The following is a 115,343-nucleotide window of genomic DNA, read 5'->3' on the forward strand; positions in this document are numbered from 1 at the left end:
AAGGCAGACCTGAAATGGCGGGATGTACTGACTCACCAGGCCCGTCTGAAGGCCTGGATTCCTTTCTGGCGTGACGCTAAAAACCCGAATGGTACCTGGAAAAAGAACACTTTCACGACCCAGAAGTCGGAGGATTTCCCGATTGAGGTAGTTCAGGACAGCCTGTACCTGCACAAAGACTACCCCCAGAAAATATTCAAGGCTATCCGCGACTCACCTCTGAATCCGGAGCCCGGCTATGTGTACAGCGACTTTTCATTCTACCTCTATCCGCAGATCGTCGAGAACCAGACCGGAATGGAGATGGAAGAGTACCTTAAAAAGAACTACTACAGCAAGCTAGGGGCCAGTACGCTTACGTACAATCCGCTCCGCTACTATGATATTAACCGCATAGTACCCACCGAGCGCGATACGTTTTTCCGGCAGACGGTCATTCGCGGCAAAGTACACGACGAAGGTGCCGTGATGCTGGCCGGATTCAGCGGCCACGCGGGACTCTTTGGCAATGCCAATGACCTGATGAAAGTAACGCAGATGTACCTGCAGAAAGGAAGCTACGGCGGCCAGCAGTTGCTCAGCCCCGATGTACTGACCGAATTTACGAGGTACCAGTACCCTGAAACAGGAAGCCGCCGCGGTATTGGTTTTGATAAGCCTACCTTCAAGTACACCGGCAATGCGCCTAAGTACGCCCACCCCATGAGCTACGGCCATACCGGCTTTACGGGTATTATGGTATGGATGGACCCAGCCATAAACCTCAACTACGTGTTCCTGTCGAACCGGGTGTACCCCACGCGTGACAACAACAAGATCTCGCAGCTCAACATCCGTACCGCCATCATGGACGCCGTATATGAGCAGCTCTATAAGAAGTAACTGTAATCATCCTCATACGAAGTAGAAAAAGCCGCAGGAGCGGCTTTTTCTACTTCAGACCCTTGTATCGCATGAAATCCGTTTGCTTCTCCCCCGTACGCTTTTTACTTCTTTGGATAGTACTTTCTCTCTCCTGTACCAGGCCAGTTGGCTCCCAAAGCAGCAGCTCCCGCGAAGGACTGACCGGGGTAACCTTGCGTAAGGAGATCAGCCAGTACGGTATCACCTGGACTTTTGACCAACCCGCCAAAACCGGCCAGTTTATCACCGGTGACTGGTGGGTAGTAGGTCCGGTACGTATCGTTAAGATCACCCCTGAACCGGGACCAGCCCGCGTAGATAACTCCGCTATTAAGATCAACCACTGGAACGACACCAGCCTCAAAAAGGATACCTTCATGCGCAACGGCTCCATGATCGTACTGAAGGCTGGCTACACCCAGGGCTACGACTCCCGCAGTGGTTCGTTCAGCCCGAAGGACGTGATCAACCTCCCTCTGGACCTCTCCCCCAACCGGTCACTCATCTCCTCCATCAGCAATACGTCGCTCTCCGTTGATCATTTCAGCAAAGATCTGATGTGGGACAATGAAAAGCAGTGTCAGGTAGTGATGAAGGCGGCGGCGGTACTTACCTGCCTGCCCGCGGAACCTCCGGCCGATGCCTTCAGACCACCCTACGCCGGTACTGATAAGCCTCTATTTAGAACCAAAGATATCCGATGGGACCTGCTGCCCCGGCTCCAGCCTGCTGGCGAAGTACCTTCGTGGGAGGCTTTTGAGCGGTACTTCCAGCGCCCCTGGATCGACCACATCCTGAGCTGGTCGCAGCAGGAGCTGGTTCCCAACGAAAACCAGCCCAACTATGGTCGTGAGTACGCCCGCCTCGTGTCCATAGCCAGCCTGATGGTGATGCTGGACGTTCCAAAGGAACGGAAGGAAAAGCTAACCATAGAGCTGATTCAGCGTGGTATCGACCTGTACGGATTGGCGATGGTAGGTGGCTACTGGAACGAAGGCGGCGGGCACTCGAGTGGCCGCAAATGGCCGATTCTGTTCGCGAGTATTATGCTGGACAACCCTACCCTGGCGCAACTGCCCGAAACGGCCCTTTTTCACGAAGACACGCAGACGTACTACGGGAAGGGATGGTTTGGACAAACGGCACTGTGGCAAATGATCACCCACCACGGCAGGCGAGACCCGTACGAGGAGAAGCACCCGGACCAGTGGGAGAAGTGGGACAAAACATCAGAGAGCTACCGTACCTGCTGCAATGCCTCCGCCTGGACCGGTACCGCTCTGGCCGCCCGCTACCTGAAGGCCATCCGGCTATGGAACCACGACGCGCACTTTGACTACATCGAGCGGTGGATGCGGGAGGATGACCCCTACGCGAGTGCGCGTGGCAACTACCCGCGCCCCAAAGCCGAAACTACTACTTACGATCCTTTCGTAACGGCCATGTGGCGCGCGCACCGCTCGCAGGCACCCGGGCAGGAGGGAGCGGGTAATCCCCGAAAGTTTGTATGGCAGGGAAATAAAGGCGTGTGGGTGAGCAATCCGAAGTAGATTGAAAAATAGCAATACAACAAAAAGGCGGAGATGGGTCTCCGCCTTTTTGTTTGAATATACTTAATCTGGTTATGCTTTATTGGTCAGCTGAGCCGCCGCCGCTTCATCCACCATCCATATCACTTCTCCTTCCTGGGGTTGGATGAGTTGGGAGGGGTACTGCTCCGGATTCCGTTCGCCTTCCAGTACCTCGTACAGAGCCTTGGCCTTGTTGCTGCCAAACGTCATGAAGCAGATCATACGGGCCTGATTGATGAGCGGGGCCGTGAGGGTAACGCGGTGCATCGACTGCGGCTCCAGATAGTAGGCCTGCACCCAGCGCGAGGGCTCGTGCAGTACCTCCGTACCGGGGAACAGCGAAGCCATGTGCCCGTCATCCCCCATTCCCAGTAGGATCAGGTCAAACTGCGGGGCTTCCTGGCCGAAGTGCTTCTGCAGTAGCTGCTCGTATTGATCGGCAAATGCCTCCGGCTCGGTCTCTTCTGCCCACATGGGGTAGATCTGCTCCTGGGGGACAGGTACCTTGTTTAGGAATGTTTCCTGAGCCATTTTGGCGTTGCTGCGTTCATCCGTTAGGGGTACCCAGCGCTCATCGCCCCAGAATATGTAGGTCTTTTGCCAAGGTACCTGTTCCAGGTAGGGCGACTCCGCCAGCATGTTGTACAGCTGCACCGGCGACGACCCACCCGTCAGGGCTACGGTAAAGCGTCCGTTCTGCAGTACCGCCTTCTCGGCGGCCTGTACAAATAGCAGAGCAGCCGCCTGGCTGAGCTGATCTTTATTTTCAAATATCTGTAACATAGTTTTCAGTTAATGGGATAAGGAAACTGTCCAGGTGTGGCCGTCGCGGGCGATGAGAGCCTCGGCGTTTTCGGGTCCCCACATGCCGGCGGCGTAGTTCGGGAATTCCAGCGACTGCCGCGACTCCCAGGTTTCCAGGATAGGCGTGATCACCTCCCAGGCCACCTCCACCTGATCCGAACGCATAAACAGCGTTGCATCGCCCTGCATGGCATCCAGCAGGAGGGTTTCGTACGCCTCCGGCGACTGCGATTGAGCAGTCCCCCCGTTGCCGTTAAAGTCAAACACCATTTCGGCGGGCGTCAGTGCCATCTGCAGACCAGTCTTCTTCGCCATAAAGCGCAGGCGGATATCCATCTGCGGCTGTATGTTGATGATCAGTCGGTTAGGCAGGATATTCTCAGACATGGCCGTCGGGAACGTCAGGTGCGGCACCGGACGGAATTGAATGGTAATGGAAGAACTCTTCTCCTGCATACGCTTGCCGGTACGGAGGTAGAAGGGTACTCCCTGCCAGCGCCAGTTGTCCAGGTAGAACTTCACGGCCGCGTAGGTCTCGGTCTGGGACTTGGGATCTACTCCCTGCTCCTGCCGGTAACCAGGTACCTGCTTGCCTTTCAGCCAACCTGGCCCGTACTGGCCGCGCACGGCATACTTGCCTACATCTTCTCGTGATAGTCGCCGGATGGCCTCCAGCACGTCTACCTTCCGGTTGCGTATCTCCTCGGCCTCGAACGTCACTGGCGGCTCCATCGCCACCATACATAGCAGCTGCAGGAGGTGATTCTGGATCATATCGCGCAGGGCGCCTGAGCCTTCGTAGTAGCCACCCCGATCCTCCACGCCTACCTCCTCGGCCACCGTGATCTGCACGTACTCGATGTAGTTACGGTTCCATAGGGGTTCGAAGAGAGCATTGGCAAAGCGGAACGCCAGTATGTTCTGTACAGTCTCTTTACCCAGATAGTGGTCGATCCGGTAGATCTGTGACTCCTGGAAAGTACGGGTCAGCAGTTGGTTCAGCTGCCGGGCCGACCCCAGGTCATGCCCGAAGGGCTTCTCCACCACGATCCGGTCACGATCTACGTCACTGGCTATACCTACCTGAGCCAGATTGACCGTAATGGGTTCGATAAAGTTAGGCGCTACCGACAGGTAGAACAACCGGTTGGCCCGTGTTCCCCACTCTTCTTCCAGCGCATGGATCTTATCCGCCAGCTGCTGGTAGGAGGCCGGATCGTTGATGTTGGACTGCAGGTAATAGATCGAGCTGCGAAACTTCTCCCAGGAGGCGTCAGTAGGCTTACCGCTGCGTGAGAATTCATTAAGCCCTTCCCGCAGGTGTTGCTGGTACTTGGCATCATCCGTCGCCGTCCGGCCCAGGCCTATTACGGCAAAGTGCTCGGGCATCCACCCGTCCAGGAACAGATTGTAAAAAGCCGGAACCAGTTTCCGCTTGGTCAGGTCGCCGGTCCCACCGAATATGACCGCTATGGTAGGAGCCGCTTTATTTGTCGAATACATAGAATATCAATAGATAAAAAGGAGAGAAAGTCAGCTCCCACGGGGTGGGAGCGGCTTCACACGTATAGTTTTTATTACCACTCCGTATGGAATATACCTTCCTTGTCTACCCGTTCGTAGGTGTGCGCGCCGAAGTAGTCGCGCTGCGCCTGAATCAGGTTGGTAGGGAGTGTCTCGGTACGATAGGCGTCGAAGTACGCCAGCGACGACATAAAGGCCGGCATGGCAATACCTTTATCAATGGATAGCTTCAGGATGGCCCGCATATCCAGCTGACGATCCAGCAGGTCACCGCCTACCTTGGGGTCCAGCAGCAGGTTGGGCAACTCAGGGTTCTGCTCATAGGCCGCCCGGATATCGTTCAGACATACCGCCCGGATGATACAGCCCCCGCGCCAGATCTTGGCTACCTCATTCAGGCGCAGCCCGTAGTTGTAGGTAGCAGAGGCCACAGTTAGCTGAGCCAGTCCCTGCGCGTAGGTGGAGATCATGGCAAAGTAGAAGGCATTACGCATCTGATCTACCAGTGCCTTACGATCTCCGTCAAACGCTACCTCAAGGGCCGTATTGGGGAGTAGCTTAGAGGCCTCTACGCGCTCTTCCTTGTACTTGGATATATCGCGCATGAGCACGGCCGTATCAATGGTAGGTACCGGTACCTGCAGGTCCATGGCGTTTTGTGACGTCCACTTGCCGGTGCCTTTGGAGCGGGCCCGGTCAGAGATCACACTCACCAGTCGTTGACCAGTCTCATCGTCTACTTTCTTGAGGATTTCAGCGGTAATTTCGATCAGGAACGATTGCAACTCCGACTGATTCCACTGCTCGAATACCGCCTGCAGTTCGTCATCACTGAGCCCTACGCCGCGTCGGAGCAGGTCGTATGCTTCGGCGATGAGCTGCATGATACCGTACTCGATCCCGTTGTGTACCATCTTGACGTAGTTACCCGCCGAGCCACTTCCCAAGTATGCCACGCAGGGCTCGCCATCTACCTTGGCGGCAATGGCCTCAAAGACCGGACGCAGCCGTTCGTAGGCTTCGCGGTTTCCGCCGGGCATCATACTCGGACCGAAACGGGCTCCTTTTTCACCTCCTGATACACCCATCCCAAAGAAATGGATGCCTTTTTCTTCCAGACCTATTACCCGGCGCTCGGTATCGGGGAAGTACGAGTTACCACCATCTATCACGATATCGCCCGGCTCCAGCAGGGGCAGCAGGCTGGCGATCACGGCATCTACCGGGTTACCGGCGGGTACCAGCATCATGATAGCGCGGGGTTTTCGGATCGACTGCACAAACTCTTCAATGGAAGTCGTGCCACGGGCCGGTTTTCCTTCTCCGGCCTCGGCCTGTACGGCCGCCGCCTTGAGAGGGTCCAGATCCAGACCAATTACCGAAAAATCATGATCAGCAATGTTGAGCATCAGGTTTCTGCCCATTACCCCAAGACCGACCATTCCGAACTCGTACTGTAAATTGTTCATAGTTAGAGGTTATAGAAGATGTATTACCTTTTTAGTTAAATTGAATTAGACAACTTGGTTTGTCTGTTGATGCCCACCTGGTACTAATTCAGTAGGTGCGTTACGTGTATTTTGCGCGACTAAACTACTGCTTGTTCAGTCTTTTTCTATCAATCTATCTGTATTAAGATTATCCTACCAATAAACTACGTCTACACCCTTAACACAACCTGCTGTTAACCAATGACTTATCACACCATGCCTTTACACAAATCTGCGTATTAGTTTTTGTAAAATCAGGAACGCTTAGTACATAATAAGGCAATGGCCTGCGAAGCCATTGCCTTATTTTTATAAAGATTTGCACTACCAGTAAAAGTCAGTACCAATGCATATTCCAGAGTTCTGCTAGCAGCAGTACACAATTAGGCGTCGGGTGTATCTTCCCTGTTTAGCTACTCTGGTTCGTACTTATTCAGAGGCTACCATTGTCGGCTCTACTTTACTTGCGGCTTTGGCTTTGTAAGGCCTGATGACCCGGCCTATCCAGATCCCGATCAGGACGCCCGGCAGTACCCAAAGTACCCAGGTAAAGCTGCCGATACTAAAATTGACTACGATGAAGGCCGTAACCGTAGCCGCGAAGGAGCCGCCCATGCGGGATCCATGCGTCACCAGCCAGTGCAGTTTGTCTTTGGGAGCTACAAAAAAGCGGCGGATGTCGACGATAGCGTTCAGCAGACAGAACCCTCCGAAGGTAAGAGGTACCGTACCCCACGCACCACGGGTGATGAACCAGTCAATGCTGAATACCATCAGCCCTATCCCGAACACGACACCCGTGCCGCTGATGAGCCAGTCGATCCACCGGGGCTTTTGCTTCAGGTAGAGCTTCTTGAGGTACAGGGCCCGGTACCCCGAGCAGGCCAGGTAGTAGCTGAAGAAACCTACCATCAGCAGGAACGGATTATCCTTAACCAGCGAAATGGCCGTCGAAGTAATGAATACGCCCGTCATACCGGCGAAGAACAGCTTGCCGGTCAGTCGGTGCCGCTTGCCTCCTTTGCGGTTGAGCATGGACAGAAAGCCGGTGATCAAAGCCAGGAAGCCCGATATAATGTGGACGATCAGTAGAGTCATGGTAGTTACGAAAGTAGCCATAGCGGTACAGGTTTGCTGCGTGATTTTCTCTGCAACAAAAGTGCGATGGACCCACTGCCCTTTGCAAATCAGAGGGACAGACTGCAGGACTTAGGGACGAATGGGGGCCAAAAAGGCTGATTTGCAAGCCGTAGGGCTAGTTGGCAACCCTCTTTTGCTGCTGCAGCTGAGAAGTAAGCTGCTCATGCAGCGACCTGGAAACGGGTATTACCTCCTCAGCATCCTGCAGATGCAGCTTCAGTCCCTGCGCATTTCCGGTTACGTGCCGCACTTTGGTAAGGTTGACCAGGTACGCCCGGTGGCATCTGAAAAACTGCGGGAACCCGCTCAGGGCCTGCTCGGCTTTCTTGAGAGTACTTCTTAGAAAGCGCGAGGTCAGCTTTCCATTTTCTACGTAGTAGACCTGTACGTAGTTATCAGCCGATGTGATATACCGGATGCTATCGAGGGGTACCTCAAGTACTTCGTTTTGGTAGTCGCCTATCAGCGTTATCACCTTTGATGCCGGCTCCGCTTCCTCCTGCTTCTCCCCCAACTCCTGCTCCATCTTCCCGGCAGCAGCCTGGTTTTTGGAAAGCAGAATCACGTACTTCAGCAGTACTACAATGATAACCGGAAATATACCAATAGCCAGGGTATAGCCCAGAAAGTCAATGGCCGTCAGGAGAGAGATAGGATCGCCGTACAACCCATGCGTAATAAGCAGATTAACAAAACTGATAGCAACGATCTGCCACAGCATCATCAACAGCTCTTTGCCTACGGTCCAGTGCTTTTCGGCAAACCATGATGGCAGTATAGACGGGAGAAGAAGCGAGTTAAGAGCCGCAGTCACGAAAGTACCTAGTCCGTACAGCGCCGCATGCAGGGGGAAATAGGGAGTAGCTACCCGGTTAAGCTCGAAGGGCCTTAATAGCAGAATAATAAAGAACACGATACATCCGGAAATCAACGGAAATCGTAAACTGTTTACCGAAGGTTTATAAGCGGGAAAGGGTTGTGCCAGTATCATGTCAGCTTCTCTACGACATAGCTAAGGTACTAAACTCCGTACTTACTATTGTAATTAGCTTACCCATTCCATGAGGGTAAGCCACAGTAACCAATTATTATTTTTCTTCTTGTACACCTGCAATGTTCCCGTCCCACACCTCATGACACAGCCTAAGTTAAAGTAGTCATAGTAGAAGATACAGACACTATCATTTCTTATGAAAATGGGTTTTGAGAAACGATGTAGCCTTCTGGTTGAACTGGACTGTGTTTCTTGCCCGGAAAGAGAATCCTTAACTACAAGAGTACCCTTTTCTAAAAGATTTTCATTCCAGCGAATGGTTGTAAGCTTAGCGACTTCGCTGTTGACAAATGCTTTTTCTTTACTGGTTAAGACCAACACGCTATCAGCTTCATAAAGGTGTCTTTCCAGAGACCGTAATGTATCAGGTTGTAGGGCTTCATGTATCATCATAACATGATGATCATACAGCCTGTCCGTATACAAAGATGACTTAAAGAAGTACCTTATAAACTCTTTCTCTTTGAGGCTTTGACCATAGGAGACCATGGCGGCAAAGAAACTGAACAGTACTACCAGTATATATCTCATGTTCTTGAATATTAACCTATAAATAAAACTAGCGGAGGTACAGCGAGGGCCAGACTACTGTTATTTAGGCTGTTGTTCCCAGAGGCTTCTTTATTAATACTACTAATTATACGATATAATCCTGCTGGTTTCAGTATAGCTCATCAGGATACCGTAGCCGCCCGTGACGTTGGAGTAGCGGTTTTGTGGCTCCTGGAATACCCGCTCCACATCTCCGAAATCAGTACCCGTCGTATAGTAGCGGTAGTAGCTCTCGCTCACCTGGCGCAGCCGAAGGCGAAACTGATCTACCGGTACCTGCTTGAGAGTAGCCGAATTATACCCCTGATTGGGTACTAGTAGCCGCTGGGTAATGGTTCTGTTGCCCAGGCAGTGTCCTTCGTACAGGTACTGGTCTTCGCTTCGCATAAACTCACAAGGCACCGAACTGCCCATGGGCCGGTTGAGGTTTTCGGGCGACACCCAGACGGCTTGTCCACCCGAAACTCCTTCAACCTTTAGTTCGTAGTACTGCTCTCCCGAAAGAACATTCTCAATTTCCGCAGTAAGTATCCGTTGGTTTTCATTCTCCGAAGCTACCAGTCCAGCCCCTGTGAAAGTGGGAGCCGCTTCAATGAGTACCGGCTCTGTACTGAGTAGGGGGAGTGCATCCAGACTGGCTGTAATACGGTAGCTCTTCCCTATCCGTGGCCGGTACTCTTTCTTCGATTGGTAGGTCTGAGTACCTGCGTAGGCAAGAGTGTCTACTACCATTTCATTCTCCCACAGGACAACCACCGCCTCCCTAACTTCCACAAAGCGATGCTCGCCTACCGGCGGCACGCTCTGCCCTATTCTTACACTGACTACTTCGGAAGGTGTCAGTACGCCGAACAAGACCAGCTTATCCCCCTCGTAGGGTATATCCAAACTGATTTCTTTGGTACACCCTCCCATCAGCATGAGGCAGAGGCTAGCCAGAAAACAAGTCGTTAGCCGCAACGATACTCTTAGTACTTCCATGACAAGCTGACAAAAGGTAAAAACCGAATGGGTGAAATCTGTAGAACCCGGTTATTTATACCCACTATGGGCTGTGGTACCCTTGGATCTCCTGAATGTGGTTCCTGGATTAAACCTTGAGTATAGGTAAGAATAAAAGGGTTCTTTTGGGCATAGAGGTTGATCACCCCCAGCGTCACGGTCTTTTCCCGGGCCCGGCGCGTGGGGTGGGCTAAGCGGTAGCTAACATCCAGCCGGTGGAAAGCAGGCATGCGGGCATTGTTGCGGTCCCCGATAACTTCGTTGGGAACACTATTTGGATATTCCAGATTGGGAATTACGGCCGCAGGCATGGTAATAGGCTGCCCCGAATGGTACTGCCAGGAGGCCGAAAAACCTCCTCCCCTGGTAGCTTCGTGGTTGACCACCAGGTTGATGTAGTGCCGACGGTCGTAGGGGCCGGGATACCAGTTGCCCCGGTTGATGGACTCAAACCGCCTCCGGTTCCAGCTCAGGGTATAGCCCAGCCAGCCGCTCCACTTGCCCGCCCGACGGTGCGCAAAGAGCTCATAGCCATACACTTCGCCAATGCCGTTTCGGGTCACGACCCGCTCCCAGTTCCCATCCGTTACGTTCATCAGCGACTGTCCCGTCTGGTAGTCGATCAGGTTGTGCAGGCGCTTGTAGTACCCTTCTACGGTCAGTTCCAGGTTCAGGGCCGAGATATCTTTGGTCACACCTCCGCTCCACTGGTGGGCGTTCTGCGGAGGTAGCGTAGCCGTCGAAGGCACCCATACATCATTCACGGCTCCGGCCAGGCCGTTGCTAGTCAGCAGATGCGTAAACTGGTTCATCCGGGTGTAGCCCAGCTTGAAGGCGTAGTCCTCCGGCAGGATCAGCAAAAGGCTGGCGCGGGGTTCGAGAAAGGTATAGGTAGCGCGGGCGGGGAAAAAGGTCGCCCAGCGAGCACCTGCGTTTACTTTCAGCCACGAGCGGGGCCGTACCTCGGCTTCCAGATACAGCGCCGTTTCGGGTGTCAGGGGTGTACCTGTTACAGGAGTGCCTGCCACAGGCGTTTCCTGCGCCAGGTAGTTGGTTTTGATACGGGCGGTGCGGTACAGGTGTCCGATGGCTTCCACGCCGGTCCTGACGGTCAGCCCGGGCGAAGCGTAGTACTCCCAGCGGGTCCGCAGGCTCCAGTCCTGCAGGCCTGAGTTATTGCGGTAGTAGGTACTCGGTTGGCGGCCTCCTTCGGCGTAGGAGTCGAAGGAGACCTGGTAGTGGTAACGGGTATAGGTAAGCGAACTGGTGCTGAACCACTTTGCTCCCAGCGCTTTTTTGTACAGGAGTGTGGAAGTAGTATTGCCCCAGTCTAACCCCAGGCGGCTGCGCTGGCTGACGGCCGACGCCTTTTCTTGCGAGTTCCAGAAGTCGTAGCCATTGTAGATGCTCCACGAGAGCTGCCCGCCGTTGCGGAAGCGGTGGTTGATCTTGCCGTTCAGGTCGTAGAACCAGTAGTTGGAGTAGTTCCGCAGACTGCCCCACTTGTAGGCCGCGTACACGGGCAGCAGGATCAGACTCAGGTACGAACTGCGCGCCGCCACCATGAAGGAAGTGCGGCTAGGCTGCTCGGAATCGGTATTTTTCCGGGAGAGCGGTCCCTCCCACAGGAACTGCGAACCGATGAGCCCCACGCTGAGCTGGCTCTGGCGCTCCCGGTAGTTGCCTTCGCGCATGGTCAGGTCAATGACGGAGGAGAGTCTGCCGCCGTAGCGGGCCGGAAAGCCCCCTTTATAGACATCTACTTTCTGTAAGGCATCGGGATGGAACAGTGAAACAAAGCCAAACAGGTGCGATACGTTGTACACTACCGCGTCATCGAGCAGGATCAGGTTCTGGTCGGGAGTACCCCCGCGTACGGTCACCCCGGCGGTACCTTCGACGGTGGAGCTGATGCCGGGTGTGAGAGCAATGGCTTTGAGTACATCGGCCTCACCCAGTAAGGTAGGTACCACTTTGAGCTGCTGAATGGGCAGGCTCACCAGTCCCAGCTCCCGTTCGGCCAGCGGTATCTGCCCCCGTACAGCCACCTCCTTGAGTTCTTTGGCTACCTGCGCCAGCCGGACTACCACAGAGGTATCCCTTGCCGATGTAATTCGTAAAGTATCGGTAGCATAGCCCAGATAGGAGCAGATAATGGTAGCAGGTACCCTAGGCACCTGAATACTAAAGAAGCCGGAGCGGTTGGTCACAACTCCGGCCTTCTGTCCCGGATTATAGACAACGGCTCCGGCTATGGCTTCTTCGGTAGCCGCATCAAGTACATAACCGCTTATTGTCTTTTGGGCATAGCCGGGGAAGGCCAGCAAGAACAGGAACAAAAGAGAGGCATTCTTCACAGGGAGTAGGGTGTGTAAGGTGGTGGATGCAGGGCAAGTGTAGTACTCGGTGGTCGCAAACTAATACATTCTCCTGATCAGGCCTCCCTGAAAGCACTCCCATTTACTCAACGGCCCGAATCAGATTGATACTCTAACCTCTTAGGCCTTTACTTCAGATACAGCGAAAGCCCCAGTCTAAATGTAGTAGCCGCATTTTTTCGGCTGTCAAAATCCCCTCTCAGAAAGTAACGGTAGTTAACATCCGCCTCCAGAGCTACTTTGGGAGCCACAAAGTAAGCTACCCCTGCCCCCACGGAAGCATTCCATTTTTCATCACCTCTAAACCGGGTAGGCTGCCCGGTAATAACATCCGAACCCTGTGCTCTGTGCCAGGCATAGCCAGCCAGTACATTGACGTAGGGGCGTACTTTCCAGTCACCAATGTAGAAGCGGGCCAGCGCGTTGGCACCGGTAGCCGTAGACGAGCTGATAAGATGGGTGTCAAAAGTTCGGCGGGTATAGTCTACCGACAGTTGTCCGCCCAGGGCTACGTTGCGGCTTACGAAGTAGGCTACGTGGGGCGTGAACAGGATGTTAGTATTTTGTGTCTGCTGTACTCGTCGGCTAGCACCATTACCGGCGACACCCACCAGCCAGGTACCTTGTTCGGTTTGGGCCAGGGCAGAGAAGGAGAGCAGGGACAGCAGTCCCAGGAAATAGAGTGGATTTTTCATGGTAAAGTGAGTGAACGGTTATTGAGTGGACAGTAAATTCTACTGCAAAGACAACGAAGAAAAGGGTAACCTACACCATCCCCGTTTCTTAATAAATCTTAATTTTATTCAACGGTCACCTCAAGTAACCGTTGAACACCACTCTAATAACCTATTCAGCCACTTTCACCTACACTATCCCCGCTCCACCCAGTACTTCCAGTTCCTGCCCTCTTTTATGCTATCCGCTTACTCTTTCGATTCTTTCTTTCAATAGCTTTTTATAAGTAAGCTGCTGTTCAATAGGTAAAAAGCTTCCATCAATCATGTCAGTGAATGCATCTATCTTTTGCACTAATCTTCTGTAAACACGCTCGGTAGATTTAGCAGAAATTCCCAGATTAAGTGCCAGCTTATCAAAGTCAACGCGGGTAAGCCGGTTCTTCTTACCATTGATCGTCAAAGCACATTCTTCTTTGTCTTCCGGTAAAGCCAGTTTAGTTGAAAGTAGGTCGTAGGCCGGTGATAAAGCTATATCACCACCTTCGGGTCGGATAAGGGTAAAGTTCTTCAGGTGCATATCCGCATTGCCCGTCACAAAACAGAATAAAGTAGTCTCGAATAAGGTTAAAGCCTCCAAACCTTTGTTGGTAGCATACGTACGAACAGTTCTGCCTACTTTTTCCATGGACCCTCTGTATTTATGTTCAGTCAGCGTTTCAGTCAACTGGCACAAATCTTCCATATGTATCCTTTTGCTTCCGCTGCGATCAAAGCGCTTTGTTAGGTAAGCCAACTCTCCCGATTTGAGTCGGATCAAGGTATGCTCCGCCGTTTTGATTCCGAATTCCGCAGCCATTTTCATCGTTACATCTTCATTCTCCGGTAACGCTTCGAATTGCTCTGTCGGCGGTTTTAGAATAAAGTCTCCCCATAGCCCAACCAGCGTCAAGCGGCTACTTTGCGCATCTAACCTTTCCAGGTTAAGTGACAACTTAGGTTGTACGCCCGTAACAGCAGTACTCTTCAGTACCAGCTCACGAGCCATGTTCTGAAGCTCCTCCCATTTGATTGCCAAAACAGGGGGTATGGGTGTACCAAAGAACTTCTTACTACACGCAACATGAAAATCCTGTTCATGATCGCTGAGTGGCTGGTGGCAGTAGAGGCAGCGTAGACTCATAACTCAGGCATTTCGGCTTTTCTTATACTTACTGCCCCCAGACAGTCCTGACATACTGTAAGTAGCAGTCCCATTCGGTCGCGGGGGTTCAGCTTCCAGTTTTGTACGGCAATATTCAGCAACCAACCTTCAGGAATGAGTCCATCAAAAAAAGGAAAGAGGGTCTTGCTTTGGTAGGGCTCCATACGTAGCGGTAGAGTCAGACTCACAGGCGGATTGTTACTTGTCAAATAGAGTTCATCGTACTTAAATGTATATCCATCCTCATCCTCTGTCAGGAGTCCTGCCAATACCTCCTGGTAGTATACCTCGCCAGCTCTATTCATAGCGTTCCTCCTTTCGGACAGGTCCTACCTCACAGCCAAATAGATCTAATACCTGATTTACCTTGTCGAGCCGCAGTGTTGTTTTTCCCTGTTCCAGCTCTCGTACAAAACGGAGGCCTACCCCCGATTTCTCAGCCAGGTCAACCTGCGTAAGTCGCAGGGTTTTCCGTTTATGTTTTACAAATTGAGCAAGTAAGCTTGTCATACTTTATACCCGTTCGGTATCATTTATTATATCAAGAGCTATATTATACCCTATAAGGTATAAATATAGAAAATATCGGATAAGTATAACCGAAAGGGTATAAAAATATTAGCTCGCTATGCCCGCGCCACCCAGTACTTCCAGTTCCTGGCCTTTCTCGGGCATTCCATCCAGTATGGGCATGGCCCGTCCGATCAGCTCCCGTACGCCTTCCACTTTGAGCGAGTTGTCGTGGTCTTCTTTGGTGTCCCATACTTCCGTGACCCATACCGCATCGGCATCCTGCGGATCGCGGCTGACGATGTACAGGTGGCAACCTTTGGCCGTCGATACTAGGTTAGCAGCTTCCAGTAAAATAGAAGCCAGATTATCGCCTTTACCGGCAAATGCCTTTAATTTTCCGTGGAGACCGTACTTGTTGTTATTCATGAGTGCATTGGGTTGTTAGTTAGACACAGGTACTTTTACGACCCTTCGGTCGGTTTTGAAAGATACCAAAAAAGGCGGAAGTCACGAAAGTACCCCGCCTCTCCCCTTACACTACCGCGTAGAATTGGCTGTATACCTCCAGGATGGCGCTTTTCCAGTCCGCCACCGTTTCGGGGGTAGCGCGGTCAGCTTTACCAAAGAAGAAATGCTTCTTCACTTCTAATCCACAGTAAGTATAAATGCCCCGGTCCGAGGTCAATGAAAGGGCTTTATCCATGCCGACTGCGGCATACTCCTGATTGGACTTCCCGTGGGTATTGATGATAACAGCAGACTTTCCGGTCAGCAGCCCCTTCTGTACGCCCTGATCGTATCGGTAGGCAAAGCCGTAGCTCATCACCCGGTCAATGTAGCCCTTCATAATGGCAGGCATGCCGGTCCACCAGATGGGGTAGATAAATGTAAGTGTATCGGCCCACCGGATATAGTCCTGCTCCTGTCTGATTGTATCCTCCACGGCTCCCTGCATCTGCCCGAGTACGTCCTGCATGGATAGTACCGGATCAAAGCCCAGTTGGTATAGGTCGCGTACCTGTACTTCGTGGTCCTCCTGCCGCAGGGCCAGTACGAGCTGCTGCTTAAAGTAGCTGTTCAGACTCTGCTCGTTGGGGTGTGCATAAATGATAAGATGTTTCATAGCTTTTGCTTTATGTTTGATGACAGAGCAAAAGTAGCGGCCCCTAACCGGGCAAAATTGTAAGAAAACGAAACGGGGCTAGTCAGGTCGGGCTATGCAGATATCCTGCTGAAAGCGCAGAAAGTGCGTGGGAGACAGCCCCAGGTAATGCCTGAAGTCGTGGATAAGCTGGCTCTGGTCGTAGTAGCCTCCCTGACTCACTATATCCTGCCAGTCCACCTTTTCAGTTCCGGCTACCTTCGCTTCCAGTAGCTCCACCACTCTCAGAAAACGCTGGTACCGGTTTATCTCCTTGGCACTGTATCCCAGGTACTTTTTATGTTTGAGTTGAATGGTGCGTTCGTGCTGGTCAGTCTGCTGGGCTACCACTCTAATGGGATTCAACCTACTATCCGACGAGAACTCCGCCAGGGACGCCAGTGTCTGGTCACGGTACTTTAGATAGGGTCGGCAAAAATCCAGCAAGTACCCGACACGACCGGCCGATGTTTGTATGTCTTTCAGCAGGTGCCAGAGGTTGGTAAAGCAGTTTTCATGGAGTAGTTCATCAGGATGCATCGGTAGCGCATCCGACACCATGGCCTGTCCGAAGAACCGATAAAATGCATCGGCTTTAAAGTTGGCAGCCAGCAGATCGGCTCCCGGTGGTAAGGTATACGCAATGGCTTGCTTGACCGGCCAGAGCAGCAGGCACTTCTCCACCTCTACCGTTGTACCTGAGGGAGAAGTAAAAGATAGTTGGGCTCCAAAGCTAAACAGCAATATGGTCTGAAAAGAAGGGAGCAGGGTCTTATGTACGGGCTGCGATGTCAGGTTTTGGGCTACATAAAAATGCGTAAAGACCTCACTAAATTCAGGAGGTCCCAGTATACGCTCACTGGTGTAGTCTTGCCTTTCTGCTTGCATATTGCTGCTGTCCTGGTTAACCGTTTCTCCGAAAGTCCTACTCCATAAAACTATTCAAATATAGTTGGAATGTAACAGCTTCCGTACCTGGATAAAAGAAAGCAAATGCTGCCTGTATTGACAATGAGCCCTATTTAACCTATATTTCAGGTACTACTCCACAACCAGTTCCCATCATGAACAGCACCTCTGATAAAGTACTACCCATACTGCTACTCCCCATCAGGAGGACGCTGGACGAAAATCCGGAATTCAGAGACCATCCTGATTGCCAGCCTACCCTCCGGATAACGATTGATTACTTTGAGCGGGTCGGCTATGCTCCGCCCTGGATAGGGTACTACGCGCAGGTGGAAGATAAGCTGGTGGGAGCGGGAGGCTATAAAGGTCGTCCGAAAGACGGTACCGTGGAGATAGACTACGGGGTTTTTCCAGCCTATCAGGGACAGGGCTACGGTACCGAAATATGCCGGCAACTGGTACAACTGGCGGTACATACCGATCCCTCCGTCCGTATCACCGCCCGGACACTACCTGACAATTACGCCTCGGCGGGGGTACTGAGACGGAACGGATTCGAACAGGTACGTACCGTCCATGACGAGGAGGATGGAGAGGTACTGGAATGGGTATATACCAGGGGACTGCCTATCTTCTCCCTTCAGGGATTGGCCGGCTTCTGATCATCACTGGGCTTGAACACCCGGAACAGGAAGTAGAAAGCTGGTATCACAAACAGCAGGCCCACAAACAGGGCGATCAGCAACTGGTACTGGGTAGCGGGTGGAGCCTGGGTGTTGTAAAAGGTCAGGTGGTTGCCACTCTTTTCTACCACCAGCACGGGATACTGTATCGCAAACCAGCCCACGATCACCATCGCCACCTGCAGACCGATGGCCAGGCGCAGGAACAGGATACTGGGGTGGTTGAACAAATAAAAAATAGCCGGTACCAGTAGTAACGCAACCGTAAAAGCACCGATGCTTACGGTGGAGTTAAAGAAGTTACTAAACAGGTGTAGTTCGTACCATTCCGCAGCCAGAAATACCAGCACACTCATTACGAAGGTCAATAGCATGAAGAATTTAGAGAGCCGGATGTACCGGAGCCGCTCAATTGGTGTCTGGGTTTCGCCAATGAGGAATATAGACGCTATGTACCCAAACAGCAGGGCCGAAAATAGCCCCATGGCAAAGCAGAACAAGTTGAACCAGGGGTAGATATACTGTTCGTAAAAGCTCTCACTGGTATCCGACAGGTCAATTCTTCCTAGGATCATGGCTCCGAGCGTCACGCCCAGAAAAACGGGAGTAATAAAACTGGATACTTTGAAAACAGCCGTGTAGTACTTATGGCTGGCGTCCCGCCCAATGTCGTAGTGGCGGAAGGTGAAAAACGACCCCCGCAGCACGATCCCGATCAGCACGACCATCAGCGGAATGTGCAGCACTACGCTAATGGTCGAATACACCACCGGAAAGGCCGTGAACAGGATCACAATAGCCAGGATCAGCCACACGTGGTTGGCCTCCCACACAGGCGCCAGAGCTTTGGAGATGATCTTCTCTCCTTTGCGCCCCGCAAAGGTCTCGACGATGCCAGCTCCGAAGTCGGCCCCGCCCAGGATGGTATACAATACAAATGATACGCCAAGGATAAGAATGATAATCTGCAGCATAGCTTAGGGTTTGGAGGTTCGGGCCGAAGGATAAAACTCTTCCACGGTTTCGATCTGTCGGCGCATCATCCATATCAGCAGTCCGGTCAGCAGCAGATACACCGACGTGATGAGATAGAAAGAGTACTGTAGCCCCGGCATGGCCGACACGGCATCTTTGGTGCGCATGACTCCATAGATAATCCAGGGCTGACGACCCACTTCGGTGACGGTCCAGCCAGCCTCCACGGCAATAAAGCCCAGCGGCGTCAAAAACACAATAAAGAGAAGCCACCACTTGTTAGACAGCAGGTGTTGCCAGCGCCAGCTAAACAATAGGAACAGCAACCCGGCCAGGGCCAGCAGCATGCCTATGCCTACCATGATCTGAAAAGCGACGTGGGTGATCAGCACGGGCGGGCGATCTTCTTTGGCAAATTGATCCAGACCGATCACTTCGGCATCAAAATCCCCGTGCGCCAGAAAACTAAGTGCCCCCGGAATATGGATAGCATAGTCTACCCGCTCTTCCTTGTCGTTGGGAATGCCGCCAATGATCAGGTCGGCTGGTTTGCTGGTTTTATAGAGACCTTCGAGCGCGGCCAGTTTGGCCGGTTGCCGGTCGGCCACATCCTTGGCCGCATAGTCGCCACTCAGGGGTTGCAGAAAAGCCGTAATGGCACCGAAGGAGAGCGCTATCTTGACTGCTTTGCGGTGAAAAACGTTTTTGGGATTCTTGATAAGCAGGAAGGCATGTACCCCGGCTACGGCAAAGGCGGTAGCCACAAAGGCCGCCAAGGTCATGTGCAGGGCCTGCGAAAACCAGGCTTCGTTGAACATAGCCGCTACCGGATCAATGTTGGTAGCCTGACCGTTCTGCCAAGTAAACCCGCGCGGACTGTTCATCCAGGAGTTCGCCGATACCACAAATATACCCGACAGCACCCCCGAAATACCTACTACCACGCCCGACATCCAGTGAACCCAGCGGTTCAGGCGATTCCAGCCGTAGAGGAATACGCCTAGCGCGATGGCCTCTACGAAGAAGGCAGTACCTTCCCACGAAAAAGGCATCCCAATAATCGGCCCGGCGTGCCGCATAAAGCCCGGAAAGAGCAGGCCCAGCTCAAACGAAAGTACCGTACCTGACACCGCCCCAACGGCAAAAAAGAGAGCCACTCCCCGCGACCAGGCCTTGGCGAGGTCTACATATACCTGTTCGTTGGTTCGGAGCCACCTCCATTCACTAAACGCCATCAGGATAGGCATGGTCATACCTATACAGGCAAACACTATATGAAAGCCGAGCGATGTTGCCATCTGTAGCCGGGCCGCCAGTAAATCATCCATGGGTTGTGGGTTTAAAATCGGACGAGTCCGGTGGTAGTCAATTCCCGTTTTGAAGATAGGACTGCCAGCTTACTTTACCAACCGGTTCTGGATGAATGGCTATCGGGGCAGAATTGCATACCCGAAACCTCCACCCCTCGGTCGGGAACATACTGCTACTTCGTATATTTGGTTAAACAACCACCACCAGGCCCTTCACTAATGAAAATCATTAAAACAACTCTCCCGGCGGGCTCATTGTTACATGATCTTCAGCCATCCTATGACTACATTGATAGCTTTCAGGGGGGTATCACGGACAGCGACAACTCCCTTGACTCCACCCGCGTAGGGAAAGCCTTTTTTACCAGTAGCCCTCAGTGGGTGGGCGCGCTGTTTGCCCTACGTAACCGGATAGTCGCTCTCTTTGGCCTTAAAACATCAGGAAGCTCCACCAACCGGCAGGAACTGCTCAACCGCTTCACCTGCCAGAAAGGCGAACGCTTGGGGCTTTTCAAAGTATTTGATAAGACCGAGCAGGAGGTTATTCTGGGTGAAGATGATAAGCACCTGGACTTTCGGATATCCCTGTTCCTGGACCAGACTCCCGGCGGCACCGGTGTGAAGACACTGACTATTTCAACTACCGTAACCTTCCATAATGCCTGGGGAAGGCTGTACTTTGTACCGGTTCGCCCGCTACACAAGCAGATTGTACCGGCCATGCTGAAAGCGATCATTCGGGAACTGGAAAAGCCTGCCCCGGCGGACGCTGCAACTGCCTATCATGACTAGACGAAAAGAAGAACTAACCCGGAACAAGTAACAGGCCAATAGCAAAGAGCGCAGAGTCCTCACAGCCCCTGCGCTCCTAGAAGTTTATATCTGCATTTCGCTTTACCGAAGCCCTGCCTCAGCCAGCAGAATCAGCAGCGTCCGCTGCATAGCCAGGTAGGCCCGGTCATTGATAAACCACTCATCCAGCGCGTGTGCGCCGCCGCCTTTGCCTCCCGCCCCGATGGTAATACCGGGTACGCCTTTGGCAAAGGGAATATTGGCATTGGTAGAGCCCACCCGTAGCGCCGGCTCCTGCTCCACCTGGCGCGTAGCCGCGATGGCCCGTTGTACCAGCGGGTGGTTCTGATCCAGGCTACCGGAAGGACGGTCACCTACCATCTTTACCTCTACCGTCAGGTCAGCACCCAGGCGCTTCATCTGGTTTTCTTCGCGGACGGCCCGCTGTACCGCGTCCTGCAGGAGCTTGTCGATGCCCGCCAGTTGCTCAGGGCTCTCCGAGCGCATATCCACCTGCATCCACGACTCAAACGGTATAGCATTGACCGAGGTACCTCCACCCACCATCCCCACGTTGTAGGTGGTGCGTACGCCCTGGCGGGTAAATCTGTCGGCCTCCTGCGTAAAGTAGTAGATAGCCCGTCCCAGTGCCCCGTGCGGATTCACCATCCCGAATGCCCCCGAGGAGTGACCACCCGGCCCCTTGAAGGTAATCTCGTAGCGGTGCGAGCCCAGGCCGCGGTGGGTAATGCTGCTGGCACCCAGGCCGTCGATGGCGATGTAGGAATCTATCTTCAGCCCCGGCGTGTCGAACAGTTTCTTGACGCCCCGCAAGTCGCCCAGGCCCTCTTCCCCCACGGTACCGATAAAGAGCACATCCGCGTCGGTCTCGATGCCGGTCCGTTCCATCACCTCCAGTACCGTTAGTACCATGGCCAGCCCCTGCGTGTCGTCGCCGATGCCGGGAGCCCGTAGGGTATCACCACGCTGCCTTACCTTTACATCCGTCTCTTCCGGAAACACCGTATCCAGGTGCGCCTCCAGTACTACGGTCTTTTTGCCGGTTTTGCCCCGGCGCTTCGCTATCACGTTACCTACTTCGTCGGTCCATACCGAGTCGGCCCCAGCGGTGCGCAGCATCTCGGCGTACTTCCGTCCGCGTACTTCTTCCTTGAAGGGCGGCGCGGGTATTTCGGTCAGGGTGATCAGGTTCTGCATCGTCCACGGGTCCAGCTCCTTAAACAGCCCGAACGCCTTCTGTACCCGGGGCTGCTTTGCCAGGGCCTGTATCTCCTGCGTGTACCGCTTATCTGCCTCCACGGGGGCTTCCCTGGCAGCAGTACCTTGTGCTATGCTTTGGATTGAAATGGTTCCGGCCAGGAGTACACCCATGGCCCCTATACGTATGAGTTGATTCATTCAGGTTAATGTTCCGTTTGGTTTACCTGGTCAAGATAGGCAGAAACCCGGTGCGCCCCGCAACCATACATCCTAATTTTCGTTGGTTACTTCTCCCGAAGCCCTTACTTTTAAGGTTTCAGATCCATTTTTCATTTTATGCGACTCTTTTTAGTACTCCTTTTTGCCCCGTTACTCCTCGTAGGTCAGCCCGTTAGGCCTACCGCCGACAACATTGCCAAACATGTCAACTACCTCGCCTCCGACCGCATGAAAGGCCGCGGCACCGGCAGCCGCGAAAACGACAAGGCCGCCCGCTACGTCATCAAGCAATTCAAGAAGCTGAAGCTCGCACCCCTGGGTACCGATGGTTACCGCCAGCCTTTCACCGCCAAGGTGCGACGGGTGGTAGTACCTGATAGCATTCGCCCGGCCAATAATGTCATTGGTTTCCTCAACAACGACGCCCCCTATACGATAGTAATCGGCGCGCACTTTGACCATTTGGGAATGGGCAACCAAGGCAGTTCCAAAGACCCGAAGCCCCAGGGACAGATCCACAACGGAGCCGACGACAATGCCTCGGGCGTGGCTGGCCTGCTGGAACTGGCCCGGTACTTCTCCCGCAACGGAGTGAAAGAGCCGTACAACTTCCTGTTCATCGCCTTCGGGGCCGAGGAGCTGGGACTGGTGGGCTCGCGGCATTTTGTCAATAACCCCACGCTCCCCCTCAACCAGATCAACTTCATGCTCAACATGGACATGATCGGCCGCTACAATCCCGAGCGCGGTGTAGGTGTCGGTGGCTTCGGTACCAGTGCCGAGTGGCCGGAGGTATTCAAAGGGGTGCAGGGAGAGGTGAAGTTCTTTACCGACCGGGCCGGCAGCGGCGGCTCCGACCACGGCTCTTTCTACGCGAAACAGATCCCGGTGCTCTTCTTCCATACCGGCGGCCACGATGATTACCATATGCCTACCGACGATCCCGGAAAAGTAGACACGCGGGCCGAAGCCGGTATTCTGGACATCGAAATCAAGCTCATCGAAAACGCCATGAAACTACCCAAGCTCAACTTTACGGAGGTGAAGTGAGGGAAGCAGGTGATTTAATTGATCAAGGAAGTATTCTTCAAACCAGATAGTTTTTCGTACTTTACTTACTCTCAAAATTCACCTACCTTATATAGGTCATATCTATAGCCAGCATGCAGGATTTTAAACAACTCGTTGCAACGATTGAGCAGGTACATAGCCATCTGCAGGCTAAAGCAGCCAATGCGGTCAATCAGGCACTAACCATCCGTAACTGGCTAATTGGCTATTATATAGTAGAGTTTGAGCAATATGGGGAAGATCGGGCATCCTATGGCGCTGAGTTGGTAAGTAAGCTTGCAAAAAGCATTGCTATAAAAGGTTTAACAGCCCCTGAACTCTCTCGCTGTCGACAGTTTTACCATTGCTATCCTCAAATTATTGGGTCGGTGCCCCAAGAATTTAGTAACATTATTCCAGAACAGATTCTTGGGACACTGTCCCAAGAATCTAAATTACTTCAAGTACCACCTGAAAAAATAGTCTCAAAACTTTCCTTTTCCCATTTAATCGAACTCATAAAAATTGATAATCCCCTCAAACGTACCTTCTACGAAGTTGAATGTATCAGAGGCACGTGGAGTGTACGTGAGTTGAGACGCCAGATAAGCAGTCTTTACTACGAGCGGAGTGGTTTATCAGCCAAGCCGGAGAAACTGGCAGAGATGGTTAACAAAAACACCTCTCCTCAGGTACCAACGGACATTATCAAAAATATCTACGCCTTTGAATTCCTTGATCTCAAGACGAGGGATCTGGTGGAGGAGTCAGATCTGGAAAGTGCTCTGCTCGATCATTTACAGGAATTTATTATTGAACTAGGCAATGGGTTTTGCTTTGAAGCGCGTCAGAAGCGTATTCTCATCGGCAGTACCTACTACTTTATAGACCTACTTTTCTACCACCGCATTCTCAAATGCCATGTGCTGCTTGAGCTAAAAATCGGTGCCTTTGAACATGGTGATATAGGTCAATTGAACACCTACCTCAACTACTTCCGGGAGGAAATCAGTGAAGCATCAGACAACCCGCCCGTGGGAATACTACTGGTTGCCGAGAAAGATCATGCACTGGTCAAATACGCAACAGCCGGAATGGACGAGAACCTGTTCGTCAAGCAGTACCTCATCAAGCTACCCAGCACAGACCAATTACAACACTATGTCGAAAAAGAATTGAAAGCACTGCAATAGGTATGTTTTATTCCAATTCGGTACTTTCCCAGGTTTCTGTTCTCTCCATGAAGCTACCCAAGCTCAACTTTACGGAGGTGAAGTGAGGGAATAAGGCGCCATTTTTACCACTCATACCTTTCCGGTCGCCCCTCTACAAGGTAGTGTGTATCTTTGGTAAGAAACACACTACCCTAGCCATGAAAGCCATCATCTGTCCCCGGTACGGCTCACCGGATATACTACAGCTCCGCGAGGTACCGAAGCCTGTTCCCAAAGGCAACGAAGTCATAGTACGGGTACAGGCCGCCTGCATCAACTCCTGGGACTGGGATTTCCTGCGGGGCAAGCCGCTCCTGTTTCGCCTGCTTTTCGGACTACGCAAACCTAAGTACTCCATCCTCGGCTGTGACATAGCAGGCCGTGTGGAGGCCGTAGGCCCTGACGTGACCCGGCTGCAACTGGGCGATGCTGTATTTGGTGATATATCCGGCTGTACCTGGGGCGGCTTTGCCGAGTATGTATGCGCCAGTGAAGAGGCCCTGGCTCTCAAACCAGCCGGAATGACCTTCGAGCAGGCCGCTGCTACTCCCCAGGCGGGTGTACTGGCCCTGCAGGGGTTGCGCTACCAGGGGCAAGTCCAGCCGGGGCAGCGGGTACTGATTGTGGGCGCCGGTGGTGGAGTGGGGACCTTTGCGATCCAGATGGCAAAGTCCATGGGAGCCGAAGTGACAGCGATAGACAGCGGGCCCAAGCTCGACCGGCTGCGTGCCCTCGGAGCTGATCACGTGCTGGACTACACCCAGCCGGATTTCCGCGATACACTCTACTACTCCGGAAGTCACTCCTATGATCTGATTCTGGACGTAGTAGGCCAGGATTCCATCTTCGACTATCGACACATCCTACGCCCCGGTGGTCGATACATAATGCTGGGAGGTACCGTACGGCGGATTCTTCAGGTAGCGTGTTTTGGGTCATTGCTGGCCCGGCGGGTGGGGCCGGGTACTATGATCGGCATCCTGGCGCACAAGCCCAACCGAACCGATCTGGACACCCTGGCGGCTCTCTTCGAAACCGGACAGGTAGTACCTGTCATTGACAAGACCTACCCACTCCCCGAAACACCCGACGCCTTCCGGTACTTTGGCACTGGCAACGCTCAAGGCAAGCTCGTCATCACAGTATAAAGCCTCCGGTACGTATAGTGTACCAGCTACCACTAATTGCTGACAAGCAGACACCTGTGTTTGTAAATTAGACTCCTGGCCGCCCTACCTGTGGGGCGAGTAACTTTATAATCAAATACCCTTACAGCACCAGATCCACCCATTACCGCCGTCGATCATGAAGCACTTGATCACTTTACTAGGCCTCTGTTTCCTTGGCTGGACGCCCGTCCACGCCCAGTCGTGCGACTGCGAGAAGGAGTTTCAGTACCTGAAAAACTACCACGAGCAAAACCACCCCGGACTTAACTCTCCCGGTGGTAAGGATAGCCCTGACTACCAAAAAGCCACGCAGGATCTGCTGACAGCCCTCCGGAAAGCCAGGCCCCGGACCGACTGCATCCTGTACCTGCAGGACTACCTGGCGCTGCTCAAAGACCACCATATATCTATTGAGCCTTCGCTGCCTAAGATTACCCGCTTTGACGTGACGAATGCGGCCCTGGTGGATAGCCTGTACCAGAGCCCCGCTTTCCGCTCCACCCCAAAGCGGCCGGTAGACTCCACCGCCCTGGCCCGGCAACTCAGCTCTAAAACCACGGAGGAGCTGGAAGGCTGGTACACCGACCCCAACAACAACCTGATCGCCATCGTAAAAGAACGGGGCTCTGACTGGCCTTACAAAGGCATTGTAGTCACCAGCAGGACTCCGCTATTCCCCCGCGGTACCGTTAAGTACCAGTTTCAGAAGCGGCCCAACGGTACCTACTGGACCTCGCTGGTACTGCCCGACTACCAGACGTTTCACTACGCCACCACGCTCACGCCCCAGGGCATCCCCAGCGTAGGGTTGAATCGGGTGAACGCTCCGGCGCCGACCGAATCCCAGGAAACAAAGCCATATAGTTTCTCTTTCCTGAACGAACGTACCAATTACCTGCGGGTGAGTAGTTTTGACGGGAGCCTGAGCAGTACCCTCAACTCCTTCTATGAGTCCCTTGAAAGTGTGATCCGATCCAAACCGTACCTGGTCATAGATATACGCAACAACCGGGGCGGCTCCGACGGGAGTTTCTGGGGCTTGATCGACTACCTCTACACCAACCCCATCCAAACCGACACAGCCGCTATCTGGGTTAGCCCGGATAATATCGCGCGCTACGAGGAAGCCCTCGCGGCCAAGAAGCAAGTGCCCGGCCAGTACTCTTCCGATGGGCTGGCCCGGGAGGAAGCCCTGATCCGGCGGATGAAAGCCGCCCCCTCTTTCTCATTTATGCCTATGGTGGAGGGTGACCCGGCCGCTATTACCTCCGATATGGTACTTCCCTACCCAGCCAAGATAGTGGTGCTGATGAACCGGCAGTGTGCCAGCTCGGCGGAAGCCTTTATCTACTACGCGAAGCAAAGCCGGAAGGTACTGACCCTGGGCGAAAACTCGGGTGGCTTCATGGGCTTTGGCAACGTTATGGAAAGCCGCACTCCCTGCTACCACTATACCGTCCGAAGTACGACCTTTAAGTACAAGAACCTGTCCCAGTACGAGTACGTAGGTATCGCCCCGCACATCCGGCTATCCCCGGAGCAGGACTGGCTGGCCGAGGCGGTGAGAGTATTGGAGGGGAAGTAGGTTTGAATGGTGAGTGTGCTATGCTATTAGATGATTGAGTATGCCGAAGAAGTAGACCAGTAGAATATATATTTGATAAGTTTCTATCAATCAAGTTTACCATTCGCGGACTGATGGAGCAAAAGTACCAGAATAAATACCGCGTTGCCTCAGCCCGATGGCAACAGTGGAACTATGGTTGGGATGGCGCCTATTTTATAACGATCTGTACCAGAGACCGCGCTCCGTTTTTTGGGGAAGTCGTGAACGGAAAAATGGTGCTGTCTCCGGTGGGGGTGATTGCGGATGTGTTGTGGCACGAGATTACAAATCACGCCCGGCATGTTGAATTGGGCGAATTTGTGGTCATGCCAAACCATATTCATGGAATTATAATTCTAGATGGGAATACCAACGATTCCCGCACAACCGATCCGAATGATCCCAATAATACGGACGGTCCCAACGTCGGTTCCAACGTAGAGACAAGGCATGCCTTGTCTCTACCATCACCATTGCCCGAAAATACCCCCGGCCGCCAACGATTTCAAAACCAAGGCAAAAACACCATTTCCTCCATCGTGGGCGGATATAAATCGGCCGTGACCAAACATGCCAATCGCCTGGGGCTTGAGTTTGGCTGGCAATCCCGATTTCACGACCACGTCATTCGCGATGAAAAATCATTTATCACCATTTCCGAGTACATTATCAATAACCCGTCGAACTGGTCACAGGACCGTTTTTTCTCCAGCCAATAAGTTTAACATTATTTACAAAAGCTACCAATAAATGTATAGTCTCAGAATCTTTGAACTACAAAATTCATTTGATAAATTAATTAGAAGAGAAGATTAGTATAGACACTTACCAATACTATTAAATTTATTACTATCCACCCCACCCCTGTCCAATCCGCTCAACCTCAATTGTCATTAGGGTGTAGTTAAACATCCAATCACAACAAAAATTGATACCCATGGAAGAGTACATGCTGATTTTCAGACACGAAAACGCGCAGAATCAGGTTTCACCCGAGCAGATGCAGGCCTGGATGAAGCAGACAATGGACTGGATTGGCGGGATTGCCGCGCAGAACAAGTACAGCGGGGGCAACGGCCTTCCTTTCGACGACGCCCGGGTAGTCAGGGCTACCGGCGCGGACGCCATCGTCACCAATGGCCCCTTTGGCGACATCAAGGAAACCATCGGCGGCTACGTCATTGTCAAAGCTGGGTCGGTAGACGAAGCCGTAGAGTTTGCGAAGGGCTGCCCGATCCTGGTGGGCGAAGGCAATAGCGTGGAGGTACGCCGCATAGCCAGAGGCGACGCGGGTCAGTAAGAAAAACCAAAAGGGTACTTCCTCGCATGGGAAGTACCCCTACTTACCAATGGAACAGCCCCCACTCTTACCGCACCTCTTCCGGACCGAGTTCAGCCGGATCACGGCCGTGCTGACGCGGCTGCTGGGTGTGGAGCACCTGGAAGCGGCGGAGGACATCGCCAGCGAGACCTTCCTGCTCGCCCTCGAAACCTGGCCCTACAAAGGTACTCCCGACAACCCGACGGCCTGGCTCTACACCGTCGCCAAGAACAAGGCCCGCAACTACTTCCACCGCCAACAGCTCTTTTCGCAGAAGATCGCCGGTCAGCTCTACGATGAACAGAGTACCTCCGCCGGGCCTGAGATAGACCTCTCGGAGCAGAACATCACAGATAGCCAGCTGCAGATGCTGTTTGCGGTATGTCACCCGTCCATTCCGCAGGAGGCGCAGGTAGGGCTGGCGCTGCGTACCCTGTGCGGCTTTGGCATTGACGAAATCGCCACGGCCTTCCTGACAAATAAAGAGACCATCAACAAGCGCCTGTACCGCGCCCGCGAAAAGCTACGGCAGGAGCAGGTCGCCATAGAGCTACCCTCCGAAGCCGAAATAGACCAGCGGCTGGACGCGGTACTGACGACCCTGTACCTGCTTTTCAGCGAAGGCTACTACTCCGAGAGCCACGATGCAGTGCTACGCGAACCTCTGTGCCTGGAGGCTATGCGGCTCTGCTACCTCCTCCGGGAAAACGAGCGGACCAACCAGCCCCCGGTGAACGCGCTGCTGGCGCTGATGTGCTTCCACGCGTCGCGCTTCCCGGCCCGGCGCAGCCAGAACGGCGAACTGGTACTCTACCACGAGCAGGACGAAACCCTCTGGAACCAGGAACTGATCATGAAGGGAGCAAAGTACCTGCAGGAAGCCTCACAGGGTAACCGCTTAAGCAAGTACCACCTGGAAGCCAGCATCGCGTACTGGCACACCATCAAAGCCGACACGCCCGAAAAGTGGGAAACCATCCTGCAACTCTACAACCGGCTGCTGCAGCTGGAGTATTCTCCCATCGCCGCCCTCAACCGCACCTACGCCCTCGCCCGGGCCAACGGTAAGACCGAGGCTATCCGCGAAGCCGAGAAGCTGCAGCTCACAAACAACCCCTACTACTATACCCTGCTGGGTGAGCTGTACCGCGACCTGGACAACCAGAAGGCCCGGCAACACTTCGAAAGAGCGCTCCAGCTGGCAAAGACACAAGCCGATAAGCAGACTATTTCAAAGAAAATCGCCAATTTAGGGTATGGGGGTGAAGCTGTCGGCGCGGGTAATCAAATGTAACAACCAGAAGGCTCTATACATGATCAATCTTTCCGAACCCAATTTTCGGCAACAGGAAAAACATCTGAATACCCTACCCACCAGCGACCTCAGGCTACTGGCCGAGCACTTCGACAAAGCCAGCGAGCAGTACCGGTGCGGTGGGGATTTTTATAGCAGGAGTTTTTCGGAGTTTAACCACCTACTCGACCGCCTGAACCTGATCTTCCCCTTCGACTGGATGGCCTGGACCGAAGGACGCTACCAGAATACTATACAAGCTGATACGCCAGGTATTTTGAGGTGATCAGCGACTTTTAACAGACAGCCAAAGAATTGATTGTCATACCCTACCCAGCCTGAAACTATGAAACTCTGCGTAGCCCAGACCCGCCCTGTCCGGGGAGATATTGAACAGAATATCGAGAGCCACCAAAAGCTGATCGAGCTGGCCCTATCCCACGGAGCCACTACCATCTTATTCCCCGAGCTATCCATTACGGGCTACGAGCCGGAGTTGGCGGAAGCGCTGGCGACAGGGCCCGACGACCACCGCCTGGACCCGTTTCAGCAGATCAGCGACGAGCGGCAGGTGACCCTGGGCATAGGAGTACCTACCCGAAGTGATAAAGGGCTACACATCAGTCTGGTTGTTTTTCAGCCCCAGCAGGATCGGCAGCTCTACTGCAAGCGGTACCTGCACCCCGACGAGTACCCCTACTTCGTAAGCGGAACCAGCACCACCCGACTGTCGGGACTACATGGCCGTATGGCGCTGGCGATCTGCTACGAACTATCGGTACCCCGGCACGCCGAAGAGGCCTCGCGGCAGGGAGCGAGCATCTACCTGGCCAGTGTAGCCAAATCGGTGGAGGGCGTTGGCAAAGCCCACCCGCGGCTGGCCGAAATAGCCAGCACCTACTCCATGACTACCCTGATGGCCAACTCCGTAGGCTATTGCGATACCTTTACCTGCGGCGGCCGGTCAGCCATCTGGAACAGCGCGGGCAAACGGGTCGGGCAGTTGGATGACACCAGCGAGGGCCTGCTGATCTATGACACGGATACTGAGGAAGTAATCACGGAAGTACCATGAAAGCTCGCATATCAGTCATAACCCTAGGTGTATCAGATCTTGAAAAGGCGGTCCGGTTTTATCGGGATGGGCTCGGACTACCTACCGAAGGAATCATCGGGCAGGAACTTGAAAACGGAGCTGTGGCTTTCTTTGACCTGCAACGGGGCCTGAAGCTGGCCCTGTGGCCCCGGAAGAGCATCGCCATCGATACCGGCCTCCCCCAGCAGCCTCCCTCCGCTACTAGCTTTACACTCGGGCACAACGTCGGGAGTAAAGAAGAGGTGGATGCGGTCATGCAGCAGGCCGAAGGGGCCGGAGCCACGATCATCAAGCCCGCGGGAGCGACCTTCTGGGGCGGCTACGCCGGGTACTTTCAGGATCCAGACGCGCACCTGTGGGAGGTAGTATGGAACCCCGCTTTTGATCTAATTGAATAATGAGTATACTGCGCTGGTTAAAGCCATCAATCAAGTACATTCCATGATCAGACCTTATACTCCCGCCGATAAAGAAGAGCTTATCACCCTCCTGAAGCTCAATACACCGAAGTACTTTGATAGGTCCGAAGAGCAGGACTTCCGGGAGTACTTCGACCAGCACTTGGAAAGCTACTTTGTGGTAGAGCAGGAAGGGCAACTCATTGGCTGCGGGGGTATCAACTACTTCCCCGACGAGCGGCTGGCCCGGATCTCGTGGGATATGATCCACCCCGACTACCAGGGCAGGGGCGTAGGCAAAGAGCTGACCCTGTACCGGATCAATGAGATCAGGAAGAACCCGGACCTGGACCAGATCGTAGTACGGACTACGCAGCTGGCGTACCGGTTTTACGAAAAAGTAGGTTTTACTCTTGAGAAAGTAGAAAAAGACTACTGGGCGCCGGGATTCGACCTGTACTACATGACCATACCTCTCAGTACTCCCTGAGCAGATACCACTCACTCAATACTTATCCATAACCACTGTATTATCAGGCACTTTTGATACCTTTAAGGTAATCATATGTACCCTGTACTCTACCACTGGTGCAGGTACATACAAGACTCCCCTCCTCAACACTCAAACCATAATACGTGGAGACCAGAGACCACCTTAGCAAACGGGGCGCCACCGAAAAGCCAGACGAGTAGGAAGCTAAAAACACACCATCATGCCCAAGTACGTTATTGAAAGAGAAATTCCGGGAGCGGGAGATCTAAATGCCGAGCAGCTAAAAGGCATATCACAAACATCATGCGGCGTTCTGAATACTATGGGTCCTGACATACAGTGGGTCCATAGCTACGTAACGGATAATAAAATCTACTGTGTTTATAATGCTCCCAACGAGGAGATGATCCGTGAGCATGCCCGACAGGGTGGATTTCCTGCTAACTCGGTGAGTAAAGTACACACCATTATTGATCCTGTTACCGCTGAATAAACCAGGTAGTATAAAGCCTCTCAGGAGAACCGGGGAATATGGATGCTATATTCCCCGGTGTTGTATAGGCAGGTACTATAAGCCGTAGGCTCCTTCTTTACACCCTTCATAGCCTCCGGCTACCAGGCTGAATGACAGTCTGGCAAAGAACCTTTATATTTGATGGTTTAAATCAAAAACCATATGAATACCAGGTTCCTTTTACTCTTCTTTTTTGGCTATATACATATTGTAAACGCCCAGACACCACAGGTGGTAAAGTCGGTGCAGGATATTTCGCAGAGCCTGTACCCTACCCTGGATAAGCTGTACAAAGACCTGCACCAGCACCCGGAACTGTCGCTTCAGGAAGAAAAGACCGCCGCCAAGATGGCCTCCGAACTGAAGGCGCTGGGCTTTCAGGTAAAGGAGAAAATGGGTGCCCACGGGGTAGTAGGAGTGTTTAAAAACGGAACCGGCCCCACCGTGCTGATCCGGACGGATATGGACGCCCTGCCGCTGGAAGAAAAAACCGGCCTTCCCTACGCCAGCCGGGCTAAAGGCATCAACGCTGCCGGCAACGAAACCAGCATAATGCACGCCTGCGGACACGATGTACACATGACGGTATTTGTGGGTACGGCCCGTACGCTGATGCAGATGAAGGACAAGTGGAAGGGTACCCTGGTGATGGTGGCGCAGTCGGCCGAGGAGAATGGCCTGGGTGCGGATCTGATGCTGAAGGCGGGCTTGTTTGACTTTGCTCCTACCCCCGACTACGCCATAGCCCTGCACGACAACTCGTTCCTGCCCGCCGGTACTATAGGCTACCGCGAAGGGGCCTTTATGGCCAGCGTAGATATGATGGACCTGACCGTATTCGGTGAAGGAGGCCACGGAGCCGCTCCCCATACCACCATTGACCCCGTGGTACTGAGCGCCCAGATGGTGATGGCCTTCCAGACCATCGTGAGCCGCAGCATCAATCCAATTGATCCGGCCGTGGTAACGGTAGGCTCCATCCACGGCGGTACTGTCCATAACATCACGCCTGATGAAGTAAAAATGCAGCTGACGCTGCGCTCGTACAGTCCGGAGGTGAGGGAAAAGATCATCAGTGGCATTCGCCGGATCAGTACCAACCTCGCCCGCTCCGCCGGTCTGCCCGACACCAAACTACCCGTTTTTTCCATCCGCGAGCCGCAGACGCCCGCTACCATCAATGACCCGGCGCTGACCCGACGGCTTATGGGCATATTCCGTAGTACCTTCGGGGAAGGAAAGGTGGTAGAAATGGAGCCTTACATGGTGGGGGAAGATTTCAGCCGCTTTGACATGGGTAAGAAGGTACCGATCTGTATGTTCTGGCTGGGTACTATACCTGAACAGAAGGTACAGGAGGCCAAAGCCAAAGGCGAGCAGCTCCCCTCGTTGCATTCACCCTATTTTGCTCCTCTGCCCGAACCTACCATCAAAACCGGCGTAACGGCCATGAGCCTGGCGGCGTTGAATCTGTTTGGGCGCTGATCGCAGCTACCGCTTTTGACGTACATCCGGAGGGCGTACGCGGGGTACTTTACGAACGGCCACGACCGATTCTTAAAACTCTGCTACCTTCACCGTGTTTATGGGTATTACCCATACTTTGTTACCAGAATACACCCCATCATGAAGAAGTACCTGATTGCAACTACCTACGTTTACCCTCTTATTGCTTTGCTTGGACTACTAGTAGCCCCAACCGTCGCTTCCGGCCAGAACCGCACTCCACCTGACGAGTTGTATGGCCCCTTATTCAAAGATGTACAGATGAGTCGCATATTTCCCGACTCCAAGACCTTTCCCGACTGCACCCCACTCTATAGTGCCGACGAGATACTGGATAAGTATAACCGGGCCAAAGGTCAGCCGGGCTTTGACCTGACCAGGTTTGTGAACGAGCACTTCACCTTGCCTGTCACCCCCAATGCCCACTACGGCAGCAATCAGCAGCTGGCTCCGGCCGACCATATCCGACAGCTATGGCAGGTACTGACCCGCACTCCCGACAAGCAGAATGCCGCCGGCTCGTTACTACCACTGCCCAATGCCTACATAGTACCCGGCGGGCGCTTCCGGGAGATCTACTACTGGGATAGCTACTTCACCATGCTGGGGCTGCGCGAATCGGGCCGGGGCGATCTGATCGAGAGCATGATCAACAACTTTGCTTTCCTCATCGATACCTACGGCCACATCCCCAACGGCAACCGTACCTACTACCTGAGCCGCTCGCAGCCGCCTTTCTTTTCACTGATGGTGCGGCTGTACAGTGAGATAAAAGGCCCCGGCGTACTTAGAGAGTACCTGCCCCAGATGCAAAAGGAGTATGACTTCTGGATGCAGGGCGCCGACAGCCTCACCCGGCCCTACACCGCCCACCGGCGGGTCGTAAAGCTGCCGGACGGCGTGGTACTGAACCGCTACTGGGACGACCGCCCCGTGCCGCGCCCCGAAGCCTACCGCGAAGACGTAGAGCTGGCCCACCAGGCCCAGACCCGCAGTGGCGCTGCTCCCGAAGCCGTGTACCGCCACATACGGGCCGCAGCCGAGTCGGGTTGGGACTTCAGCAGCCGCTGGTTCCGCGATGGCAAGACCTTCTCCACCATCCAGACCACCGAGATACTGCCCGTCGACCTCAACTGCCTGCTGTACCACCTCGAGGAGACACTCGCGGAGGCTTATCAGCAGGATGGCAGGGCAGATGTAAGTACCCAGTACCGGCAAAAGACCGAAGCGCGCAAAAATGCCATTCAGAAGTACTTCTGGTCCGCCACGCGCAGCTACTACATGGACTATGACTTTGTAGCGCAGCAGTATACTACCGTGTATTCGCTGGCTGGTACCTACCCCTTGTTCTTTAAAATAGCTGATAGCCGCCAGGCCCGTGAGGTAGGCAGGCACATCCGGCTGGAGTTCCTGAAATCGGGCGGCGCCCTGACCACCCTCAACCGTACCGGGCAGCAGTGGGACGCTCCCAACGGCTGGGCTCCCCTGCAGTGGATTACCTACCGGGGCCTACGCAACTATAATATTAACGAAACTGCCTACCACCTCCGCGACAACTGGCTGGCTATCATCGAGAAAGTATTCAGGAACACGGGTAAGATGATGGAAAAATACAACGTATCGGATACTAATCTGGAAGCCGGTGGAGGCGAATATCCCAACCAGGATGGCTTTGGCTGGACCAACGGCGTGTACCTGCGCATGAAAACCAGCAAGAAGTAAGGCTCAATAACCTTCTGCTTACTTTATGAGTTCTAAAAATAAAAACCATAAAGTGAGCAGAACCAAGTTTATGTCTTCGGACCCGTTCGGACGTGCGACCATACCTACTTCACTGGGGCAAACTCAGACCTCCCCCGATGAGCTGTATGGAAAGCTGTTTAAGGATGTGCAGATGAAGCGCATCTTCCCTGATTCGAAGACTTTTGCCGATAGCATACCCCTTTGCGACCCTGTCCTGATTATAGAGAGGTACTTTCACCTGATGCACCGCTCTGACTTTGATCTGGAGCGGTTTGTCAGGGACAACTTTGATATACCTGAAGAGATCAAGATTACTTACAAGCCTGATCCCGGCCAGACCATAGATGAACACATTGAAGAGCTGTGGACCATCCTGACCCGCCAGCCGCAGGATCAGCAACGGGGCGGATCACTACTAGCCTTACCCAAGCGATACGTAGTACCCGGCGGGCGCTTCCGCGAGATCTACTACTGGGATACCTACTTCACCATGTTGGGCCTGGTGGAATCAAACCATTCGGATCTCATACATGACATGGTGGATAACTTTGCCTACCTGATCGACCGGTTCGGGCATATCCCCAATGGCAATCGCAACTACTACCTGAGCCGTTCGCAGCCACCGTACTTTTCCCTGATGGTCAAGCTGTTCAGCGAGGTAGAGGGCAAGGAGGTACTATCGTATTACCTTCCCCAGCTGCAGCGCGAATACGACTACTGGATGAGTGGCAGTGACTGCAAGGGAGAGCCATTTACCGGCAAGCGGCGGGTGGTGTTTCTGCCCGAAGGCTTATGCCTGAACCGCTACTGGGACGATAAGGCCACTCCCCGTCCGGAGGCGTATTATGAGGATATTGAACTGGCCGAAGAGGCGCACCATCAGTACCATGCCGATGAGTCGGACCTATACCGCCACATACGGGCCGCCGCCGAGTCGGGCTGGGACTTCAGCAGCCGCTGGCTGCGGGAGGGTGATAATTTTGCCTCTATTCATACGACTGATATCATACCGGTAGACCTGAACTGTCTGATGTACTATCTGGAATGCCTGCTCTCGGAAGCCTACCAGGTAGCCGGGCAGCACGAGATGCACCTGCGATTCAGTCATAAAGCCAAACTCAGGGCCGTGGCCATTCAGAAGTACTTCTGGGACCCGACCCGTAATTTTTTTATGGACTATGACTTCCGGACCAAAAAGTCCACTGAATGTTTCTCGCTGGCCGGTACCTACCCCCTGTTTTTCAAGCTGGCCACCAACCGCCAGGCCCACTACGTAGACACCTACCTCCGCCTCAACTTTATGCGCTCCGGAGGCTTGCTGACTACCCTTACCAAGAGCGGACAGCAATGGGACGCCCCCAACGGCTGGTCGCCCATGCAGTGGACCGCCTACAAAGGCCTGCGAAACTACAACCTGAACCGCACCGCCGACCGGCTTCGTGACAACTGGCTCTGCCTGAACGAAAAAACATTTAAGCAAAGCCGCAAGATGCTTGAGAAGTACAACGTAGCCGATACCAACCTGGAAGCACAGTCGGGAGAATACAAACTGCAGGAAGGCTTTGGATGGACGAATGGTGTATATTTGCAGATGAAGCTCAGTCAAAAAACGCGTCCCGTTCCATCTCTTATCTACTGATTTTTTTGCATGCTATACGTTATTCACGCATACGATTATACCGATGAGCAGGCGCTGCAGCGTCGCCTGGAAGTGCGCCCCCAGCACCTCGAAACGGTGCGTCAGCTCAAGGCCGATGGACACTTTGTTATAGGTGGGGCGCTACTCAGTCCTGACGACCAGATGATCGGCTCCATGATGGTAGTGGACTTTGCGGATGAAACCAGCCTGCGTCAGTGGCTCGACCACGACCCCTACGTACAGGGCCGGGTGTGGGAGAAAATCGACGTTAAACCCTTCCGCGAAGCCAAAGTATGATCAACCGGTACGCCTGGTACGGAGCAGCCCTGCTGGCTGCGCTACTGGCTATGGCCTCGTGCAATAGCGCCAGTCAGATGGCCACGCAGGAAGATACTACCGAAGCAGCCGCCCCCGACACCAGCCAGATCCTCAACTCACCCAACGATTTTTATGCCATCCCCGGCGAAAAAGTAGGAAATGTAGTACCTCAGTCCACCGAGGCCAACCTTATTGAGCACCTCGGCGCTGAAAATGTACGGCGGGATACCATCTACATCGGTGAAGGTGAATACCGCATTGGTACTACCCTGTTTAAAGGTACCCCCGACGAGGCCCAGATCCTGTGGAAGGATACGGTGAACTGGGCCCGCCCGGAGCTGGTCCGGATTATACCGGCTACCCAGCCTCAAAACTCCCAGTGGCAGGTCCAGGGAGGCGTACATATCGGAGCCACGCTCAAAGAAACAGAACGACTCAACGGCAAGCCCTTTGAGCTGTACGGCTTTGGGTGGGACTACGGCGGTACCGTAGTCGACTGGAAAGGCGGCAAGCTCACCTATTCCCGAAATGGGAAGTCGTATCTGGGTGCCATTTTTGTGTACGAATACAAGGAAGCGGAGCAGGATCTGCTGGCCGAAAAAGTAATGGGTGACAGCAGGTTTATGTCCAGTAATCCGGCCATGCAGCAGCTCAACCCACACATTTATTCATTAGAAATCAGATTTCGTTAATGATCGAAGCAGCTATATTTGATATGGACGGCCTGCTGGTGGACTCAGAGCCCATCTGGCAGGAAGTAGCGATTGAGATATTTGAAACCGTAGGCGTAAACCTGACCATAGAAATGTGTCAGGAAGGAACCGGCCTGGGAACCGCCGACTTCGTCAAACTCTTTTACGAACGTTTTCCGTGGGAGGGTAAATCCCAGGAGCAGGTAGGTCAGGAGATCATCGAGCGGGGACATGAGCGCATAGCCACTGAAACCCTGCCTATGCCCGGTGCTCACGACACGGTCCGGTTCTTCCATGAGCGCGGTATTCCCCTGGCCGTGGCATCGGCCTCGCCCATGGAAATCATCGAAACGGTACTACGCCGCCTGGACCTGGTTCAGTACTTTACCCTGTGGCACTCAGCCGTTCTGGAGACGCGCAGCAAGCCTCATCCGGACGTTTATTGGAGTACGATAGAAAAACTTAAAGTAAAAGGTCCCCATTGTGTTGCTTTTGAAGATTCCGGGAATGGATTACGCTCGGCGCATGCTGCCGGTATGCTTACAGTGGCCGTTCCGGCTCCTTATGAATACGATCAGCCTAAATTTGACATAGCAGACATAAAAATTCCAACCCTCACCCATTTTAACGAGGATATTTTTAATAACTTGGTGCAAAAACTGCCTCTCTAAATTCAGACTATGAAACTTTCATTGTATCAGTTAGATGCTTTTACGGATCGTCTCTTTGCCGGAAATCCTGCCGCAGTAGTTCCTCTGGAGCAATGGCTACCGGATGAACTAATGCAGCAGATAGCCGCGGAGAATAATTTGGCAGAGACAGCTTTTTATGTTCCTACCGAAAATGGCTTTCATATTCGTTGGTTTACCCCCACTACCGAAGTCGAATTGTGTGGTCATGCCACGCTGGCGGCGGCTTACGTTATATTTGAAGTACTGGGCCACGAGTCCAAGGACGTTATTTTTGACTCACTAAGTGGTCAGCTACGGGTACTGCGCAATGGAGAGTGGCTAACGCTGGACTTCCCGGCCGACCAGTTTCAGGTGACTGTATCTCCCCCGGCTCTTAACGAAAGCATAAGTTCAGCGGCTCCGCTGGAAGTGTATAAAGGTAAGACAGACTACCTGGTAGTTCTGGACAGCGAGGCTGAGGTTCGTGAACTAAGCCCGGATATCATCATTCTCTCAACCGTACCCGCCCGTGGTATCATCGTGACGGCTCCCGGCGACGAGGTTGATTTTGTTTCCCGCTTTTTTGCTCCCCAGTCCGGTATTGATGAAGATCCCGTTACGGGCTCTGCTCATACCACGCTGGTACCCTACTGGGCCAAGCGACTGGACAAGACCCAACTGGAAGCGCGTCAGCTATCAAGGAGAGGGGGCTACCTGCGTTGCGAGCTCAACGGCGACCGGGTATGTATCAGCGGTCAGGTGAGGCTATACCTGAAAGGTGAGATAGAGACCGAATAACACCGGCTGCTCATGATCCGCTACGAGGCTCAGGAGGGTCAGCCCTCCCCCGAAGTCCTAAGCGAGCTGCTTAGTCTGCATTCCCAGCTATTTACGGGTGATACCCGCGAAGCCCTGACCGAAGAGATAGCCGGGGCCAATGGACTGTATACCCTTCTGGCTTACGATGATCAGCGGTTGGCTGGCTTCAAGATGGGGTACCGCCGAAAACCCGGGCATTTCTATAGCTGGCTGGGTGGTGTACTACCCGACTACCGTAAGCAGGGCATAGCTTCGGAGCTCATGCAGCGCCAGCACCATTGGTGCCAGCAGAACGGCTACCGGACCATCCGCACCCAGACCATGAACCGCTGGCGCACCATGCTGATCCTTAACCTACGCCACGGCTTCGATGTAATAGGCGTTGTAGCCACATCGGGTGTCGCCACACCCGGACAGGAGCCCAAGATTGTGCTGGAAAAGAAGCTTATCTGATACTACTCATATCATACAAGTCGGCTCCCTACGAGCCGACTTCTTTATTTATCTTTTTTCGCTGAGCCATATACAGCCCGCCGATCACCAGGGCCGTACCCGCGTAGGTATAGACGGTAATAGGTTCTCCCATGAGCCACCAGGCGTAGAAGAACCCGAACAGCGGGCAGAGAAACAGCCACAGGGAAGCCCGCACCGTATCGATCCGCAACAGGTAAAACCAGCATAGTAACGCTCCCACCGACACCGCCAGGCTCAGCCACAGTACCGACCACCAGAAGCGCTCGTCCCATTGGATGGCCGAAAAATCGCTGATCAACCCCGTAAAAGGTAGCAGCAGTAGCCCCCCGATCGTTACCTGCCAACCATTGATCAGCAGGTTGGGCAGCTTCCAGTGGATGGTGGCGTAGTAGACACTGGCTACCGATACCGCCAGCATACTTATCATTAACAAAATGATCCCCCCGAGAGTAGTATAACTATCGCGCAGGAGCGGATAGGTAGCTATACCCACACCTACCATGCCCAGTAGTACACCCAGCAACTCGGCTCCGGAAGGCTTTCGGCCCATCCACCAGGCCGACATCACTATGATCAGCAGGGGATTGGTAGATACCGCCAAACTCCCGATACCGGCCGCGGTATATCGCAGGGCGTATACGTATAATCCCAGATAGAGCGTTGTGTTTAGGAAACCAAACAGAGCCAGATGACGCCATTCGTTACCCTGTGGCAACCGGAAAGAAGGATCGGGACGTAATAAATAACTGTAACCCAGTAAGAGGAAACCAGCTATAAAGAAGCGGATGTTAGCCAGTACCAGTGGCTCCGCCGACAGTACCCCAAACTTAGTAGCCACCGAAGCCGATGCCCAGAGCATCGCAAAAAGAAGACCTATTAGACTATTTTTCAAGGACAAGTGAACTGTTTTCCAAAAATACACTGAACGCTTTTCCTCCCCAACCTTCTTTTTTATTTTTGAGCATGAATCGTGAAAAAGCCTTGTTCAGACTTCTTTTAATAGTATCATTCCTGTCCACCTTTATCCCATCCTTCGCCCAGCGAAGCTGGACGTATGACTTCAGCAACGGCCTGAAAAGTGTTGAAGGTACCGCCCCACCCCTGCGGCCCCTGGGTGAAAAAGGAAAATTTGTTGAAGAAAAACTCCCCGAACTCGGCAGTAGTACCCGGCGTACTGTATATAAGTTTGAGGCAAATAACGGTCTGCAGTTTGACAACAAAGCAGCCCAGGGCTTTCTGAGCCGGTCATTTACGGTAGAGATCTATTTCAAGCTGGCCCAACTGGATAGCTGGAAGCGGGTACTGGACTTCAAAAACCGCAAGTCAGACTTTGGTTGCTACATCCACCATGGCAAGCTCAACTTCTTTAACCTGGCTACGGGCGAAAAAGCGGCCGTACGCCCCAACGACTACGTACACTATGTGTACTCGCGCAATGTCGAAACCGGCATGATCCGGATGTACGTCAACGGGGAGTCGAAGGTAGAGTTCAAGGATGTTGATAAAGAAGGGATACTGGACGCTGATCAGGTACTTAACTTTTTCTACGACGACCTGATCGTAAACCACGAAGCCAGTGCGGGCTCGGTAGCGCTGATCCGCCTCTACGACGAGGTGATGTCGCCGGTGCTCGTGCGTAAGAGCTTTAAGGAACTGGCCCAGAAGCTACCTAACCGCAGTGCCACTCCTACGGCCACCGCCAAGCCGGCTGCGCCAGCCATTACTGCCCCGATCGAAGATGAAGTGGACGACCCGGCCGACGGGCTGGTAAGCGTAACGGGCAAGATCTACGACACCCGCAACCTGGACTTCCTGGGCGATGTGGACGTGATTGTGCGCCGGGCCAACAGCGACTCCATTGTAGCCCAGACCAAAGCCGTAAACGGCCAGTACCGGTTCCGGCTGAAGCCGCTCGAAACCTATCGTATCACGGCTGCCCTGCCGGGCTATCAGCCGAAGAGCGTACTTGTACAGCCCAAAGCGCAGGGCGAGGTAGTCAGAAGCCTGATCAACCTGGCTCCCGAGACATTCGATAAACCTATTGCTACGGTACCTTTTGTGCAGAGTAAAGACAGCCTGATTACTGAAGCCAGAGTACGTCTGGACTCAGTAGCCAGCTTCCTGCAGACCCGACCTGACCTGAAAGTCAACCTGGAGGGCCATACCGACAATGTCGGGGATTTTGAGAAGAATCTGCTGCTATCGTGGCAGCGGGTGTTGATCATAAAAAACTACCTGATCGAAAAAGGCATAGATCCCAACCGGATCGACGGCAAAGGCTATGGTCCTACTCGTCCGGCGGCTCATAATAACTCCGAACCCGCCCGACAGGTAAACCGGCGCGTGGAGGTGTGGGCCATACCCATAAAAAGATAGAGCCACCCCATCTGGGAGGTGGCTCTATACTGACTATTCCTAAACCCTTAACCTTTTTCTACTATAAAAAACTCTAACTCTTTTACATATTTTTCTCCGAACTTGTTCCCGCACAGGCAGGTATAAAAGAGAAAACTGGTGTCAGACTATTCTAGTCCATGTTCCGGCTGCACCGGATTGAGTTAGTTGTTTGGTGGAGGTACCTGCTTATCAAACGCTGGCACACTCACATGACCGGAAACTTTCCAGTCGTACCTACTGCAGGAGCTCTGCTCTCTGCTGTGTTGGCTAACAAACACCTGTGGTCTTCGGTTCGCCAATTCGTAGGCTTTTGTACTCCTACTTTTCATAAAACCAGCGGGATACTGCTTGCTTAGCCATTCCCTTACTGCTTCTACGTAATATGGACACAAAGATAATAGCTTTTTTTATATTTCTAGGTATTGTTCAATTTAATTTTCGAACCCCTACCCGCTTATATTCCATCTAAAGTTCAAGGTTGATTAAACTACCTATACCGTATAATAGAATATTATTCTAAATAATTAACAAACTCTGCAACAGCAATATATACATCACAAACTTTGCCAAATTTTAGCAAACTCTGCTTGTAACCGATTTTAAGTCAAAAACATGAATACAGACGCCTCAGTTGACTAAAATTCTTTAAAAACTACAATCATTGATTAAAATTATTCATAGTTTGCTGTACCCCAATAGTACAAAAAGATGTGACTATGTCGCCAGCCCGATCTAGAAATATAGGGAGCTCCTCCATTTCCTTATCTGAAAAGGGATTAAGTACGTAGTCTACTTGCCTGCCCCTCGGAAAATCATTGCCAATCCCAAACCGCAGACGGGGGTAGTTACTGGTACTCAACAACTCTTCTATGTTCTTCAATCCATTGTGTCCGCCGTGTGAGCCTTTGGGCTTGACCCGTAAGGTACCATAAGGTAGCTGTAGCTCATCTACGATCACCAGCAGGTTCTCGACCGGTATCTTGTAGGCATCCATGTAGTAGCGGATGGCCTTCCCGCTCAGGTTCATGTAGGTAGTAGGCTTTATAAAATGAATCTGCCGGCCTTTGTACTTCCACTCGGCTACGTAGGCCAGGCGCTCAAACGAAAACTTGAAATCGTTCTGGGCCGCCAGACGGTCAAGTACCATGAATCCGACATTATGACGAGTAAAAGCATATTCGGGTCCTATGTTACCCAGCCCGGCTATAAGGTATTTCATAAAAAGTTATGTAATTAGTGAATGTGGTCTTAATTTAAGCCGCAAATTTCGGGAATAATACCAATGACCCAAAAACGACTTATACTAAGTAGCCCTCTTCTGGAGATCATGACCAGCCGGTTGTGCCAGCAACTCATCGAAAATCATCAGGATTTTTCGGATTCGGTGGTGATGGGCCTGCAGCCGCGTGGAATATATTTTGCCGAGCGCATCGTCAAAGAACTGAGCGAACGGCTGGGCCGTGCTATTCCGCTGGGATATCTGGACGCTACTTTTTACCGCGATGACTTCCGCCGCCGCGATTCGCCCCTGGTACCTAACAAAACCCAGGTACCCTTCCTGCTCGAAAATAAAAGTGTAATCCTGATTGACGACGTAGTGGCTACGGGCCGTATGGTACGGGCCGCTATGGACGCCATGACGGCCTTCGGTCGTCCCAAGCGGGTGGAGCTACTGGTACTGATCGATCGCCGCTACAACCGCGATCTGCCCATTGAGCCCGATTATGTAGGTATGAAGGTCAACACGCTGGAAACGCAGCGCGTGCAGGTAGAGTGGAGAGAGCAGGGCTTTGAGGCCGACCGTATATGGATGGTAGACTAACCTGCCCCTAATCAGGCACTTCCTGAAACAGATAGCAGTTTCAGGTGTTATATCGGCAGCAACAGCCTGATCTTAGCATACCCTATGTCCCCTAATTTCGGAAAATACCTGGTTGTAATCGGTCTGGTGATCGTTGTGGTAGGCGTAGTTTTCTACTTCTTCCACGACAAGCTCCAGTGGTTCGGGCGCCTGCCGGGCGACATCCGCGTGGAAAGAGAAGGGTTCCGCTTCTACTTCCCGATAGCCACCATGCTGCTGCTCAGCCTGCTCCTGAACCTGATCATCGTTTTGATCCGGAAGTTTTTCGGTTAGTCGCTTCTCCGGTGGTTTTGGCTTTGCCTATCTCCTCGGTCTTATAGGCCAGCTTATTGATGTAGAATACTTCACGTTGTGCCGTAGTGGTGGTTGCCCGCTCGCTGCTCAGTTTTTGGATGCCGTAGGCCATAAAGTACTTGTCGTACCAGGCCGCCAGATTGGCGTTATCGCTGTAGAGTACCTTCTCACTCTGGGAGCTGGGCTCCAGGTCAAACTTCTCGCTTTCTACCACCACCTTATCGCCCCGGATCACTTCGGTATGGATACTGCCATCCTGCGGATAGGCCAGTACAAAGTAGTCATCCACGCGCGTCAGTTGTACCATCTCCTGCAGCTCGTAGCTGATCAGATTCTTGATAGCGAAGCTGTTGTCCCATTTGTAGCGTCCATTCCGGTCAAACCCGCACACGATGGCGTGGGTATACCTGTATCCATCCAGCGTCTGGGAGTACTGCCGGTTAAAGCCACTGCTCATGGCGGGACTGGACGACTTGTAGTTGGGGTAGTACACTTCGGCTACCAGTACGATTTCGTCCTCCGTCTGGATCAGGTTATGTACCAGCAGGCGGTACCGGAAGCGGTTTTCCTTACCCATGGACTTGCGCTTGTCGAGGCGGTCCAGCGTGCGCTGCTTACGCTTGGGCTTCATGTAGTTAAAGAAGTTCTGCAGGTCCGAAAACTCGATAAACTGCGGCTGCTCGGGCTCATTATTCCGGACATGGGTAATGTAGAGTCCCTGCGAAAAGGGCGTACAGCCCACGGAGTAGTTACCAATCAGGTAGGAGTTGTCTTCATTGAGCGGAACGATCTGCCCCGATATCAGGCTATTGCGCTCATCGCTCAGGGTGGTGCTCTTCAGCAGTTTGCCGTCGTAGTTGAAGGTATGGATGGTAAAGTGGCAGTTGCGCTTGCGGTAGGCGTAGGTAATAACATTGATCAGCCCATCCTGCTCGTTAATGTCTACGTTATTGATCTCCATGTTGCGCTCGTACAGGCCGGGCAGCACGCGGGTAGTATGGTCAAAAAACGAATGCACCAGCACCACCGGGCGGCTCCGGTAGTAGCCCGCTATCAGGGCCTTGCTTCCCAGTACCTTAAACTGGTGTACATCCACATTGGCCAGTAGTTTACCCCGGTGCAGGTCTATATCACCGCTGTTAAGGTCCAGCTTCAGAAACAGGTAATGATCCGTATCGGGCTCGCCAAATAGCCAGTAGGCAAAGTGTTCGCTTTGATAGGCCATCACCGGTACATACCGGTAGTCCAAGCTATACTCCCGCGCCCAGAGCGGCTTCAGATCGGTATCGTACTTGGAAAATAACCATTGCTCGTTGCGGGTGTGGGAATATTCGTTACGGCGTATCACCACCAGGGCTCCGGCTTCGCCCAGGGAGAACACTTCGTGCTGCTCATTCAGGGCGGTGGAAGTAGGGATTTCGAGGCGCTGGGCCTGTTCAAGCTGAGCCTGAGACTCCTGATACGATGCAAGAAATACCGGAAGCACAAACCAAAGCCATATCGTATACTTGTTTATCATGTTCATGGGGATGCCTTAGCAAAAAAAGTAGTAGTTAGCTCACTTCTACCTAAATATACAAAATCTCACTGACTCCTAAACCCAAATTGATGAATAAGGTTAGCCGAAGGTAAGGCACAGACTTATTTTTAGCCTACTTTTGTAGTCCGACGACCACCCGTACCTATAACGACGACACCCGAAACATCATGTCTGTCAGGATGTGATTCTTTATATCAATTATTTATAAACAAAAACATGAATATTGAAGCTACGCTGAAAGACGACATCCGTCAGGCTATTCAGGAATGTTTTCAGACCTCGGTGGAGGATATTATACTTCAGCCCACCAAAAAAGAATTCGAAGGCTTTTATACGTTTGTTACTTTTCCGCTGACCAAGGCGCTACGGCGCCCCCCCATCGAGATCGGACAAACCATAGGCAGCTACCTCACCGGGCACTCCTCGGTAGTAGCCGGCTTCAACGTAGTACAGGGCTTTCTGAACATCAGTTTGAAAAACACCACCTGGCTGGACCTGCTCAGCAGCATCAGTACCAATCCTAATCACGGCTCCTTCCCCGCCAACGGCCAGTCGGTGATGGTGGAGTTTTCGTCGCCCAATACCAACAAGCCCCTGCACCTGGGCCACCTCCGTAACAACTTCCTGGGCAGCTCGGTAGCGCGTATTCTATCGGCCAATGGCTATGATGTAGTAAGGACCTGCCTGGTCAATGACCGGGGGGTACATATATGTAAGTCCATGCTGGCCTACCGCGAGCTGGGTAACGGCGAAACGCCTGAGACCTCCGGCCTGAAAGGCGACCACCTGGCCGGTAAGTACTACGTGGAGTTTGATAAGGAGTACAAGCGCCAGACCAAAGAACTGGTAGCGCAGGGCATGGGCGAAGAGGAAGCCGCCAAGAAAGCCCCCTGGATACTGGAAGCACACGAACTGCTGCGCAAGTGGGAACAGGGTGATGCCGAAACCGTAGCCCTTTGGCAGAAGATGAACGGCTGGGTGTACGAAGGCTTCAACGAAACCTACAACAAGATCGGCGTTAGCTTCGATAAGACCTACTACGAGTCAGACACCTACCTGCTGGGTAAAGATATCATTGAAGAAGGCCTGCAGAAAGGGGTGTTCTATCAGAAAGAGGACGGATCGGTATGGATAGACCTGACGGAAGAAGGCCTCGATCAGAAACTGGTACTCCGTGGCGATGGTACTTCGGTATACATCACCCAAGACCTGGGTACTACCGAGCTCAAGTACCAGGATTTCCATAACGATCGCTATATATGGGTAGTAGGTAACGAGCAGGACTACCACTTCAACGTACTCTTTGCTATCCTGAAACGCCTCGGCCGCCCCTACGCCGAGGGCTGCTACCACCTCAGCTACGGTATGGTGGACCTACCCACCGGTAAGATGAAGTCACGCGAGGGTACCGTGGTAGATGCCGATGATCTGATCCGGGAAATGTACGATACGGCCGAAAGCCGCACCCGCGAACTGGGCAAGATCGAGGACTTCAACAGCGACGAAGCCAAGCAACTGTACCATACCCTGGCACTGGGCGCTCTTAAGTACTACCTGCTCAAGGTAGATCCCAAGAAGCGGATGCTCTTCAACCCGGAGGAGTCTATTGACTTCCAGGGCCATACGGGGCCTTTTATCCAGTATACCTATGCCCGCGTTCGCTCCATCCTGCGCAAGGCCGAGCAGGCGGGCCTTCAGGCTGTTGTACCTACTGACTACGCATCGGTACACCCGGCGGAGCAGGAAGTGATCTTCTACCTGTCGCAGTACCCGTCGCGGGTGAGAGCGGCCGGTGAGGAGTTTGCGCCGTCCATTATATCCCTCTACGCGTTTGAGTTAGCAAAGGTGTACAACCAGTTCTACGCCGAACTGTCGATCTTCTCGGATCCCGATCCGAAAGCAGTACAACTAAGGATAGCCCTGTCCGCTGCGGTAGCCGAAACAATCCGTCACGCCATGGCGTTATTGGGCATAGATGTACCGGAAAAAATGTAGGTAAAGAGCTGTTAGCGATCAGGTGTTAGTGATTAGCTTTATCTGGTCCGGACTTCTGTCATAAAGGCTTTGATATAGTTAGTACCAGTACCTGAACAAGTTTCCACTCAAACCTCTCTATCCCATGCAGTTCATTAAAGTAGCTATCATTATGCTGTTTTCCCTGATTACAGGATTATTCGCCAATAAAAAGGAAATAAAAGTGAGACCGGAAAATACCGTTGCGGCTCCTCAGACGCTCTATGACTTCAAGATGAAATCGCTCATCGGTGATGACGTTATTGACTTCAAGAAATACAAGGGCAAGAAGGTAGTCCTTCTGAACGTAGCCTCGGAGTGTGGCTTTACCCCTCAGTACGCCGACTGGCAGGCCTTCCACGAGAAGTACGGCGACAAGATCGTAGTACTGGGTTTTCCGGCCAACAACTTCGGCGGCCAGGAGCCGGGCAGTGAGCAGGATATTGCTACTTTCTGCCAGAAAAACTACGGAGTTACCTTCCAGATGTTCGACAAGATCAGCGTGACCGGCAACGATCAGCACCCGCTGTACAAGTGGCTGTCGACCAAGACATTGAACGGCTGGAACGACAAAGCTCCTACCTGGAACTTCTGCAAGTACGTAGTGGATGAGAAGGGCCAGTTGACGCACTTTTTTGCCTCGGCCGTTAAGCCTACTGATGCTGAGTTTAAGAAGGCCGTGGGTCTGTAAGTTCTTTTACCACAAATGCAAATAGCTTATAGCATACGGCTTATAGCTCCTCAAAATGAAATCCTGGATCGAAGCGGCTCGTCCGCGTACTTTGCCCCTGGCGCTTTCGTGCATCCTGATGGGCAGCTTTCTGGCTGCGGCCCACGGACAGCTCAACTGGCCGGTAGCTCTGCTGAGTGCCCTTACTACCATATTTCTACAGGTACTTTCCAACTTTGCCAACGACTACGGCGACGCCGTCAATGGCAAGGATACCGATCTGCGTGTAGGGCCTCGTCGTGCTGTACATGCCGGACACATCACGGCCCAAAGTATGTTGAGGGCTATTATCCTGTTTTCGTTTCTCTCCCTGATATCCGGGCTAAGCCTGATGTACATCGCTCTGCAGGGGGCTCCTGCCAATACCTTCTGGGTGTTTCTGGGGATGGGACTGGCCTGCATCGCGGCGGCCATTACCTACACTGCCGGCAAGCGCCCCTACGGCTACATGGGTCTGGGCGACCTGTCGGTCCTGATCTTTTTTGGCTGGGTGGGGGTACTGGGTAGTTACTACCTGCACACGCTGGTCTGGAACTGGAACCTCTTCCTGCCCGCTACCAGCTGCGGGCTATTTGCAGTAGCGGTTTTGAATATCAATAACATCAGAGACATCGAATCAGACCGGGCCACGGGCAAAAACTCTATTCCGGTCCGGTTGGGCCGCGAACGCGCCGTGCGCTACCACTGGGCTATTCTGGTACTGGGTATGGGCTGTATCCTGTTGTATACACTCCTCCACTACACGCACTATACCCAGCTGCTGTTTCTGCTGAGTTTCCCGCTCTTTATCCGCAACGGTCTGGCCGTGTCGCGCCTCCGCAAGGCCAGCGAACTGGACCCCTATCTCAAACAAATGGCTCTTTCCACGCTGCTGTTCGTGGTGCTGTTCGGAATTGGGGTGGTGATCTAACATCCTCATCAGACTACTGTTAAAGTACCTGATATAACGGCCCGAAGTATCTTGAGGCAACGATTGACATCAACTTCGTTTCCAGGCATTTCGCTCCCTTCAGAAGGTAGTCAACCGGGGCCTGCTACCGGAGCCTTTCTAACTAATCAGCCCTATTCCCCGTTATTACGATCTATTTGACCGCCCGTCCCAAACGGATGGGCGTTTTACTATGGATCGTGTAATATTGAAATTGTCAAACTGCATCATTCCATGAGTTATACCCTACGGAAGTTAGTATTCGGCCTGATGCTGCTAGCGGGTGGCGGGTCCCTGTTAGGAGCCAGGGCGCAGGTAACGGTACAAGGACAGGTAACTACTGTTCCCGATCATCCTCTTACCCTCGAAGAGTGCATTGGTATAGCCCTGCGTACTAATCCGCAGATCAAGCAAGCCGAGCTACAGGTACAGTCTAATGGTAATATCTATGAGCAGTCGAAATGGCAGCGCTGGCCCAGTCTGAGCTTCAACGCCTCACAGGGTTTCAGCTCGGGTCGTAACATTGACCCCTTTACCAACCAGTTTGTTCAGCAGAATATCGCGTTTAACAACTACCAGTTGGGGAGCAGCGTATCACTCTTCAACGGCTTTCAGATCAGGAATACCATCCGGCAAAATAACCTGAGCCTGCAGGCCAGCCAAAAAGATTTGTCGGCTACCCGTAACGACGTCATGCTCAACGTAGCGCTGGGCTATCTGCAGGTAATCAGCTCGCAGGAGTTGATCGAGGTGGCTCAGCGGCAGGTGGAAGCTACGCAGCTACAGCTGGATCGAACCCAGAAACTGGTACAGGCTGGTTCGCTGGCCGAGAGCAACCTGTTTGACCTGAGGGCGCAGCTGGCCAACGACGAGCTATCCCTGGTGAACGCACAGAACAACCTGGAGTCGGCCCGGCTGAGTCTCAAGCAACTGATGAACCTGCCCGGCGGCGAGCCCTTAGAGGTAGCCTCCCTGAACGTAGGTGATCCTAGTCTGCGCGCCTACGACGCCACCGCCCAGGAGGTATTCGAAACAGCCGTCCAGAACCTGCCCCAGATGCAGGCGGCCGAGCTGCGGGTAGCCGCCGCTGCCCAGGGTATTGAAGTGGCCAGAGGAGCCCGCCTCCCCTCTCTGCTTCTGAACGGTGGTATCAATACCGCCTACTCCAGCGCAGCCCCCCGCGAGCGTTTTGTGGCCGATGGGTCCGGCACCCGTACCATGGAAGTACCTTCAGATACACGCTATATCATGTCCGACGGAACCCGGGTACCGGTGATCGATGTAGTCACGGTGCCCAATGGCGCCATCCGACAATTCGGGTACCTGGATCAGCTGAACTTTAACCGCAACTCCTCCATTAACCTTAACCTGCGGGTACCTATTTTTACCAATTTTCAGAACAGGTACCAGATATCTAACGCCCGGATTCAGCAGCAGAATACCGAATACCAAAGCCAGGTAGTGCGCCTGCAAATTCGTCAGAACGTAGAGCAGTCCTACATAGATATGACCAACGCGGCCAAACGGTACACGGCTACCCTTAATCAGGTAAGAGCCCAGGAAGAGGCCTTCCGGGTAGCAGAGAGCCGGTTTGGTGCCGGGGCCATCAACTCGGTTGAATACAACATTGCCAAAGCCAATCTGGATCGGTCGCGCGCCAATCTGGTACAGACCAAGTACGACTACATTTTCCGCACCAAGATCCTGGACTTTTACATGAACAGACCCTTGTCTGAATAGACGGGCAGCTCTCATACATAACATGACGTACCCTCGTTGACAAATAAAATCTACTAATTATGGCTCGTAAATCTTCAAATCGTTTGTGGTGGATACTGGGTGGTATTGTGCTGGTACTGGTAGGCGGACTGGTAGTGGCCAAGCAGGTAGGCTGGATCGGCCAGACAAAGCCGATGGAGGTGGAACTGGCTAAGGTAAAACGTACCGATATTATAGAGCGGGTCAGCGCTTCGGGACGCGTACAGCCCGAAGTGGAAGTGAAGCTCAGCCCGGACGTATCGGGCGAAATCATTGGTCTTTACGTAGAGGAAGGAGATTCGGTAGTAAAGGGCCAGCTACTCCTTAAGATCCGCCCCGACAACTACGAATCACAGCTAGCCAGAGCCCGCGCCTCTGTCAATTCCAGCAAAGCTACCTACGAGCAGGCCCGGGCCCAGCAGGCGCAGACCGAAGCCCGGCTGATCCGGGCTAAAGCCGACTTCGAACGCAACCGGAAGCTTTTTGAGGATAAAGTGATCTCAGCCGCTGACTTTGAACAGATCCGGGCCAACTACGAAGTGGCCCAGCAGGAGATAGAAGCCGCCAAGGCCAACGTACAGGCCGCCCAATACAACATCCGAAGCGCGGAGGCCAACCTGAGAGATGCCGCCGAAAACCTCCGCAAGACTACCATATTTGCCCCGGTAAGTGGTGCCATTTCACTGCTGAACGTAGAGATCGGCGAACGGGTGGTAGGTACTACGCAGATGGCTGGTACCGAACTGATGCGCATCGCCAACCTCAACAACATGGAAGTGCGCGTCAATGTCAACGAAAACGATATCGTACGGGTAGCCGTGGGGGATACCGCCGAAATAGATGTGGATGCCTACAGCTCCACCGACCGGAAGTTCAAGGGGATAGTGACCGAGATTGCCAACACGGCCAGCGGCCTGGCTGCATCGGGCGCCTCAGCTTCACTTTCTTCCGCGGCCGATGCCGTCACGGAGTTTGAAGTAAAAATCCGGATCATGAACGAATCATTCCGCGACCTGATGCCCAAAAGAGGGAAGAGAACCTACCCTTTTAAGCCGGGTATGACAGCCTCCGTTGATATTATTACCGAACGTAAAGCCAGGGTACTTTCGGTACCCATTGCGGCTGTAACTACTCGCGATACTACCGCTGCGCAGCCCACACCCCCGGGACAACAGGCGGCCCCCGCCAGTCAGCAGGCCACTACGCCAGCCAAAGCGGCCCCTATCAGGGAGGTGGTATTCGTCAATACTATGGGAAAAGCACAGCGCCGGGAGGTCCAGACGGGTATCAGCGATTTCGAGAATATTGAAATAGTATCTGGCCTTACCGAAGGCGAAGAAGTAGTTTCCGGTCCCTTTGCGGTAGTCTCTAAACGCCTCAGTGATGGTGACTTAATAGAAAAAAAGAAACCGGAGGTGAAAAAAGAGCAAAAAAAATCCAATGAAAACTGAAAGTAGAGCGTTGTAACTGTATAATTCGATTTAGTTTAGGTTAAGAAGATGGAAATCCTCGTGGCACCTGCCGCGAGGATTTTTTCATTTCTGCTGTTCTTCCCCTGTTTTTGCTGTCAATTCCGCCGTAGCCCCAGCTTCCCAATCTTTCTATTTTCGTTGAGTTTCCTCATTTTTCTGTGCCATATTGAAAAGATTTTGGTTAAATAAAGAGCTGCATCCGCCAAGGAAGCGTAGTTTTAGCCCCTAAATCAACATACAGCACTCTATGAAGTTGAGCGGTACCGTACCTCTGACGAGGGATTACGTCTCAATATTCATCTGGTAAGTACCTATGAGCACTTCATCTCCGGAAAAAATTGCCGTCGTAGGAGGCGGAAGCTGGGCTACCGCCCTCGTCAAAATATTGAGCGAACAACCCAACGTACAGATACGCTGGTGGCTGCGTAATGCCGATGACATAGCCCATATCCGTACCTACCACCACAATCCCAGCTACCTGAGCGATGTGTACCTATCGCCCAGGAAAGTGAAGGTTTGTGAAAAGATCCGGGATGCCGTACGCGGCGCCAGCTACGTCATATTAGCCATACCGGCGGCCTTTGTGCAGGAACCGATGCAGGAACTTACACCCGAGCACCTCCGCGGCAAGCGAATCGTATCGGCCATCAAGGGCATGGTACCTTCCAGTAACCAACTAGTTACCGACTGGGTCGAAAGTGCTTTTGAGGTACCTCTGGATGATATCTGTGTAATAGCGGGCCCCTGCCACGCCGAGGAAGTAGCTCTCGAAAAGCAGAGCTACCTGACCATAGCCTCTACCGGATATAGCTGCGCCGAAGAATTTGCCCGGCTCATGACCTGCCGCTTTGTAACAGCCCATCCGCTCACGGACCTGTACGGAGTAGAATACGCCGCTGTCATGAAAAACATTGTAGCGCTGGCCTGTGGCATCACGCACGGTATTGGCTACGGTGACAACTTCCAGGCCGTGATGGTGTCCAACGCCATGCAGGAGATCCGCCGCTTTGTAACAGCCGTCGACCCCCGGGAGCGCGACCTTAGCTCCTCGGCCTACCTGGGCGACCTGCTCGTAACGGCCTACTCCCAGTTTAGCCGCAACCGCTTATTTGGCAACATGATCGGCCGGGGCTACAGCGTAAAAGCCGCCCAATTAGAAATGAAGATGATTGCTGAGGGCTACTACGCCGTCAACAGCATTCATACCATGAATGAAACCTATAAGGTGCCCATGCCCATTACCGAAGCCGTATACCGTATCCTGTACAAGCGGGCGGCTCCGGCCCAGGAGATGGAAGCCCTGAAGCAGTATCTGCGGTAGTAACCAGGTAGTAAAAGGCTAAAACAAAAATCCCCTAAACGGCATTACTTAGCAGAGGCCCGACGGTAGGTAGTCCCTGACGTAAGCACGTTGAAGTGATTATCATTACCTGGCCTTAACCATCTATACTACTACCTGCTATGAATAGTACACTAGTCCGGGAAAGGGATGAGTCACAACTACTGATCCGACTGTTTGAGGAGGCTCCGGCCAATCATCCGCACTTTAAAGCTGAAAAAAACGAAATCTGGTGGCCTTCGGAAAAAGAGCTCTGGCTGGGCTTAGGAAAAAAGGCCATGCCCGCCGGACTCCTAAAGACTATACGGCTGCTCTTTCACAAGCGCAAGGACCGCTGGCCCGCTCAGGTAGTGGTGGACCTCAGTGACTGCCCCTTAAACTGGATAGAAGCTGCCGTGAATGGTGTAGTGCTGGGTGGCTATTCTATTCAGCTATACAAATCCGACCGGAAGCCCCTCAGCCCCCTGTACGGTGATAAAGGACAACTGAGCATCTGGTCCGGATCAGCCGATACACACGAAGTAGAAAGGACCATCCGCAAAGCCCACGAAACGGCTCTGGTACAGATGCGGATCATGGACCTGATGAACAGCCCGGGTAACCGGAAGCCCCCCCGCGTACTGGCTGAGTGGGCCCTGGAGTCGGGGCGGCAGTACGGCTACCGCGTTACGGTACTCGAAAAGGATGCCCTGCAGGCTATGGGGATGCACGCACTTCTGTCGGTCAACAAGGGGAGTATGGAGCCTCCGGTCATGATCCTGACCGACTATACGCCCGCTAAATACCAGAAGACCATCGCGCTGGTAGGTAAGGGTATTACGTTTGATACCGGAGGTATCTCCATAAAGCCCTCCGCTAACATGCACCTCATGAAGAGCGACATGGGCGGAGCGGGAGCCGTACTGGGCGCTGTAGAACTGGCGGCCCGCCTGAAGCTGCCGGTACGGGTACTTGGGATTATTCCATCTACCGAAAACTGCGTGGACGGAGCCAGCACCAAGCCCGGTGATGTCATAGACTCCTATGCCCGCAAAACCATCGAAGTAATAGATACCGACGCCGAAGGGCGACTGGTGCTGGCTGATGGCCTCAGCTACGCCGTTCGGGATCTCAAACCCGACGTAGTCATCGACCTCGCCACCCTGACGGGCAGCGTCATCCAGACGCTCGGCTACCACGCCGCCGGCCTCTTTACCAACAATGAGCAGCTGGCTACTCAACTCACCCAGGCCGCCGAAGCCACCGGTGAGCGGGTATGGCGCCTGCCCATCTGGGACGAGTACAAGGAGGAAGTAAGCTCTGACATAGCCGATATAAAGAACTTCCACGGGAAGCCACTGGCCGGTGCTATTGTAGCCGCCAAGTTTCTGGAAGAATTTACCGATGAACATCCGGCCTGGGCCCACCTGGATATAGCCGGTACTGCCTTTGGTGATACCGAATTCACCCCCAACCGGGCGGGTACTGCCTACGGAGTACGGCTCCTGCGTCAGTACCTGGAAGGTCTCTAGCCAATCGAAGCAGGTCGAGTATTGATTATTGGATTGGCTATCTGAATTACGAACTAAGCGATTCCTTCACTCGACCCTCTCCATCCGAAAGACGGAAACTCCTTTCCCCCTTTCACACAAAAGTATATATTTGGTAAAACGACAAACGGAGAATCCCAAACCGACCGATACCATGTCACAACCCCTCACTTTTCTTTGTATATCCTCCTACTTCAAGGGAAATGACTTCCTCCGAGCCTGCAAGGAAGCTGGCAATACCGTATACCTGCTCACTAATAAGAAACTCGAAGGACGCCCCTGGGTGCGCGACTATATAGATGACTTCTTCTACATGGAGGAAGAATCAGACGGCAGCTTTAACATGCAGAATGTTATCAAAGGCCTGGCGTACGTCATGCGTACCCGGCCGGTCGATCGCATTGTAGCCCTGGACGACTTTGATGTAGAAAAAGCGGCCCTGCTGCGCGAGACCTTCCGGATACCCGGAATGGGGCAGACCACAGCCCGCTACTTCCGCGACAAGCTTGCTATGCGGGCCAAGGCCGCCGAGGCCGGTATACGTATTCCGGCCTTTTCGGCCCTGTTCAACGACTTCGCCATCCACCAGTTTACCGAGCGCACGCCCGGCCCCTGGATGATCAAGCCCCGCTCTGAGGCTTCCTCAACGGGCATCAAAAAACTGCACACGACCGAAGAGCTCTGGGAGGTCATCCACAGCTTGGGCGACCGCCGGCATGAGTACCTGGTGGAGCAGTACAAGCCGGGTGAGGTATACCACGTGGACTCGCTGTCGATGAACGGCAGGGTCGTTTTTATCTGGTCCAACCAGTACATAGCGCCGCCCTACGATGTGGCCCATGGCGGAGGGATATTCCGGTCGGTGACGGTACCCTTCAATACATCCGAGTCACGTGCCCTCGAGACCATGACCGTAGATGTACTGAAAGCCTTTGGCATGCAGCACAGCGCCTCGCATACCGAGATTATCCGTAGTCACGAAGACGGGCACTACTACTTCCTCGAAACCTCCTCCCGCGTGGGCGGAGCTCATCTGGCTGATATGGTTGAGGCCTCGTCGGGCATAAACCTCTGGCGCGAATGGGCCAAAATGGAAACGTCCGTAGCCCGTGGTGAAAGCGAAAAGTACAAGCTGTCTCCTACCCGCAACGAGTACTCAGGCATTATTATCTCGCTGGCGCGGCAGCAGTGGCCCGACCTGGCACCATTCAACGCACCGGAAGTAGTATGGACCATGCAGGAAGAGTACCATGTAGGCTGCGTGGTACGTTCGAAGAGCCGTGAGCGGGTACTCGAACTACTGGGGAACTACGCGGAGATTATCCAGAACGAGTACCACGCCTCTGCCCCGGCTCCCGAGCGGCCGGCTCATTAATCCGTAGATTAGTATGAAAAAGCTTGTCTACCTCTTGGGTGTTATTATAGCTGTATTAGCCGGTTGTAAGCGTATTGATCCGTCACCCACGGTGAGCTTTGTTATTGACAACACAAGTTCAGGATCAATTAAAGAGGCTGTACTCTCAATAGAAGGAAATGGAGAGACTTACGATTTGACCCATGTAGCTACTATTCTTCCTGGCTCCCGAAAAAGTATGGTAACCAGCCTCAGGAATAGCAGGGAGATCAGGGAAGGCCAGTATAAAGTGTCTGTTGTGGTTGACAATGGTGCTACCTATCAGAAAGGGTTCGGATACTTCACCAACGGAATTGATCCAACCCGTGATAAGACGTACACTATTACAGTCACAGACACTGCTATTGACGTAAAATCAGGCTTGCAATAAGCATCATCAGCAAACAGACCATTATCCACCTAGTAACCATGTCAGAAAAAAGTAAAGAGTACTATTTGAACCGGGCCGTCGAACTGTCTATCAAGGGAAGTACCGAAGGAAAAGGCTACCCGTTCGGAGCCGTAGTAGTGCGCAACGGCGAGATAGTAGGCGAAGGCCATAACCAGGTATACGATTCGCAGGACCCCACCGCGCACGCCGAGGTAGTAGCCATCCGGAACGCCTGCAAAAACCTCAATACCTTTGAACTACCCGACTGCGAACTATATACCTCCTGCGAGCCCTGCCCCATGTGCCTGGGTGCCATCTACTGGGCCAGGATCAGCCGTGTGTACTATGCTAACTCCCGCCACGATGCCGCTGCTATTGGCTTCGATGATGCCCTGATCTATGAGGAGATACCGCTCCCCATTTCGGAAAGAAAAGTAGAGATGATCCAGATGGACAAAGCGGAGGCAATGAAAGCCTTTGAGCTGTGGGAAAAGGCCTCGGACAGAGGAGCTGTGCTTTAGTACTACTTAGGCCCTAACAACATGATTGACAGGGAGTAAATCCAAAGCAGGCAGTAAGAAGTTAAGGCTGATTGACGGGTAGCTTTGCGTAGCTATATCCTTTTGGATATACTCAAAACAGACCACTACTCTTAACTACCTGCCGCATGGAAAGACGTTCCTTTATTCAGAAAACCGCTCTCTCTGCACTGGGGGCTGGATTATTTACCCTCCCCCCTATCGAGCTACTGGCTCAGCAGCGTAAGCGCGTATCGGCCAACGATAAACTACAGCTGGGCGTCATTGGCTGCAACGGCATGGGCTGGTCGGACCTGCGGTCGCACCTGCAGCTAAGCGACGTAGAATGCGTGGCCCTGGCCGATGTAGACCAGAGTGTACTGGATAAGCGCGCCGTGGATGTCGAGAAAATACAGGGCAAGCGACCGGCCCTCTACAAGGACTACCGCAAAATGCTCGAGAACAAAGATCTGGATGCGGTCATCATAGGTACTCCTGATCACTGGCACTGCCTGGCCCTGACCGACTCGCTATCTGCCGGTAAGCACGTATACTGTGAGAAGCCCCTGGCCAACTCCATTGAAGAGTGTAACATTATGCTTTCGGCCGCCAAGCGTTACAACAACAAGATGATTCAGGTGGGGCAGTGGCAGCGCAGCGGGTCCCACTACGAGAAGGCTATCGAATACGTACGCTCCGGTAAGCTGGGCAACATTCGTCTGGTGAAGGTGTGGGCCTACCAGGGCTGGATGAATCCCGTGCCGGTTCGTCCCGACAGTGCTCCTCCCGCGGGCGTAGACTACGATCTGTGGCTGGGACCGGCTCCCAAGCGGGCCTTCAACCCTAACCGCTTCCACTTCAACTTCCGCTGGTTCTGGGATTACGCGGGTGGCCTGATGACCGACTGGGGCGTCCATGAGATCGATATTGCCCTCTACGCCATGAATGCCAAGGCTCCCAAGTCGGTGATGGCATCGGGTGGAAAACTGGCCTACCCGGATGATGCTTCCGAAACACCGGATACCCTGCAGGCTATCTTTGAGTACGACGGGTTCAACATGCTCTGGGAACACGCTACGGGCATCGACGGAGGTAACTACGGCAAGACGGAGGGCATCGCCTTTATCGGGAACAACGCTACGCTGGTACTCAACCGCGGCGGCTGGGAGATCCATCCCGAAACCGAAACCAAGGATGGCATTAAGCAGTACAAAGTAGCGGATATACCCGATCAGGGGCGTAACGGCGACTACCTCAACGACCACACCCGAGGCTTCGTACAAGCGATCAAAGAGAACAACCCGGCCCTGCTCAAGTGCGGCATCGAGACGGGTAGTATCGCTGCCATCAACGCGCACATGGGCAACATTGCCTTCAAGACCGGGCGTAAGATATACTGGGATGCCACCAAGGGACAATTTAAGAACGACACCGAAGCCAACGCCCTCATCAAAGCCAACTACCGCAACGGCTGGAAACTACCGGTTGCCTGACCTGCCAAAGTACTTATACAAACAGGAGCGCACGGTATAGTACCGGGCGCTCCTGTTATTTTAAGATATATGCTGGATGCTTACTTCTCCGATTTAAATTTAAGGGCGATCCGCGTTACCTGGGGATAGTCGTAGGCCCTGCTCTCCGTTTTCATTTCGAACGAATCTTCGTACACATTAATCGGAGCTATGGTCCAGGTACCTCCGGCGGTCGTCGTATCAGCCGCGCCCACCTGGATGGTCTTACTGGCGGGGTCCACCTTCCAGCGCAGCGTCATGGGCTGAGTTTCGCCTTTGAAATGCCCTATAAAAGTACCATCCTCCCTAAGTTGCACCTTCTCCATATACCGGTCAAAGGTGATGGTACCAAAGCTCTCCATCTTCTTCCCGTCCTTAAAGGTAAGGGCGTCATTCACGTATATTTCACTGAGAGCCCACTCAGGAGCCGCTGTAAGGCGGTTCTTTGCCTCATCCGGACCATCAGCAGCCTGACGACAAGCGGTGAATACAACAACTGAAAAAATTAGCAGTGCTAACGATAAGGTTGGAAACCGAGAGTACATAAGGGTATAGTGGAATGATATACCACAAATATAGGGCTGGTTCAGGATTCGGCTACACCATCAGGGCTATACATGGTTATAGCCATGATAAAAATGAGCGTTCCGAATAATAGTCCGGCTATACCTCCAAACCACAGGAAGGGAGTGGCACTAAGCGTAGCGAAGAACAGGGACAGAAAAAGGCCGATGAGGTACCAGCTGGATAAACACCCCAGAAAGGCAAAACCAAAGCCTTCCAGAGCACTTCTGAGTCTATTGTGTGTGTCAACCATTTGATTTGTAGATGATTTTATGGCTAATGATGATTTACATTACAGAGCCAATCAATTTATAAATAGTTGGAATAGCTTTTTATTTAAAAATAAACTCATTTTAATACAAAATGTTCAAAGTCGCTGATTTTACTCTATTTTTCTTTCTGTTATCTACTAACGTTGGTACTAGCGAGTTCTACCATTGTTGCAGGTCCGGCACACCCCGCACATCTTCTTACTTAAAGCAGCTCCATGGTTATAAATGGTAGTTTTGTGGCTTTGTCTGATGTACTTTCCAAAACGTTTTTATTCATGCAGTTTCTGAACAAATCACACCTCCTGATTTTAAGTATTGTTTTTCTGCTCGGCGGCCCGTCGCTGATGGCTCAGAAGAAAACCGCCAATACCAATAAGGACAAGAAAGAGTGGGTGCAGCTATTCAACGGCAAGGACCTCACCGGCTGGGACATCAAGATAGCGGGCGAGCCCCTGAACAGTAACTACAAGAATACCTTCCGGGTGGAGGATAACATGATCAAGATCGAGTACGATCAGTATGACAAGTTCAACGAGAAGTTTGGACACATGTACTACCACAAGCCTTACTCCTACTACATCCTGCGCTTTCAGTACCGCTTTGTCGGCAACCAACTGGCGGGCGGTGCCGCCTGGAATGTACGAAACAGTGGCGTAATGCTGCACTCACAGTCGGCCCAGAGCAACTCCCTGGGGCAGGACTTCCCGGTGTCGCTGGAGCTGCAGCTGCTCGGCGGCCTGGGCAGTGGCGAGCGACATACTGGCAACCTGTGTACACCGGGTACCATCGCCCATGTAGACGGTAAGCTCAACCTCAACCACTGCATCGACTCCGACTCCAAAACCTACCACGGCGACCGATGGGTACAGGTAGAAGCAGTGGTACTGGGCGACTCCATCATCCACCATGTCATCGAAGGGGATACGGTACTTACTTATACCAAGCCCATGGTAGGCGGCGGATTTGTGAGTAAAGACTACGACTGGAAAACCGCCCACATCGACAACGGCGACTATTGGATGCAGCGCCAGAACACGCTGCTGGGGGAAGGATACATAGCCCTACAGGCCGAAAGCCACCCGATCCATTTCCGCAACATTGAACTACTGGACCTCAAAGGCTGCACCGACCCGAAGGCCAGCAACTTCAAGTCGTACTACCAGAAGTCAGACAACACACGTTGTGTGTACGGGAAAAAGTAGAGCGACCAGATACTATTTAACCTATGAAGCATTTAGTACTACTCCTTTTCATACTATTCAATAGCTCGCTACTACTGGCTCAGGGTACTACGCCCGACAGCCTGGGTACGGTACGGGGCTTTTGTATCGCGGCCCCCACTCCGGCCGAACACGCCCGTTTTCTGACCTTTATAGAAAAAGAACTGGCTCCGCGCGGGGTCAATACCCTGGTACTCCGGGTCGACTATAACTACCAGTTTAAGTCACACCCCGAGCTGCGCGACCCGAGTGCGCTATCGCCTCAGCAGGTCAAGCAGATGGTGCAGCTGTGCAAGAAGTATGGCATTGAGCTCATCCCCCAGATCAACCTGCTGGGGCACCAGTCCTGGGCCAATACCACCCATAACCTGCTGCGGGTGTACCCCCAGTTTGACGAAACGCCCCACGTAACCATGCCCGAAAAGTATGAGTGGCCCAACGCCGACGGACTCTACTGCAAGAGCTACTGTCCGCTGCATCCGGAGGTACATGGGGTAGTATTTAGTATGGTCGACGAGATTATGGATGCCTTCGAAGCTAAGTCTTTTCATGCCGGTATGGACGAGGTATTTTACATTGGCGACGATAAGTGCCCCCGCTGCGGTGGCCGTGACAAAGCCGAGCTATTTGCCGGAGAGATTACCAGGATCCGCAATCACCTGGCGCAAAAGGGCCGTCGGCTGTGGATATGGGGGGATCGCCTGCTGGATGCCAAGGCCACCGGACTCGGTATGTGGGAAGCCAGCATGAACAACACCCACCGCGCGGTGGACATGATCCCTAAAGATGTGGTAATCTGCGACTGGCACTACAACCGCGCCGAACCTACGGCCGCCTACTTTACCATGAAGGGCTTCGACGTCATTACCTGCCCCTGGAACAAGCCAGCCGTAGCTACCGCGCAGTACGAGGCTTTCAAAGATTTCAGAGCTACGGCCAATCCTACCCTGGCTCCCCGCTACCGGGGCCTCATGCAGACGGTATGGTCAGGAGCCGGTAACTTTATGGACATCTACTACAACACCAAGCCCGTCACCGACCCAAATCAGAAGGGACCCATTGACAGTTTTGTGCAGCTATTCCAGACCATGAATAGCAGTAAGTAAAGCCAGGTATTACGATGAAGAAAAAGGCGGTGCTGTAACTTCAGTACCGCCTTTTTTGATAGCTAATCATTCCATTTACTGAATAGGTTGTTGTCAAATCGCAGCTACTACCCCAACTCTTAGCAGCATATAGTCGTTACTCTATACACAACCAAGACCAGAGGAGTACCTTCATGAGCCTGCGAAACCTGCTACTGACGTATATACTTAAGAAACAACTCAAGCGTGATCCGAAGGGAAAGACGCCCATGCAGATTGCCCGTGGCATGCGCTTCGCCATGAACAACTCTCCCTTTGCCATCAAAAAAGCACCCAAAGGATTTTCGTTTGAACCCGTTGACAATGACTATGTAAAAGGAGAATGGGTATATCAGACGGGTAAAAGAGCTACCCGTACGATGCTGTACCTGCACGGTGGAGGATTTATAGCCGGAAGCCCCGTGACGCACCGTGCCCTGACTATGGCGCTTGCCAAAGCTCTCAATGCACGGCTTCTGGTACCTGACTACCGGCTGGCCCCTGAGCATACCTATCCGGCGGCTCTGCAGGACGCTCAGAAAGCGTATCAGTGGCTGCTCGACCAGGGGGTAAGTACCACTAGTCTGAGTATAGCCGGTGACTCGGCCGGGGGTGGACTTACCCTTTCGTTGCTGACCCTGCTTCGGGACAGTAACATCCCGTTGCCGGGCTATGGCATCGTATTTTCGCCCTGGGCCGATATGACCGCCTCCGGTAATTCGCTAGTTACGAATGACGCCTCAGATGCTATGTTTTATGGAGAAGGAGTACGCGTATCCGCGGGTATTTATCCAGGCAAATCTGATCCTGCCAATCCGCTGATCTCGCCGGTTTTTGCAGATTGCAACGGATTTCCCCCGCTACTCATCTTTGCCAGCAGCAGCGAAGTCCTGCTGGATGATGCCCTGCGGGTAGCAGAAAACGCGCGTAAATGCGGAGTACCGGTAGACTTGCAGGTATGGCCTAAGCTCCCCCACGTATGGCCCCTATTCGTACGGATACTGCCGGAGGCCAAAAAAGCCATTCGCTATGTAGCGGACTTTGTCAATCGAGTAGATCGCACTCCCTCAGTACAGGTATGACGGCTAGCCTTTCATAAAGCGGATCAGTACAATCTCAATCAGGAAGAACGCCAGAGCCGCGTACAGGAAGTACTTCCAGAGGCTGGTACCCACATTCTGCTCCTCAAATTCACGCGCAAAAGCAGAGTCGTCTATTTTGTCGAAGACCTGTACATTCTTTTGTCCGGCAAATGCCGCCCGTAGTTCGTCGGGGCTGTAGTACTCTAGCTTCGACTCGGTGTTGTCGTGGTTCAGGGCCAGTAGCTGCTCTACCTTATCGTCCCGGACCAGTTCGTAGTAGCCGGCATCCACCGCCTGATCGCTACTTAGCTGGTTGCTCTTGGGCAGCTCCAGCACCAGCTGGTTGCCATTGAGCCGCTGTACGGGTATGATCTCAGCTTTGTTGCGGCGCAGCTTATAGATAGCATTGGGAGTGGGATTAGAGACGGCCAGCGCAATGGTGTTTTCATCAAAGGTATAGGCCGTACGCTGAGCCCGCACGCTGGTGGCCGCCAGCTTGTACATGACCGGCACAAACAGCGCGTGCTGGGCTACATTGCCGTAGGTCGGCGCGAGCGGCGCTCCAAAAATATACAGCTGACCCTTACCGGCGGTAGATTGCGTCAGGTACGGCTGCCCATTACGCAGGGACAGCAACGCATTTCCTCCTCCGCTCCACTGCCAGGTAGTAGCGGCCGAAGGCAGGTTCAGGTTTGTTTCCTGCCGTACTGATTCCTCGAATACATCACTGAAGAAAGGCGTATCCCGATTGGGTGGGTTCAACGGTACGGGCTGCGGGGTACCTTCCCCCTTGGCTATGATACTACGCACTCCCAGATTCCCCAGGAATCCTCCATAGGCACCTCCATCCGGCGAATTGGGCGGAATGACGGCCATAGTACCTCCCTTACGGACAAAGTCTTCCAGGGCAGTACGCAGCGAGCCCGACGGCTGCTCTACACCTTCCAGTACAACCAGGTCGGCCGTACGGAGCTGGCCTACGTCTACATTCTGCACGCTGAAACTCTGGGTACGGAACAGGCTGTCGTTCTGAAATACGTTTTCTATATAGTTGCCGCCGCTGCGCTGTCCGTAGAGGTGAAGGATCCGGATGACGGGTGAGGCATTGAGGACGAAGAAGTAGTCATTATCAAACGTAACCGGAAAATCATCAAAAGTAATGCGCCCCTGTCGGTAGCCTTTACCTTTTAGGCTGAAGTTGAATCTGGCCGTGGCTGATCCATTGGCGGGTACATTGACCGAAGCCGTCGAGGTTTGGGTATTGTCGAGGTAGAGCTTTACTACCATGTTCTTAACGGCTTCGCTACCGGAGTTGCTTACCTTTACAAAGAGGATGTTATTCTGCAGCTCCCGGATAAAGGGTGTATTGAGCCATACCGAATCCACAAATACGTTCTTCTCGGGCGTAGCCTGTACCGGTACTATAAATAGTCGATTGGTAGAGTCTACTTTTAGCTTCGACAGGTCACCTACCGTACTTTTCTGAAAATCCGATACCCAGAACAGCTGGTTCTGCCCGGCGTTGCGGTGCTGGGCCATGAGGTTTTCCTGCCGGCGGTACACGTCAGCCAGCGTACGGGGCGTGTGCGACAGGCCAATGGTAGTGAGACGGTCACGGATCTTATCCGCCGGACTTAGCCCCTGCTCCTGGGCCGAGAAGTCGTTGGTGACCAGTTGCATGGAAGTAGCGTTCCTGAACACCCCCATCAGGTCACTCAGCCTGCCCGTAGCAATATCCAGATAGCGCTTGTTGTTGAGCTCATTCTGCATGCTGTACGAGTTATCCAGGTACAGGCTGGTCACACCCCGGCGATCTACGGCAATAGTACTCCGGCTGGGCAGAAAAGGCTGAGCAAAGGCCAGCACCAGACACACTATTGCCAGTACCCGCGCCGCCAGGATCAGCCAGTGCTTTACCTTCCGGAAGGAGCTCGTCTGCGTCTCGACCGCTTTCAGAAAAGCGACGTTGGTGAAGTAGACCCGCTTGGTACGACGGAAATTAAAGAAATGGATGGCGATGGGTACCGACACCGCGAGCATGCCCCAAAGGAACGACGGGAAAAGAAAACTCATTCGGATGCTAAGGTTTATAGGCTAACCCTGAAGGAATTGGGGTTTCCGTTTCGAAAATCTTCCAGGTTTTACAGGTACTAACGATATTTCAAAGACACAAAGTACGCCAAAATACCTAAACCACTTTTATTTCAAGAGTGTTTCGGCTAAGTCGGCGGCTTTTTTCTAACTTTGCAGTCATTTTGTACGGAAGATTCAGGAACTATCCTTTAGCGATATAGCTTCTGTGAAAAGCCAGGGAGAGAGCGATACCATTTACAATTTATTATATCAAAGATTATGGCCAAAGTACCGGTAAATAAACATCAACCCATGTACCAGATGCCGTCCAACCCGGCGGCTGTCAAAACCAAGAAGTACGCACTTGACAACAAAAAGTACATCAGCCTGGCCATGCGCCACTTCATCAAAACCCAGTGGAAATGGGTGTTCGTACCACTGGCCCTGATCCTGGTCAATGCTATTCTGGGTATTACGGGAGTGTATCCCAACATCTGGATCTATGTAACTATTTTTGTCGGCGTTATTCTGTACCTGCTTTTCTGGGTCATCCAGTTTACGGGTATTACCCAGCTGGAACAATACAAGCCTCTTTTTGAGAAATATCAGTACGAGATCGACAACCGTCAGATCCTGATGAAGATCAACCAGAAGGAAGGCGGCGTGATGAAGTGGGAGCAGATCCAGGAGGTATATAAAGACAAAGAAGCGTTTGTGATGGTGATCTCACGCGGACAGTTTATTTACCTCCCATACAGCATTTTCAACTCGGAGCACGACCTGAAAGTAATGGAGCGCATCCTGAAGCAGAAAAACTTCCTGAAGGACCAGCAGTAATAAGTACCTGAAAAAGTCTTTCATCAGCAAAACCCGGCCCGCAGCCGGGTTTTGCTATTAAGCCCCTATTTACTCCTTCGCTCTGATTTTCTCCTTCTCCAATTTGCTCCTGTGGCCACGGCCTCTGCTCCTGCGGCATGCTTTTTATGATCACCTGATCTACGTATATACCCAACATTATCTGGCAAATTAGCTGAGCAGAACTCCTGCTTAGCATGTACATGGAACTGCTAACTTTACATCTTTGCCGCACTAGATATGAAGGATTTTTCAATTGGATTGACCTGTTTTAGCTTTTTGCTTCTGGCACTTGGACTAGTTTTCAAAAAACTCAAGCAGTCTGTCATCAGCGAGCCCATAGTCGCTATGGCAGCGGGTATATTGCTTAGCCCGTATGTACTTGATGTCTCTGACATGACCAAATGGGGATCATTTGAACAGATTATGGCGGTGGCCAGCCAACTCACTATCAGTATGGCTCTGATGGCTACGGCATTCAGAGTACCTAAGGAGTACCTTTCAGCCAACAAATTACTGCAGTCACTACTTGTTTTGGGAGGCATGCTGGGTATGTGCGGCATCGCCAGTGCCATCATCTATCTACTGTTTGATCTGGATTGGGTCCTATGCTTCCTCATCGGGGCTATCGTAACGCCTACTGACCCGGTAGTAGCCTCCACCATTGTGTCAGGAGAAACTGCTCAGAAGCTACTCCCGGAGCGGGTCCGGCATGCCATATCCTTTGAGTCGGGTGCCAACGATGGTGCGGCCTACCCGCTGGTACTCTTGCCCCTGCTACTAATTCAGAGCTCGGAGAGTGCCTGGAAAGACTGGTTTCTGAAATCTATACTTTGGGAAACCGGCGGAGGTATTTTATTGGGGTTACTGATAGGGTACCTGGCAGCTAAAGCTCTGGTCAAAGCCAAGCAGCTAAACTGGATGGAAGAAACGTCTCTGCTGGCGTTCTCATTGTCACTTGGCTTTTTTGTACTGGGAGTTCTTGAGCTCTTGCACTGCAATGGGATCATTGGTGTGTTTGCAGCCGGCTATATTGCTAATTATGTACTGGATCAGGATGAGGATATTGAGCAGGAAGAAGTACAGGAAGCGCTCGAACGCATTTTTACGGTACCCATATTTATCCTGTTCGGACTGATCCTTCCCTGGAACGAGTGGTTGGCGCTGGGCTGGAAGGCGGTAGCCTTTGTAGCAGCACTCTTACTCTTCAGACGCCTGCCCGTTCTGCTGGCTTTGAAGCCTTTCCTCAGGAAGCTTACTACTGCTGATATACTCTTTATAGGGTGGTTCGGTCCCATCGGAGTTGCGGCTATGTTTTATGCCGTACATACCCTGGCAGTCATTAGCCTTCATACGGTGTGGGTCCTGGCGAGTCTGGCTGTTTTTGGATCTACGGTAGTGCATGGCTTTACAGGTTATATTTTCGCAAAAGCCTACCATAACCGAACCGGCGGCAATTACACCGAACCTCAGGGAAAGCCTGCCCACAACTCCATCACTGATCACCAACTCTAATGGGTTCCTGACAAGGCATACTTTTTTTAGGTGAGCTACTGTACTTTAACCTACTACAAGTCCATGCCGATCATTGGTAATATTATCAAGAAAGCGATTGAACTGACGGATACCTTATCCGAAGAAGTGTCTCCCCACGATGCGCAGTTGAATGTGCTGAAAAGCTTACTAAAAAAAGCGAAGAACACGGCCTTTGGCCAACACTATAACTTTGAAGAAATACTGGCCAGCGAGAATATCCAGCAGGAATTTGCCCGTAGAATTCCCCCTCATGACTACGACAAGATGGCTCGCGAGTGGTGGCACCGTACGCTGGAAGGCGAGGAGGATGTAACGTGGCCCGGTAAACCCAGCTACTTTGCCCTGAGCTCCGGTACAACCAGCAACAGCAAACACATCCCCGTCACCGATGATTTGCTGGCAGCCCTACGTAGTACGGCCATTCAGCAGATCCTGAGCTTGTCGGAGTTTGACCTGCCGCCCCACTTCTTCGAGAAACAGATCATGATGCTGGGCTCCAGTACCCATCTCAAGGAAAAGGACGGCCACCTGGAAGGTGAAATCAGTGGAATAAGCGCCAGCACCATCCCGTTCTGGTTTGATATCTACTACAAGCCCGGCAAGGAGATCGCAGGTATTGACGACTGGGATGCCCGTATCCAGCGCATAGCCGAAAAAGCCCGCGACTGGGACATTGGCAGCCTATCGGGTATTCCGGCCTGGATCGAACTGATGCTGAAGCGGGTGATCGAGTACCATGGTGTCAATACTATCCACGACATCTGGCCTAACCTGATGGTATATACTTCGGGTGGTGTAGCCCTGGACCCATACAAGAAAAGCCTGGAAAAGCTACTGGCTCACCCGCTGATCTATATTGATACCTACCTGGCATCGGAAGGTTTTCTGGCGTATCAGAGCCGCCCCGATACCAAGAGCATGAAGCTCTCGCTGAACAATGGGATCTACTTTGAGTTCGTCCCTTTTGAGGAAAAAAATATGCAGGAAGATGGTACAGTTCGCCCCGATGCCGAGGTACATACTATCGATGAAGTGGAAGAAAACAGAAACTACGTACTGCTGATCTCCACCGTAACGGGCGCATGGCGCTACATGATTGGTGATACCGTACAGTTTACAGATAAGTCACGCAGCGAAATAGAGATTACCGGCCGTACCAAATTCTTCCTGAACGTGGTAGGCTCGCAGCTATCGGTTCACCAGATGGAGAAGGCCATCCTGCATCTCAATGAGAAGTACAACGTGGATGTTAAGGAATTTATCGTAGCGGCGGTTAAGCGCGAAGACGGTGAATATATCCACCACTGGTACATGGGCTGCGACTCCTGCGCTGACAACGACCAAATAACGGCGGCACTGGACGCTAACCTGCAGGAAAACAACAAAAACTACAAGGTAGCCCGGGGCAAAGCCCTTAAAGGGGTAAAGGTTACGATGATTCCGTCGGATATTTTCTACGACTGGAGCGAAGCTACCAAGAAAAAAGGGGGACAGGTCAAGATCCCCCGGGTTATGAAAGAAGAGCAGTTTCTGGAATGGGAAGAGTTTGTCAAGAGCAAGCTACAGACTTCCTGAGGGATCTGTCTCGGCTTCTTCCACCAGCAGCATAATATCATCCGGCGACAGGTACAGTCGCCGGATTTTTGCTTTGTAGCGCTTTGGGATCTTGGCGTGGTCCAGTATAAAGTTTTTGGCCGCTATGATCTTACTGGCCAGTCCGTGCTCGACGGCGTAGGTATCGGCCACCCGCTCAGCCCCCATGATGTACTTTCTTGAAAAAGAGTATCCAATCCCAAACTTCAGCATCTCGAAGGCATTGCGGTGCAGGTAGTCCATTATGTGCCCCAACTCGTGCCCTACCCACCCGATCAGTACATCTTTGGGCAGGGTTTCGATCTTCAGATGCTCACCTCCCAGCCTGAACCGGGTGTTCATCTTGATCACGTAGCCTCGCTCGGCCTGGGGCTTCCACATAGTACCCAGCTTAGGCTGCGCCAGCATCACGGAGTTACGGATACGGTTACTGAACCTGAACTCGATGTGGGTGTTGATCAACTCAGGGTAGTAAGAGAGCGCAATAAGTATCTCTTCCCTTAGCTGAACAGGGATGATTTTGTTATTCGCGTACTTCTCTAATGGGTTCTTATCTGTATGATTGGTTACGGAATAGGTTGTAGTACTAGTATCTGAGGCAGGAAGATTCATCTATACACGTATTGGTTACTCTATTTCTAACGAAAAAAACTGCACCACAAAAGTACTAACCGTTCCGCTTTTCTGCTGGTTACCGTTTGTACATGATATAATCGGTCATAATAGGTTCAAGGCCATGCTCCCTAAAGTCGGTCGCTATCTGGGCACGGTGGTAGCTGGTATGGTTCACTACCTGGAATAAGATATCCTGCACGGTATTCTGGAAGGAATCGCCCTTGCTGTTGGTGTAGGAGATGGTGGTATCCAGGTCTGCTTCGTGCAGGATACGCTGTGTCTGCTGATAGTTATCTTCGTTCCGGTCCAGCATCTCGGTCAGGAGCATAGACTGCCACACGCCTACCTCCGGCGACTGACCCAGGATGCGCTTGTTCCAGATATGGTGCGCGTTGAGCATATGGCTCATCAGCCGGTGCGACTTGCTCAGATCCACCGCCTGCTCTACCATCATTTTCTGGATCAGTACCGTATTAAAGTGATCGGTATACTGAAATAGATTTTCAAAAAAAGCTTTCATGGAATGATGTGTTAATTCTACCCTAATATTAAAAAATCTTCATCCACCGATAGAGGCCCGACCCGGAATTTGTGTCGTTTCACTGCAAAAAGTTTTGCATAGCTATCGGTCAAACCTCCCTGTTCGTCGGCTAGAACCACGAACTGGTAGATTACCGCTACCATTGCCCGCAAAAAGAGTTAAACTTTATATAAGTGCAGGCCTCTAACCAGCAAGCAACTAAACCTACCTATGAATACTATTCCTAAACTCTTACTCATCCTGGCCGGCCTGCTACTGACCGCTCTGGTACCTGCCCAGGCCCAGAGCCCCACCTACCGCGTTACCGGCTCGGTACTTGATACCACCGACCAATCGGCCATCGTAGGGGCGTATGTAATGGTGACGCAGCCGGGCGACTCTACCGCAGCCCCCAAGATTGTAGCTACCGATGTCAACGGGCGCTTCGAGATCGGGGGCCTGACCCCTCGTCGCTACCGTATCAAGGTTACCTACCTGGGGTACCGGGACTACGAGCGGAGCATCCGGCTACGGGAGGAAGACCTGAACCTGGGCGCTATCTACCTCTCCGAAACGGCTGCTACCCTCAACGAAGTAAAGGTAGTGGGTCAGGTACAACAATCGCAGCAGAAAGGGGATACTACACAATTTAACGCCGCAGCCTTCAAGACTAACCCTGACGCTACGGCCGAAGAACTCCTCCAGAAAATGCCGGGTATGACCGTGCAGAACGGACAGGTACAGGCGCAGGGCGAAGCGGTACAGCGCGTGATGGTAGATGGTAAGCAGTTTTTTGGAGAAGATGCTACGCTGGCTCTGAGAAACCTTCCGGCCGAAATCATTGATAAGATAGAGGTATTTGACCGTCAGAGCGACCAGGCCCAGTTCACCGGCTTTGACGACGGCAATGCCCAGAAGACCATCAATATCGTGACCCGCTCTGACCGCAACGCCGGCCAGTTTGGTAAAATATACGGCGGCTATGGCTCCGACGACCGCTACATGGCGGGCGGTAACCTCAACATCTTCAACAAAACGCAGCGTATCTCCATCATTGGCCTTTCCAACAACATCAACCAGCAGAACTTCGCCTCGCAGGACCTGGCCGGTGTACTGGGCACCTCCGGTAACGGCGGTCGTGGTGGGGGCGGTGGTGGACGTGGTGGCCGCGGTGGTGCCGGAGGCGGTGGTGGTGGCGGTGGCAATGCCGGCAACTTCCTGGTAGGGCAGCAGAGCGGTATCACCAATACCAATGCCTTTGGCCTCAACTATAGCGATATGTGGGGAAAGAACCTCGAAGTAACGGGAAGCTATTTCTTTAACCGGTCTACCAATGCCAACAGCCAGGTAACCAACCGGGAGACCTTCCTGAGCTCGGGCAACCAATTCTACCGCGAAAACAGCAACTTCGCCAATACCAACATGAACCACCGGGTCAACTTCCGGTTTGAGTACAAGCTGAATAAGAACAACTCTATCATATTTACGCCCGGCCTGAACTGGCAGAACAACGAGTCGGGTACCCAGCGTGTGGGGGTAACTACCCTGGCCCCATTAGGTACCCTGCTCAACGAGACCAACAACACCCGCCTCAACGAAACTGCGGCTTTCAACTTTACCAACAACCTGCTCTGGCGCCACCGCTTCGCCAAGGCCGGACGTACCCTGTCGATGAATATCTCGACCAACCTCAGCAACCGCGATGGTGAGGGCAGCCTGTACGCCCTGAACCGGTTTTATAATGCCAGCCGTATACCTGGCGATACCATCGACCAGCAGTCGTACAGCGACTCCCGCAACGTACGCCTGGGCGCCAATATCAACTACACCGAGCCCCTTAGCAAGCTGCTCCAGCTGCAGCTGGGGTATAACGTGTCGCTCAGCAACAGCGACTCCCGCAACCGGACCTTCCACTACGTCAATAGTGAAGAAGGGTACAGCCGCCTGGACACGCTGCTATCCAATACCTTTGACAACCAGTACCTGACGCACCGGGCCGGAGTTACGCTACGGGCCAACAAGAAGAAATTTACCGGAGCCGTAGGCCTTGAGCTACAGAACGCCGGGCTGTTCAGCCAACAGCTGTTCCCGCGCTTCAATGAAGTAGACCAGACCTTTACCAACCTGCTTCCCAACGCCTTCCTGATGTTCCGCCCGAGTGAGGGCAAAAACCTGCGGATGTTCTACCGTACCTCTACCAACGAGCCGTCCATCACGCAGCTCCAGAACGTCATCAACAACAGCAACCCGCTGTTCCTGACGGCCGGTAACCCCAACCTGAAGCAGGAGTACAGCCACCGGGTCAATATCCGGTACTCTTCGTCGGATGCCAAACTGGGCCGCAACTTCTTTATTCTGGGCTCCGCCAACTATACCGATAACAGCATCACCAACTCTACCTTTGTGGCCGAACGTCCCATGATACTGCCCAACGGACTACGCCTGGAGCAGGGGGCACAGCTGACTACTCCTGTCAACCTGGATGGTACCTGGAACACGCGGCTGTTTGTCAACTATGGCTCCCCTATCAAGGCATTTAAGGTCAATCTTAACCTCAACAGCGGGGTCCTTTACAACCGTAATCCGGGCCTGATCAACCAGCAGCTCAATATCTCTAACAACTACGCCCTGTCGCAGGGAATTGTGCTCAGCAGCAACATCAGCCCCAAACTGGATTTTACGGTATCGTTCAACGGCAACTACAACATCGTACGTAACAGTATCCAGCCACAGCTCGATAACAACTTCTTTACGCAGGTGAGCTCAGCCCGCATCAACTGGATCTTTGGAAAGGGATTTGTGTTCCAGACGGACGTTACCAACCAGTCCTTCCGCGGCCTGGGCCAGGGCTTCAACCAGAACTTCACCCTCTGGAACGCCAGCCTTGGCAAGAAATTCCTGAAAGACAACCGTGGCGAGCTAAAGCTGACCCTGTTCGACATACTGGCGCAGAACAACAGCATCAGCCGCAACGTCACCGAAACCTTCGTGGAGGATGTAACCAGCCGCGTGCTGACCCAGTACGGCATGCTTACCTTTACCTATACGCTACGTAATTTTGGTAAGGCTCCTGCCCCGGCCCCTCGTCGCACTAGTGGTGACCCCGGTCCGGGTGGAACAGGCGGAAATTGGGGAGGTCCACGAAATTGAGTATTCATTACTCTGTAAGACGGGCTGCTTTTGAATTCGGGAAGTAGCCCGTCTTACATGCACATTAAATAAATAGTACGTTATGCTCAGTCATAAGCAGATGACAAGCACAGAATCAACCGCTGAGTTCCCAAGGGACACTCGCATAAAAATATGGAGAGGCAAAGTTTCGGTATCAAAAGAAATGTTTGCTAACTTGTGCGTTATTTTCAACCCTCTCCAAAATAGCTGCCTCGAACGAGGCCTTTTTCAATCAGTAATGGTAAGTTATGCGTACTTACCGCACAACCACTTTTGCCCGTCGAGTCCTGGTACTTTTCCTGCAAGGTACACCTGATTGAAAAACAAGTTTGATTTCTTACTTTCAGTACTTTTATTATTGCATGCAAGACGTTGATCTGACCAGCTGCGACCGGGAGCCTATTCACATCCCCGGCAGCATCCAAGCCCACGGTTTTCTGGTAGCCGTACATAAAGATTCCTACCTGATCAAAAAGGTAAGTAACAACATCAGTACTTATATAAGTACATCCGCCGCAGAGCTCATTGACCAGCCCGTACAGGTACTTGATTCATACATTGCCTCCACCGTGCCGGGCTCGGCCCTGGAAGAGCTACTCAACGTGGGGCGTCGCAACCAGTCGTACGAGTGGCTCAATCCGCAGCAGATGCAGGTAGCCGATCAGGACATGAATCTGATCATACACGCCTCGGGTGAGTACGTGGTGCTGGAGTTTGAGCCCCGGATTACCTGGATGGATGTACTGGACTACCAGAAGCTCATCACCCGCTCCTTGCAGGAAGTACAGGGAGCCAAGACGCTCCATCTGCTGCTCGACAGAGCTGCCAAGTGGGTGAAGAGTATCACCGGCTTTGACCGGGTGATGGTATACCAGTTTATGGAAGACTGGCACGGCGTGGTAGTAGCGGAGCAGAAGGAGCCTCATCTGGACCCCTTCCTGGGCTTACACTACCCCGCCTCGGATATTCCGAAGCAGGCCCGCCAGCTGTATCTGCGCAACCTCGTCCGTCTTATATCCGACGTTTCATCCAGCAGTTCCCGCCTCTACCCTGACGAAAAGCCCGGTAGTAACGTACTGGATCTGTCCGACTCAGTACTACGGGCGGTGTCTCCTATTCATATCGAGTACCTTAAGAATATGGGCGTCATGGCCAGCATGAGTATTTCGCTGGTCGTCAAAGGCAAGCTGTGGGGGCTCATAGCCTGTCACCACTACTCGCCCCGCTTTGTGGATTATCCGGCCCGCAATACGGCCCGCTTTATCAGCCAGATACTATCGGCCACGCTGGAGCACCACCGTGACGAAACCGACAGCGAGTTTTCCAACCAGATCTACTCCACCGGCCAGCAGTTGCTCATCCAGATGACCAAAGACTGGAATGTAGCCGAAGGACTGGTCGGCGGCAAAGACAATATTCTGCAGCTTACCAAAGCTACGGGAGCCGCCCTAGTATTTGAAGACAAAGTACACCTGGTGGGTAGTACTCCCGCTGAAGACGAGGTACAGGATATTGTCAGATGGCTGGAAAGTATCAAAGTCGACAACTTCTTCCAGACTACGCACCTGCCTAACCAGTTTGGTCCGGCTGTTCACTATAAAGATAAAGCCTCGGGCCTGATGGCCATTGCCCTGTCTCCCATCCTGGGCGAATATGTGCTGTGGTTTAAGCCAGAGCAGATACAGCATGTGACCTGGGCGGGCAATCCGGAAAAAAGTGTCAGTGGCCATGAAGAGGACGGTACCATACGCCTAAGCCCCCGCAAGAGCTTTGAGAAATGGACGCAGGAAGTAAAGAACAGCTCCTGTCCCTGGGAGGACGTAGAAATATCGGCTGCTCTGCGCCTGCGAGAGGACATCCTGCACGTCATCACGCAGAAAGCCAATGAGATCCGTCGTCTTAATGATCAGTTGAAAATTGCCTACGAAGAGCTGGATGCTTTCAGCTATACCATTTCGCATGACCTGCGTACCCCGCTGACCACGCTCAAGAGCTATACTGAAATCTTGCTGGAAGACTTTGACGAGCAGCTGGATGACGATGCCAAGCAGGTGATAGACCGGATACTCAGGTCGGCCGACCGAATGAGTATGCTGATCCAGAATGTACTGAGCTACTCACGCCTGTCGCGCTCGGAGATCAAGAAGCAGGATATACCGATGCGCACCATTATAGATATGCTGGTGGAAGACCTCAATGTAGCCACTACTTCGCACCATCCTAAGGTGACCGTAGGCGGTACTCCCCCGCTATACGGCGACCCTACCATGATCGGTCAGATCTTTGCCAATATCATCTCCAATGCCTACAAGTACTCGGTTTCTTCGGCCGATCCTCAGATCAGAATTGAAGGCAATGTAGAGGGTAATGAGACCATCTACTCAGTAAAAGACAACGGAATGGGTATCAATATGACCCAGGCCAGCAAAGTATTTGATCTGTTCAAGCGGCTTGACAACACCTCCAACATCGAAGGGCACGGCGTGGGCATGGCCATTGCCAAGCGTATAGTAAACCGCCACGGCGGGAGAATCTGGTTCCAGAGTAAGGAAGGGGAAGGCACAACTTTTTTTGTGGCTTTACCAACGCGTGAATCCGTTGAACCTGCTTGATCCAGTTAATAACCATTGCTCTTATACACAGTACTTTTATTTATGAAAAAGGTAGACATACTGTACATTGAGGACAATCCGGATGATGTACTGTTCTTTGAACGAATCGTAAAAAAACTTGACGAAACCCTCACCTTCGAAGTAGCCGGCTCGGGTACCGAAGCCTTCTCAAAACTGAATGGTGAAAACAGCGACCCCATCGTACCCCGGTTAATCCTGGTGGACATGAACCTTCCCGGACTGAGTGGCGTTGAAATTATCCGATCCCTCCGTCAGAATCAGAAAACCCGTCACCTGCCACTGATCATATTCAGTACATCTGACTTTCCTACTGATATTAAAAACTCGTACGAAGCCGGAGCCACGGGATACCTGGTAAAATCCAGTAGCTACAAAGGACGTGCCCAGCAACTGGACCACGCCCACAAGTTCTGGATTGTAAGTAACCAACACTTTTAGATTTAGCTGAATGACCCCACTTCATGCACAATTAAAATCAGCAACAGCTGAGCTGCACGACAAGACCGAAAAGGCGCTGTTTGTAGATGACATTGTCAGTAACCAACTCAACCGCGAACAACTAAGTACCATCATACTGGCACAATACTGGTTTAACGGCAGTCTGGAGCAGGCGCTACGCCCGTACGATGCCCTTCGGCAGGAGTACGAAGCCAACCACCGATATAAGACAGACCTGCTACTGGCTGACCTGGCTGAGCTGGGTATAGCAGTACCCGACCAGATGCCGGAGTGGACTATAAAGTCTGAGGCTGAACTACTTGGAGCCTGCTACGTAGCTGAGGGCTCCACCCTGGGTGGAAAGGTGATCAAAAAACATTTAGGACAGACTACACAATTAAACGGCCTTTCTTTTCATTATTATAGCGTGTACGCTACCGAAACCGGACCACAATGGAAACGCTTTCTGGCTTTTCTGGATCAGCAGTCCGGTAAGCTTCCCCAGTCGGAAGTAGTACAGGGAGCGCAGTATGCTTTCTCTTTTTTACTTGATTCGATCAGGTATATTCACCTCCTAACCCCACTTAGTTTACCCCAGAGCTACATCCACAACAGCTAATATCAATAATTTTATGTCGGTTATACTGGTCTATGAAGACGATCTGCATTTACAGGAGCTACTGGTTCAGGTTGTGCGTAAGGAATTTACAGTGTGTATAGGAAAGGATCCGCAGCAAATGCAAGAAGAGGTCAATGAAGTAGGCCCTGCGTTGATTTTACTGGACAACATGATGGAGGCCGATGTGGCCAAAGAAGTACTGGCCGACTACAGGGCAGAGACTCCCTCCCCCATACCCGTAGTACTGTTTACGGCGCATGCCAACGGGGCTTCTATTGCTGAGTACATTGGGGCTGATGACTACATTGCCAAGCCCTTCCAACTACTGGACCTGCGAAAAAAGCTGAGAGAGCTAGCAAAAAAGGGACAGTAACGGCTAAGGCCTGCTGGCCGATGCACCTGTTACTGCCCCCGAAGGCTTATACCCTGGTACTGAACCAGTTGAATATTATTTTTTGTCGGAAAACGGAATGATGAGCTTTTCTCCCCGCTGAGCAAAGTCCTTACTCTTTCCGTTGGCCTGCATGAGGAGCTCCTTGCTGATGCCGTACTTACTGGCTACCACCCGCAGTACATCACCGGGACCAACGGTATGAACCGCCTTTACCCGGACGTTCAGCCGCGTAACTCCTGATTTGATCGCGGTGGGCTCTATATCCGGATTAAGCGACCTCAGGGTCTCCGGCTTGAGGTTGTACCGGCTGGCGATACCAAAGAAGGTTTCGCCCGGCTTTACGGTATGCGTCGTGGAGGCACCTCCGATATCCGCCGGTTTGGCAGCAGGCTTGGGTGCGGGTGGCGTTGGCTTGGGAGCCTCGGTCACTTCGGCCGGTGCTGCTTCGGTTGCCTCATCGGTGGTAGTTGCTGGCGAAGAGTCAATAACCAGGCTCGAGTCAATCCGCTCCGGCTCGGCCAGCACCGGATCGGTATTGGTCACAAGGGGCGTAACGCTGCTGGTTGTATCAGGTACGATATTGGTCAGTTCTTCCGATCCGGTTGTATCGTCGGCTATATACTCGTAGCCTACAAACAGGAGCCCCAGTACTATAAGCACCAGCACCACCAGGGTAATCAGGGGCAGGTTGGACGACTCAGCAGGCCGAACATTACGCTTCTTTGGACTTTCTTCTTCCATAGTACAGTGGGTTTACGAATCGGGTGATAGACTGTTTTCTTTCTACTATTGTAACGAATGCACTAGGCTCGTTGTATGACTCGGTTAAGACTTTTTCAGCTGAGCGTTCATCTCGGCTACCTTACCTTTGAGCTCCTCCTTATAGGCATCAAGCCGGGCCGCCACTTCATCATCCTGGCTACCAACAATCTGGGCGGCCAGTATGCCGGCGTTCTTGGCACCGTTAAGAGCTACCGTAGCTACAGGTACTCCACCTGGCATCTGCAGGATGGACAGCACCGAATCCCAGCCATCAATGGAGTTGCTGGACAGGATAGGTACTCCGATCACCGGCAGGGAAGTAAGCGACGCTACCATACCCGGTAGGTGGGCGGCACCACCCGCTCCGGCGATAATCGCTTTGAGCCCGCGCTGACGGGCGCTTTGAGCGTACTCAAACATCCGGTCCGGGGTACGATGAGCCGACACAATCTCCATCTCGAAAGCGACTCCCAGTTCGGTAAGGGCATCGGCAGCTTCCTGCATGATCTTCCGGTCCGAGATACTTCCCATTATTATTCCAATCATAATCTTTGTGAGCTATATGCTGTAAGCTTTATGCTTTAGTCTTGTTGTATGAATCAGACGTCAGGTACTGCCGTCACTTCTCTTTTCTCCTTTATCTACTAATCACCCGGATACTCTGTTTGACCAGATCCACTTTTTCTTTCAAAGCCTCCAGATCCTGATCCATCACGGTTACGTGGCCCATTTTGCGGAAGGGCTTGGTAATAGCCTTGCCGTACAGGAACGGAAACACTTCCGCCGTAGCCAGCAGCGTTTCCATTCCTTCGTAGTAGGCAGGGCCGGTATAGCCGTCTTCTCCGAGCAGATTCACCATAGCGGCCGGTCCGTAGGCGTGGGTACTGCCCAGGGGCAGGTCCAGAATAGCCCGCCAGTGCTGCTCAAATTGCGACGTGGCGTTGGCCCGGATGGTATGGTGACCGCTGTTGTGCGGGCGCGGAGCTACTTCGTTGATAAGTACCTCCCCCTCGGGTGTTACGAACATCTCAACGGCCAGCAGACCTACTATACCGAAGGCTTCGGCCGTCTGCCGGGCCAGTTGCTGGGCCTGTTGGTCCACCTCATCCGTAAGCTGAGCCGGGGCGAACAGGTACTCCACCAGGTTCAGTTCGGGATGGAAGGCCATCTCTACCGTCGGGAACGTAACTACCTCTCCTGAGGGACGGCGCGCTACGATTACGGCTATTTCCTTCTCAAAAGGAACGGCTTTCTCCAGTACTCCCGGTGCATCGAAGGCTTTATCAATATCGTCAACGGATGTAATACGCTGCACGCCCCGGCCATCGTAGCCGTCGCGTCCCAGTTTATGAAAAGCAGGCAAAAAGTAGGCCTGATTTTTAACGTCTTCGCGATTTTCGGTCAGTACAAAGTCGGCCGTAGGTAGGTTATGCTCCCGGTAAAACTGCTTCTGCACACGCTTGTCCTGGATCAGACGGATTACCGAAGGCTGCGGGTATACCCGCTTTCCTTCCCGTTCGAGAGCTTCCAGGGCTTCCACATTGACCTTCTCAATCTCAATGGTGATGACGTCGAGGTCTTTTCCAAAGTTATAGACCGTATCGTAGTCCTGTAAGGAGCCGTGTACAAAGCGGGGAGCAATCCGGCTGCAGGAGGCTTCAGCGTCGGGATCAAGTACACTTATATCTAAATTCCAGTCGATGGCGGCCTGTAACAGCATCAAACCTAGCTGACCACCACCTAAAATACCAATTCGGGATGAAAGCATGCGGGTAAAAGGGGCTTTTTGCAAAGTTGGCAGAAAAACACCAAACATAAAATCTTTGGTCCCAATTCGCACCAATGACTTCCTGCTGACAGAGATAAATCTTTATAATCACTATTGGAAGTGCCGCACTGGAAGTTCCGCAAGGGATCTGCTTTGGGGCTAAGCAGGGCTATTCAATATTCTGCCTCAGCGGCAGGGTAATCAGGAACTGCGCTCCAGCACCTTCCCGGCTTATGGCTACAATTTTACCCTTGTGCTTGTCAATGATCTTTTTTGTGATGGCAAGTCCTATACCTGACCCCTCAAATTTGTCCTTGGAGTTGAGCCGCTCAAAGAGGGAAAATATTTTTTCGTTGTACTGCGCATCAAATCCTATTCCATTATCCGTAAATGTAATGCAGCAGGTACCATTCAGTTGTATGCCTGCCTGTTCGATCACATCATCATTATAACAACCCGTGATACGGATCACCGGCTGCTGACCGGCCTTACAAAACTTGATGGAGTTACTGATCAGATTCTGAAATACCTGCTTGATCTGCCCCCGGTTTACTTCAATCTTGGGAAGGTCATCTACCTCTATAATGGCTCCGGTTTCCTGGATCAGTACTTCAAAGTCCTCTATGATTTCCCCGACGATATCTTTCAGGCTTATTACTGTAAATCTATTGGTATGGGTAGAAAGACGTGAATAGGTCAGGATGTCAACAATCAGGGCCTTCATCCGGCTGGATGATGATATAATCTTATCCAGGTACACAGTACTCTCCCCGGAAAGCTCATGCCTGTATTTATCCCTCAGCAAGGTTGAAAAAATCATGATCTTACGGAGTGGCTCCTGCATATCATGGGAAGCAATGGAGGCAAACTGCTGAAGGTCGTGGTTGCTTATCTCGAGCTCATTGTTAATTTCTTCAAGCCGCTTATTATTTTCTTTGAGCAGCGCCTGTACTTCTTTCTGAAAGGTAAGGTCCGTCAGGATAACACTGAGTGCCTGCCCCTCGTCCAACTGCAGAGTAGTCACCGAAAACAGGCAGGGGATCTGGCTATCGCCGCTCTTAATGCTTAGCTCGGTCTTGCTGTCTTTGAGCCAGCCGTTCGTGAATACATCCTGATATAGCTCTTTGCATTCGTCGGGGATCAGCGATTCGAAGTGCATGCCTACTACCTTTGAAAGCGGCAGGTTGATCATGGACGAAAACATCGTGTTGCAGTACAGGATGATGCCATCCTCATTGAGCGTTACGGCTCCCTCGTTCATTTTCTCAATAAATACCCGGTAAGTCTGATCGGCTGTCTTGAGGGTATACAGCTGGTGCTCATTGTCGGCTCCTTTGACAACAAGGGCGTCCACCTGCCCGGAACGAATCGCTTCAATGGTTTCACTAGCTTCTTCCAGTTGCCAACGAAGCTCTTCATTCTCTTTCAACAACTGTTCGTACGTCTTTGGGGTGCTCATCCAGAATTATAAGGTAATGCCAATGCCTTTAAGTACTTTCTGGGTATCTGACATATCTCCAATCAGTCTTTTTTCGGGCAATGGAAAACTTTTGATCAAAAGAGGCAAGGCAATAATCTGTTCTTTCTCGGCTATTGTTTTTTCCTGGTACACGTCAATGATTTCCAGCGAGTAGTTATCCTTAATATACGTGTCACAGATTTTTTTGATATTCGTTACCGCACGAAGAGAGTTGACTGATGCCCCCGTAATGAATAAACGCAGAACATAGCAACTGTTTTCTTTCTGGGGGTCACTAGGCTGACCTATATCTGACAAATCACTCATTCCATTCTTTTTGCAGGTCGTATATTCAACCCAACCAATACTTTTTCTTCGTTGGATAGATCGCCAATAATCTTACGGATTGGCTCCGGTACTTTCTTGACCAGCGTTGGGATTGCCAGAATCTGATCGCCTTCTGCGAGCTGTGGCTGCTCCAGCAAATCAATGACTTCTATAACATACTTGTCCTTCAAATGTTCTTCACAGTACCTTTTGAGATTACTCAGTGCCGTTACGGACTTAGCCGTTTTACCCGCAATGTACAGTCTGAGCTCCCAGATTTCCTTGTTTTCTTCCATTACTTATATTGGATGTGTGCTTCTAACAGGTACCTTACTTGCGGGGATCCCGATTGCGGGTAATCTCCTGGCGATTCTTTTCAAGGATTTCTTTCCTGAGCTCCTCTTCAATATATGTTTTATTGAGTTCATCCTGCAACGATTCAAACTCTTCGTTCAGGCTGGCAATTTTCGCTTCGAGGACACTCCGCTTTCTTTCTATCTCCCGGTCCTTTCTGGTTACGGCATGGTCGCGCAGTGCGATTCCTGTCTTCTCAAGCAGTTGCTGGGCTTCTCTGGCCGAGCCGGTCAGGACGCCCTCCGGTCCCAGGAACACATCCACCAGGTCCAGCCCGCTATCCGAAATAACAAACTCACGCACCTGATTGGAATGCTTCATGCCTCTGGACTTCATGACATGCAAGCCCCGGTTACGCTCACCGTTAAACTCGATGTCACGGATCAACAGCCAGGTGTCCACAATGGAAGATACGGTTTCGTCGGTCTGCTCCGATATCACTTCCTTGAATGAAAGCGCCGTAAACATCACGGTAATCTGCTCTTCCTGCAAGAAATCAATGAGCCGGATGAGCAAACTTTTCACTTCACTGGCCGAGCCGACCGTGACCAGATTAGTAATAGGGTCCAGAACAACCACGCTTGGCCTGAATTCTTTGACCAGCTTATGTACTACCAGCAGATGCATCTCCAGCCCGTTGAGCGTGGGGCGGGATGCGTGGAAGCGGAGTAGCCCTTTGTCTACGTGGCTCTGCAGGTCCATACCTACCGAGTTCATATTACGGATGATCTGCTGGGGGGACTCTTCAAAGGCAAAATAAACACAACGCTCCCCTCTCAGACAGGTTTCGTTGGCGAAGCTGCCTGCAACACTGGTCTTACCCGTTCCGGCGGTTCCTGATATCAGGATACTACTACCGCGGTAGAAACCTTCGCCGCCCAGCATATTATCAAGAGCCGGAATACCGGATGGGATCCGCTCGGTCGATACATCATGCGACAGGGTAAGTGACGTAATGGGTAGTACCGAGATACCTTCTTCGTCAATCAGGAAAGGGTACTCATTGGTACCATGTACCGAACCACGGTACTTGACAATGCGCAGGATACGCGTGGATATCTTATTGGATACCCGGTGATCCAGCAGGATCACACAGTCCGACACGTACTCTTCCAGTCCCTGGCGGGTAAGGGTACCATCCCCTTTTTCGCCGGTAATGACCGTAGTTACGCCCTTATCTTTCAGCCAGCCAAACAGTCTCCTGAGTTCGGCCCGGAGTATGGCCTGATTATCAAGTCCGGAAAAAAGATTCTCGATGGTATCAAGTACTACCCGTTTAGCACCGATGCTGTCAATAGCATAGCCTAAGCGTATAAAAAGACCGTCCAGATCATACTCTCCGGTTTCCTCAATCTCACTACGATCTATATGTACATGATCCAGTTTGATTAGCTTGTCTGCCTGGAGCTGTGCCAGGTCAAAACCGAGCGAAGCCACATTGATGGTGAGCTCTTCCGTTCTTTCCTCGAATGACATGAATACGCCTGGTTCATTGAAGTCCAGAGCACCATGAACCAGAAATTCCATCGAAAAGAGGGTCTTGCCGCTACCTGCCGCACCACAAATAAGAGTAGGCCTACCCTGCGGTAAGCCGCCCTGCGTAATCTCATCCAGTCCCTTGATGCCAGTCAGTGCTTTAGGTAGCGAGGGAAGGTGAGATTTTGATCTTTTAGTACTCATCAAAAATGATTGATATCAAAAATTAATTTGGAACCCTGTCAGTTTACCAGATCAAAATGGCAATAACCTGTAAATGAGTTGCAGTACACTATCAACTCGTACTTTATAAAAGATGTTTTACAGAGCTTTTACTGATACTGACTCTCTTCAGGAAAGAAAGCGGGCTGTAAGCTGCTCCCCCAGTTTCGCGAACTCCTGAAAGCTGCTGGGCTTGGGTATAAAGCTATTGATTCCTGCCTGATAAGCAGACTCAATGAGAGACTCGTTGGAAGAGGTAGAAATCATTACAACAGGAATATCAAAGGTAGTGGTATCCGCTTTTAAGGCTAAGGTCGTTTCTAGTCCATTCATCTTTGGCATATTCATATCCAAAAGGATCAGTGCGGCGGAGAACTTTCCATTCTGCTGGATCAGATCAAGCAGCTCAAGGCCATTTTCAGCCTCGATTACCTCTACCTCTATCCCCGTTTGCTGAATGGCTTCTTTGATAAGAAACCTGTCATCCTGATCATCATCTACCAAGTATATTGTCTTCATGCCCTTATGTCCAATTTAGCACCCTGTGCTGACTCTAATTCTTCTACTCTGGTATTATTGATTGACGTATTTTTGAAAAAAGGACTGAAAGCAGAATACAAATATCAAAAACAATAATAGCTGTAAATATAAGGACATTTTAAGAGCATTTTAAACATCTGCAAGTGCATTGACCAATACTTCTAGTCTAGCATATTGTAGAATCAGCCGGCCCAAAAAGAAGCTTGATTCTCTTTCAGGCTCGTATTGAACTAAATATAAGAATTTTACAATAGCTCACTACCAGCTAAGGCACCTGTCAGAGCCCCAACTCATTAGGATCATAGCCGAAGCGCCGGGCCGAGTCCTTCATGATTTCAAGCGTTTCGGTATAGCTGAACAGCCGCCCCGACAGGTACTCCTGCTCTTCGGGGTCGGCATATACCTTCTTCCCCTGCAGGTCGCGTATGTTTTCGTGTATGGTAATAAGTATATCCTGAAAAAATTCCAGCGAGACTTCGGTATTCATAGCTTGATAAATAAGGCTTTGTTGATGGATCCGGACAGAAAACTAATACCATAGATACCATTTTATTACCCGAATGTTATCACCGGAAGCCTGAAAAGCACCTAATCTTCAAGATTGCTTCACATCTGCTTAACCACCTTCTGCTCCTCCACCTGCCAACTTTGCGGCGAGTTTGAGGGCCCCTTGATCAAGGCCTGCAAACTCGTACTTCTTACCCTAATCCAATTAAGCATCGTATGAAATTACGTGTACAACTCTCCCCCACCAGCCTTATTAGCAGGTGGTTTTTCACGACACTATGCCTGATACTGGCTGCCTGTCTGACAGCAGCCGCCCAGACGGTCGTAACCGGACGCGTGACCGACCAGAGCAACGGTGAGCCCATTCCGGGTGTAAGTGTTATTGTGAAAGGTACCAACTCCGGTACGATCACCGATGCCGAAGGTACTTATAAAGTAAGCCCTACTGGCAGCACCCCTACGCTGGTATTCTCGTTTGTCGGATTTTCGACGCAGGAGGTACCTGTCACTAATCAGACCATCATTAACATAGCCCTGAGCCAGGATCTACGTCAGCTTCAGGAAGTTGTTGTAACGGCGCTTGGTATCAAAAAAGACGTGCGCCGTACGGGTGTAGCCATTCAGACCGTCGACGGTGCCTCAACCATCAAGGCCCGCGAGCCGAATGCCATCAACGCCCTGACCGGTAAAGTAGCCGGACTTACCGTAGGTACCCAACCCGAGCTGCTGCGCCGCCCCAACATTCAGCTGCGTGGTAACTCGGATGTCTTGATCGTAGTGGATGGGGTACCCGTTAACTCCGATACCTGGAACGTTAGTCCCGACGACATAGAAACCTATTCGGTACTTAAGGGTGCTTCGGCTTCGGCCTTGTATGGTTTCCGGGGTAAGAACGGAGCGATCCTGATCACTACCAAGCGTGGCTCTAAGGACAAGCGCGGCTTCTCGGTAGACGTCAATTCGTCGACTATGGTTGATAACGGCTTCTATGCTATCCCCAAAGTACAGGACGAGTACGGCCCCGGTGACCACGGCCGCTACGCCTTCGTGGACGGTAAAGGAGGTGGACTTAACGACGGCGACTACGACGGTGGCTGGGGACCCAAGTTTGAAGGCCAACTAATCCCGCAGTACGATAGCCCTATTGACCCCGCTACCGGAAAGCGTATTCCTACCCCTTGGGTGGCCCGTGGTACAGACAACCTGACCCGCTTCCTGGAACCAGGTATTCTTTCTACCAACAATGTGTCGGTATCCTCTACCGGCGATAAACACAACCTGCGCTTCTCGACTTCGCACATCTTCCAGAAGGGTATAGTACCCAATACCAAGCTGAACATCACCAACTTCAACGTAACGGCCGACTACAAGTTCTCGGACCGCCTAAAGTTTGAGTCGGGTCTGCAGTACAACCGCCAGTACACGCCTAATACCCCGGATGTAAACTATGGCCCCAACTCTATCATCTACAACATGGTACTCTGGGCCGGTGCTGACTGGGACGTAGCCGATATGCGCAACTACTGGCAGCCCGGTAAGGAAGGTATCCAGCAGATCTACGCGGAGTACCAGCGCTACAACAACCCTTACTTTATGAGCTATGAGTGGCTCCGTGGCCACTACAAGACCGACATCATTGGTCAGGCGGCCATGACGTACAAGCTTACGGACTTCCTGGATGTGATGCTGCGTACGCAGGTAACCACCTGGAACCTGTTCCGCAACGAGAAGTTCCCCTACTCGGCGGGCGTGTATGGTCGCGATGAGCGCCGCGGCGACTACCGCGAAGACCGCCGTAACCTGTTTGAGAATAATACCGACGTACTGGTGCGGTTTGACAAAGACCTGTTCCCTGGCCTCAACGCTAAAGTATGGGCGGGAGGTAACGTCCGTAGCTTTGAGTACAGCTCACAGTGGGGCTCTACCGACTACCTCAACGTACCCGGCCTGTACAACTTCAGCAACTCGGCCAACCCGGTTCGGACGTCTAACTTTGCCTCGGCCATGCGTGTAAACTCGGCCTACTACTCGGCTGACTTTACCTACAAGGACTACTTTACCCTCTCGACTACCGGACGGGTTGATAAACTCTCGACTCTGCCTACTGGTAACAATACATTCTTCTACCCATCAGTAGCTTTGTCTACAGTGCTGTCTGACTACATTCAGCTCCCGGAGGTTGTATCGTTCTTCAAGCTGCGCGGCTCGTATGCCAACGTGAAGGATGGTCTGACCCGCTCGACCATTGGATCTACCCCCGCCCTGGGCGAAGGCAACCCACTCGGCTACGGCGACCAGTACTACTCGCCTTACGACGGTCCTACCTACCAGAACGCCGCGGTATACTCGACCCCTTTTGCCTACAACAACACGCCCGCTGCCTACTTTACCAACACCATGAACAACCCCAACCTGCAGCCTAGCTCGACCTCCCAGTCGGAAGTAGGTCTGGATGTAAGGGTACTGCAGAACCGGATTGGTCTGGATGTAACGTACTATGTGTCTAACGAAGGTCCACGCATCTTCTCTCTGCCTATCTCTACTACTACGGGCTACGGAGCTGCCCTTGTAAATGGTATCAAGACCCGCAAGACCGGCCTGGAAGCCTCACTGACCGGATCGCCGCTGAAGAGTGCCAACGGCCTCAACTGGGACGTAGTAGCTAACTACTCTACCTTCAAGGAAGTACTGACGGAGATCTATCCCGGCGTAGACGCCCTTAATGTGTTCTTCAAAGTAGGCGACCGCCTGGATAAGTTCTATGGCCGTGCCTTCGCCCGTACCAACGACGGACAGATCATCAACGATGCCTCGGGACGCCCCGTGTACCTGCCCGTAAGGCAGTTTCTGGGCCACGTGAACCCTAAGTTTGTATTTGGTATCAACAACAAGTTCAGCTACCGCAACGTCAACCTGAGCTTCCAGTTCGACGGCCGCATAGGTGGCGTCATCTCCAACTACATCCAGCGTCAAACCTTCCGCGGTGGTCGCCATATAGCGCTGGTAGAGGGTGAAATGGGCGAAGCCCGCTACCAGGATTACCTGGGTAACAAGACCTGGGTAGGTGAAGGCGTACAGGTAGCTAACAACGCGAGCCTCAACTTCGACTCCGAAGGTAAGATCTCCAACCTGGCTGAGCTGCAATTCACTCCTAATACGACGAAGCAGTTCCTACAAGACTGGGTAAGCCGCTACTACGATTCCGACGAAGGCAACCTCATGAGCCGCTCGTTTGGTATGTTGCGCGAAGTAGTGGTTGGCTATACACTGCCTGCTTCGCTGCTCTCCAAGACTGGCTTTATCCGTGGTGCTTCTATCTCCTTGGTAGGTCGTAACCTGCTGTACTTTGCCGAGAAGAAAGACATTGATCTGAACCAGTACATTACCGACGGTAGCTCTGGACTACAGACTCCTTCGACACGTCGCTATGGTGTCAATATCAATCTGACTTTTTAAGTAAAGGAGAAAGGGCGGCCGCCGCGCGGAAGAGAGGAGAAAAGAAGGAAGGAAGGAAAGGAGAAAAGGCTATATGCCTTGAAATACAAACTATTAAATGCTACTAACAATGAAAGTAAAGAATTATATACAGCTTGCCCTGATCGGTGTCGGCCTCGTACTAACGAGCTGCGAAAAGAGCTTCGAGGAACTCGAAAAAGACCCGAACCGGGCCGTTACCGCCCCTGCTTCGCTGGTACTGCAGGGCATTGAGTTTGACATGTACAACAACACGGGCCGTCCGTTCAGCTCCGAAATGCGCTGGAACCAGTTCTACGCTATCAACTACAACTACTACGGCAACAACGAGTACCAGTGGTCGGAGATGCCCAGCCACTTCTATACACTCAAGAACGTAGTAAAGATGGAGCAGGAAGCCAAGCGCGCAGGTGCGGCCGATGTAAACCCTTACTCGGCCCTGGGTAAGTTCTTCCGGGCTTTCTTCTACGATCAGATGAGCGCCCGCGTGGGGGATCTGCCCCTGTCGGAAGCGCTGCAGGGTACTGCGGTCATTACACCTAAGTACGATTCGCAGAAGGACATCTACCTGCAGGTACTGAAATGGCTGGATGAGTCAAATGCTGACCTGACGGCGCTGATTGCAAAAGGTGAAACTTCCGTAGCGGGTGACTTCTACTTCGGGGGCGACTTGCGCAAATGGCAGAAGGTAGTTAACGCTTTCAAGCTCCGTGTACTGACCCGCCTGAGCAAAAAGGAGGGCGAAGCCGAGTTGAACATCAAAGGTCGCTTTGCCGAAATGCTGAACAACCCGGCTCAGTACCCTCTGCTTTCGGGCATGGGTGATAACCTTGAGTTCCGTTTCAATAACTTCAACAAGTACCCTTCCAACCCTGACAACTTTGGTTTTGATGCTACCCGCCAGAACATGGCTCAGCTGTACATCAGCCTGCTGACCGAGCGTAAGGACCCGCGGGTAATGGTAACCGCCGAACCGGCCGGTGCCGAACTAAAAGCCGGTAAGCAGCCCTCTGACTTTACAGCCTTCGTAGGAGCCAGCTCCGGTGAAGACCTGGCCGATATGTCGGAGAAGGCAGGACGTAACAACGGAGCCGGATTTGCCCCCGGTGCGTACTCCTTCCAGAGTCGCTCACGCTACTACACCACCTACACCGGCGAGAATGTATTCATCGTAGGGTACCCTGAGATGTGCTTCAACATAGCCGAAGGTATTAACCGCGGCTGGGCTACCGGCGAGGCCGAAGACTGGTACATCAAGGGAATCCGGGCGTCACAGGAGTTCTACGGCGTGAAAGACGGTACCCTTACCATGACGTACTCCAAAACCGGTGGTCGCGATGCAGCTGACTTTGCCCGCTACACCATTGACTTCAACTTTGATACCTACTACGCGCAGCCGCTGGTGAAGTACAGTGGCAACACCGTAGCCGGACTCGAACAGATCATTACGCAGAAGTACCTGGCCTTCTTCATGAACTCAGGTATGGAAGCCTACTTCAACTACCGCCGTACGGGCTTCCCCAAGTTCCTGACGGGCGTGGGTACTGGCAACTCCGGCCGGATAGCCATGCGCTGGCAGTACCCTTTCTCGGAGCGTACCACCAACGAAGCCAACTACAAATCAGCCATCGAGCGTCAGTACAGTGGTAAAGACGATATCAATGATCTGGTTTGGATACTGAAATAGATCCACACTACTTTTTCTCATAGGTTTGGTTATAGACTTAAAGCGGGGGCTCTTTGATCCCCCGCTTTTTTGACACCTGTTCCTTTCCTATCTTTCACTAACTCAATCTCCCCTACCTATACCTCCACTAGTATGAAATATCTGCTATTCCTATCCCTCTTTATACTCTCGTTCCACCTGCAGGCCCAGCCGGGTGCGGCCCAACCAAACGTGGCCCGGCCGGGTGCGGCCCAGCCCCGGCACGTTATTGTGATAGGCATCGATGGGTTGAGCCCTGATGGGATACAGAAGGCTTCTACGCCGGTGCTGGACTCCCTGATCAAGTCAGGAGCCTATTCCTTCAATGCCAAAGCGGTATATCCTTCATCGAGTAGTCCCAACTGGGCGTCCATGATCACAGGTACCTCCCCCGCCCACCACGAAATATGGTCCAACGAATGGAAGCGTACGGACATGGCCAACCGGAGCTACTGCGGCGGCGCCAATGGGCAGCTATTCCCGACTATTTTCCGGGTAGTACGGGAAAAGATGCCGCAGGCCACCATTGCTACTTTTTACGATTGGGATGATTTTGGAAGGCTACTCGAAGATGATGTATGTACCGTCAAAGAAGACCGTAAGGGAGAAGATGATACCGCCCAGCGTGCCGCCGGGTACATCGCCAAAGAGAAACCCGTCTTTACCTTCATCCACCTCGACCACGTAGACCACGCCGGCCACGAAAGCGGACACGGCACCCCCGTCTACTATGCCTCGGTAAGTAAAGCCGACTCGCTCATCGGGCAGGTTATGAACGCGGTACGCCGGGCCGGTATGACCAACGAAACGGTGGTGATAGTAACGGCTGACCATGGCGGCATCAACAAAGGCCATGGTGGTACCACCCCCGCCGAGATTAATATTCCCTGGATCATATCGGGTAAAGGTATCCGGAAAAATGTACGTTTGCAGCAGCCAATCGATACCTTTGATACGGCCGTAACGGTAGCGCACCTTTTCCGGGCTACCCCACCTGCCTGCTGGACGGGTAAGCCGGTACTTGAAGCTTTACAGAAGTAATCAGCAGTGAGTTATTAGGCATTAGGTATTAGCTATTAGTATGTCGTAGTAACCACCTCAAAGCTAAATGCTAACCCCTAATTACTAACAACCTAACTGCTAACAACCTACTAGCTCCCATGCCCCACACTACCGACGATACCCTGCACGATCTACGCGGCCTGTTTGAACAGTTCGGCCGTGAGCCCTACTACGGTGAAGAGGTGTCGCAGTTTGAGCATGCCGCCCAGGCGGCCGAATTGGCCCGAAAGGCGGGCTACGACGAAGAGGTACAGCTGGCGGCGTTTCTGCACGATATTGGTCACATGCTGCCGGTGGATGATCAGGCAGAGCTAATGGAAGGCTACGGCAGACGCGACCACGAGGGTGTAGCCGCCGACTGGCTGCGCAAGCGAGGCTTTTCGGATAAGGTAGGTGTGCTGATTGAGAATCATGTCAATGCCAAAAGGTACCTGACCTACAAGCACCCGGAGTACCTGGCGGCCCTGTCGCACGCCAGTCTGCAGACGCTGGGCTTTCAGGGTGGACCCATGCAGGCCGAAGAAGCCGAAGCCTTTGAGCAGAATCCAGAATTTGAGCTGATCATCCGGATGCGCCGCTGGGACGAAGCCGCCAAGATGCAGAACTACCCGACCCCTGACGTAGATCACTACCTCGACATGGTCAGAAAGTACCTTAATGCGTAATTTTATGCGGTTTTACATTCTACACACATTATACTAACTTATCCTTTATGAAAAGTACAGTTCTGACCGTACTCCTGCTTATGCCCCTGGCTGCCACCCAAGCCAGCACCTCACTAACCAATACCTCGCCCCTGTCTATACCCCTTTTCCAACAGGTACCGGCGGACAGTGAAGCTTCCAACGAAAAAACGAAGAAAAAGAAAAAGCGAAAGCTGCGTATCCGAAAGAAGGTGATGGACACGCCCAGAAGCTTTTAAGGTACTACTTCATCCTGCTTTTTAGGTGTTTTATCTGCAGGAGGCTCTTTCCGGTGCTTCGCCCGAATAAGCCATGCTTGGGACTGCCCACTACCTGAGAAGAGTATATACCCGTATGCCCCGAAAATAGATAGGCCGTGACGCAGGCTATACCTACAAACACGCCACATTCGACGCCAAACAGCTCAATGCCCATGATGGTACAGGCGATGGGGGTATTGGTAGCGCCCGCAAAAACGGCGACAAAGCCCATCCCGGCCAGTAGCGCCACGGGCAGGGGAATAAACAGCGACAGGGCATTGCCCAGAGTAGCACCAATGAAGAAAAGGGGTGTCACTTCACCTCCCTTAAAGCCCGCTCCCAGTGTAAAAGTGGTCAGAAGTATTTTGAGCAGGAAGTCGTAAGGAGGTAAGGGTTCGCTGAAAGCCGCTACGATGGTAGGTATACCTAGGCCGATGTACTTAGTAGTACCCAGTAAATAGATCACTACCGCCAGCACCAAGCCTCCCATTACCGGCCGCAGGGGCGGGTAACCTATCTTTGTTTTGAATACATCCCCAAAAAAGTGAACGATAGTGGAGAACGTGAGAGCAGCCAGTCCAAAGCAAATGCCAGCCAGTAGGGCCCATAGTATACCCACCGGCTCCGCACCCGGAACAAAAGGAATGGAATACTGCGTATGCCCCACCTGCCACCAGTGACAGGTGGAGTCAGCAATGACAGCAGTCAGCAGGCTTGGGAAAAGCGCTTCGTACCTGAGGAAGCCAATAGCAAGTACCTCAAGCGCAAAAACAGTACCTGCCAGTGGGGTACCAAACACCGAAGCAAAACCGGCACTGATGCCTATCACCAAAAGTACTTTGCGGTCGCGGGGTTTGAGCCGGAACCATTTGGTAAACTGGTCGGCAATGGCTCCGCCCATCTGTACCGCGGTACCCTCACGCCCGGCCGATCCACCAAACAGGTGCGTCACCAGGGTACCAAACAACACCAGCGGAGCCATTTTGAGCGGAATAATCTGCTGGGGACTATGAAACTCCTCCAGGAGCTGATTATTGCCCTTCACTACCTCCTGCCCCCAATAGTGGTAGGTCAGGCCAATGATGAGCCCGCCCAGAGGCAATAGCCAGATGATCCAGGTATGGGTTTCGCGGTAGGTGGTGACCCAGTCGAGTGAGACCAGGAATAGAGCTGAGGCCGAGCCAGCCAGTATACCCACAATAGCCGAGATGAATAGCCACTTTACTACGAATATGAGATAGGAGGTTTGCTCAAAGGAGCGAAGAAGAAGCTTTACTTTGGTAGAAATCATGGTTAGGCGCCCGGTCATATAGGTACAAAGATAGTCTACGATGACAGTTGTCATTCAGTAGGCGCCATCATTCCCCGGCTTTATGCAGGGACTGTTCCGGGCAGACACCATTGCCGCTGACGCAAAGGTAGAAAAGGTGTGATTGTCTCCACTATATTTAAACAACTTTGTAATCAGTAAACCCTCAACAACTTACTATAATGAACCTGCTCTCCCAACTCCGCCAGCGAAACGCTCCGCTATACTACACAGGAATCATCCATCTGGTAGCGGCAGGCGTTACCCTGCTGCTCATCCTGTTCAGCCAACAGCAATTACTGGGAATAAACCTGTGGATCAAGCCCTTTAAATTTATGATTTCGGTGAGCATTTACCTGTTTACCCTAGCTTGGCTGGTGGGAGATATTGCCAATAAGCGCTATGTTCGTCTTTTCTCCTGGCAGATCATCCTGTGCATGGGTGTAGAAATGTTAGCCGTGATTGGACAGGCCGCCCGCGGAGTAAAGTCCCACTATAACACCGACAGCGTGGAGGGTATTATCATCTATGCCGTAATGGGATTCTTCATCCTCTACAGCACCATCCTTATTGTTACACTGACTTACCGCTACTGGCGGGGCAGCTTCCCTTCTTTGTCGCGTCCGTACCTTTGGGGAGTACGCCTGGGGCTTCTGCTATTCTTGATTGGTAGTGCCGAAGGCATATATATGTCCAACCAGCCGGGGCATACGGTAGGCGCCGCCGACGGAGGCGCTGGCCTGACTTTCCTGAACTGGAGTACTCAATACGGCGATCTTCGCGTAGCCCACTTTATCGGCCTCCACGGCCTGCAGGTACTCATGCTCCTGGGGGCCTGGCTCGGTAGCAGATCAGGTAGCAGTTCCCGGAGTACTTACTGGGTAACCGCCGCCTTCGTGCTTATGCTGGGCTTTACTATCCTGACCTACTGGCAGGCCATCCAGCAGATCCCCCTGCTTTCGTTGAAATAGTAGCGTACCACTTTATAAGAAATAGGCATGAGCCGTAGGTGTAAAAGCCACACATTGCAGTCTATATTTCTAAAATCGATCCAATCCATGCGCTTTTTATACCTGTTCCTGCTATTTCTCTGCTCTCTGCGTCTTGATGCTCAACCGGTCTCGACCACCAAGCCCTGGACCCAGTGGTGGTGGATGGGTAGTGCCGTTACCAAAGAGGATATCACCACGCAGCTGCAGCAGTTATCCAAAGCGGGTATGGGAGGCGTGACCATCATTCCTATCTACGGCGTCAAAGGGCACGAGCAGCAGTTTATTCCCTATCTGAGCGACAAGTGGCTGGATGTGATGCAGCATGCCGTTCGTGAAGGCCAGCGGCTGGGCATGGGGGTGGACATGGCTACGGGTACCGGCTGGCCCTTTGGCGGCCCCAACGTCAGCAAAGAACTGGGGGCACAAAAGTGGAAAGTAGTGGAAGGCAAACTGGTTGCTGAACCTACCCGCCAGCAGGTGAAGCGATCAGCGCCCGGTGGTGAGGGGCTGGTACTTGATCCATTTAGTGCGGGTGCCATGGACAAGTACCTGGTCTGGTTTGATTCGGCTTTTGCCAAAACCAAGACCCGTCCCCGCGCCATGTACAACGACTCATATGAGGTGTACGGCGCCAACTGGGCGCACGATTTTCTGACCGAGTTCAAGAAACGCCGGGGCTACGACCTGCAGCAGCAACTCCCCCACTTCCTGGACAGTACCTCCAGCGTGCAAAGTACCCTGGTCAAAATAGATTACCACCAGACGCTCGCCGAGCTCCTACGGGAGCACTACGCCCGCCCTTGGATACAGTGGAGCCGCAAGCACGGCTTCGTGACCCGCTACCAGGCCCACGGCTCACCCGGTAACCTGCTGGACCTGTACGAGGAAGCCGACATACCCGAAACCGAAGCCTTCGGTACCAGCAAGTTTCCTATCCCCGGCGTCCACATTGACCCCGACTATGAGGTAGACCGCTTTGGGGCTCCTCATCCGCTGGCAATGAAGTTTGCGTCGTCGGCAGCCCATTTTTCGGGCAAAAAATTGGTAAGCTCTGAAACGGCTACCTGGCTGGCCAACCACTTTAAAGTAGCTCTGTCGCAGGTAAAGCCCCAGATCGATGAACTGTTTACGGGCGGTATCAACCATATCTTCTACCACGGTACTACCTACTCGCCCGCCCGTGCAGACTACCCCGGCTGGTTATTCTACGCCTCCACCAACTTTGGACCTACCTCCCACTTTTTTGAGCACCTTCACTTACTCAACGGGTACATCGAGCGTTGCCAGAGCCTGCTGCAAAACAGTCAGCCCGACAACGACGTACTGGTTTACTTCCCTATCCACGATCTGTGGGCCAAGCCTGCCAAGTCGTCGGGAGGTATCCACCAGCTGGAAGTACACCACGTGGATCGCTGGCTCCTACAGCTCCCCTTCGGTCAGCTGACCGAGCAACTATGGCGGCAGGGCTATGCCTTCGACTTTGTGTCGGATGCGCAGCTGACCCGGCTGAAAGCCGATAAAAACGGTGTAATCAGTACCGGAAGTACCACGTACAAAACGCTCCTCATCCCCGCCAGTACCTACCTGCCCGAAGAGACGCTGGACCAGCTCATCCGGCTGGCGAACGCAGGTACCAGGATTATCTTTGCCGGGCAAATGCCTGCCTCACCCGCAGGCTTTCACCAGCACGAGCAGCGTCAGAAGAGCTTTGAGTCCAAGATAAGTACCTTGAAAAGCCTTTCGGCCAATGTATTCGCCACAAATAACTGGCAGCAAGCTCTGAACCAATACGCAGCTCAGGAGACATGGGCGGAGCAGGGTCTGACCTTTATCCGCAAGAAGCAGAATGGTAATATACTATACTTCATCGCCAACCTGAACGACCAATTCAAAGAAGGCTGGATCAGGCTGGCTCATCTAAAAGGTCCTATCGAAAAGTACGATCCGCTCACGAATCAGACTACAGTACTACCCGCCCGCACCACTGCCGGACAGCCCGAAGTATACCTGAAGCTCCTGCCGGGTCAGTCGTGCTTCCTGCGTGCAGCCACGGCTAAGGGTACTGCCCCGGCAAGGGTCGCCCCGGCACCCGCTACCAACCAACAGGTACACGCACTGACGGGCCAATGGAAAGTGGATTTTGTAAAAGGGAAACCTTCATTACCTGCCTCCGCTACTCTGTCTGCACCGCAATCCTGGACCACCACCTCCGACTCCGCCGGGTACTTCACCGGTACCGCGCGCTATACCCTCCGCTTTGACCTGCCCGCCTCAGTTACCACTAGCAAGAGTGTAACACTGGACCTGGGTGACGTGCGGGAAGTGGCCGAAGTACGCCTCAACGGTAAGCCCATCGGTACGGCCTGGTCGGTACCCTTTGTGCTGGATATTGCCGGGGGTACTTTGAAGCCCAAAGATAACCTACTGGAAGTAGAGGTTAGCAACCTTTCGGCTAACTACATGCGGCTGGTGGATAAGCAGTCGCCGGGTTGGAAGAAGTTTTACGACATCAACATCGTCGACATCCAGTACAAGCCCTTCGACGCCTCCAGGTGGGAGCCCATGCCCTCAGGCCTGCTGGGGCCGGTGCGGTTGGTGTATTAGGAGAATACAACATTATGATCGACAAAAAAGAGCTTTTTCTTAATCAATCTATTAGAAGTGGTGGATTCTATGAACTTTGTATTCAGGTTTGTCCAAGTGTAGATACTACACCTATCAAAATCTACTCTGATTTCATATGGTCATTAGCATGTGTTGAAGGACCATATGATAATAATTTTGAAAGAGTAAGAATTCAACCTGAAAATATGGAACATCAGGGCATTCTACACCTTGATAATTATTATATCCCTTTTAAAACGTATAATATTCGAGAGCAGGCGCCAATCGAAGAAGGCTTTAACTGGTATGATATCTGCTTTTATACTGCAACAATAGATAAAGTATTTGGACTGGAGAATCAAACTTGGACCGATTATCCTGTTGTACCACAGCAATTGGAAGCCTTCTTAAACAAAACAATGCTTGATTTGTATCAGATTTATCCATTCTTATTAGCTATGATTGACTTTGAGATATCTGGGCAATACTACCTTTCTGACTTTAAAGCCAAACTCAATAATTGGTCATCTTCTAAGTTCTTTATTGGACGAGAAAATATGAAGTTAGTAGCTAAAATGAACAAGGACATTGTTACATTTATTGGCTAACAGCTTTTTAGTTTCTATCAATAAATCCTTATATTACCTAGGAATAGGTTAATAATACTTCGTAAGGAATCAATTAACCCTCAACCCCATTTTTAATTACCTTTGCCGGAGACTACTTGATACGCATTGGTATGCTTTCTGACTTCGGTACTATCTTTCTGTTTATACTGGCTGCTATTGCCCTGGTATCCATGATGCTGGGCATAGCGCGTTTGCTGCGTCCCAACAACCCCAACGAGGAAAAACTCTCGACCTATGAGTCGGGGGAAGAGCCGCTGGGCAACGCCAATGTACAGTTCAATGTACGCTTCTATGTTGTGGCCCTGATCTTTGTACTTTTTGACGTAGAATTGATCTTTTTGTTTCCCTGGGCTGTTGTATTTGGGAACGAAGACCTTATTCAACAGACCAACGGACAGTGGGGCTGGTTTGCCCTGGCCGAGATGACCGTCTTCGTGGGAATACTGGTACTGGGCCTTGCCTACGCCTGGGCCAAAGGCTACCTCGACTGGGTACGCCCTACGCCCAGAACGCCGCATGTGGATTCGCCCGTACCCACCAGCCTGTATCAGCAGGTAAATGAGAAGTACAAAAAGAAATAGCGGAAAGAGCACTGCTCCTTACCCGCTGTATCATCAACACAGACCTACATACATGGATACGAATAGAGCTAAAACCGGAGACGGTGGAATCATACTAACCAGTAGCGAAGACCTCATGAACTGGGCCCGGCTTTCGTCGCTGTGGCCGATGGGATTCGGTATTGCCTGCTGCGCCATTGAAATGATGGCTACCTATGCCTCCCACTACGATCTGGAGCGTTTTGGTATTTTTCCCCGCCCTTCCCCCCGTCAGTCCGACGTTATGATTGTGGCCGGAACTGTTACCTTTAAGATGGCCGACCGTCTGCGACGCCTCTATGAGCAGATGCCCGAGCCGCGCTACGTAATCTCGATGGGAAGCTGCTCCAACTGCGGCGGCCCGTACTGGGAGCACGGCTACCACGTCGTAAAGGGTGTGGATCGTATAGTACCCGTTGACGTGTACGTACCGGGTTGCCCTCCCCGTCCGGAGGCGCTGATCGGAGGCTTTATGAAGTTGCAGGACAAGATCCGGAAGGAGCATCCGCTGGCACCCAAGATGCTGCTGGAAATGGAGGAAGAAGCCAAAGCCAATGAAGTACCTTTTGGTTCTGAAACTCTCAATACAGAAAAAGTAATGGCGTAACAGGTAGCAGTGTCCATAATTTTAGATACTGTTGCATACCGTACGTCAACCACAGCCAGCTCCGTAGGAGCGCTACTTTAGTAGTAACCAGAAGCACAGAACAATCAAGCCCCAGCGGGGCGACACTACCTGCTAACGAATGAACTTTTCAGAAATAAAAGAGGTACTACTAAGCCAGTTTGGTGAAGGTATCATTGTTAACTCCGTTGATAATGCGCCTCAGCCCTACCTGGTAGTACACGCCGAGCGAATAGCCGACCTGGGTACCTTCCTGCACCGGGACGAGCGGCTGTTCTTCGACCACCTGGCCTGCGTAACCGGTATTGACAACGGCGCCGAGGCCGGTACCATGGAGGTAGTCTATAACTTCTACTCCATCCCCTACGGCCACGGCCTCATGCTGAAAATAATGCTGGTACGTAACAAAGAGAACGAACCCCTGCCCACCGTACCTAGTCTCAGCCACATCTGGCGCACGGCCGACTGGCACGAGCGGGAGGCATATGATCTGGTGGGAATCCATTTTGAAGGTCACCCCGACCTGCGACGTATCCTGCTTCCCGCCGACTGGGAAGGCCACCCCCTCCGCCGCGACTATACGGTGCAGGAAGTGTACCACGGCATACGCGTCCGCTATGAAGATCGCGATGTACCTACCTCCGATGATGTATAAAATTCACAGACTTGATTATATTGGCAGACCTTTGGGTCTGCCATTTGTTTATAGTACGTACCCCCATTCTGACAGCCATGATTCGACCTATTACCCTACTACTACTTTTCTTATTCGTATACTCGCATAGCCAGGCCCAACGGGCCGACTCCGTTATCATCAGGGGACGCATCCTCAATCTGACTGCACCGCTGTACCGCCAGGCACCCGCTATTACCTTTACCCGTAACAACCTGCTCCAGCCCCAGTCGGAGCTGGCCCGACAGGCCCCCTTACAGGCCGACGGTAGTTTCAGGGTGGCCCTGCCGCTGATATTCCCGCAGGAGGAAGTCTATCTTGACTACGGCGGCAAGGTATTCACTACCTTCCTGGCTTCACCGGGTCAGGTCGAGATCACGTTTGATGCCGACTCCATGTTTAAGGCCCGGAGGCTTTTCTACTTTGCCGGTGTCAATGCCGAAGCCAACAACCAGTACGCCCGCTATGCGATGGAGGAGAGCCGACTACTGAGAGAAAACAAACGGCTGGGGGCCAACTTTTATGACCATTTGTGGGAGCAGGGTACCCTACCGGTCCGGCGTGCGGTGCAAAACCGGGCCGACCTGCGACTTTCGGCGCTCAGGGCCGCTGCCGATCAGGGGGTGATTGCTCCTGCCTTACAGCGTTGGGCCCGTGCCATTACCGATGAAGAACAGCTCACCACACTCTATGAGCATGCTATGGCCAACGGCGTGCAGGTAGAACGGGACCTGCTGGATAGCCTCAACCGCCTGATAGCCTCACCGCTTACTTTACAGCGTATTACCTGGGGGCAGACATTTTCAAACTACGCCACCCGCCAGATTACCGAAGCGGCATTCGCAAATCCCAACTGGAACCGCTCGCTACCGGTGGATCTGCTGGCCCAACTGATCAAAACGTACGTCAGTCCGCTGTCGCAAAGCGAGCGGGTACAACTTGACAGGATTATAAGCGAAGAAAGAATAAGCCGGGACGGCGTTGACTTCCTGAGCAGCCTGTACGGTCGTAACCGGCGTCTGCTGGATATAATCACGCAGTTCGAAAAAATGAAGCGCGCCTACAGCGAGCTGTACAATAGCACAGCGGCCGAGTTCCTGATGGCCCGGTACCTGGTCGATCAGTTTTACCTGTATAATCTCGACCAGCAGAAGATTATGTACAACCACGTACGGAGGCAGCTTGAAGTACCTCGCATACGGCAGTCACTGGACGAACTGTACCGGTTGGAAGTAAAAGACAGCACACTGGTACGACTGGCTCAGACCCGTACCGACCTGGGACAGGACCCGACGGAGGTACTTCCGGGCATCTGGATCGCTCAGTCGGAGGGCAACGGCCGGGAGTGGTTTAAGCGCATTGAAGAGTTGTATAAAAACAAGGCCCTGTACCTGGTGAAGTGGAGCCTGCGCGATGAAGCCAGCCGGAGAGAAGTAGCCTTTGTCCCGGCACTTCGGGCACAGCTCCCCGATGATGTAGAAGTTATTTATATTCATCTGCCCACCGAAGAGATGCCCCCTGCCCAGGAGCTTTGGCGGCAGTACATCCTGCGTCACCAGCTCAGGGGGGTACATCTGTACCTGAATGATGCCCAGGCCATGCAGCTCCTTTTCCGACTCAATCCTATATCAGTACCTACGTTTGGCATACTCAAACCCAACGGAAAGAACTTTACCCGCAGAGCTCCGCCCCCAAGTGAAGGAGCCGAGGCGTATAAGTCTTTGATGAAGGCCCGGCAAAGCCACTAGATTGATAAAGGAGGATCTAATCAGGTCCTCCTTTATTTTTACTCCACAGTATTTATCTATATAGAGTCCAGCTTAGTGTAAAGTTCTACTCCATGTAGTAGCCCCCCCTGTGACATATGTAGCTGCAACTGCGCCCTCAGCCAACAAACGCCTCTGCATTTAGTTCTTTCAGCAATTGTTGGTCTACTACTTTTTTATCCGGCTTGCGTTAGACAATGGCTTTTGTTCGTTTAATAGAATATATAATCAGTTATAAATGAGCTATCTGCCCTGACTGCCCGGCACAGCGTTTGGATTAGATAATGAGCAGTCCTTTTCACGAAGTTCATGTTTCGCTATATAGTACTTGTAGTATTTATACTGACTGCCTTTACCGCCCAAAGCCAGAACCTTGATAGCCTTTCTTCCGCCAGAAACGAAAGGGACAGTATCAGGTATACCCGGCTCAAAGAACGTATGGGCAAAACCAGGCTTTCCCGCCACCTGTACCGCCTGCTATTCAGGGATGTGTACAACCGGGGCCGGGTCGGTGAAGTCAGTACTATCGAAACGAACCCCTTCATCCCCTTCGAAGGACTAATTATTGGCAGCATCAGTATCCAGCAGCTCGATATATTCGGAGAGTCGGTATATGATACCACCCGCAGGGGCAACCGCCTGGAGCGGTTCGTAAGTAAACACCTGCACACCGACACCCGCAAGCACATTATCCGCAACTCTTTCTTACTCTTCAATGAGGGAGACCTGATCAACGCCCAGCAGCTCAAGGACAATGAACGTCTGCTCCGGTCCAACCCTACTATACTGGATGCGCGTATCCTGGTTACGCGGCGGGCCGAGTCGACCTGGCTGGCTGACGTGGTGGTACTGGTTCAGGATGTGTGGTCGCTCAATGTCTCCGGCGGCTTTGCCGGGTTTGACCGCTTCAACCTGGGCGTCGACAATATCAACGTAGGCGGGTACGCCCACTCGCACTACAACGCCATCCGCTGGAACGCCCGCGATACCCTCCAGCGCCTCCAGTTCAGGAGTATCTACACGATTCCCTACATCGGAAAAACCTTCATAACCGGTCAGGCGAGCTTTATCTGGGAGCGGGACCTGAAGCAGCAGTCCATCCGGCTGTCGCGCCCGTTCCTGACGGTACAGACCAAGTACGCGGGCTCTCTGAATCTGGGGCACGCCCGGATACAGGAGTATAAGCGGCCGCTGGAAGACCGAAATTCTATCATCAGCTACCCGGTGGCTTACAACTATTTTGACGTATGGATCGGACGATCCTTCAAGCTGCCGGGTATCTCGTCACAGGAAAATACTCGCTTTATCGTTGCGCTTCGTACCAACAACTATAATCACACCCAACGACCCGCAGTACGGGCTGACACCAATAAACTATACTGGAACCGGCACGCGACGCTGGCCAGTGTCGGATTTTCTAACCGCAACTACCGGCGCGATGTACTTATCTATGGATTCGGGCGTACGGAGGACGTCCCCCTGGGTCATTTGTTTGCGCTGACCGTAGGCAGAGAAGGTACTGAGTTTGGGCAGCGGGGCTACGGCGGAGTACAGTATGCTACCGGGAACTACTTGCCACACGGCCTTGGTTATCTGTATGGTATGGTCAATATCGGGAGCTACTTCCAGGGAGGCAAAGCCCAGCAAGGGGTACTTGGCGGACAACTCAACTACTTCAGTGGACTGGCTCCCCTAGGTAACAGCTACTTCCGGCAGTTTATTAACATACGCTATACCTATGGTATCAACCGTGACCCGCTGGAGTACCTCAACATCAGCCGGAACGAAGGCATCCGGGGCGTGTCAAGTGTGTACCTGCTTGGTACCAAGCGCCTTACTGCGGGGCTCGAGTCGGTGTTGTTTTCTACGCGCAGCCTTTTGGGCTTCCGGATTGCCTACTTCCTGTTTGGTGATCTGGGACTTGTAGAAAGCAACCGGAGCCTGTGGAAGAGCCCGGTGTATCAGGGGTACGGGATTGGATTCAGGTTCCGGAACGAAAACATCACCTTTAATACGTTTCAGGTACGGGTAGGTTATTATCCCAACATCCCGGATGTGTACACCCCCTGGCGGTTTGAAGGCGGAGGTATATCTACCCTGCAGTTACGCGACTTTGATATAGCGGCTCCCAGTATACTGCCGCTACGCTAGCACATAGCGCTTATAATTATATATAGCTGCTATGTCACTATTTATAGCGAAATTAATATTATCAAAACTTTTTTCAACGAAGGGTAGGTCTTCCCGAAAACGGGCCCTACCTTTGTGCAATTTTTGGACGTACCCTACTGAGTATTAGGTATTCTCTTCCAGAAGTTACGTTTATAACATAGTTCACAATTTCAAAAACTGTACTACTGTGCCCAAAAATCAAAACATCAATTCCGTTCTAATCATCGGTTCTGGTCCCATTATCATTGGCCAGGCATGTGAGTTCGACTACTCAGGCTCTCAGGCAGCCCGTTCGTTACGAGAGGAGGGGATTGAAGTAATCCTAATAAACTCTAACCCGGCGACGATCATGACGGATCCGATGAATGCCGACCACGTGTACCTTCGTCCGTTAGAGAAAAAGTATATTGTTGAGATTCTTGAAAAGCATAAGGTAGACGCCGTTTTGCCAACCATGGGAGGCCAGACGGCGTTAAATTTAGCTATTGACTGCGACAAAGCCGGTATCTGGAAAAAGTACGGCGTTGAGATCATTGGTGTAGATATACATGCCATTGAAACTACCGAAGACCGGGAGAAATTCCGTCTGAAAATGCTGGAACTTGACGCGAACGTGTGCAAGGGACGTACTGCTCGCTCTTTCCTCGAAGGTAAGGAAATAGCTCAGGAAATAGGCTTCCCGCTGGTGATACGGCCCTCTTATACATTAGGCGGTACCGGAGGTGGTTTTGTAGATAAACCCGAGGATTTTGATAAAGCGCTTACCAACGGTCTGCACGCTTCGCCGGTACATGAAGTACTCGTAGAGCAAAGTGTAATGGGCTGGAAGGAGTATGAGCTGGAGCTACTGCGTGACGGCAATGGCAACCTCATCATTGTCTGTTCCATCGAGAACTTCGACCCTATGGGGGTACACACCGGTGACAGCATCACGGTAGCCCCGGCCATGACCCTCCCCGACACCCTGTACCAGAAAATGCGCGACCTGGCCATTAAGTGTATGAATGGCATCGGGCAGTTTGCGGGGGGCTGTAATATTCAGTTCTCGGTAAATCCCGAAACGGATGACATCATTGTGATCGAGATCAACCCACGCGTATCCCGTTCGTCGGCGCTGGCTTCCAAAGCTACCGGATATCCTATTGCCAAGATTGCCGCTAAAATGGCCATTGGTTATAACCTCGATGAGCTGATCAACCCGATCACGGGTAGTACCTCAGCGTTCTTCGAACCTACCATTGACTATGTGATCGTGAAGGTACCTCGCTGGAACTTTGACAAGTTCCCGGGAGCGGATCGCCACCTGGGCTTACAGATGAAGTCGGTAGGTGAGGCCATGGGTATCGGTCGTAACTTCCAGGAGGCCTTACAGAAAGCCTGTCAGTCGCTCGAAATCCGCCGCAACGGACTGGGTGCTGACGGCCGCGAACTGCAGGATCAGGAAACCATCAAGAAGAGCCTGGCTAACCCTAGCTGGGACCGCCTGTTCCATATCTACGATGCCTTTAAGATTGGCCTTTCGTTCAAAACCATACAGAATCTAACTAAGATTGATGCGTGGTTCCTGCGCCAGATCGAAGAGCTCATTGAGCTGGAACGTGAGATAGAAAACTATGACCTGTCGGATCTGCCGTACGAGCTGATGCTCACTGCCAAGCAGAAGGGCTACGCCGACCGTCAGATTGCACACCTGCTGGGTACCAAGGAGAGCAAGGTCATGAACCGCCGGCTGGAAATGGGTATCAAGCGTGTATATAAATGCGTAGATACCTGTGCGGCCGAATTCGAAGCCAGGACTCCCTACTACTACTCTACCTTCAACGCCTCAATGGATCAGCCGGATAACGAATCCATCGTGAGTGACCGCAAAAAGGTAGTAGTACTGGGCTCAGGTCCTAATCGTATCGGACAGGGTATCGAGTTTGACTACTCCTGCGTACACGGGGTACTGGCCGCCAAAGAGTGTGGCTACGAGACCATCATGATCAACTGTAACCCCGAAACGGTTTCGACAGACCCCGATATTTCGGATAAGCTGTACTTTGAGCCGGTGTTCTGGGAGCACGTATACGATATTATTCAGCACGAAAAGCCAGAGGGCGTAATCGTGCAGCTCGGTGGACAGACGGCCCTTAAAATGGCCGAGAAGCTGGATAAGCTGGGTATAAAGATTATCGGTACCAGCTACCACTCACTCGACTGGGCCGAAGATCGGGGACGTTTCTCGGCGCTGCTGCGCGAGCTGGACATCCCGTATCCGAAGTTCGGAACGGTTCGTACCTCTGATGCGGCCGTAGAGCTTTCGCGTGGGCTAGGCTTCCCGCTGCTGGTACGCCCCAGCTACGTACTGGGAGGCCAGAGCATGAAGATCGTTATCAACGAGAAGGAACTTGAGCAGCACGTTGTAAAGATCCTGCACGATATTCCTGATAACAACATCCTGCTCGACCACTTCCTGGAAGGGGCTATCGAAGCCGAAGCGGATGCGATCTGCGACGGAGAAGACGCTTACATCATCGGTATTATGGAGCACATCGAGCCCGCAGGTATCCACTCCGGCGACTCACACGCGACTCTGCCTCCTTTTGATCTGTCTCTGGACGAAATCCGCCAGATCGAAGAGCATACCCGCAAGATTGCTCTGGCGATGGAGGTAAAAGGTCTGATCAACGTACAGTTTGCGGTAAAGAATGGCGTGGTGTACGTAATTGAGGCCAATCCTCGTGCTTCACGTACGGTACCATTCATATGCAAAGCGTATCAGGAGCCTTACGTCAACTACGCGACCAAGCTGATGCTGGGAGAGAAGAAGGTGAAGGATTTTGACTTCAACCCGGTTAAGAATGGCTGGGCGATCAAGATTCCGGTGTTCTCGTTCAACAAGTTCCCGAACGTAAACAAGGAGCTGGGTCCAGAAATGAAATCGACCGGTGAAGGTATCTATTTCATTGAGAACCTTCAGGACGACTTCTTCCTGCGTGTGTACGGTGAGCGTAATATGTACATGAGCCGCTAATTAGCTCGTACCAATAAAGCATAAGCCCCCGCCCGTGCGGGGGCTTTTTTTGTATCCTGATGGTAGTATCCCTATTACCGAAAGCCTATGTCTAAGTACTACGAGTTATGAAAACCCAGATAACATTTAGCCTCCCCTGATGTTTTCTGATAGTACTCTTCCTGTTCATGTACCAGGTTATTTAATCCAACTACTCCAGATGAAAGGCAGGGATAAGAAGAGAATCCTTATTCATTATCTACCTGTTTATGGGTGTATTGCTACCGGAATCATTTATGTAGCCATAGGCCTGATTGCTATTCTTTCCTACTTAAAATTAAAGGAAGGCGGTGCCGATGAAAGTAGTCTGCTGGTTTTCCTGGACAGGTACTTCCTGGGCAAAATCCTGAACCTCGTCATTTTGCTGGGTACCCTTTGCTATATATTCTGGCGGATCTACGAGACCATCTATGATCCTTACAATTACGGAAAAGGGGCAAAAGGACTGGCAAAGCGAGCGGGAGTTGCCCTTAGCACTACTGCCGATGCTCTGATTGCCTACGCCGCCATTGAGGTGCTGCTCGGCATTGGGAACATACCGGAGAATGGCGAACCCGAAGAACAACGTCAGCTGGTAGGCAGCATTCTGCAGGAAAGCTGGGGCAAGTGGCTCATTATAGGCGTAGGGGCTATAATTGCCCTAACGGCTATTGTTCAATTTATTTATGGCGTTACCAGGGGGTACAGGGAGCGACTGGACATTGATCATTTCAGCTCTGGCACCAGGAGACTCATCCACACCCTGGCCAAGATAGGGTACCTGGCCCGGGGTATTATCCTGGGGCTAATCGGCTTTTTCTTCATCAAGGCTGGCGTTTGGAATAGTGCCTACTATATCGTGAATACTGATAAGGCGTTTGACTTTATCGGGGATCATGTCGGGCATGTATACTTCATTCTGGTAGCCTTAGGTACCATCTGCTATGGCCTGTTTATGTTTGCCCTTGGGGTCGCCTATGATGTAGACAGAGACTAGATCTGCTCCCCTAAGGCATCAGGAGCTTATAAAGTTACAGCCATGTATATAGTTGGGTATACGACTGGCAATCAGTAAAGAGTACCGTAGCAAATAGCTCTGCTGCTTTTCATTTTAAGTCGTTTACGAAATTTAATCCTAACTATTGGAAGTAGTTTTCTATTTTTGTTTCCTTAGAAAGGGGTTATGTGTAACCAGAAGAGTGTACATCCATACTTAGTTATATGAAACAGAATATCAAATTCACCCTTTACGTTTTCCTTATCCTTGTCGTTCTGCAGTTTGGACAAGGCGCCATCCTGAAGGTTTTTACGGGCATTAGCCAGTGGTTTATCGGCAGCTTTGGTAGCATCATGACCTACCTCAAGATATTCCTGATCCTGTTCTGGATCCTGGGTATCACGTACAATTACTGGAAGAAGCCCTTCAAGCAGTCTGTTGCTTTCCGGGTAGCCGTGCTTCTGCTGATCCCGCTGATTATGTACGGCTGGAGTCTGCGTATGCAGATGCTCCCCATGTACAACCTGGCCAAAGAACGGGGCGAGAAGGTAGGTAAGGTATACGTAAATGATGACCAGCTTGGCTACAAGCATCTCCCCCACTCTACGGGCTACCGTCAGCTGGGATTCAGAGATATCATTATCTACCACGACGAAAACGGCAACCGCATCCCGCAGGGATACAAGCACAATGGCCGCAAGCCTCTGGTGCTATACCTGGGATGCTCTGTAAGCTACGGTGACGCTGTGTTTGCTGATAGTACCTTTGCCTATTACCTCGCCCAGAAATTGGGTGGAGACTATGTCAATGCGGCTACGAGTGGATATGGACTGTCGCAGATGGTATTGAAAGCCGAGGAGCTGATTCCAAAGCTTAAGCCTGACTACGTGGTGACCCAGTATACTACCTGGCTGGCGCATCGCTCCATGAGCCCCTATCAGAACTTCCTGGGCGGTACCTTCCCAATTCCCTATTTCAGCGAAAATGGCGTAGAGCGTCCGGCGTTCTCACCCAAAGGACTTCGTATTCCGCTGGCCGATTTCAAGAATACCCCACGCAACGGCTGGGACTTCACCAAGTTCTATGGTCGGGTCGCTCCGGTACTGGTGTATCAGGATATCATGGCCGGTATCACCAGCCTGAAAATGATGGTAGGTATTACGCCACGCCCCACCAAAGATGCCGAAAAAGTAGAGCAAATTGGTTATGGACGTATTGCTGACCTGTGCGATAAGTACGGTGCCAAGATGTACGTATGGACCACCGGTACCGGCTGGAGCTACGAAACCAAGCTGCCTCCTGCGCTTGTTTACGATCGTAAGATACCGGTTATCCATGCGGATACGGCTCTGATCAAGAAGTACAACATACAGGATGGCGACCGCTACGGCCGACTATACGGACACTGGTACAAGCCCGATGGAAAGGATTCGGTCATGGCTGACGGACACCCCAATCCCCACGCGCACCAGATTATCGCTGACGAAATGTACCGGATTATTACAGGAAAGAGCAGCGCTCAAACTGACAGCACTGCCCTGGCTAATCTGAAAGTAAAGACAGTAAATAAGGACGCCTAATTAATCCTTGACCTCCTCATAGTCTACGTATTCACCACCCTGGTAGCGTGACTGATTACCCCCCGGAGGTACATGATCTACATTGATATTATTCCGACCAGACCGCTGCCGCGCCTGGTCGGCTTTTTTTTGCTCCTTGATCAGTTGTCGCCCTACCAGCAGGTGGAACAGGAGCCGGCGGAACGGTGGAACAAAGGCTGTCAGCAGCATGAATATGAGGATAACATTAAATAGTAGTTTCATGAGGTTAGGCTTCTTCTAAAAGAATAATTTCAACACCACAAAGGTCGTAACACTTCAGTAATATAACGAAAATTTCCAGTACGAGTTTCATCCCGGCTCCAAGAATGGTTTTTAAATGTTAGGAATGGCTCAGCCAGTATTTTAAATTTGTGGAAACACACTTAAAAAACCCTTTATTAGACATGGAAAACATCAGGATTGCTACCGCCCAGTTTGAGAATAAAAGTGGTGATAAGGACTACAACCTATCAGTTATCGCTGATCTTACCGCCAGGGCCAAACAACAGGGAGCACAGGTAGTTGCGTTTCATGAGTGTTCCATTACCGGCTATACCTTTGCCCGGCACCTCTCCCGCGAGCAGATGCTCGACCTGGCGGAGTACATACCCGAAGGAGAAAGCATTAAGAAGCTAACGGCCATAGCCCGCGAAAACGATATGGCCATACTGGCCGGCCTCTTCGAGAAAGATCAGGACGGTAACCTTTTCAAAGCCCATGTGTGTGTAGATAAGAATGGTCTGGTGGCAAAGTACCGCAAGCTGCATCCGTTCATCAATCCCCACCTGACCCCTGGCGACAAGTATGTGGTGTTTGACCTGCTGGGCTGGAAGTGCGGTATCCTGATCTGCTACGACAACAACGTGATCGAAAATGTACGGGCCACTACCCTGCTGGGTGCTCAGATCATCTTTATGCCGCACGTGACCATGTGTACTCCCTCCACCCGCCCCGGCGCCGGCTTTGTGGATCCTAAGCTGTGGGAAAACCGCATTGGCGACCCTACCTCCCTCAGGCTTGAGTTCGACGGCATGAAAGGACGGGGCTGGCTGATGAAATGGCTGCCCGCCCGTGCATACGACAATGGCATTTATGCCGTGTTCTCTAACCCGATTGGTATGGACGACGACCAGCTCAAAAACGGCTCATCAATGATCATCGATCCGTTTGGGGATGTACTGGCCGAGTGCCGCTCTCTGGACAATGAGGTGACTACCGCCGTATGTACGCCGCAGAAGCTTACCCAGGCCGGTGGCCATCGCTACATCAAAGCCCGCCGCCCCGAACTATACGGTGACGTGATAGCTCAGTCACACCAGTCGGAGCAGAAGGTGGTATGGTTACAGACCAAGGAGTAAGGGCTCCCGTCAGGAGAGACTGCGGAGTACCTCCTCCACCACGCGTGGGTAGTGCTGGTGCTCCAGAGCGTGGATTTTCTGAGCCACATCGGCGGCGGTATCGGTAGGTGCTACCGCACAGCTAGCCTGGAAGATGATCTGCCCCTCGTCGTAGTGCTCGTTGACGTAGTGGATGGTGATGCCCGACTCTACCTCACTGGCAGCTACTACGGCCTCGTGCACAAAATCACCGTACATGCCTTTGCCGCCAAACTTGGGCAGCAGGGCCGGGTGAATGTTGAGCATCCGACTGGGGAATGCCGCTACCAGTGCCTCGGGAATTAGCATCATAAAGCCCGCCAGTACAATCAGGTCGATGTGCTGGTTCTGGAGGAGTTGTAGTATACGGTCGGTTTCGTAGAAGGTTTTACGGTCAAATACGACTATCGGGATATGTAGCTTCCGGGCCCGCTGTATCACTCCGGCCTGCGGGTTGTTGGTAAGAATCAGGGTGATTTCGACGTCCGGATTAGGAGCAAAGTACTCGGCAATTTTTTCGGCGTTGGAGCCGGAGCCGGAAGCAAATAGGGCAATGCGTTTCATTCGTAGTACAATAGAGAGGTAAATAGGCCTGAATCAGCTACGGCTGAATAGTAGGTGCAAAGCTACTCGATTTCATTAAAAAACCCGTACAGGCTTCTGTACGGGTTTTATGGTTAATGGCCCTTAGTGGTCAGAATACCTTGCTCAATTCTGTATAGCCTATCAGTTTTCCTCTCCGATAAGTTTCACTTTTGACATCCCATAGCATCCCCGGCACCCGGTAGGCGATGGACTGCACCTCTATCGTCATGCCCACGCCCATTTTGGTTTTTACGGCCATATCGGACGTTACCTTGTAGGCATCAAAAGTACCCGCAGGTACCGTTACTTTCTGCTGCCCTTCCACTTTACGGTTCTTTATATCCATATCAAATGTAACGGGAATCGGCCCCGAAGTACCTTCACCGTGCAGGGAAGCATCCTTTAGCTGCTGCCCCACCGATAGCTGTCCCGGATACACCACATCATTGGATGTAAACTTCATCTGCATATCTCTGAACATCCTGAGCTGCTCTTCCGAGACCAGCGCATTGGCATCCATCATCAACTGGTTGCCATCGCAGCGCATCTTGTACAGGCTTTTCATCTGTGACGTCCCTTTCTTGTCCAGCGACTCAAACTCTACGTCCATTACCGTCGCTCCGCCTTCGGCCGTTACATTCCTGATCTTGTACAGCAGGGTACCGTTTTCTTTTCCTTTGCCGTCATAGCTTTTCATTTCAAAGCCACTACCCTCCTTGACCGATACCCCCAGGCAGTTCTGCGCCCATAGTTCCAGACCCATAGTAATGAGCCCCAATAGTAGCAGTATTCTTTTCATAAACCTTCGGATTATTGGTTGAACAAAAACTACTAGTACCAAAAAGCTGTATTTAAACTTTTATCAACTGTCGAACAGGCTCCTCAGGCCCACAGCATGGTAGTGAGCCCCAGCAGCATGATAAGCTTGCAGAGGCTACTCAGCGCCGCAAAGTCCCGGCGCGTATCGGCCCGGATCAGACGATACACCAGCCAAGCAATAGGAAGCAGAAGCGCCGCAAAGAGCCAGGCCAGTATGGTGTTGTCGAGTGTATCAGCCATCAGAAACAGGGTAAGCACAAACAGGCTGATCAGAAAGTACAGAAAGTACTTGGTGTGCCGGATGCCCCACACAATGGGTAAGGTACGGCAGCCGTGGGCTTCGTCGCCACGGACATCCTCCATGTCCTTGATGATCTCACGGACCAGCGAAATAAAGAAAGAGAATGTAGCGTACACAAACACCAGATGGCGGTTGTGAGGGTAATAGACCGTAAGTACCACCAGCGAAAGGGCCGTCAGCAGCGACACCACAAAGTTGCCGATAAAGGGTAAACGCTTGAACTGGGCCGAATAAAACCACAGCAGCGTTACCGACAGTACATTGACCAGAAATACCCACCGGCTGACCATTAGCCCCAGTAGCACCCCCAGCACATTCAGTACCTGGTGAGCTCCCATCGCCACACGGCGCTTCAGGTACCTGCCTACCACGACGCGCTCGGGTTTGTTGACAATGTCGATCTTTACATCGAAGTAGTCATTGATGATATACCCGGCCGCCGCGATCATCACCGTTGAGAGTACGATCTGAAACAGGGCCGGATCACGCATGATCAGGTACCAGTCCTCCCGGGGGCCGATCAGCAGGATACGGGTGAGGTACTGGGTCAGGGCTACAATAAACAGATTTCGTACCCGTACCAGGCGCAGAAATCCTTCTACGTAGTGACGGAACGTTAATTTCTGACGAGCTGACACATTCATTGGGTTAGGGACATGGCTAAAATTAGAGATTAAACAGCCGCTACGCAGCCTATTTCACCTGTTAACAAAATCTTTATTTAAGAAATGGAATAAAACGGGTGCGTTTTTGTGTTACTAATCCAAAACTAATTGAACAAGCTAGTTTTTCCCAAAAAGAATACATTAAAGAGCCGTCCATCGAAATCACCTAACTATGAAAATAGGTATTGTGTGCTACCCGACTTTTGGGGGTAGTGGCGTAGTAGCCACTGAATTAGGCAAAGCACTAGCCAAAGCAGGCCACCAGGTACATTTTATTACGTATTCCCAGCCCCAACGGCTCGATTTCTTCAATGAAAACCTCTACTACCATGAAGTAAATATACCTGCTTATCCACTTTTTCAGTACCCCCCTTACGAGTCAGCTCTTTCGAGTGAAATGGTGCAGGTAGTAAAGTACATGAAGCTCGACCTGCTGCATGTACACTATGCTATTCCGCACGCCTCATCGGCTTACCTGGCTAAGCAGATCCTGGCAGCTCAGGGTATACACATTCCAGTCATCACTACCCTGCACGGAACAGATATTACCCTGGTAGGTAAGGACACTTCCTATGAGCCCGTGGTTACGTTCAGTATCAACCAGTCGGATGGTATCACTGCGGTGTCAGAGTTTCTGAAGAATGATACCTATCGCCACTTCAAGATAACAAAAGATATTGAAGTGATCCCTAACTTTATTGATCTTGAACGCTTTAAGAAACAAAAAAAGGATCACTTTAAAACGGCAATATGTCCGAACGGCGAAAAACTAGTAGTACACACGTCTAATTTCCGGGAGGTCAAGCGTATTGATGACGTAGTGATGGTGTTCCATAAGCTTCGTGATCTTGTTTCCAGTAAGCTCCTGCTGGTAGGTGACGGTCCCGAGCGTGCCCGTATTGAGAAGCTGTGCCGTCAGTTGGGCATGTTTGAAGATGTACGCTTTCTGGGCAAACTGGATGCCATTGAAGAAGTACTCTCGGTAGCCGACCTGTTCCTGATGCCTTCCCAGTCCGAAAGCTTCGGTCTGGCTGCGCTGGAAGCCATGGCCTGCGAAGTACCTCTGATTACCTCCAACGCCGGAGGCCTGCCCGAGCTGAATGTCCAGGGAGTTACAGGATTCATGAGTAATGTAGGTGATGTGGATGATATGGTGAAGAACGCCATACATATTCTGGATGAAGACAATCTGCCCACTTTCAAGGCCAATGCACTGGCCCGCGCCAAGGAATTTGATATTACCAAGATCCTGCCGGACTACGAAAACTACTACGAGCGCGTAGTAGCAGACAGTAGAGCGCTGGTCTGAAATATATAAAGTGAAAGGCTCTGGCTCAGCAGGTACCTGCTGAGCCAGAGCCTTTTTTAGCATTTAATCATAACTACTCCCAGCCGCCACCCAGCGAACGGTACAGGTCAACCATCGACAGGAACTGCTGTTGCTGTATTTCAGCGAGCTCCAGCTCAGTCTGCAGCACGCTACGCTGCGCGGTGATCACCTCCAGGTAAGAGGCGTACCCGGCCAGGTATAGGTCGTT

Annotated in this window: 108 protein-coding genes (2 of these 108 cut by a window edge); 67 read left to right on the forward strand and 41 right to left on the reverse strand. The window is 52.2% G+C overall.

The window, feature by feature from the left end; all coding sequences use genetic code 11:
- Together JTN23_RS16755 and JTN23_RS16760 are read left to right on the forward strand one after the other, a co-directional pair.
- Window positions 1–882 carry the 3' end of a serine hydrolase domain-containing protein gene (locus JTN23_RS16755; protein WP_247236160.1) on the forward strand. 2,088 nt of this gene lie to the left of the window's left edge, so 882 of the gene's 2,970 nt are visible here — the last part of the coding sequence; its start codon lies beyond the left edge, outside the window; it ends in the stop codon at window positions 880–882.
- Window positions 883–953: 71 nt separating this feature from the next.
- Window positions 954–2,453: a hypothetical protein gene (locus JTN23_RS16760; protein WP_247236161.1), complete on the forward strand. Its 1,500-nt coding sequence runs from the start codon at window positions 954–956 to the stop codon at window positions 2,451–2,453.
- Window positions 2,454–2,525: 72 nt separating this feature from the next.
- On the opposite strand, the gene pgl is transcribed toward JTN23_RS16760, so the two are convergent.
- The 15 genes from pgl to JTN23_RS16835 all read right to left on the reverse strand — a co-directional run bounded on the left by pgl (window position 2,526) and on the right by JTN23_RS16835 (window position 16,838).
- A complete protein-coding gene (gene pgl / locus JTN23_RS16765) occupies window positions 2,526–3,257 on the reverse strand; it encodes a 6-phosphogluconolactonase (protein WP_247236163.1) in 732 nt (243 codons plus the stop codon).
- A gap of 9 nt (window positions 3,258–3,266) precedes the next feature.
- Window positions 3,267–4,781: a glucose-6-phosphate dehydrogenase gene (zwf, locus tag JTN23_RS16770; protein ID WP_247236165.1), complete on the reverse strand. Its 1,515-nt coding sequence runs from the start codon at window positions 4,779–4,781 to the stop codon at window positions 3,267–3,269.
- A gap of 74 nt (window positions 4,782–4,855) precedes the next feature.
- Entirely contained in the window at window positions 4,856–6,271 is a 1,416-nt protein-coding gene (gnd, locus tag JTN23_RS16775) for an NADP-dependent phosphogluconate dehydrogenase (RefSeq protein WP_247236166.1), read from the reverse strand.
- Between the two features lie 450 nt (window positions 6,272–6,721).
- Window positions 6,722–7,411 carry a DUF2306 domain-containing protein gene (locus JTN23_RS16780; RefSeq protein WP_247236168.1) on the reverse strand — a complete coding sequence of 230 codons (690 nt, stop codon included), beginning with the start codon at window positions 7,409–7,411 and terminating at the stop codon, window positions 6,722–6,724.
- Window positions 7,412–7,547: 136 nt separating this feature from the next.
- Window positions 7,548–8,345 (reverse strand): LytR/AlgR family response regulator transcription factor, encoded by a 798-nt coding sequence (locus JTN23_RS25935; RefSeq protein ID WP_247236169.1) that lies wholly within the window; start codon window positions 8,343–8,345, stop codon window positions 7,548–7,550.
- Window positions 8,346–8,477: 132 nt separating this feature from the next.
- Entirely contained in the window at window positions 8,478–9,017 is a 540-nt protein-coding gene (locus JTN23_RS16790) for a hypothetical protein (protein WP_247236170.1), read from the reverse strand.
- Window positions 9,018–9,119: 102 nt separating this feature from the next.
- Window positions 9,120–10,019: a DUF4249 domain-containing protein gene (locus JTN23_RS16795; protein ID WP_247236171.1), complete on the reverse strand. Its 900-nt coding sequence runs from the start codon at window positions 10,017–10,019 to the stop codon at window positions 9,120–9,122.
- A complete protein-coding gene (locus JTN23_RS16800; RefSeq protein WP_247236172.1) occupies window positions 10,007–12,397 on the reverse strand; it encodes a TonB-dependent receptor in 2,391 nt (796 codons plus the stop codon). Before JTN23_RS16800 ends, JTN23_RS16795 begins: the two co-directional genes overlap by 13 nt.
- 149 nt (window positions 12,398–12,546) lie before the next feature.
- Window positions 12,547–13,113, reverse strand: coding sequence for an outer membrane protein (locus tag JTN23_RS16805; protein ID WP_247236174.1), 567 nt, complete (start codon window positions 13,111–13,113; stop codon window positions 12,547–12,549).
- Between the two features lie 220 nt (window positions 13,114–13,333).
- On the reverse strand, window positions 13,334–14,170 hold the full coding sequence (locus JTN23_RS16810; RefSeq protein ID WP_247236175.1) for a HipA domain-containing protein: 837 nt from the start codon (window positions 14,168–14,170) through the stop codon (window positions 13,334–13,336).
- 101 nt (window positions 14,171–14,271) lie between these two features.
- On the reverse strand, window positions 14,272–14,601 hold the full coding sequence (locus JTN23_RS16815; protein WP_247236176.1) for a HipA N-terminal domain-containing protein: 330 nt from the start codon (window positions 14,599–14,601) through the stop codon (window positions 14,272–14,274).
- Window positions 14,594–14,806: a helix-turn-helix transcriptional regulator gene (locus JTN23_RS16820; RefSeq protein ID WP_247236177.1), complete on the reverse strand. Its 213-nt coding sequence runs from the start codon at window positions 14,804–14,806 to the stop codon at window positions 14,594–14,596. Before JTN23_RS16820 ends, JTN23_RS16815 begins: the two co-directional genes overlap by 8 nt.
- A gap of 108 nt (window positions 14,807–14,914) precedes the next feature.
- A complete protein-coding gene (locus JTN23_RS16825) occupies window positions 14,915–15,235 on the reverse strand; it encodes a putative quinol monooxygenase (protein WP_247236178.1) in 321 nt (106 codons plus the stop codon).
- 106 nt (window positions 15,236–15,341) lie between these two features.
- Window positions 15,342–15,932: an NAD(P)H-dependent oxidoreductase gene (locus tag JTN23_RS16830; protein ID WP_247236179.1), complete on the reverse strand. Its 591-nt coding sequence runs from the start codon at window positions 15,930–15,932 to the stop codon at window positions 15,342–15,344.
- A 78-nt stretch (window positions 15,933–16,010) separates the two neighbouring features.
- The gene (locus JTN23_RS16835) at window positions 16,011–16,838 is read right to left on the reverse strand and encodes a helix-turn-helix domain-containing protein (RefSeq protein ID WP_247236180.1); all 828 of its coding nucleotides are present in this window, start codon (window positions 16,836–16,838) and stop codon (window positions 16,011–16,013) included.
- 176 nt (window positions 16,839–17,014) lie between these two features.
- Here JTN23_RS16835 and JTN23_RS16840 point away from each other — a divergent pair, with 176 nt between their 5' ends.
- Window positions 17,015–17,521: a GNAT family N-acetyltransferase gene (locus tag JTN23_RS16840; RefSeq protein WP_247236181.1), complete on the forward strand. Its 507-nt coding sequence runs from the start codon at window positions 17,015–17,017 to the stop codon at window positions 17,519–17,521.
- Here the strand turns inward: JTN23_RS16840 and JTN23_RS16845 are convergent.
- Window positions 17,500–18,516 (reverse strand): cytochrome d ubiquinol oxidase subunit II, encoded by a 1,017-nt coding sequence (locus JTN23_RS16845; protein ID WP_247236182.1) that lies wholly within the window; start codon window positions 18,514–18,516, stop codon window positions 17,500–17,502. The genes JTN23_RS16840 and JTN23_RS16845 overlap by 22 nt on opposite strands.
- 3 nt (window positions 18,517–18,519) lie before the next feature.
- A complete protein-coding gene (locus tag JTN23_RS16850) occupies window positions 18,520–19,845 on the reverse strand; it encodes a cytochrome ubiquinol oxidase subunit I (protein ID WP_247236184.1) in 1,326 nt (441 codons plus the stop codon).
- Window positions 19,846–20,046: 201 nt separating this feature from the next.
- On the opposite strand from JTN23_RS16850, the gene JTN23_RS16855 reads away from it, so the two are divergent.
- The gene (locus JTN23_RS16855) at window positions 20,047–20,619 is read left to right on the forward strand and encodes a DUF2867 domain-containing protein (protein WP_247236185.1); all 573 of its coding nucleotides are present in this window, start codon (window positions 20,047–20,049) and stop codon (window positions 20,617–20,619) included.
- A 102-nt stretch (window positions 20,620–20,721) separates the two neighbouring features.
- Here the strand turns inward: JTN23_RS16855 and JTN23_RS16860 are convergent, their stop codons facing one another.
- Window positions 20,722–22,038, reverse strand: coding sequence for a M20/M25/M40 family metallo-hydrolase (locus tag JTN23_RS16860; RefSeq protein WP_247236187.1), 1,317 nt, complete (start codon window positions 22,036–22,038; stop codon window positions 20,722–20,724).
- Between the two features lie 138 nt (window positions 22,039–22,176).
- Here JTN23_RS16860 and JTN23_RS16865 point away from each other — a divergent pair, with 138 nt between their 5' ends.
- The 20 genes from JTN23_RS16865 (at window position 22,177) to JTN23_RS16960 (ending at window position 40,055) form a co-directional block, all read left to right on the forward strand.
- Window positions 22,177–23,109, forward strand: a complete 933-nt coding sequence (locus JTN23_RS16865) for a M20/M25/M40 family metallo-hydrolase (protein ID WP_247236188.1) — start codon at window positions 22,177–22,179, stop codon at window positions 23,107–23,109.
- Between the two features lie 113 nt (window positions 23,110–23,222).
- A complete protein-coding gene (locus JTN23_RS16870) occupies window positions 23,223–24,302 on the forward strand; it encodes a PDDEXK nuclease domain-containing protein (RefSeq protein ID WP_247236191.1) in 1,080 nt (359 codons plus the stop codon).
- A gap of 179 nt (window positions 24,303–24,481) precedes the next feature.
- A complete protein-coding gene (locus JTN23_RS16875) occupies window positions 24,482–25,471 on the forward strand; it encodes an NAD(P)-dependent alcohol dehydrogenase (RefSeq protein WP_247236192.1) in 990 nt (329 codons plus the stop codon).
- Window positions 25,472–25,628: 157 nt separating this feature from the next.
- Window positions 25,629–27,077, forward strand: coding sequence for a S41 family peptidase (locus JTN23_RS16880; protein WP_247236193.1), 1,449 nt, complete (start codon window positions 25,629–25,631; stop codon window positions 27,075–27,077).
- 113 nt (window positions 27,078–27,190) lie between these two features.
- Window positions 27,191–27,817, forward strand: coding sequence for a transposase (locus tag JTN23_RS16885; protein ID WP_247236194.1), 627 nt, complete (start codon window positions 27,191–27,193; stop codon window positions 27,815–27,817).
- A 218-nt stretch (window positions 27,818–28,035) separates the two neighbouring features.
- Entirely contained in the window at window positions 28,036–28,398 is a 363-nt protein-coding gene (locus JTN23_RS16890; protein ID WP_247236195.1) for a YciI family protein, read from the forward strand.
- A gap of 49 nt (window positions 28,399–28,447) precedes the next feature.
- On the forward strand, window positions 28,448–29,713 hold the full coding sequence (locus tag JTN23_RS16895) for an RNA polymerase sigma factor (RefSeq protein ID WP_247236197.1): 1,266 nt from the start codon (window positions 28,448–28,450) through the stop codon (window positions 29,711–29,713).
- 19 nt (window positions 29,714–29,732) lie between these two features.
- A complete protein-coding gene (locus tag JTN23_RS16900; RefSeq protein ID WP_247236198.1) occupies window positions 29,733–29,999 on the forward strand; it encodes a hypothetical protein in 267 nt (88 codons plus the stop codon).
- A gap of 60 nt (window positions 30,000–30,059) precedes the next feature.
- Window positions 30,060–30,788: a carbon-nitrogen hydrolase family protein gene (locus JTN23_RS16905; RefSeq protein ID WP_247236200.1), complete on the forward strand. Its 729-nt coding sequence runs from the start codon at window positions 30,060–30,062 to the stop codon at window positions 30,786–30,788.
- Window positions 30,785–31,207, forward strand: coding sequence for a VOC family protein (locus tag JTN23_RS16910; RefSeq protein ID WP_247236202.1), 423 nt, complete (start codon window positions 30,785–30,787; stop codon window positions 31,205–31,207). The genes JTN23_RS16905 and JTN23_RS16910 overlap by 4 nt, the downstream gene beginning before the upstream one ends.
- A gap of 43 nt (window positions 31,208–31,250) precedes the next feature.
- Complete coding sequence (locus tag JTN23_RS16915; RefSeq protein ID WP_247236203.1) at window positions 31,251–31,697, forward strand: GNAT family N-acetyltransferase; 447 nt, start codon at window positions 31,251–31,253, stop codon at window positions 31,695–31,697.
- A gap of 223 nt (window positions 31,698–31,920) precedes the next feature.
- Entirely contained in the window at window positions 31,921–32,193 is a 273-nt protein-coding gene (locus tag JTN23_RS16920; RefSeq protein WP_247236204.1) for a DUF4242 domain-containing protein, read from the forward strand.
- A 183-nt stretch (window positions 32,194–32,376) separates the two neighbouring features.
- Window positions 32,377–33,699 carry an amidohydrolase gene (locus JTN23_RS16925; RefSeq protein WP_247236205.1) on the forward strand — a complete coding sequence of 441 codons (1,323 nt, stop codon included), beginning with the start codon at window positions 32,377–32,379 and terminating at the stop codon, window positions 33,697–33,699.
- A 141-nt stretch (window positions 33,700–33,840) separates the two neighbouring features.
- Window positions 33,841–35,442 carry an alpha,alpha-trehalase TreF gene (gene treF / locus JTN23_RS16930; protein ID WP_247236206.1) on the forward strand — a complete coding sequence of 534 codons (1,602 nt, stop codon included), beginning with the start codon at window positions 33,841–33,843 and terminating at the stop codon, window positions 35,440–35,442.
- 25 nt (window positions 35,443–35,467) lie between these two features.
- On the forward strand, window positions 35,468–37,102 hold the full coding sequence (gene treA / locus JTN23_RS16935) for an alpha,alpha-trehalase TreA (protein WP_247236207.1): 1,635 nt from the start codon (window positions 35,468–35,470) through the stop codon (window positions 37,100–37,102).
- 9 nt (window positions 37,103–37,111) lie between these two features.
- A complete protein-coding gene (locus tag JTN23_RS16940; protein ID WP_247236208.1) occupies window positions 37,112–37,399 on the forward strand; it encodes a YciI family protein in 288 nt (95 codons plus the stop codon).
- The gene (locus tag JTN23_RS16945) at window positions 37,396–38,112 is read left to right on the forward strand and encodes a hypothetical protein (RefSeq protein ID WP_247236210.1); all 717 of its coding nucleotides are present in this window, start codon (window positions 37,396–37,398) and stop codon (window positions 38,110–38,112) included. The genes JTN23_RS16940 and JTN23_RS16945 overlap by 4 nt, the downstream gene beginning before the upstream one ends.
- On the forward strand, window positions 38,112–38,783 hold the full coding sequence (gene hxpB / locus JTN23_RS16950) for a hexitol phosphatase HxpB (RefSeq protein ID WP_247236211.1): 672 nt from the start codon (window positions 38,112–38,114) through the stop codon (window positions 38,781–38,783). The genes JTN23_RS16945 and hxpB overlap by 1 nt, the downstream gene beginning before the upstream one ends.
- Before the next feature lie 9 nt (window positions 38,784–38,792).
- Window positions 38,793–39,581, forward strand: a complete 789-nt coding sequence (locus tag JTN23_RS16955; protein ID WP_247236212.1) for a PhzF family phenazine biosynthesis protein — start codon at window positions 38,793–38,795, stop codon at window positions 39,579–39,581.
- Between the two features lie 12 nt (window positions 39,582–39,593).
- Complete coding sequence (locus JTN23_RS16960) at window positions 39,594–40,055, forward strand: GNAT family N-acetyltransferase (protein WP_247236213.1); 462 nt, start codon at window positions 39,594–39,596, stop codon at window positions 40,053–40,055.
- Window positions 40,056–40,083: 28 nt separating this feature from the next.
- Here the strand turns inward: JTN23_RS16960 and JTN23_RS16965 are convergent, their stop codons facing one another.
- A complete protein-coding gene (locus JTN23_RS16965; RefSeq protein WP_247236215.1) occupies window positions 40,084–40,968 on the reverse strand; it encodes a DMT family transporter in 885 nt (294 codons plus the stop codon).
- A gap of 71 nt (window positions 40,969–41,039) precedes the next feature.
- Between JTN23_RS16965 and JTN23_RS16970 the strand changes: the two genes are divergently transcribed.
- Entirely contained in the window at window positions 41,040–42,452 is a 1,413-nt protein-coding gene (locus tag JTN23_RS16970; RefSeq protein ID WP_247236216.1) for an OmpA family protein, read from the forward strand.
- Window positions 42,453–43,131: 679 nt separating this feature from the next.
- On the opposite strand, the gene pth is transcribed toward JTN23_RS16970, so the two are convergent.
- The gene (pth, locus tag JTN23_RS16975; RefSeq protein WP_247236217.1) at window positions 43,132–43,692 is read right to left on the reverse strand and encodes an aminoacyl-tRNA hydrolase; all 561 of its coding nucleotides are present in this window, start codon (window positions 43,690–43,692) and stop codon (window positions 43,132–43,134) included.
- 63 nt (window positions 43,693–43,755) lie between these two features.
- Here pth and pyrR point away from each other — a divergent pair, with 63 nt between their 5' ends.
- Together pyrR and JTN23_RS16985 are read left to right on the forward strand one after the other, a co-directional pair.
- Window positions 43,756–44,295, forward strand: a complete 540-nt coding sequence (gene pyrR, locus JTN23_RS16980; RefSeq protein ID WP_247236219.1) for a bifunctional pyr operon transcriptional regulator/uracil phosphoribosyltransferase PyrR — start codon at window positions 43,756–43,758, stop codon at window positions 44,293–44,295.
- An 84-nt stretch (window positions 44,296–44,379) separates the two neighbouring features.
- Window positions 44,380–44,607, forward strand: coding sequence for a DUF2905 domain-containing protein (locus JTN23_RS16985; protein ID WP_247236220.1), 228 nt, complete (start codon window positions 44,380–44,382; stop codon window positions 44,605–44,607).
- Here the strand turns inward: JTN23_RS16985 and JTN23_RS16990 are convergent.
- Window positions 44,576–46,153, reverse strand: a complete 1,578-nt coding sequence (locus tag JTN23_RS16990) for a hypothetical protein (RefSeq protein ID WP_247236221.1) — start codon at window positions 46,151–46,153, stop codon at window positions 44,576–44,578. The two genes, JTN23_RS16985 and JTN23_RS16990, sit on opposite strands and share 32 nt — an antisense overlap.
- Before the next feature lie 231 nt (window positions 46,154–46,384).
- Here JTN23_RS16990 and argS point away from each other — a divergent pair, with 231 nt between their 5' ends.
- The 11 genes from argS (at window position 46,385) to JTN23_RS17045 (ending at window position 59,732) form a co-directional block, all read left to right on the forward strand.
- Window positions 46,385–48,163, forward strand: coding sequence for an arginine--tRNA ligase (gene argS / locus JTN23_RS16995; protein WP_247236222.1), 1,779 nt, complete (start codon window positions 46,385–46,387; stop codon window positions 48,161–48,163).
- Between the two features lie 124 nt (window positions 48,164–48,287).
- On the forward strand, window positions 48,288–48,872 hold the full coding sequence (locus tag JTN23_RS17000; protein ID WP_247236223.1) for a glutathione peroxidase: 585 nt from the start codon (window positions 48,288–48,290) through the stop codon (window positions 48,870–48,872).
- Window positions 48,873–48,927: 55 nt separating this feature from the next.
- Complete coding sequence (locus JTN23_RS17005) at window positions 48,928–49,821, forward strand: 1,4-dihydroxy-2-naphthoate polyprenyltransferase (protein WP_247236225.1); 894 nt, start codon at window positions 48,928–48,930, stop codon at window positions 49,819–49,821.
- A 252-nt stretch (window positions 49,822–50,073) separates the two neighbouring features.
- A complete protein-coding gene (locus JTN23_RS17010; RefSeq protein WP_247236226.1) occupies window positions 50,074–51,579 on the forward strand; it encodes a TolC family protein in 1,506 nt (501 codons plus the stop codon).
- Window positions 51,580–51,638: 59 nt separating this feature from the next.
- Window positions 51,639–53,048, forward strand: coding sequence for an efflux RND transporter periplasmic adaptor subunit (locus tag JTN23_RS17015; RefSeq protein ID WP_247236227.1), 1,410 nt, complete (start codon window positions 51,639–51,641; stop codon window positions 53,046–53,048).
- Window positions 53,049–53,382: 334 nt separating this feature from the next.
- On the forward strand, window positions 53,383–54,390 hold the full coding sequence (locus JTN23_RS17020) for an NAD(P)H-dependent glycerol-3-phosphate dehydrogenase (protein WP_247236228.1): 1,008 nt from the start codon (window positions 53,383–53,385) through the stop codon (window positions 54,388–54,390).
- A gap of 140 nt (window positions 54,391–54,530) precedes the next feature.
- Window positions 54,531–55,919, forward strand: coding sequence for a leucyl aminopeptidase family protein (locus tag JTN23_RS17025; protein WP_247236229.1), 1,389 nt, complete (start codon window positions 54,531–54,533; stop codon window positions 55,917–55,919).
- Between the two features lie 172 nt (window positions 55,920–56,091).
- Window positions 56,092–57,312, forward strand: coding sequence for an ATP-grasp domain-containing protein (locus tag JTN23_RS17030; RefSeq protein WP_247236230.1), 1,221 nt, complete (start codon window positions 56,092–56,094; stop codon window positions 57,310–57,312).
- Window positions 57,313–57,325: 13 nt separating this feature from the next.
- A complete protein-coding gene (locus JTN23_RS17035; protein WP_247236231.1) occupies window positions 57,326–57,721 on the forward strand; it encodes a hypothetical protein in 396 nt (131 codons plus the stop codon).
- Between the two features lie 38 nt (window positions 57,722–57,759).
- Window positions 57,760–58,242 carry a nucleoside deaminase gene (locus JTN23_RS17040; protein WP_247236232.1) on the forward strand — a complete coding sequence of 161 codons (483 nt, stop codon included), beginning with the start codon at window positions 57,760–57,762 and terminating at the stop codon, window positions 58,240–58,242.
- A 146-nt stretch (window positions 58,243–58,388) separates the two neighbouring features.
- A complete protein-coding gene (locus JTN23_RS17045) occupies window positions 58,389–59,732 on the forward strand; it encodes a Gfo/Idh/MocA family protein (RefSeq protein ID WP_247236234.1) in 1,344 nt (447 codons plus the stop codon).
- Between the two features lie 80 nt (window positions 59,733–59,812).
- On the opposite strand, the gene JTN23_RS17050 is transcribed toward JTN23_RS17045, so the two are convergent.
- Together JTN23_RS17050 and JTN23_RS17055 are read right to left on the reverse strand one after the other, a co-directional pair.
- The gene (locus JTN23_RS17050; RefSeq protein ID WP_247236235.1) at window positions 59,813–60,295 is read right to left on the reverse strand and encodes a hypothetical protein; all 483 of its coding nucleotides are present in this window, start codon (window positions 60,293–60,295) and stop codon (window positions 59,813–59,815) included.
- Between the two features lie 41 nt (window positions 60,296–60,336).
- A complete protein-coding gene (locus tag JTN23_RS17055; protein ID WP_247236236.1) occupies window positions 60,337–60,567 on the reverse strand; it encodes a hypothetical protein in 231 nt (76 codons plus the stop codon).
- 363 nt (window positions 60,568–60,930) lie between these two features.
- Here JTN23_RS17055 and JTN23_RS17060 point away from each other — a divergent pair, with 363 nt between their 5' ends.
- From JTN23_RS17060 to JTN23_RS17070, 3 genes are all read left to right on the forward strand, one after another.
- Window positions 60,931–61,788, forward strand: a complete 858-nt coding sequence (locus JTN23_RS17060; RefSeq protein ID WP_247236346.1) for a 3-keto-disaccharide hydrolase — start codon at window positions 60,931–60,933, stop codon at window positions 61,786–61,788.
- Between the two features lie 23 nt (window positions 61,789–61,811).
- On the forward strand, window positions 61,812–62,912 hold the full coding sequence (locus JTN23_RS17065; RefSeq protein ID WP_247236240.1) for a family 20 glycosylhydrolase: 1,101 nt from the start codon (window positions 61,812–61,814) through the stop codon (window positions 62,910–62,912).
- A 173-nt stretch (window positions 62,913–63,085) separates the two neighbouring features.
- Entirely contained in the window at window positions 63,086–64,012 is a 927-nt protein-coding gene (locus JTN23_RS17070) for an alpha/beta hydrolase (protein WP_247236241.1), read from the forward strand.
- A 3-nt stretch (window positions 64,013–64,015) separates the two neighbouring features.
- On the opposite strand, the gene JTN23_RS17075 is transcribed toward JTN23_RS17070, so the two are convergent.
- Complete coding sequence (locus JTN23_RS17075; protein ID WP_247236242.1) at window positions 64,016–66,085, reverse strand: BatA domain-containing protein; 2,070 nt, start codon at window positions 66,083–66,085, stop codon at window positions 64,016–64,018.
- 279 nt (window positions 66,086–66,364) lie between these two features.
- Here JTN23_RS17075 and JTN23_RS17080 point away from each other — a divergent pair, with 279 nt between their 5' ends.
- From JTN23_RS17080 to JTN23_RS17090, 3 genes are all read left to right on the forward strand, one after another.
- The gene (locus JTN23_RS17080; RefSeq protein ID WP_247236243.1) at window positions 66,365–66,922 is read left to right on the forward strand and encodes a YcxB family protein; all 558 of its coding nucleotides are present in this window, start codon (window positions 66,365–66,367) and stop codon (window positions 66,920–66,922) included.
- 258 nt (window positions 66,923–67,180) lie between these two features.
- A complete protein-coding gene (locus JTN23_RS17085; protein WP_247236244.1) occupies window positions 67,181–68,455 on the forward strand; it encodes a cation:proton antiporter in 1,275 nt (424 codons plus the stop codon).
- Window positions 68,456–68,518: 63 nt separating this feature from the next.
- Entirely contained in the window at window positions 68,519–70,051 is a 1,533-nt protein-coding gene (locus tag JTN23_RS17090; RefSeq protein WP_247236245.1) for a GH3 family acyl-acid amido synthetase, read from the forward strand.
- Here the strand turns inward: JTN23_RS17090 and JTN23_RS17095 are convergent.
- Both JTN23_RS17095 and JTN23_RS17100 read right to left on the reverse strand, forming a co-directional pair.
- Window positions 70,037–70,681, reverse strand: coding sequence for a hypothetical protein (locus JTN23_RS17095; RefSeq protein WP_247236246.1), 645 nt, complete (start codon window positions 70,679–70,681; stop codon window positions 70,037–70,039). The two genes, JTN23_RS17090 and JTN23_RS17095, sit on opposite strands and share 15 nt — an antisense overlap.
- A 79-nt stretch (window positions 70,682–70,760) precedes the next feature.
- Window positions 70,761–71,204, reverse strand: coding sequence for a DinB family protein (locus tag JTN23_RS17100; protein WP_247236247.1), 444 nt, complete (start codon window positions 71,202–71,204; stop codon window positions 70,761–70,763).
- 231 nt (window positions 71,205–71,435) lie between these two features.
- On the opposite strand from JTN23_RS17100, the gene JTN23_RS17105 reads away from it, so the two are divergent.
- The 5 genes from JTN23_RS17105 (at window position 71,436) to JTN23_RS17125 (ending at window position 78,438) form a co-directional block, all read left to right on the forward strand.
- Entirely contained in the window at window positions 71,436–74,354 is a 2,919-nt protein-coding gene (locus JTN23_RS17105) for an outer membrane beta-barrel family protein (RefSeq protein ID WP_247236248.1), read from the forward strand.
- 383 nt (window positions 74,355–74,737) lie between these two features.
- Entirely contained in the window at window positions 74,738–76,987 is a 2,250-nt protein-coding gene (locus tag JTN23_RS17110) for an ATP-binding protein (RefSeq protein WP_247236249.1), read from the forward strand.
- A 42-nt stretch (window positions 76,988–77,029) separates the two neighbouring features.
- Window positions 77,030–77,446, forward strand: a complete 417-nt coding sequence (locus tag JTN23_RS17115; RefSeq protein WP_247236250.1) for a response regulator — start codon at window positions 77,030–77,032, stop codon at window positions 77,444–77,446.
- A gap of 10 nt (window positions 77,447–77,456) precedes the next feature.
- Window positions 77,457–78,065 carry a biliverdin-producing heme oxygenase gene (locus JTN23_RS17120; protein ID WP_247236251.1) on the forward strand — a complete coding sequence of 203 codons (609 nt, stop codon included), beginning with the start codon at window positions 77,457–77,459 and terminating at the stop codon, window positions 78,063–78,065.
- Between the two features lie 13 nt (window positions 78,066–78,078).
- Window positions 78,079–78,438 (forward strand): response regulator transcription factor, encoded by a 360-nt coding sequence (locus JTN23_RS17125; protein ID WP_247236252.1) that lies wholly within the window; start codon window positions 78,079–78,081, stop codon window positions 78,436–78,438.
- 75 nt (window positions 78,439–78,513) lie between these two features.
- On the opposite strand, the gene JTN23_RS17130 is transcribed toward JTN23_RS17125, so the two are convergent.
- From JTN23_RS17130 to JTN23_RS17170, 9 genes are all read right to left on the reverse strand, one after another.
- Window positions 78,514–79,200, reverse strand: coding sequence for a LysM peptidoglycan-binding domain-containing protein (locus tag JTN23_RS17130; RefSeq protein WP_247236253.1), 687 nt, complete (start codon window positions 79,198–79,200; stop codon window positions 78,514–78,516).
- A gap of 84 nt (window positions 79,201–79,284) precedes the next feature.
- Entirely contained in the window at window positions 79,285–79,767 is a 483-nt protein-coding gene (purE, locus tag JTN23_RS17135; RefSeq protein WP_247236254.1) for a 5-(carboxyamino)imidazole ribonucleotide mutase, read from the reverse strand.
- A gap of 91 nt (window positions 79,768–79,858) precedes the next feature.
- Complete coding sequence (gene purK / locus JTN23_RS17140; RefSeq protein WP_247236255.1) at window positions 79,859–80,989, reverse strand: 5-(carboxyamino)imidazole ribonucleotide synthase; 1,131 nt, start codon at window positions 80,987–80,989, stop codon at window positions 79,859–79,861.
- 169 nt (window positions 80,990–81,158) lie between these two features.
- Window positions 81,159–82,448 carry a sensor histidine kinase gene (locus JTN23_RS17145; protein WP_247236256.1) on the reverse strand — a complete coding sequence of 430 codons (1,290 nt, stop codon included), beginning with the start codon at window positions 82,446–82,448 and terminating at the stop codon, window positions 81,159–81,161.
- 6 nt (window positions 82,449–82,454) lie between these two features.
- Entirely contained in the window at window positions 82,455–82,775 is a 321-nt protein-coding gene (locus JTN23_RS17150) for a circadian clock KaiB family protein (RefSeq protein ID WP_247236257.1), read from the reverse strand.
- Complete coding sequence (locus JTN23_RS17155; protein ID WP_247236258.1) at window positions 82,772–83,071, reverse strand: circadian clock KaiB family protein; 300 nt, start codon at window positions 83,069–83,071, stop codon at window positions 82,772–82,774. The genes JTN23_RS17150 and JTN23_RS17155 overlap by 4 nt, the downstream gene beginning before the upstream one ends.
- Before the next feature lie 34 nt (window positions 83,072–83,105).
- Window positions 83,106–84,809, reverse strand: a complete 1,704-nt coding sequence (kaiC, locus tag JTN23_RS17160; RefSeq protein ID WP_247236259.1) for a circadian clock protein KaiC — start codon at window positions 84,807–84,809, stop codon at window positions 83,106–83,108.
- Between the two features lie 147 nt (window positions 84,810–84,956).
- Entirely contained in the window at window positions 84,957–85,346 is a 390-nt protein-coding gene (locus JTN23_RS17165) for a response regulator (RefSeq protein WP_247236260.1), read from the reverse strand.
- 298 nt (window positions 85,347–85,644) lie between these two features.
- A complete protein-coding gene (locus JTN23_RS17170; protein ID WP_247236261.1) occupies window positions 85,645–85,854 on the reverse strand; it encodes a hypothetical protein in 210 nt (69 codons plus the stop codon).
- 236 nt (window positions 85,855–86,090) lie between these two features.
- Here JTN23_RS17170 and JTN23_RS17175 point away from each other — a divergent pair, with 236 nt between their 5' ends.
- From JTN23_RS17175 to JTN23_RS17195, 5 genes are all read left to right on the forward strand, one after another.
- A complete protein-coding gene (locus tag JTN23_RS17175) occupies window positions 86,091–89,330 on the forward strand; it encodes a SusC/RagA family TonB-linked outer membrane protein (protein ID WP_247236262.1) in 3,240 nt (1,079 codons plus the stop codon).
- A gap of 109 nt (window positions 89,331–89,439) precedes the next feature.
- The gene (locus tag JTN23_RS17180) at window positions 89,440–91,035 is read left to right on the forward strand and encodes a SusD/RagB family nutrient-binding outer membrane lipoprotein (RefSeq protein ID WP_247236263.1); all 1,596 of its coding nucleotides are present in this window, start codon (window positions 89,440–89,442) and stop codon (window positions 91,033–91,035) included.
- A gap of 132 nt (window positions 91,036–91,167) precedes the next feature.
- Complete coding sequence (locus JTN23_RS17185; protein ID WP_247236264.1) at window positions 91,168–92,094, forward strand: alkaline phosphatase family protein; 927 nt, start codon at window positions 91,168–91,170, stop codon at window positions 92,092–92,094.
- A gap of 119 nt (window positions 92,095–92,213) precedes the next feature.
- Entirely contained in the window at window positions 92,214–92,780 is a 567-nt protein-coding gene (locus JTN23_RS17190; protein ID WP_247236265.1) for an HD domain-containing protein, read from the forward strand.
- Window positions 92,781–92,827: 47 nt separating this feature from the next.
- Window positions 92,828–93,037 carry a hypothetical protein gene (locus JTN23_RS17195; protein WP_247236266.1) on the forward strand — a complete coding sequence of 70 codons (210 nt, stop codon included), beginning with the start codon at window positions 92,828–92,830 and terminating at the stop codon, window positions 93,035–93,037.
- Between the two features lie 4 nt (window positions 93,038–93,041).
- Here JTN23_RS17195 and JTN23_RS17200 read toward each other — a convergent pair whose 3' ends face one another.
- A complete protein-coding gene (locus JTN23_RS17200; protein WP_247236267.1) occupies window positions 93,042–94,349 on the reverse strand; it encodes a voltage-gated chloride channel family protein in 1,308 nt (435 codons plus the stop codon).
- Window positions 94,350–94,549: 200 nt separating this feature from the next.
- Between JTN23_RS17200 and JTN23_RS17205 the strand changes: the two genes are divergently transcribed.
- The 11 genes from JTN23_RS17205 (at window position 94,550) to JTN23_RS17255 (ending at window position 110,038) form a co-directional block, all read left to right on the forward strand.
- The gene (locus tag JTN23_RS17205) at window positions 94,550–95,338 is read left to right on the forward strand and encodes a hypothetical protein (RefSeq protein ID WP_247236268.1); all 789 of its coding nucleotides are present in this window, start codon (window positions 94,550–94,552) and stop codon (window positions 95,336–95,338) included.
- 87 nt (window positions 95,339–95,425) lie between these two features.
- Window positions 95,426–97,963, forward strand: a complete 2,538-nt coding sequence (locus JTN23_RS17210; RefSeq protein WP_247236269.1) for a glycosyl hydrolase — start codon at window positions 95,426–95,428, stop codon at window positions 97,961–97,963.
- 14 nt (window positions 97,964–97,977) lie between these two features.
- Window positions 97,978–98,571 (forward strand): hypothetical protein, encoded by a 594-nt coding sequence (locus JTN23_RS17215; protein ID WP_247236270.1) that lies wholly within the window; start codon window positions 97,978–97,980, stop codon window positions 98,569–98,571.
- A gap of 131 nt (window positions 98,572–98,702) precedes the next feature.
- Entirely contained in the window at window positions 98,703–99,173 is a 471-nt protein-coding gene (locus tag JTN23_RS17220; protein WP_247236271.1) for an NADH-quinone oxidoreductase subunit A, read from the forward strand.
- A 52-nt stretch (window positions 99,174–99,225) separates the two neighbouring features.
- Window positions 99,226–99,798 (forward strand): NADH-quinone oxidoreductase subunit NuoB, encoded by a 573-nt coding sequence (gene nuoB / locus JTN23_RS17225; RefSeq protein WP_247236272.1) that lies wholly within the window; start codon window positions 99,226–99,228, stop codon window positions 99,796–99,798.
- A gap of 139 nt (window positions 99,799–99,937) precedes the next feature.
- Window positions 99,938–100,471 (forward strand): NADH-quinone oxidoreductase subunit C, encoded by a 534-nt coding sequence (locus tag JTN23_RS17230; RefSeq protein ID WP_247236273.1) that lies wholly within the window; start codon window positions 99,938–99,940, stop codon window positions 100,469–100,471.
- Window positions 100,472–100,548: 77 nt separating this feature from the next.
- Window positions 100,549–102,237, forward strand: coding sequence for a thioredoxin family protein (locus JTN23_RS17235; RefSeq protein WP_247236274.1), 1,689 nt, complete (start codon window positions 100,549–100,551; stop codon window positions 102,235–102,237).
- Window positions 102,238–102,564: 327 nt separating this feature from the next.
- The gene (locus tag JTN23_RS17240; protein ID WP_247236275.1) at window positions 102,565–104,406 is read left to right on the forward strand and encodes a BamA/TamA family outer membrane protein; all 1,842 of its coding nucleotides are present in this window, start codon (window positions 102,565–102,567) and stop codon (window positions 104,404–104,406) included.
- Between the two features lie 208 nt (window positions 104,407–104,614).
- The gene (carB, locus tag JTN23_RS17245) at window positions 104,615–107,443 is read left to right on the forward strand and encodes a carbamoyl-phosphate synthase large subunit (protein WP_247236276.1); all 2,829 of its coding nucleotides are present in this window, start codon (window positions 104,615–104,617) and stop codon (window positions 107,441–107,443) included.
- A 199-nt stretch (window positions 107,444–107,642) separates the two neighbouring features.
- Window positions 107,643–108,458 carry a DUF1206 domain-containing protein gene (locus JTN23_RS17250; protein WP_247236277.1) on the forward strand — a complete coding sequence of 272 codons (816 nt, stop codon included), beginning with the start codon at window positions 107,643–107,645 and terminating at the stop codon, window positions 108,456–108,458.
- A 224-nt stretch (window positions 108,459–108,682) separates the two neighbouring features.
- Entirely contained in the window at window positions 108,683–110,038 is a 1,356-nt protein-coding gene (locus JTN23_RS17255; protein WP_247236278.1) for an SGNH/GDSL hydrolase family protein, read from the forward strand.
- Here the strand turns inward: JTN23_RS17255 and JTN23_RS17260 are convergent, their stop codons facing one another.
- Window positions 110,039–110,281 carry a DUF4834 family protein gene (locus JTN23_RS17260; protein ID WP_247236279.1) on the reverse strand — a complete coding sequence of 81 codons (243 nt, stop codon included), beginning with the start codon at window positions 110,279–110,281 and terminating at the stop codon, window positions 110,039–110,041.
- 182 nt (window positions 110,282–110,463) lie between these two features.
- On the opposite strand from JTN23_RS17260, the gene JTN23_RS17265 reads away from it, so the two are divergent.
- Window positions 110,464–111,417 (forward strand): nitrilase family protein, encoded by a 954-nt coding sequence (locus tag JTN23_RS17265; protein WP_247236280.1) that lies wholly within the window; start codon window positions 110,464–110,466, stop codon window positions 111,415–111,417.
- Between the two features lie 9 nt (window positions 111,418–111,426).
- Here JTN23_RS17265 and purN read toward each other — a convergent pair whose 3' ends face one another.
- The 3 genes from purN to JTN23_RS17280 form a co-directional block, all read right to left on the reverse strand.
- On the reverse strand, window positions 111,427–111,999 hold the full coding sequence (gene purN / locus JTN23_RS17270; RefSeq protein WP_247236281.1) for a phosphoribosylglycinamide formyltransferase: 573 nt from the start codon (window positions 111,997–111,999) through the stop codon (window positions 111,427–111,429).
- A gap of 130 nt (window positions 112,000–112,129) precedes the next feature.
- On the reverse strand, window positions 112,130–112,819 hold the full coding sequence (locus JTN23_RS17275) for a TapB family protein (protein ID WP_247236282.1): 690 nt from the start codon (window positions 112,817–112,819) through the stop codon (window positions 112,130–112,132).
- Window positions 112,820–112,902: 83 nt separating this feature from the next.
- Window positions 112,903–113,784 (reverse strand): geranylgeranylglycerol-phosphate geranylgeranyltransferase, encoded by an 882-nt coding sequence (locus tag JTN23_RS17280; RefSeq protein WP_247236283.1) that lies wholly within the window; start codon window positions 113,782–113,784, stop codon window positions 112,903–112,905.
- Between the two features lie 193 nt (window positions 113,785–113,977).
- Between JTN23_RS17280 and bshA the strand changes: the two genes are divergently transcribed.
- Window positions 113,978–115,114: an N-acetyl-alpha-D-glucosaminyl L-malate synthase BshA gene (gene bshA / locus JTN23_RS17285; protein WP_247236284.1), complete on the forward strand. Its 1,137-nt coding sequence runs from the start codon at window positions 113,978–113,980 to the stop codon at window positions 115,112–115,114.
- A gap of 73 nt (window positions 115,115–115,187) precedes the next feature.
- Here the strand turns inward: bshA and JTN23_RS17290 are convergent, their stop codons facing one another.
- Window positions 115,188–115,343: the final stretch of an efflux transporter outer membrane subunit gene (locus JTN23_RS17290; protein WP_247236285.1), read on the reverse strand. The gene runs 1,287 nt beyond the window's last position; 156 of the gene's 1,443 nt are visible here — the last part of the coding sequence; its start codon lies beyond the right edge, outside the window; the stop codon is at window positions 115,188–115,190.

The organism is Telluribacter roseus, from assembly GCF_017355915.2.
Taxonomy (GTDB): Bacteria; Bacteroidota; Bacteroidia; order Cytophagales; family Spirosomataceae; genus Telluribacter.

Excerpts from the sequence above, each read along its gene's own strand:
- JTN23_RS16760 (WP_247236161.1), top strand. The coding sequence starts at position 954 with ATGAAATCCGTTTGCTTCTCCCCCGTACGCTTTTTACTTCTTTGGATA.
- pgl (WP_247236163.1), bottom strand. The coding sequence starts at position 3,257 with ATGTTACAGATATTTGAAAATAAAGATCAGCTCAGCCAGGCGGCTGCT.
- zwf (WP_247236165.1), bottom strand. The coding sequence starts at position 4,781 with ATGTATTCGACAAATAAAGCGGCTCCTACCATAGCGGTCATATTCGGT.
- gnd (WP_247236166.1), bottom strand. The coding sequence starts at position 6,271 with ATGAACAATTTACAGTACGAGTTCGGAATGGTCGGTCTTGGGGTAATG.
- JTN23_RS16780 (WP_247236168.1), bottom strand. The coding sequence starts at position 7,411 with ATGGCTACTTTCGTAACTACCATGACTCTACTGATCGTCCACATTATA.
- JTN23_RS16790 (WP_247236170.1), bottom strand. The coding sequence starts at position 9,017 with ATGAGATATATACTGGTAGTACTGTTCAGTTTCTTTGCCGCCATGGTC.
- JTN23_RS16795 (WP_247236171.1), bottom strand. The coding sequence starts at position 10,019 with ATGGAAGTACTAAGAGTATCGTTGCGGCTAACGACTTGTTTTCTGGCT.
- JTN23_RS16805 (WP_247236174.1), bottom strand. The coding sequence starts at position 13,113 with ATGAAAAATCCACTCTATTTCCTGGGACTGCTGTCCCTGCTCTCCTTC.
- JTN23_RS16815 (WP_247236176.1), bottom strand. The coding sequence starts at position 14,601 with ATGAATAGAGCTGGCGAGGTATACTACCAGGAGGTATTGGCAGGACTC.
- JTN23_RS16820 (WP_247236177.1), bottom strand. The coding sequence starts at position 14,806 with ATGACAAGCTTACTTGCTCAATTTGTAAAACATAAACGGAAAACCCTG.
- JTN23_RS16825 (WP_247236178.1), bottom strand. The coding sequence starts at position 15,235 with ATGAATAACAACAAGTACGGTCTCCACGGAAAATTAAAGGCATTTGCC.
- JTN23_RS16830 (WP_247236179.1), bottom strand. The coding sequence starts at position 15,932 with ATGAAACATCTTATCATTTATGCACACCCCAACGAGCAGAGTCTGAAC.
- JTN23_RS16835 (WP_247236180.1), bottom strand. The coding sequence starts at position 16,838 with ATGCAAGCAGAAAGGCAAGACTACACCAGTGAGCGTATACTGGGACCT.
- JTN23_RS16840 (WP_247236181.1), top strand. The coding sequence starts at position 17,015 with ATGAACAGCACCTCTGATAAAGTACTACCCATACTGCTACTCCCCATC.
- JTN23_RS16845 (WP_247236182.1), bottom strand. The coding sequence starts at position 18,516 with ATGCTGCAGATTATCATTCTTATCCTTGGCGTATCATTTGTATTGTAT.
- JTN23_RS16850 (WP_247236184.1), bottom strand. The coding sequence starts at position 19,845 with ATGGATGATTTACTGGCGGCCCGGCTACAGATGGCAACATCGCTCGGC.
- JTN23_RS16855 (WP_247236185.1), top strand. The coding sequence starts at position 20,047 with ATGAAAATCATTAAAACAACTCTCCCGGCGGGCTCATTGTTACATGAT.
- JTN23_RS16860 (WP_247236187.1), bottom strand. The coding sequence starts at position 22,038 with ATGAATCAACTCATACGTATAGGGGCCATGGGTGTACTCCTGGCCGGA.
- JTN23_RS16865 (WP_247236188.1), top strand. The coding sequence starts at position 22,177 with ATGCGACTCTTTTTAGTACTCCTTTTTGCCCCGTTACTCCTCGTAGGT.
- JTN23_RS16870 (WP_247236191.1), top strand. The coding sequence starts at position 23,223 with ATGCAGGATTTTAAACAACTCGTTGCAACGATTGAGCAGGTACATAGC.
- JTN23_RS16875 (WP_247236192.1), top strand. The coding sequence starts at position 24,482 with ATGAAAGCCATCATCTGTCCCCGGTACGGCTCACCGGATATACTACAG.
- JTN23_RS16880 (WP_247236193.1), top strand. The coding sequence starts at position 25,629 with ATGAAGCACTTGATCACTTTACTAGGCCTCTGTTTCCTTGGCTGGACG.
- JTN23_RS16885 (WP_247236194.1), top strand. The coding sequence starts at position 27,191 with ATGGAGCAAAAGTACCAGAATAAATACCGCGTTGCCTCAGCCCGATGG.
- JTN23_RS16890 (WP_247236195.1), top strand. The coding sequence starts at position 28,036 with ATGGAAGAGTACATGCTGATTTTCAGACACGAAAACGCGCAGAATCAG.
- JTN23_RS16895 (WP_247236197.1), top strand. The coding sequence starts at position 28,448 with ATGGAACAGCCCCCACTCTTACCGCACCTCTTCCGGACCGAGTTCAGC.
- JTN23_RS16900 (WP_247236198.1), top strand. The coding sequence starts at position 29,733 with ATGATCAATCTTTCCGAACCCAATTTTCGGCAACAGGAAAAACATCTG.
- JTN23_RS16905 (WP_247236200.1), top strand. The coding sequence starts at position 30,060 with ATGAAACTCTGCGTAGCCCAGACCCGCCCTGTCCGGGGAGATATTGAA.
- JTN23_RS16910 (WP_247236202.1), top strand. The coding sequence starts at position 30,785 with ATGAAAGCTCGCATATCAGTCATAACCCTAGGTGTATCAGATCTTGAA.
- JTN23_RS16915 (WP_247236203.1), top strand. The coding sequence starts at position 31,251 with ATGATCAGACCTTATACTCCCGCCGATAAAGAAGAGCTTATCACCCTC.
- JTN23_RS16920 (WP_247236204.1), top strand. The coding sequence starts at position 31,921 with ATGCCCAAGTACGTTATTGAAAGAGAAATTCCGGGAGCGGGAGATCTA.
- JTN23_RS16925 (WP_247236205.1), top strand. The coding sequence starts at position 32,377 with ATGAATACCAGGTTCCTTTTACTCTTCTTTTTTGGCTATATACATATT.
- treF (WP_247236206.1), top strand. The coding sequence starts at position 33,841 with ATGAAGAAGTACCTGATTGCAACTACCTACGTTTACCCTCTTATTGCT.
- treA (WP_247236207.1), top strand. The coding sequence starts at position 35,468 with ATGAGTTCTAAAAATAAAAACCATAAAGTGAGCAGAACCAAGTTTATG.
- JTN23_RS16940 (WP_247236208.1), top strand. The coding sequence starts at position 37,112 with ATGCTATACGTTATTCACGCATACGATTATACCGATGAGCAGGCGCTG.
- JTN23_RS16945 (WP_247236210.1), top strand. The coding sequence starts at position 37,396 with ATGATCAACCGGTACGCCTGGTACGGAGCAGCCCTGCTGGCTGCGCTA.
- hxpB (WP_247236211.1), top strand. The coding sequence starts at position 38,112 with ATGATCGAAGCAGCTATATTTGATATGGACGGCCTGCTGGTGGACTCA.
- JTN23_RS16955 (WP_247236212.1), top strand. The coding sequence starts at position 38,793 with ATGAAACTTTCATTGTATCAGTTAGATGCTTTTACGGATCGTCTCTTT.
- JTN23_RS16960 (WP_247236213.1), top strand. The coding sequence starts at position 39,594 with ATGATCCGCTACGAGGCTCAGGAGGGTCAGCCCTCCCCCGAAGTCCTA.
- JTN23_RS16970 (WP_247236216.1), top strand. The coding sequence starts at position 41,040 with ATGAATCGTGAAAAAGCCTTGTTCAGACTTCTTTTAATAGTATCATTC.
- pth (WP_247236217.1), bottom strand. The coding sequence starts at position 43,692 with ATGAAATACCTTATAGCCGGGCTGGGTAACATAGGACCCGAATATGCT.
- pyrR (WP_247236219.1), top strand. The coding sequence starts at position 43,756 with ATGACCCAAAAACGACTTATACTAAGTAGCCCTCTTCTGGAGATCATG.
- JTN23_RS16985 (WP_247236220.1), top strand. The coding sequence starts at position 44,380 with ATGTCCCCTAATTTCGGAAAATACCTGGTTGTAATCGGTCTGGTGATC.
- JTN23_RS16990 (WP_247236221.1), bottom strand. The coding sequence starts at position 46,153 with ATGAACATGATAAACAAGTATACGATATGGCTTTGGTTTGTGCTTCCG.
- argS (WP_247236222.1), top strand. The coding sequence starts at position 46,385 with ATGAATATTGAAGCTACGCTGAAAGACGACATCCGTCAGGCTATTCAG.
- JTN23_RS17000 (WP_247236223.1), top strand. The coding sequence starts at position 48,288 with ATGCAGTTCATTAAAGTAGCTATCATTATGCTGTTTTCCCTGATTACA.
- JTN23_RS17005 (WP_247236225.1), top strand. The coding sequence starts at position 48,928 with ATGAAATCCTGGATCGAAGCGGCTCGTCCGCGTACTTTGCCCCTGGCG.
- JTN23_RS17010 (WP_247236226.1), top strand. The coding sequence starts at position 50,074 with ATGAGTTATACCCTACGGAAGTTAGTATTCGGCCTGATGCTGCTAGCG.
- JTN23_RS17015 (WP_247236227.1), top strand. The coding sequence starts at position 51,639 with ATGGCTCGTAAATCTTCAAATCGTTTGTGGTGGATACTGGGTGGTATT.
- JTN23_RS17020 (WP_247236228.1), top strand. The coding sequence starts at position 53,383 with ATGAGCACTTCATCTCCGGAAAAAATTGCCGTCGTAGGAGGCGGAAGC.
- JTN23_RS17025 (WP_247236229.1), top strand. The coding sequence starts at position 54,531 with ATGAATAGTACACTAGTCCGGGAAAGGGATGAGTCACAACTACTGATC.
- JTN23_RS17030 (WP_247236230.1), top strand. The coding sequence starts at position 56,092 with ATGTCACAACCCCTCACTTTTCTTTGTATATCCTCCTACTTCAAGGGA.
- JTN23_RS17035 (WP_247236231.1), top strand. The coding sequence starts at position 57,326 with ATGAAAAAGCTTGTCTACCTCTTGGGTGTTATTATAGCTGTATTAGCC.
- JTN23_RS17040 (WP_247236232.1), top strand. The coding sequence starts at position 57,760 with ATGTCAGAAAAAAGTAAAGAGTACTATTTGAACCGGGCCGTCGAACTG.
- JTN23_RS17045 (WP_247236234.1), top strand. The coding sequence starts at position 58,389 with ATGGAAAGACGTTCCTTTATTCAGAAAACCGCTCTCTCTGCACTGGGG.
- JTN23_RS17050 (WP_247236235.1), bottom strand. The coding sequence starts at position 60,295 with ATGTACTCTCGGTTTCCAACCTTATCGTTAGCACTGCTAATTTTTTCA.
- JTN23_RS17055 (WP_247236236.1), bottom strand. The coding sequence starts at position 60,567 with ATGGTTGACACACACAATAGACTCAGAAGTGCTCTGGAAGGCTTTGGT.
- JTN23_RS17060 (WP_247236346.1), top strand. The coding sequence starts at position 60,931 with ATGGCTCAGAAGAAAACCGCCAATACCAATAAGGACAAGAAAGAGTGG.
- JTN23_RS17065 (WP_247236240.1), top strand. The coding sequence starts at position 61,812 with ATGAAGCATTTAGTACTACTCCTTTTCATACTATTCAATAGCTCGCTA.
- JTN23_RS17070 (WP_247236241.1), top strand. The coding sequence starts at position 63,086 with ATGAGCCTGCGAAACCTGCTACTGACGTATATACTTAAGAAACAACTC.
- JTN23_RS17075 (WP_247236242.1), bottom strand. The coding sequence starts at position 66,085 with ATGAGTTTTCTTTTCCCGTCGTTCCTTTGGGGCATGCTCGCGGTGTCG.
- JTN23_RS17080 (WP_247236243.1), top strand. The coding sequence starts at position 66,365 with ATGGCCAAAGTACCGGTAAATAAACATCAACCCATGTACCAGATGCCG.
- JTN23_RS17085 (WP_247236244.1), top strand. The coding sequence starts at position 67,181 with ATGAAGGATTTTTCAATTGGATTGACCTGTTTTAGCTTTTTGCTTCTG.
- JTN23_RS17090 (WP_247236245.1), top strand. The coding sequence starts at position 68,519 with ATGCCGATCATTGGTAATATTATCAAGAAAGCGATTGAACTGACGGAT.
- JTN23_RS17095 (WP_247236246.1), bottom strand. The coding sequence starts at position 70,681 with ATGAATCTTCCTGCCTCAGATACTAGTACTACAACCTATTCCGTAACC.
- JTN23_RS17100 (WP_247236247.1), bottom strand. The coding sequence starts at position 71,204 with ATGAAAGCTTTTTTTGAAAATCTATTTCAGTATACCGATCACTTTAAT.
- JTN23_RS17105 (WP_247236248.1), top strand. The coding sequence starts at position 71,436 with ATGAATACTATTCCTAAACTCTTACTCATCCTGGCCGGCCTGCTACTG.
- JTN23_RS17110 (WP_247236249.1), top strand. The coding sequence starts at position 74,738 with ATGCAAGACGTTGATCTGACCAGCTGCGACCGGGAGCCTATTCACATC.
- JTN23_RS17115 (WP_247236250.1), top strand. The coding sequence starts at position 77,030 with ATGAAAAAGGTAGACATACTGTACATTGAGGACAATCCGGATGATGTA.
- JTN23_RS17120 (WP_247236251.1), top strand. The coding sequence starts at position 77,457 with ATGACCCCACTTCATGCACAATTAAAATCAGCAACAGCTGAGCTGCAC.
- JTN23_RS17125 (WP_247236252.1), top strand. The coding sequence starts at position 78,079 with ATGTCGGTTATACTGGTCTATGAAGACGATCTGCATTTACAGGAGCTA.
- JTN23_RS17130 (WP_247236253.1), bottom strand. The coding sequence starts at position 79,200 with ATGGAAGAAGAAAGTCCAAAGAAGCGTAATGTTCGGCCTGCTGAGTCG.
- purE (WP_247236254.1), bottom strand. The coding sequence starts at position 79,767 with ATGATTGGAATAATAATGGGAAGTATCTCGGACCGGAAGATCATGCAG.
- purK (WP_247236255.1), bottom strand. The coding sequence starts at position 80,989 with ATGCTTTCATCCCGAATTGGTATTTTAGGTGGTGGTCAGCTAGGTTTG.
- JTN23_RS17145 (WP_247236256.1), bottom strand. The coding sequence starts at position 82,448 with ATGAGCACCCCAAAGACGTACGAACAGTTGTTGAAAGAGAATGAAGAG.
- JTN23_RS17150 (WP_247236257.1), bottom strand. The coding sequence starts at position 82,775 with ATGAGTGATTTGTCAGATATAGGTCAGCCTAGTGACCCCCAGAAAGAA.
- JTN23_RS17155 (WP_247236258.1), bottom strand. The coding sequence starts at position 83,071 with ATGGAAGAAAACAAGGAAATCTGGGAGCTCAGACTGTACATTGCGGGT.
- kaiC (WP_247236259.1), bottom strand. The coding sequence starts at position 84,809 with ATGAGTACTAAAAGATCAAAATCTCACCTTCCCTCGCTACCTAAAGCA.
- JTN23_RS17165 (WP_247236260.1), bottom strand. The coding sequence starts at position 85,346 with ATGAAGACAATATACTTGGTAGATGATGATCAGGATGACAGGTTTCTT.
- JTN23_RS17170 (WP_247236261.1), bottom strand. The coding sequence starts at position 85,854 with ATGAATACCGAAGTCTCGCTGGAATTTTTTCAGGATATACTTATTACC.
- JTN23_RS17175 (WP_247236262.1), top strand. The coding sequence starts at position 86,091 with ATGAAATTACGTGTACAACTCTCCCCCACCAGCCTTATTAGCAGGTGG.
- JTN23_RS17180 (WP_247236263.1), top strand. The coding sequence starts at position 89,440 with ATGAAAGTAAAGAATTATATACAGCTTGCCCTGATCGGTGTCGGCCTC.
- JTN23_RS17185 (WP_247236264.1), top strand. The coding sequence starts at position 91,168 with ATGAAATATCTGCTATTCCTATCCCTCTTTATACTCTCGTTCCACCTG.
- JTN23_RS17190 (WP_247236265.1), top strand. The coding sequence starts at position 92,214 with ATGCCCCACACTACCGACGATACCCTGCACGATCTACGCGGCCTGTTT.
- JTN23_RS17195 (WP_247236266.1), top strand. The coding sequence starts at position 92,828 with ATGAAAAGTACAGTTCTGACCGTACTCCTGCTTATGCCCCTGGCTGCC.
- JTN23_RS17200 (WP_247236267.1), bottom strand. The coding sequence starts at position 94,349 with ATGATTTCTACCAAAGTAAAGCTTCTTCTTCGCTCCTTTGAGCAAACC.
- JTN23_RS17205 (WP_247236268.1), top strand. The coding sequence starts at position 94,550 with ATGAACCTGCTCTCCCAACTCCGCCAGCGAAACGCTCCGCTATACTAC.
- JTN23_RS17210 (WP_247236269.1), top strand. The coding sequence starts at position 95,426 with ATGCGCTTTTTATACCTGTTCCTGCTATTTCTCTGCTCTCTGCGTCTT.
- JTN23_RS17215 (WP_247236270.1), top strand. The coding sequence starts at position 97,978 with ATGATCGACAAAAAAGAGCTTTTTCTTAATCAATCTATTAGAAGTGGT.
- JTN23_RS17220 (WP_247236271.1), top strand. The coding sequence starts at position 98,703 with ATGCTTTCTGACTTCGGTACTATCTTTCTGTTTATACTGGCTGCTATT.
- nuoB (WP_247236272.1), top strand. The coding sequence starts at position 99,226 with ATGGATACGAATAGAGCTAAAACCGGAGACGGTGGAATCATACTAACC.
- JTN23_RS17230 (WP_247236273.1), top strand. The coding sequence starts at position 99,938 with ATGAACTTTTCAGAAATAAAAGAGGTACTACTAAGCCAGTTTGGTGAA.
- JTN23_RS17235 (WP_247236274.1), top strand. The coding sequence starts at position 100,549 with ATGATTCGACCTATTACCCTACTACTACTTTTCTTATTCGTATACTCG.
- JTN23_RS17240 (WP_247236275.1), top strand. The coding sequence starts at position 102,565 with ATGTTTCGCTATATAGTACTTGTAGTATTTATACTGACTGCCTTTACC.
- JTN23_RS17250 (WP_247236277.1), top strand. The coding sequence starts at position 107,643 with ATGAAAGGCAGGGATAAGAAGAGAATCCTTATTCATTATCTACCTGTT.
- JTN23_RS17255 (WP_247236278.1), top strand. The coding sequence starts at position 108,683 with ATGAAACAGAATATCAAATTCACCCTTTACGTTTTCCTTATCCTTGTC.
- JTN23_RS17260 (WP_247236279.1), bottom strand. The coding sequence starts at position 110,281 with ATGAAACTACTATTTAATGTTATCCTCATATTCATGCTGCTGACAGCC.
- JTN23_RS17265 (WP_247236280.1), top strand. The coding sequence starts at position 110,464 with ATGGAAAACATCAGGATTGCTACCGCCCAGTTTGAGAATAAAAGTGGT.
- purN (WP_247236281.1), bottom strand. The coding sequence starts at position 111,999 with ATGAAACGCATTGCCCTATTTGCTTCCGGCTCCGGCTCCAACGCCGAA.
- JTN23_RS17275 (WP_247236282.1), bottom strand. The coding sequence starts at position 112,819 with ATGAAAAGAATACTGCTACTATTGGGGCTCATTACTATGGGTCTGGAA.
- JTN23_RS17280 (WP_247236283.1), bottom strand. The coding sequence starts at position 113,784 with ATGAATGTGTCAGCTCGTCAGAAATTAACGTTCCGTCACTACGTAGAA.
- bshA (WP_247236284.1), top strand. The coding sequence starts at position 113,978 with ATGAAAATAGGTATTGTGTGCTACCCGACTTTTGGGGGTAGTGGCGTA.